This window comes from Enterococcus casseliflavus (genome assembly GCF_029215545.1).
Taxonomy (GTDB): domain Bacteria; phylum Bacillota; class Bacilli; order Lactobacillales; family Enterococcaceae; genus Enterococcus_D; species Enterococcus_D casseliflavus.
This window is the reverse complement of record NZ_CP119393.1, coordinates 152844-268186: the sequence shown is the minus strand read 5'-3', so window position 1 is coordinate 268186 and position 115343 is coordinate 152844. Positions and strand designations below refer to the sequence as shown.

108 protein-coding genes, 1 pseudogene and 1 riboswitch (2 of these 110 cut by a window edge) are annotated in these 115343 nt (G+C 42.2%); of the genes and pseudogenes, 36 read left to right on the top strand and 73 right to left on the bottom strand.

Going from position 1 to position 115343, the window contains the following annotated elements:
* The 5 genes from P0G38_RS01245 to P0G38_RS01225 all read right to left on the bottom strand — a co-directional run.
* A protein-coding gene (locus tag P0G38_RS01245; protein WP_010748985.1) for a TspO/MBR family protein crosses the window boundary here: on the bottom strand, positions 1–210 show its start. It extends 258 nt beyond the left edge of the window; the window shows 210 of its 468 coding nt (coding positions 1–210); it begins with the start codon at positions 208–210; the stop codon falls past the left edge of the window.
* Between the two features lie 231 nt (positions 211–441).
* Entirely contained in the window at positions 442–1527 is a 1086-nt protein-coding gene (locus tag P0G38_RS01240; RefSeq protein ID WP_195961487.1) for a hypothetical protein, read from the bottom strand.
* Between the two features lie 284 nt (positions 1528–1811).
* Positions 1812–2669, bottom strand: a complete 858-nt coding sequence (locus tag P0G38_RS01235) for a glycosyltransferase family 8 protein (RefSeq protein ID WP_275853766.1) — start codon at positions 2667–2669, stop codon at positions 1812–1814.
* A gap of 226 nt (positions 2670–2895) precedes the next feature.
* Positions 2896–3417: an NADPH-dependent FMN reductase gene (locus P0G38_RS01230; protein WP_275853764.1), complete on the bottom strand. Its 522-nt coding sequence runs from the start codon at positions 3415–3417 to the stop codon at positions 2896–2898.
* Between the two features lie 36 nt (positions 3418–3453).
* On the bottom strand, positions 3454–4059 hold the full coding sequence (locus P0G38_RS01225; protein ID WP_275853762.1) for an NADPH-dependent FMN reductase: 606 nt from the start codon (positions 4057–4059) through the stop codon (positions 3454–3456).
* A 201-nt stretch (positions 4060–4260) separates the two neighbouring features.
* Here P0G38_RS01225 and P0G38_RS01220 point away from each other — a divergent pair, with 201 nt between their 5' ends.
* Both P0G38_RS01220 and P0G38_RS01215 read left to right on the top strand, forming a co-directional pair.
* Positions 4261–5097 carry a MarR family transcriptional regulator gene (locus P0G38_RS01220; protein WP_275853760.1) on the top strand — a complete coding sequence of 279 codons (837 nt, stop codon included), beginning with the start codon at positions 4261–4263 and terminating at the stop codon, positions 5095–5097.
* Between the two features lie 59 nt (positions 5098–5156).
* Positions 5157–6908 (top strand): ABC transporter ATP-binding protein, encoded by a 1752-nt coding sequence (locus tag P0G38_RS01215; RefSeq protein WP_275853758.1) that lies wholly within the window; start codon positions 5157–5159, stop codon positions 6906–6908.
* A gap of 41 nt (positions 6909–6949) precedes the next feature.
* Here P0G38_RS01215 and P0G38_RS01210 read toward each other — a convergent pair whose 3' ends face one another.
* Positions 6950–7315 carry a hypothetical protein gene (locus P0G38_RS01210; RefSeq protein WP_275853756.1) on the bottom strand — a complete coding sequence of 122 codons (366 nt, stop codon included), beginning with the start codon at positions 7313–7315 and terminating at the stop codon, positions 6950–6952.
* Between the two features lie 163 nt (positions 7316–7478).
* Between P0G38_RS01210 and P0G38_RS01205 the strand changes: the two genes are divergently transcribed.
* Together P0G38_RS01205 and P0G38_RS01200 are read left to right on the top strand one after the other, a co-directional pair.
* Positions 7479–7811, top strand: coding sequence for a helix-turn-helix domain-containing protein (locus tag P0G38_RS01205; RefSeq protein WP_005230670.1), 333 nt, complete (start codon positions 7479–7481; stop codon positions 7809–7811).
* 5 nt (positions 7812–7816) lie between these two features.
* Entirely contained in the window at positions 7817–8293 is a 477-nt protein-coding gene (locus P0G38_RS01200; RefSeq protein WP_074536478.1) for an ImmA/IrrE family metallo-endopeptidase, read from the top strand.
* A 69-nt stretch (positions 8294–8362) separates the two neighbouring features.
* Here P0G38_RS01200 and P0G38_RS01195 read toward each other — a convergent pair whose 3' ends face one another.
* The 5 genes from P0G38_RS01195 to P0G38_RS01175 form a co-directional block, all read right to left on the bottom strand.
* A complete protein-coding gene (locus tag P0G38_RS01195) occupies positions 8363–9175 on the bottom strand; it encodes a metallophosphoesterase family protein (protein WP_275853752.1) in 813 nt (270 codons plus the stop codon).
* Between the two features lie 4 nt (positions 9176–9179).
* Positions 9180–9962 carry a phosphonate ABC transporter, permease protein PhnE gene (gene phnE, locus P0G38_RS01190; RefSeq protein WP_196044153.1) on the bottom strand — a complete coding sequence of 261 codons (783 nt, stop codon included), beginning with the start codon at positions 9960–9962 and terminating at the stop codon, positions 9180–9182.
* Entirely contained in the window at positions 9959–10738 is a 780-nt protein-coding gene (phnE, locus tag P0G38_RS01185) for a phosphonate ABC transporter, permease protein PhnE (protein ID WP_275853749.1), read from the bottom strand. The genes phnE (P0G38_RS01190) and phnE (P0G38_RS01185) overlap by 4 nt, the downstream gene beginning before the upstream one ends.
* Positions 10710–11501 carry a phosphonate ABC transporter ATP-binding protein gene (phnC, locus tag P0G38_RS01180; protein ID WP_010748970.1) on the bottom strand — a complete coding sequence of 264 codons (792 nt, stop codon included), beginning with the start codon at positions 11499–11501 and terminating at the stop codon, positions 10710–10712. The genes phnE (P0G38_RS01185) and phnC overlap by 29 nt, the downstream gene beginning before the upstream one ends.
* 160 nt (positions 11502–11661) lie before the next feature.
* Complete coding sequence (locus tag P0G38_RS01175) at positions 11662–12594, bottom strand: phosphate/phosphite/phosphonate ABC transporter substrate-binding protein (RefSeq protein ID WP_005230658.1); 933 nt, start codon at positions 12592–12594, stop codon at positions 11662–11664.
* Positions 12595–12790: 196 nt separating this feature from the next.
* Between P0G38_RS01175 and P0G38_RS01170 the strand changes: the two genes are divergently transcribed.
* Positions 12791–13462, top strand: coding sequence for a cyclic nucleotide-binding domain-containing protein (locus P0G38_RS01170; protein ID WP_275853745.1), 672 nt, complete (start codon positions 12791–12793; stop codon positions 13460–13462).
* A gap of 186 nt (positions 13463–13648) precedes the next feature.
* Here P0G38_RS01170 and P0G38_RS01165 read toward each other — a convergent pair whose 3' ends face one another.
* The 7 genes from P0G38_RS01165 to P0G38_RS01135 all read right to left on the bottom strand — a co-directional run bounded on the left by P0G38_RS01165 (position 13649) and on the right by P0G38_RS01135 (position 21559).
* A complete protein-coding gene (locus tag P0G38_RS01165) occupies positions 13649–15520 on the bottom strand; it encodes a beta-glucoside-specific PTS transporter subunit IIABC (RefSeq protein ID WP_167823287.1) in 1872 nt (623 codons plus the stop codon).
* A 137-nt stretch (positions 15521–15657) separates the two neighbouring features.
* Entirely contained in the window at positions 15658–16500 is an 843-nt protein-coding gene (gene licT / locus P0G38_RS01160; protein ID WP_016608476.1) for a BglG family transcription antiterminator LicT, read from the bottom strand.
* Positions 16501–16778: 278 nt separating this feature from the next.
* Entirely contained in the window at positions 16779–17684 is a 906-nt protein-coding gene (gene rarD / locus P0G38_RS01155) for an EamA family transporter RarD (protein ID WP_213357419.1), read from the bottom strand.
* A 156-nt stretch (positions 17685–17840) separates the two neighbouring features.
* Entirely contained in the window at positions 17841–19277 is a 1437-nt protein-coding gene (locus P0G38_RS01150) for an MDR family MFS transporter (RefSeq protein ID WP_275853740.1), read from the bottom strand.
* Positions 19274–19714, bottom strand: a complete 441-nt coding sequence (locus P0G38_RS01145) for a MarR family winged helix-turn-helix transcriptional regulator (RefSeq protein WP_005230651.1) — start codon at positions 19712–19714, stop codon at positions 19274–19276. Before P0G38_RS01145 ends, P0G38_RS01150 begins: the two co-directional genes overlap by 4 nt.
* Before the next feature lie 150 nt (positions 19715–19864).
* Positions 19865–20851: a tRNA dihydrouridine synthase gene (locus tag P0G38_RS01140; protein WP_005230648.1), complete on the bottom strand. Its 987-nt coding sequence runs from the start codon at positions 20849–20851 to the stop codon at positions 19865–19867.
* 147 nt (positions 20852–20998) lie between these two features.
* Positions 20999–21559 carry an LOG family protein gene (locus tag P0G38_RS01135; protein ID WP_176257011.1) on the bottom strand — a complete coding sequence of 187 codons (561 nt, stop codon included), beginning with the start codon at positions 21557–21559 and terminating at the stop codon, positions 20999–21001.
* Between the two features lie 86 nt (positions 21560–21645).
* Between P0G38_RS01135 and P0G38_RS01130 the strand changes: the two genes are divergently transcribed.
* Positions 21646–21987 carry a MazG nucleotide pyrophosphohydrolase domain-containing protein gene (locus P0G38_RS01130; protein WP_015510530.1) on the top strand — a complete coding sequence of 114 codons (342 nt, stop codon included), beginning with the start codon at positions 21646–21648 and terminating at the stop codon, positions 21985–21987.
* Positions 21988–22136: 149 nt separating this feature from the next.
* Here the strand turns inward: P0G38_RS01130 and P0G38_RS01125 are convergent, their stop codons facing one another.
* From P0G38_RS01125 to P0G38_RS01085, 9 genes are all read right to left on the bottom strand, one after another.
* Positions 22137–23150 carry an ABC transporter substrate-binding protein gene (locus P0G38_RS01125; RefSeq protein ID WP_128487688.1) on the bottom strand — a complete coding sequence of 338 codons (1014 nt, stop codon included), beginning with the start codon at positions 23148–23150 and terminating at the stop codon, positions 22137–22139.
* A complete protein-coding gene (locus P0G38_RS01120) occupies positions 23143–23925 on the bottom strand; it encodes an ABC transporter ATP-binding protein (protein WP_010748955.1) in 783 nt (260 codons plus the stop codon). The genes P0G38_RS01125 and P0G38_RS01120 overlap by 8 nt, the downstream gene beginning before the upstream one ends.
* Positions 23926–23929: 4 nt before the next feature.
* Positions 23930–25003, bottom strand: coding sequence for a FecCD family ABC transporter permease (locus tag P0G38_RS01115; RefSeq protein ID WP_005233272.1), 1074 nt, complete (start codon positions 25001–25003; stop codon positions 23930–23932).
* 473 nt (positions 25004–25476) lie between these two features.
* Positions 25477–25950 carry a 6,7-dimethyl-8-ribityllumazine synthase gene (gene ribH / locus P0G38_RS01110; RefSeq protein WP_005230622.1) on the bottom strand — a complete coding sequence of 158 codons (474 nt, stop codon included), beginning with the start codon at positions 25948–25950 and terminating at the stop codon, positions 25477–25479.
* Positions 25951–25971: 21 nt separating this feature from the next.
* The gene (ribB, locus tag P0G38_RS01105; protein WP_201690568.1) at positions 25972–27183 is read right to left on the bottom strand and encodes a 3,4-dihydroxy-2-butanone-4-phosphate synthase; all 1212 of its coding nucleotides are present in this window, start codon (positions 27181–27183) and stop codon (positions 25972–25974) included.
* Complete coding sequence (locus P0G38_RS01100) at positions 27161–27748, bottom strand: riboflavin synthase (RefSeq protein ID WP_201690570.1); 588 nt, start codon at positions 27746–27748, stop codon at positions 27161–27163. The genes ribB and P0G38_RS01100 overlap by 23 nt, the downstream gene beginning before the upstream one ends.
* Positions 27733–28809, bottom strand: coding sequence for a bifunctional diaminohydroxyphosphoribosylaminopyrimidine deaminase/5-amino-6-(5-phosphoribosylamino)uracil reductase RibD (gene ribD, locus P0G38_RS01095; protein WP_201690572.1), 1077 nt, complete (start codon positions 28807–28809; stop codon positions 27733–27735). Before ribD ends, P0G38_RS01100 begins: the two co-directional genes overlap by 16 nt.
* A gap of 112 nt (positions 28810–28921) precedes the next feature.
* Positions 28922–29060: riboswitch (FMN riboswitch) on the bottom strand.
* A 194-nt stretch (positions 29061–29254) separates the two neighbouring features.
* Positions 29255–31903: an HAD-IC family P-type ATPase gene (locus P0G38_RS01090; protein ID WP_275853725.1), complete on the bottom strand. Its 2649-nt coding sequence runs from the start codon at positions 31901–31903 to the stop codon at positions 29255–29257.
* 339 nt (positions 31904–32242) lie between these two features.
* Positions 32243–32878, bottom strand: coding sequence for an NAD(P)H-binding protein (locus P0G38_RS01085; RefSeq protein ID WP_005230609.1), 636 nt, complete (start codon positions 32876–32878; stop codon positions 32243–32245).
* A gap of 599 nt (positions 32879–33477) precedes the next feature.
* Between P0G38_RS01085 and P0G38_RS01080 the strand changes: the two genes are divergently transcribed.
* The 4 genes from P0G38_RS01080 to P0G38_RS01065 all read left to right on the top strand — a co-directional run bounded on the left by P0G38_RS01080 (position 33478) and on the right by P0G38_RS01065 (position 38671).
* Positions 33478–34479: a bile acid:sodium symporter family protein gene (locus tag P0G38_RS01080; protein WP_275853722.1), complete on the top strand. Its 1002-nt coding sequence runs from the start codon at positions 33478–33480 to the stop codon at positions 34477–34479.
* A complete protein-coding gene (locus P0G38_RS01075; protein ID WP_275853720.1) occupies positions 34415–35515 on the top strand; it encodes an iron-containing alcohol dehydrogenase family protein in 1101 nt (366 codons plus the stop codon). The genes P0G38_RS01080 and P0G38_RS01075 overlap by 65 nt, the downstream gene beginning before the upstream one ends.
* 171 nt (positions 35516–35686) lie before the next feature.
* Complete coding sequence (locus P0G38_RS01070; protein WP_275853718.1) at positions 35687–37570, top strand: glycosyltransferase family 2 protein; 1884 nt, start codon at positions 35687–35689, stop codon at positions 37568–37570.
* Positions 37571–37921: 351 nt separating this feature from the next.
* The gene (locus tag P0G38_RS01065; RefSeq protein ID WP_275853716.1) at positions 37922–38671 is read left to right on the top strand and encodes a SagB/ThcOx family dehydrogenase; all 750 of its coding nucleotides are present in this window, start codon (positions 37922–37924) and stop codon (positions 38669–38671) included.
* Between the two features lie 142 nt (positions 38672–38813).
* Here the strand turns inward: P0G38_RS01065 and P0G38_RS01060 are convergent, their stop codons facing one another.
* Positions 38814–39251: a MerR family transcriptional regulator gene (locus tag P0G38_RS01060; RefSeq protein WP_005230594.1), complete on the bottom strand. Its 438-nt coding sequence runs from the start codon at positions 39249–39251 to the stop codon at positions 38814–38816.
* A gap of 164 nt (positions 39252–39415) precedes the next feature.
* Between P0G38_RS01060 and P0G38_RS01055 the strand changes: the two genes are divergently transcribed.
* Both P0G38_RS01055 and P0G38_RS01050 read left to right on the top strand, forming a co-directional pair.
* The gene (locus P0G38_RS01055; protein WP_008380252.1) at positions 39416–40156 is read left to right on the top strand and encodes an SDR family oxidoreductase; all 741 of its coding nucleotides are present in this window, start codon (positions 39416–39418) and stop codon (positions 40154–40156) included.
* Between the two features lie 367 nt (positions 40157–40523).
* A complete protein-coding gene (locus P0G38_RS01050; RefSeq protein WP_005230591.1) occupies positions 40524–40730 on the top strand; it encodes a hypothetical protein in 207 nt (68 codons plus the stop codon).
* A 69-nt stretch (positions 40731–40799) separates the two neighbouring features.
* Here the strand turns inward: P0G38_RS01050 and P0G38_RS01045 are convergent, their stop codons facing one another.
* The 5 genes from P0G38_RS01045 to P0G38_RS01025 form a co-directional block, all read right to left on the bottom strand.
* Positions 40800–42116 (bottom strand): MATE family efflux transporter, encoded by a 1317-nt coding sequence (locus tag P0G38_RS01045; protein ID WP_275853712.1) that lies wholly within the window; start codon positions 42114–42116, stop codon positions 40800–40802.
* Between the two features lie 331 nt (positions 42117–42447).
* Complete coding sequence (locus P0G38_RS01040; protein ID WP_005230585.1) at positions 42448–42708, bottom strand: metal-sensitive transcriptional regulator; 261 nt, start codon at positions 42706–42708, stop codon at positions 42448–42450.
* Positions 42705–43004: a rhodanese-like domain-containing protein gene (locus P0G38_RS01035; RefSeq protein WP_275853707.1), complete on the bottom strand. Its 300-nt coding sequence runs from the start codon at positions 43002–43004 to the stop codon at positions 42705–42707. The genes P0G38_RS01040 and P0G38_RS01035 overlap by 4 nt, the downstream gene beginning before the upstream one ends.
* Positions 42997–44655, bottom strand: a complete 1659-nt coding sequence (locus tag P0G38_RS01030) for an FAD-dependent oxidoreductase (protein WP_275853705.1) — start codon at positions 44653–44655, stop codon at positions 42997–42999. The genes P0G38_RS01035 and P0G38_RS01030 overlap by 8 nt, the downstream gene beginning before the upstream one ends.
* Before the next feature lie 2 nt (positions 44656–44657).
* Positions 44658–44972: a rhodanese-like domain-containing protein gene (locus tag P0G38_RS01025; RefSeq protein ID WP_008380263.1), complete on the bottom strand. Its 315-nt coding sequence runs from the start codon at positions 44970–44972 to the stop codon at positions 44658–44660.
* A 424-nt stretch (positions 44973–45396) separates the two neighbouring features.
* Here P0G38_RS01025 and P0G38_RS01020 point away from each other — a divergent pair, with 424 nt between their 5' ends.
* Positions 45397–45870 (top strand): DUF3955 domain-containing protein, encoded by a 474-nt coding sequence (locus P0G38_RS01020; RefSeq protein ID WP_008380264.1) that lies wholly within the window; start codon positions 45397–45399, stop codon positions 45868–45870.
* Positions 45871–45931: 61 nt separating this feature from the next.
* On the opposite strand, the gene cls is transcribed toward P0G38_RS01020, so the two are convergent.
* Positions 45932–47461 carry a cardiolipin synthase gene (gene cls / locus P0G38_RS01015; protein WP_008380266.1) on the bottom strand — a complete coding sequence of 510 codons (1530 nt, stop codon included), beginning with the start codon at positions 47459–47461 and terminating at the stop codon, positions 45932–45934.
* A gap of 350 nt (positions 47462–47811) precedes the next feature.
* Here cls and P0G38_RS01010 point away from each other — a divergent pair, with 350 nt between their 5' ends.
* Together P0G38_RS01010 and P0G38_RS01005 are read left to right on the top strand one after the other, a co-directional pair.
* The gene (locus P0G38_RS01010) at positions 47812–49233 is read left to right on the top strand and encodes a cryptochrome/photolyase family protein (RefSeq protein WP_275853700.1); all 1422 of its coding nucleotides are present in this window, start codon (positions 47812–47814) and stop codon (positions 49231–49233) included.
* A 408-nt stretch (positions 49234–49641) separates the two neighbouring features.
* Positions 49642–50040 carry a YxeA family protein gene (locus tag P0G38_RS01005; RefSeq protein ID WP_338070813.1) on the top strand — a complete coding sequence of 133 codons (399 nt, stop codon included), beginning with the start codon at positions 49642–49644 and terminating at the stop codon, positions 50038–50040.
* Between the two features lie 296 nt (positions 50041–50336).
* Here P0G38_RS01005 and P0G38_RS01000 read toward each other — a convergent pair whose 3' ends face one another.
* The 4 genes from P0G38_RS01000 to P0G38_RS00985 form a co-directional block, all read right to left on the bottom strand.
* Positions 50337–51785, bottom strand: a complete 1449-nt coding sequence (locus P0G38_RS01000) for an AcpB/EbpR/MafR family transcriptional regulator (RefSeq protein WP_275853697.1) — start codon at positions 51783–51785, stop codon at positions 50337–50339.
* Positions 51786–52321: 536 nt separating this feature from the next.
* Positions 52322–53716, bottom strand: a complete 1395-nt coding sequence (gene gad / locus P0G38_RS00995; protein WP_275853695.1) for a glutamate decarboxylase — start codon at positions 53714–53716, stop codon at positions 52322–52324.
* A 29-nt stretch (positions 53717–53745) separates the two neighbouring features.
* Positions 53746–55155 (bottom strand): amino acid permease, encoded by a 1410-nt coding sequence (locus P0G38_RS00990; RefSeq protein ID WP_010748933.1) that lies wholly within the window; start codon positions 55153–55155, stop codon positions 53746–53748.
* Between the two features lie 26 nt (positions 55156–55181).
* Complete coding sequence (locus P0G38_RS00985) at positions 55182–55823, bottom strand: hypothetical protein (RefSeq protein ID WP_015510550.1); 642 nt, start codon at positions 55821–55823, stop codon at positions 55182–55184.
* 137 nt (positions 55824–55960) lie between these two features.
* Here P0G38_RS00985 and P0G38_RS00980 point away from each other — a divergent pair, with 137 nt between their 5' ends.
* A complete protein-coding gene (locus P0G38_RS00980; protein ID WP_275853692.1) occupies positions 55961–56404 on the top strand; it encodes a hypothetical protein in 444 nt (147 codons plus the stop codon).
* Between the two features lie 611 nt (positions 56405–57015).
* On the opposite strand, the gene P0G38_RS00975 is transcribed toward P0G38_RS00980, so the two are convergent.
* Positions 57016–57468 carry a GNAT family N-acetyltransferase gene (locus tag P0G38_RS00975; protein ID WP_275853690.1) on the bottom strand — a complete coding sequence of 151 codons (453 nt, stop codon included), beginning with the start codon at positions 57466–57468 and terminating at the stop codon, positions 57016–57018.
* Between the two features lie 390 nt (positions 57469–57858).
* Between P0G38_RS00975 and P0G38_RS00970 the strand changes: the two genes are divergently transcribed.
* Entirely contained in the window at positions 57859–58278 is a 420-nt protein-coding gene (locus tag P0G38_RS00970) for a MerR family transcriptional regulator (protein WP_016608514.1), read from the top strand.
* Between the two features lie 75 nt (positions 58279–58353).
* On the top strand, positions 58354–59220 hold the full coding sequence (locus P0G38_RS00965; protein ID WP_275853687.1) for an aldo/keto reductase: 867 nt from the start codon (positions 58354–58356) through the stop codon (positions 59218–59220).
* 253 nt (positions 59221–59473) lie between these two features.
* On the opposite strand, the gene P0G38_RS00960 is transcribed toward P0G38_RS00965, so the two are convergent.
* The 6 genes from P0G38_RS00960 to P0G38_RS00935 form a co-directional block, all read right to left on the bottom strand.
* The gene (locus P0G38_RS00960) at positions 59474–60418 is read right to left on the bottom strand and encodes an NADP-dependent oxidoreductase (RefSeq protein WP_275853685.1); all 945 of its coding nucleotides are present in this window, start codon (positions 60416–60418) and stop codon (positions 59474–59476) included.
* 144 nt (positions 60419–60562) lie between these two features.
* Positions 60563–60913 (bottom strand): winged helix-turn-helix transcriptional regulator, encoded by a 351-nt coding sequence (locus P0G38_RS00955; RefSeq protein ID WP_015510556.1) that lies wholly within the window; start codon positions 60911–60913, stop codon positions 60563–60565.
* A gap of 354 nt (positions 60914–61267) precedes the next feature.
* Entirely contained in the window at positions 61268–61525 is a 258-nt protein-coding gene (locus P0G38_RS00950) for a hypothetical protein (RefSeq protein WP_167823314.1), read from the bottom strand.
* A 31-nt stretch (positions 61526–61556) separates the two neighbouring features.
* Positions 61557–61928, bottom strand: coding sequence for a hypothetical protein (locus P0G38_RS00945; RefSeq protein ID WP_005230536.1), 372 nt, complete (start codon positions 61926–61928; stop codon positions 61557–61559).
* Positions 61929–62044: 116 nt separating this feature from the next.
* Positions 62045–62329 carry a hypothetical protein gene (locus P0G38_RS00940; protein WP_275853680.1) on the bottom strand — a complete coding sequence of 95 codons (285 nt, stop codon included), beginning with the start codon at positions 62327–62329 and terminating at the stop codon, positions 62045–62047.
* 135 nt (positions 62330–62464) lie between these two features.
* Positions 62465–62713, bottom strand: coding sequence for a hypothetical protein (locus P0G38_RS00935; RefSeq protein ID WP_015510558.1), 249 nt, complete (start codon positions 62711–62713; stop codon positions 62465–62467).
* Positions 62714–62888: 175 nt separating this feature from the next.
* Here P0G38_RS00935 and P0G38_RS00930 point away from each other — a divergent pair, with 175 nt between their 5' ends.
* Both P0G38_RS00930 and P0G38_RS00925 read left to right on the top strand, forming a co-directional pair.
* Positions 62889–63473 (top strand): TetR/AcrR family transcriptional regulator, encoded by a 585-nt coding sequence (locus P0G38_RS00930; protein WP_074536451.1) that lies wholly within the window; start codon positions 62889–62891, stop codon positions 63471–63473.
* A gap of 56 nt (positions 63474–63529) precedes the next feature.
* Positions 63530–65344, top strand: a complete 1815-nt coding sequence (locus P0G38_RS00925) for an alpha/beta fold hydrolase (RefSeq protein WP_074536450.1) — start codon at positions 63530–63532, stop codon at positions 65342–65344.
* 790 nt (positions 65345–66134) lie between these two features.
* Here P0G38_RS00925 and P0G38_RS00920 read toward each other — a convergent pair.
* The gene (locus P0G38_RS00920) at positions 66135–67190 is read right to left on the bottom strand and encodes a bacterial Ig-like domain-containing protein (RefSeq protein ID WP_275853675.1); all 1056 of its coding nucleotides are present in this window, start codon (positions 67188–67190) and stop codon (positions 66135–66137) included.
* A complete protein-coding gene (locus P0G38_RS00915) occupies positions 67121–69178 on the bottom strand; it encodes a bacterial Ig-like domain-containing protein (protein ID WP_275853672.1) in 2058 nt (685 codons plus the stop codon). The genes P0G38_RS00920 and P0G38_RS00915 overlap by 70 nt, the downstream gene beginning before the upstream one ends.
* Positions 69179–69411: 233 nt before the next feature.
* Here P0G38_RS00915 and P0G38_RS00910 point away from each other — a divergent pair, with 233 nt between their 5' ends.
* A complete protein-coding gene (locus P0G38_RS00910) occupies positions 69412–70161 on the top strand; it encodes a helix-turn-helix domain-containing protein (protein WP_217634956.1) in 750 nt (249 codons plus the stop codon).
* A 1083-nt stretch (positions 70162–71244) separates the two neighbouring features.
* Here P0G38_RS00910 and P0G38_RS00905 read toward each other — a convergent pair.
* The 12 genes and pseudogenes from P0G38_RS00905 to P0G38_RS00850 form a co-directional block, all read right to left on the bottom strand.
* Positions 71245–74469: a bacterial Ig-like domain-containing protein gene (locus P0G38_RS00905; RefSeq protein ID WP_275853667.1), complete on the bottom strand. Its 3225-nt coding sequence runs from the start codon at positions 74467–74469 to the stop codon at positions 71245–71247.
* 1008 nt (positions 74470–75477) lie between these two features.
* Positions 75478–75771: a hypothetical protein gene (locus tag P0G38_RS00900; protein WP_074536226.1), complete on the bottom strand. Its 294-nt coding sequence runs from the start codon at positions 75769–75771 to the stop codon at positions 75478–75480.
* Between the two features lie 171 nt (positions 75772–75942).
* Entirely contained in the window at positions 75943–76149 is a 207-nt protein-coding gene (locus P0G38_RS00895) for a hypothetical protein (RefSeq protein ID WP_005230526.1), read from the bottom strand.
* A gap of 131 nt (positions 76150–76280) precedes the next feature.
* Positions 76281–76742: a helix-turn-helix domain-containing protein gene (locus tag P0G38_RS00890; RefSeq protein WP_010748922.1), complete on the bottom strand. Its 462-nt coding sequence runs from the start codon at positions 76740–76742 to the stop codon at positions 76281–76283.
* A gap of 388 nt (positions 76743–77130) precedes the next feature.
* Positions 77131–77841: a B3/B4 domain-containing protein gene (locus tag P0G38_RS00885; protein ID WP_010748921.1), complete on the bottom strand. Its 711-nt coding sequence runs from the start codon at positions 77839–77841 to the stop codon at positions 77131–77133.
* A 186-nt stretch (positions 77842–78027) separates the two neighbouring features.
* Positions 78028–78480, bottom strand: a complete 453-nt coding sequence (locus P0G38_RS00880) for a MarR family winged helix-turn-helix transcriptional regulator (RefSeq protein WP_010748920.1) — start codon at positions 78478–78480, stop codon at positions 78028–78030.
* Positions 78481–78745: 265 nt separating this feature from the next.
* Positions 78746–78877 (bottom strand): annotated as a pseudogene (locus P0G38_RS00875) (mobilization/cell filamentation-like protein); the annotation flags it as partial.
* Between the two features lie 181 nt (positions 78878–79058).
* Positions 79059–79742 (bottom strand): ABC transporter ATP-binding protein, encoded by a 684-nt coding sequence (locus P0G38_RS00870; RefSeq protein WP_010748918.1) that lies wholly within the window; start codon positions 79740–79742, stop codon positions 79059–79061.
* Positions 79735–80997 carry an ABC transporter permease family protein gene (locus P0G38_RS00865; RefSeq protein WP_074536228.1) on the bottom strand — a complete coding sequence of 421 codons (1263 nt, stop codon included), beginning with the start codon at positions 80995–80997 and terminating at the stop codon, positions 79735–79737. The genes P0G38_RS00870 and P0G38_RS00865 overlap by 8 nt, the downstream gene beginning before the upstream one ends.
* Complete coding sequence (locus tag P0G38_RS00860; protein ID WP_010748916.1) at positions 80987–81955, bottom strand: ABC transporter permease; 969 nt, start codon at positions 81953–81955, stop codon at positions 80987–80989. Before P0G38_RS00860 ends, P0G38_RS00865 begins: the two co-directional genes overlap by 11 nt.
* Positions 81956–82084: 129 nt before the next feature.
* Complete coding sequence (locus P0G38_RS00855; protein ID WP_074536230.1) at positions 82085–82513, bottom strand: hypothetical protein; 429 nt, start codon at positions 82511–82513, stop codon at positions 82085–82087.
* Between the two features lie 550 nt (positions 82514–83063).
* Complete coding sequence (locus P0G38_RS00850; RefSeq protein WP_074536231.1) at positions 83064–83960, bottom strand: LysR family transcriptional regulator; 897 nt, start codon at positions 83958–83960, stop codon at positions 83064–83066.
* A gap of 116 nt (positions 83961–84076) precedes the next feature.
* On the opposite strand from P0G38_RS00850, the gene P0G38_RS00845 reads away from it, so the two are divergent.
* Positions 84077–85738: a malolactic enzyme gene (locus tag P0G38_RS00845; RefSeq protein ID WP_276526192.1), complete on the top strand. Its 1662-nt coding sequence runs from the start codon at positions 84077–84079 to the stop codon at positions 85736–85738.
* Positions 85739–85751: 13 nt separating this feature from the next.
* Positions 85752–87032: a 2-hydroxycarboxylate transporter family protein gene (locus tag P0G38_RS00840; RefSeq protein WP_005230514.1), complete on the top strand. Its 1281-nt coding sequence runs from the start codon at positions 85752–85754 to the stop codon at positions 87030–87032.
* Between the two features lie 179 nt (positions 87033–87211).
* Here P0G38_RS00840 and P0G38_RS00835 read toward each other — a convergent pair whose 3' ends face one another.
* Both P0G38_RS00835 and P0G38_RS00830 read right to left on the bottom strand, forming a co-directional pair.
* Positions 87212–88594, bottom strand: coding sequence for a lytic polysaccharide monooxygenase (locus tag P0G38_RS00835; protein ID WP_074536235.1), 1383 nt, complete (start codon positions 88592–88594; stop codon positions 87212–87214).
* 277 nt (positions 88595–88871) lie between these two features.
* Positions 88872–90395, bottom strand: a complete 1524-nt coding sequence (locus P0G38_RS00830) for a flavocytochrome c (protein ID WP_005233089.1) — start codon at positions 90393–90395, stop codon at positions 88872–88874.
* Between the two features lie 478 nt (positions 90396–90873).
* On the opposite strand from P0G38_RS00830, the gene P0G38_RS00825 reads away from it, so the two are divergent.
* Positions 90874–91293, top strand: coding sequence for a phosphate-starvation-inducible PsiE family protein (locus P0G38_RS00825; protein ID WP_008381850.1), 420 nt, complete (start codon positions 90874–90876; stop codon positions 91291–91293).
* 15 nt (positions 91294–91308) lie between these two features.
* Here P0G38_RS00825 and P0G38_RS00820 read toward each other — a convergent pair whose 3' ends face one another.
* Positions 91309–93114, bottom strand: coding sequence for an ATP-binding protein (locus tag P0G38_RS00820; RefSeq protein WP_074536239.1), 1806 nt, complete (start codon positions 93112–93114; stop codon positions 91309–91311).
* Between the two features lie 53 nt (positions 93115–93167).
* Here P0G38_RS00820 and P0G38_RS00815 point away from each other — a divergent pair, with 53 nt between their 5' ends.
* Positions 93168–93884, top strand: coding sequence for a response regulator transcription factor (locus tag P0G38_RS00815; RefSeq protein ID WP_005230498.1), 717 nt, complete (start codon positions 93168–93170; stop codon positions 93882–93884).
* On the opposite strand, the gene citG is transcribed toward P0G38_RS00815, so the two are convergent.
* From citG to P0G38_RS00800, 3 genes are all read right to left on the bottom strand, one after another.
* Positions 93861–94724 carry a triphosphoribosyl-dephospho-CoA synthase CitG gene (citG, locus tag P0G38_RS00810; RefSeq protein ID WP_254777456.1) on the bottom strand — a complete coding sequence of 288 codons (864 nt, stop codon included), beginning with the start codon at positions 94722–94724 and terminating at the stop codon, positions 93861–93863. The genes P0G38_RS00815 and citG overlap by 24 nt on opposite strands.
* Complete coding sequence (locus P0G38_RS00805; protein WP_005230494.1) at positions 94717–95412, bottom strand: GntR family transcriptional regulator; 696 nt, start codon at positions 95410–95412, stop codon at positions 94717–94719. Before P0G38_RS00805 ends, citG begins: the two co-directional genes overlap by 8 nt.
* A gap of 116 nt (positions 95413–95528) precedes the next feature.
* Positions 95529–96875, bottom strand: a complete 1347-nt coding sequence (locus P0G38_RS00800; protein ID WP_034872423.1) for a CitMHS family transporter — start codon at positions 96873–96875, stop codon at positions 95529–95531.
* A gap of 431 nt (positions 96876–97306) precedes the next feature.
* Between P0G38_RS00800 and P0G38_RS00795 the strand changes: the two genes are divergently transcribed.
* From P0G38_RS00795 to P0G38_RS00750, 10 genes are read left to right on the top strand one after another with little or no spacing between them, the layout of a single operon-like run.
* A complete protein-coding gene (locus P0G38_RS00795; RefSeq protein WP_275853654.1) occupies positions 97307–97654 on the top strand; it encodes a hypothetical protein in 348 nt (115 codons plus the stop codon).
* A gap of 9 nt (positions 97655–97663) precedes the next feature.
* Entirely contained in the window at positions 97664–98077 is a 414-nt protein-coding gene (locus tag P0G38_RS00790; protein WP_275853652.1) for an acetyl-CoA carboxylase biotin carboxyl carrier protein subunit, read from the top strand.
* Positions 98078–98100: 23 nt separating this feature from the next.
* Positions 98101–99216 (top strand): sodium ion-translocating decarboxylase subunit beta, encoded by a 1116-nt coding sequence (locus P0G38_RS00785; RefSeq protein ID WP_005230469.1) that lies wholly within the window; start codon positions 98101–98103, stop codon positions 99214–99216.
* A gap of 24 nt (positions 99217–99240) precedes the next feature.
* Entirely contained in the window at positions 99241–99366 is a 126-nt protein-coding gene (locus P0G38_RS00780) for an OadG-related small transporter subunit (RefSeq protein ID WP_008381833.1), read from the top strand.
* 12 nt (positions 99367–99378) lie between these two features.
* Positions 99379–100374 (top strand): [citrate (pro-3S)-lyase] ligase, encoded by a 996-nt coding sequence (gene citC, locus P0G38_RS00775; RefSeq protein WP_275853649.1) that lies wholly within the window; start codon positions 99379–99381, stop codon positions 100372–100374.
* A 12-nt stretch (positions 100375–100386) separates the two neighbouring features.
* Positions 100387–100695, top strand: coding sequence for a citrate lyase acyl carrier protein (gene citD / locus P0G38_RS00770; RefSeq protein WP_005230465.1), 309 nt, complete (start codon positions 100387–100389; stop codon positions 100693–100695).
* The gene (citE, locus tag P0G38_RS00765) at positions 100683–101570 is read left to right on the top strand and encodes a citrate (pro-3S)-lyase subunit beta (protein ID WP_005230463.1); all 888 of its coding nucleotides are present in this window, start codon (positions 100683–100685) and stop codon (positions 101568–101570) included. The genes citD and citE overlap by 13 nt, the downstream gene beginning before the upstream one ends.
* Positions 101571–101572: 2 nt before the next feature.
* Positions 101573–103105: a citrate lyase subunit alpha gene (citF, locus tag P0G38_RS00760; protein ID WP_275853646.1), complete on the top strand. Its 1533-nt coding sequence runs from the start codon at positions 101573–101575 to the stop codon at positions 103103–103105.
* Positions 103098–103640: a citrate lyase holo-[acyl-carrier protein] synthase gene (gene citX, locus P0G38_RS00755; protein ID WP_275853644.1), complete on the top strand. Its 543-nt coding sequence runs from the start codon at positions 103098–103100 to the stop codon at positions 103638–103640. Before citF ends, citX begins: the two co-directional genes overlap by 8 nt.
* Positions 103637–105028, top strand: a complete 1392-nt coding sequence (locus tag P0G38_RS00750; protein ID WP_275853642.1) for an oxaloacetate decarboxylase subunit alpha — start codon at positions 103637–103639, stop codon at positions 105026–105028. The genes citX and P0G38_RS00750 overlap by 4 nt, the downstream gene beginning before the upstream one ends.
* A gap of 78 nt (positions 105029–105106) precedes the next feature.
* Here P0G38_RS00750 and P0G38_RS00745 read toward each other — a convergent pair whose 3' ends face one another.
* Positions 105107–105259, bottom strand: coding sequence for a hypothetical protein (locus tag P0G38_RS00745; RefSeq protein WP_260459609.1), 153 nt, complete (start codon positions 105257–105259; stop codon positions 105107–105109).
* 43 nt (positions 105260–105302) lie between these two features.
* Here P0G38_RS00745 and P0G38_RS00740 point away from each other — a divergent pair, with 43 nt between their 5' ends.
* Complete coding sequence (locus tag P0G38_RS00740; RefSeq protein ID WP_086291487.1) at positions 105303–105842, top strand: DUF1697 domain-containing protein; 540 nt, start codon at positions 105303–105305, stop codon at positions 105840–105842.
* Positions 105843–106283: 441 nt separating this feature from the next.
* On the opposite strand, the gene P0G38_RS00735 is transcribed toward P0G38_RS00740, so the two are convergent.
* The 7 genes from P0G38_RS00735 to P0G38_RS00705 all read right to left on the bottom strand — a co-directional run.
* A complete protein-coding gene (locus P0G38_RS00735; RefSeq protein ID WP_275855201.1) occupies positions 106284–107153 on the bottom strand; it encodes an ROK family protein in 870 nt (289 codons plus the stop codon).
* Between the two features lie 51 nt (positions 107154–107204).
* Positions 107205–108197: a LacI family DNA-binding transcriptional regulator gene (locus tag P0G38_RS00730; protein WP_002323463.1), complete on the bottom strand. Its 993-nt coding sequence runs from the start codon at positions 108195–108197 to the stop codon at positions 107205–107207.
* Between the two features lie 175 nt (positions 108198–108372).
* A complete protein-coding gene (locus P0G38_RS00725; protein ID WP_002323464.1) occupies positions 108373–109857 on the bottom strand; it encodes a glycoside hydrolase family 32 protein in 1485 nt (494 codons plus the stop codon).
* Positions 109858–111465: an ABC transporter substrate-binding protein gene (locus P0G38_RS00720; RefSeq protein ID WP_061053451.1), complete on the bottom strand. Its 1608-nt coding sequence runs from the start codon at positions 111463–111465 to the stop codon at positions 109858–109860.
* Positions 111466–111513: 48 nt separating this feature from the next.
* Positions 111514–112398, bottom strand: coding sequence for a carbohydrate ABC transporter permease (locus P0G38_RS00715; RefSeq protein WP_005230433.1), 885 nt, complete (start codon positions 112396–112398; stop codon positions 111514–111516).
* A gap of 15 nt (positions 112399–112413) precedes the next feature.
* Positions 112414–113406: an ABC transporter permease gene (locus tag P0G38_RS00710; RefSeq protein WP_005233042.1), complete on the bottom strand. Its 993-nt coding sequence runs from the start codon at positions 113404–113406 to the stop codon at positions 112414–112416.
* Positions 113407–114271: 865 nt separating this feature from the next.
* Positions 114272–115343: the 3' portion of an MFS transporter gene (locus P0G38_RS00705; protein WP_086338809.1), read on the bottom strand. Its footprint extends 116 nt past the window's final position; the window shows 1072 of its 1188 coding nt (coding positions 117–1188); its start codon lies beyond the right edge, outside the window; it ends in the stop codon at positions 114272–114274.

Here is a 115343-nt window from a genome sequence, read left to right as displayed (position 1 = left end):
ATTGACTTTGGCTACGATCAACAGATACAACGCTGTTCCCATAAAGGCATACAAAATCGTCCAAACGATCCCAATGATCCCACCAGGAGGGGCTAAAAAGGGTTTTTCCATTTGCGCATACGTTCCAGCGATGTCTCCTGCAAACAAACTCGAGATGATTCCTGTTGCTTCGATGCCGATCACACAGACCAGCCAAATCAAAAATTTCATGTTCTCCACTCCTTCTTTTTTTCATGACTCTCTCATTTAATCGTACCATCGAATCGAAAAAAAGCAGAATAGAACGCTTAAAAAAAGAAACGCCCGTGTGGACGTTTCTTTCTTGTTCCTTGCAATTTATGCTGCTTGCTCCCCTTCTTGGGCTTCTTGCTTGACTAGTCCTGCATCATAAGAACGAGCGAATGGGAAGTAGATCAAAAAGGCCGCTTTACGTTCGACTTCCTAATCTTCAACTTCCGTATAGCCGTAGCCCTCATATAATTGAATGACTGACTCTAACGAATAAGTAGAATCTTTCGTGTCTTTGATGGTTACCAAATCTGCGACATTCACTCGGTTCTCTTCATCAAGATATAAATCTGAAAAACCAATAATTGCAGTGTATTCTTTTTTAAGTTTCCCTTCTGTTCCTCCAGAGTACTCTTTTATACTGAAAATCTTGATTAAATTACCATTGTTCGTAGTAGAACGATAACCAAATAAATTTTGACTGTCGTTATCTTCTCTAGTGAATTGGCGATAAAGCAATTTTTCTTCCTTGATCTCATAACGAGTTCCAACTTCTTTATCAACCCACCAATCCTTATACGTGCGAGTAGTTTCTTCATCGATCATTCGCTTTATATCTTCTAAATTAGCAATATCTCCCGCCTTTTCAGCGACTTCGGCAAGTCCTTTTACTTCAAACCTTGGATCAAAACTGTCCTCTAACAGGTATCCATGTTGAACCAGCCGATCTTGCAATTCAGCGGATACTTCGATTTTTGCAGTATCGCCATTTTTAAATTCTCCATCTCCAACTAATTGGAAAGGTAGTCCACCTAGTTCATCAGGGAGCGTGTTGTCGATTTGCGCTTCTCCGCGGCCGCTTACCCCATTAAAGTTGACTACGAGGTGTTTTTCAACCTCCTCACTTGTCAGCCATTTCGGTTCATCAAGTCCTTCCACCGTCACTTCTTTTTCTCCGCCTGTCAGGTTTTTCACTTTAGTCAAATCAACAGAGACCAAGAGTTTGACAGTGTCGCCGTTTGACAGATCCAAGGAATTATCAAAAGATATTTCAAGTATATCTTCAAATTCCTCATTATCATAAACGTGCATATCGTCCTCAAATTCAATTTCTAGGTCATTTTCATATAAATAGGTATGTAACCGATCATAGTTGATTGAATAAGAAGCAAATCCTCGTGTATCTAATCCTTGAAATTCAACATCAATAAAATCTATCATATCAACATTGCTCTGAGCGCACCCTGCTAGCCCTAAAAAGCTAACCATTACAACCAATACCAAAACCAACCTTTTCATTTCTTCCTCCTTATTGTTCATAATAATAAATAAAAAACGTTTATAAATACTTTTTATGACCATTTTTCAAAAATTATACCACATGTATCTATGAACAGTTAAGAAAAAAACATCTTTTCGCCTTTTCTAGTTTCTGCTTTCCTCAGACAAATGAAAACGAGGTGATCGAATAAGACGATTTTCGAAAGTCAGACTAATTATGAACTCTTCGCTGCAAACTATCGATGCTGAAAAAAAGAGACGCAAAAAAGTGATGAAACAAGTACGCTCATCACTTTTTACATCTATAATCTTTGGTGTTTTTCACTTTGACTTGATCTGCCCTCTTCAAACTTCCGTCGTTCATTTTCCACATACTTGTATAGCGCCCCGTAGCGGCTGCGGTAGCCTTTTTTCCATGGCTTCTCTTTGCCGCAAAAATGTAACAAAACGGTATGCTCGATGACCCAATCCAAACTCCATTCCCCTAAACTGATCGTTTCATAGGTACGGTTTTTTCGTACGTCATAGTTGTAGAGCTGATCAGGGATCGCCAGCACCCGATCGCCGTACAACCCATTCAAAATGTCTTGATCTGGCAAAAAGAGGTTCAAATGATTTTTCTCAATGAACGCTGCGATCTCTGCTTCTTTGACCTCTTGCCGCAGCTGGTGCACATTCATCAGCAAAACGCCTGAATTATAGTAGCCTTCCGACTCATAATTGCGCAAACGGACTTTATTGATGACTGTTGTTACTTCTGTCAGCTTAGAATGGCTGGCGGCGGCATACAGAAAATCCCCTAACGTCAGCTCATATAAGGGACGTAAATCATTGATGCACAAAATATCCGCATCCAGATACAGGATTTTTTCCACCTGCTGCGGCAAGTAATTTTGCGCCAATAATCGATAGTAGATCGACTCAGGGTAGCGGTCACTGACTGGCGCCGTTTTAAAAATCGAGCCAGAACCGATGATGACGGGATGATAGGTCATCGCCAATTTTTGACAAAAGGCCTTGAGCTCTGCACCTTGTTTCAATTCTTTTTCTTGTAAGACATAGACATCGAAGGATGCTGCTGTCGTATGACGTTTGATTGAATATAACGTTGTTTTTAATTGTTCACTGAATCGATCATCAATCGCAAAAAGTAGATTCATGCTCTTGTTCACTCCTCTGTTACTGGTTGCGTGCAGGTTTTTGGAAAAAAATCGATTGCTGTTGCACGCAGCTTCTGTTCTTCTAGTATACCCGATTTTTGGTCTTTCTTTCAGTGAAACACCCTTGCCAATCGAACCCTTGCCTTGCAGACGCCAAAAAAGCTGTTCCATCCATGGGATGAAACAGCAAAGGATCGCTTATAAATGATTGTGTCTTGAAAACAGATCAGCGGATCGTTGCAAAAGCTTTTGACCACAACAACAATTCATCTAGCATGTCATTGACACCTGCAGCCATGTGCGCACCTGGTTTGAAGGTACTGAAATTTTCAAAATCAGTGAAGAGATTGAAGGCTGGGTTAGTCCGCACGGTGGCAACTTTTTGTTCAGCTAAAACGTTACGCAATTGTTCAGCGGCACGAATCCCACCGCCAGAACCATAACTGACGATCCCAGCTGCTTTATCAAACCATTCTTCTCGAGCAGAGTCTACGGCATTTTTCAAGGAAGCCGCAAAACCGTGGTTGTATTCTTGCACGATGAAGATATAGCCATCTAATTCAGCGATTTTTTTGTTCCATGCCATGTTTGGCTCAGCCGTTCCCATAAACGGTAAATCAAATGCCTTTACATCAACGATCTCAAACTGATGCTCTGACCGTTGATTAGCAATTTCTTGAATATATGCTCCGACTTGCGGACTTACGCGTCCTTCTCTTGTACTGCCTAAAATAATACCAAATTTCATGATAGGTTCCTCCTAAGGTTATCTTATTTTGTTTTCTTAACGATTGGCAAATGTGTCTGCCCAGTCCAATAATTCCGTCAACATATCGTTCATTCCTGCAGTCATATGCTCGCCAGGAGTAAAGGTGGCAAAGTTTTCAAAATCAGTGAACAAGTTGAAGGCTGGATTGGTGCGCACCGTGGCTACTTTTTGTTCCGCCAAAATCAAGCGGACTTGCTCAGCGGCCCGAATCCCCCCTGCTGAACCATAGCTGACGATTGCTGCTGCTTTGTTGAACCATTCCTCGCGGGCGCTGTCTAACGCATTTTTCAAGGAAGCCGATACCCCATGATTGTATTCTTGTACGATGAAGAGGTAGCCGTCTAATTCAGCGATTTTTTCGTTCCACGCTTGGTTCGCTTCGCCTGTACCCATAAAGGGCAAGTCGTAGTCTTTGATATCAATGATTTCAAACGAGCGGTCGCTATGTGCGCGTGCTGTTTGTAACACGTAATTGGCTACTTGCGGACTCACGCGGCCTTCTCTCGTACTGCCAACGATGATTCCGATTTTTTGCGCTTTTTTCTTTTCCGGGGTGCGATAGACCTCTTTCATTACTTCTTTTTCAATTATTTGTTCTTTTTTCCCAAATCCAAAGACCATTCTTTTGTACTCCTTTTGTTGTGTTTTCTTTAACGATGGACTCAGCATACCAAACTTACTTTTAGTAAGTCAATCATTCTGCTTACTTTTTGTTAGAAAAAAATCTCAACTGCTTCTTATTGACATTCGTTCGGTACCGAACTATAATCAACTCAACGATATCGTTAGGTACCGAACGATAAACCAAAAGGAGTGTGCACCATGAGTACAATGACCGACCACTTAATGAAACAGCTTCGTTTTATCAGCGAAGCCAGCAATGCCTTTATGAGTCAAAACAACCAGCGCCTTTCGGGACAGCAACGTGTCCTGGCCGTTTTAAATTTAGAAGACGGCTTGGTGCAAAGTTATCTTGCAGAAGTCTTAGACCTGCGGCCAAGCTCTCTAGCGGAACTATTGAAGAAAATGGAAAATAGTGGCGATATTCATCGCAAAGAAGATGCTGCTGACAAACGGATCAAACGAATCTATCTGACAGAAACTGGCCGAAAAAAAGCAGAAAAATTACTGGCACAAAAAGAAGCCACCAGCAGTCAGTCGTTTTTTGCTGGGCTCTCAGAGGAGGAACAAACCGAGTTTGCCCGTCTGCTTGAAAACATCGCCGCTGGGTGGGAGACGGACTTCCAACAGCAGGCACAACGCTTTATTGACCCAATGGATCGTTTGCAAGCCATGCAAGAGATTCGGGAAGAAATGATGAAGCAATGGGGCGGAAATTGGCAGGAAATGACGAATGACGAGCGCCGAAAAATGAGGCAACAAATGAAAGATACTTGGCAAGAAATGGGCGTTGATGAGCGACGCAAAATGAAAAAACAGATCAAGGAAGCCATGCGACAAATGCCGTTTCCTGGACATCGCGGCATGGTTGGCAATCGACCATTTGGACCATTTGATAATAGCGAGGCGAATGATCCACGGTACACATGGGTAAAAGGCAATTTTTTTGATGCCTACGGGTTTGGACAAGGCCGCAAAGCAAGACCGACTTCCACTTCTAAAGACGAAGCAGCCGAGGAGGATTGGCAGGATTTCTAATAACACCTAATTAAAAAGAAAAAGCGGTGAGCCATCTTGCTTGCTGCGGAGGAAAACGAATGGAAACAACGACACCAACAGTGAACAAAAACAAATTTAAAATGAAAGACTTTATCCACCTGATCGTCAGTGTTAATCCTAAGAAAGGCTTGTTTCTTTTAGGGATGCTCTTTAGCCTGATCACAAGTGCCGCCAGTTTGGTCGTGCCGCAGCTGACGAAAACGCTAGTCGATGCCAGCGGCACCCCCACGTTCAGCACCTCCATGCTAGTCGTTTTGATCCTAGCCTTTGTGCTGCAATTAGGCGTAGGGACTTTAGGCGGCTTTCTCTTGCGCTATGTGGGAGAAAGTGCTGTGAAAACGTTGCGGGAACGTCTTTGGAAACATCTGCTGCATTTGCCAGTCAGCTATTTTGATGACCACAAGTCGGGGGAAAGCAGTTCACGACTCGTCAATGATACTTCAGTGATCAAAGAACTAGTCACCTCGCAATTTCCCAGCTTTGTCACTGGCTTGATCCAATTGGTCGGTTCGATGATCATCTTGTTTTTGATGGATTGGAAGATGGCTGCGATCATGTTCAGTGCGGTGCCTTTGATCACCTTGATCATGTGGCCGATCGGCAAGATCATGTCGAAACTAGGACGCCAGTTACAAGCAGCGACCGCCGATTTCAATGCGGATGCCAGCGAAAAACTCTCGGAGATCCGTTTAATCAAAGCCAGCAACGGAGAAGCCAGTGAACAAGAAAACGGTCGGCGCAACATTGGGGTAATTTTTACCCTCGGGGTCAAGGATGCGAAAGTCAGTGCGATTTTGCAGCCAATTATGACGACGGCCATGCTGGGCTTACTCGTAGGAATCCTCGGTTATGGCGCGATCCGTGTGCAAGCCGGCACCTTGACGAGTGGCGCATTGATCGCTTTTCTACTGTATCTCTTTAATATTATTGCGCCTGTGACGACGTTTGCGATGTTCTTTTCACAAGTCCAAAAAGCGATGGGTGCTACGGAACGGATCCAAGAAATTTTGGATACGCCGCTAGAACCAATTCAAGCAGCACCCAAAGCCGCCATCGATGGAGCAGTCTTACGGGCAGAACAGATCGATTTCAGTTACGATCCCAAACGGCCGATTTTGCAAAACATTTCTTTTGAAGCCAAACCCAACACCGTGATTGCTTTTGCAGGACCAAGCGGCGGCGGAAAATCCACGATTTTTGCTTTACTGGAACGCTTTTATGAGCCCACCAGCGGGCGCTTGCTGATTGGTGAACAGCCGATAGCTGACATTGATCTGCAAAACTGGCGGGCACAAATCGGCTATGTTTCCCAAGACAGTGCGGTCTTTGCTGGTACGATTCGGGAAAACTTGCAATACGGATTGGGCCGAACGCTGTCAGAGGAGGAATTGTGGCAAGGACTGGCATTGGCTTATGCCGATCAGTTCGTCCAAGAGTTCCCCGAAAAACTAGAAACACAAATCGGCGAACGCGGCGTCAAACTATCTGGCGGGCAAAAACAACGGATCGCCATCGCTCGAGCATTCTTGCGAGACCCCAAGCTGCTGATGCTAGATGAAGCGACCGCCAGCCTAGATTCTCAGTCAGAAGAAAAAGTCCAGCGGGCGTTGGATCATTTGATGGAAGGACGTACGACATTAGTGATCGCTCATCGCTTATCGACCATCGTGGATGCTGACCAAATCTACTTCATAGAAAAAGGCACCATTACTGGTCAAGGTACCCATGCAGAATTGATCAACAACCACCCGCTTTATGCTGCCTATGTCAATGAACAAATGATCAACTAATCGAAAAAACTGCTTATTGACGGATAAGCAGTTTTTTTCTATTAGCCAACGGCTGAATGTTGCTTCTCTTCACGCGTTCCAGGCACTTGATTTACTCGCTGTAATTCTTTCAGCACCTGATTTTCTGCCCGCAAAAAATCCCGTTCGCTTTGGGCAGTAGCAAGCTTTCCTTGATAAACTAAGACTTCTTCTTGGTAAGTTTTAGCGGTCTTTTGGACTTCATCTTCTAACTGATCGATTTTATGGGTCAATTCTTGATTGATCTGTTCATATTTTAGGTAAAGCTTCTGGGCATTTTCGATATTCGTTTGTTCCAAATTCGCTTTGCTGGATACTCGGGTAGCCAAATAAGTAAGTACACCAGTAATGAGTGACGGCAAGACAACTGTTACGATCGATGTATCCATGATCCTCCCCCATTCTTTTTGATACAATTCATATCATCTGTTTCCAGTATAAAAGATACGATTCGTATCGTCAACTGATGTGATATTTTTTATATCAAATAATACAAAAATAGATACAAATTATATCTAACGTGCTATACTACAAAAAAGGAGGCGATCACTCATGCTTGGCGAACGGCTAAGAACACTCAGACTACGAACCAATCAAACCCAACAGCAGATCGCAGATCAGCTGGGAATCACTCGCGCAGCGTATTCTCATTTCGAAAATGATCGTAACGAACCCGATGGCGAGACCATCGTCAAACTCGCGGAGATTTTTCAAGTATCCACCGATTTTTTATTAGGCAGACAAGTCCCGGCAGGCTTCACGCCGCCCTCTGCAAAAGTTCAAACCGTTGCGGCCCATATTGATGATGACGTCACCGATGAGCAGATGGAAGACATCCTCAGCTATATTGAATTTATAAAACAGCGGCACGCCCAAAAGGAATGATGGAAATGGATAAAGTAGAAGAACTGATGGCCGCCTACCCAGACTTGCACTTTATTTTCGATAAAAATATGCCTGATGGTCAGCAAGGATTGTACATCGATCACCATATTTACTTGAACCCTGACCAATCACAAGAAGACCTCTTGAGCACCATCGGTGAAGAAATCGGTCATTATCTGACCAGTGCTGGCGACATTACCGCCCAAGACACCAACGAAAAACGCAAACAAGAACGCAAAGCCCGCGACATTGGTTCTGCGATCGTGGTCACGCCCTATGATATCATCGCTTGTTTTGAAGAAGGCTGCAAAACATTGGCGGCATGCGCTGATTATTTAGGGGTTCCCCCACAAACCTTCAAAGACGCGGTCACGTATTATGCTCGCCGCTTTGACGGTATCAAAACCGAAGAGAACTATACCTTGTTTTTCCATATCGACGGCACGATTGAAGTTGTCAAAACCTTTGGCAATCAAAGTTAAGCCTTTTTCACACAAAAACAGACGTTCCTTTCCTGCTGCTAAGTGCAGCGTTGACGGAACGTCTGTTTTTTATCCTTGCATGTTGACCCGCATCAATACACGGTTCGGTCGATAGTTTTCTGAGGATTGATGAACCAGCGCACCTTCCTCGAAACGATACAAATTGTATCCATAGCGTTCTTCAAAACGGACCATTCCATCACCTTCATCTTCCCCGACAAACGACATACTTGCCACAGTATAGTAAGGAATCCCTGCGATCGTTCCCGTAAACGCATGATGGGTATGTCCACTGAGAATACAAGAGATTTGATACTGCTGCAATAATGCCACCAAACGATTGGCACCGGCCCATGCCGGCGTGCTTGCTTGGTCGGGCAACAAATGATGGTGCGTCACAAAAACGATCTTTTTCTCTTTGAGCTGCGCCAGCGTGGCTTGCAGCCATTCAAACTGTCGCTCATCTACGATACCGTCGGCATAGCCATAGCAGGAATTATCGAAAGTCACGATCGCCAATGTCTCCGTTTCATAGACTTGATTAAAAGGCGTATCACTGGCGGTTTCTACTGACTTGCCTTGCCAGCCTTGGCGAAAATGCCGTTTGATATCATGATTACCTAGCGTTACTACGATGGGCACTGAGCCAAAGGCTTTTTCTAAATATCGCTTCAAAGAGGCATAATCGGCAGGCGCGCCATCTTCGGTCAAATCGCCACTGATCACCACCAAATCGATCGCTACTCGCGCCTTGGCATCTTGGATACACTCTTCAAGAGGAATCAAGGGATTTTGCATAGCTGCCAGCATTCCTTGATACCCTTCTTCACAAGGCAGGTAACTTTCTCGAAAATGGATATCTGATATATGCAATACATTCATAGGTTTATCTCAATTTCTTTCTGATGATTCCAGTCAACTGGTCTAATAAGAAGACGGTCACAACGACGCCCAACAAAATAATACTTACCTTGCTCCAGGTTCTGGTTTGAATAGCAAAAATCAATGGTGCACCGATCCCGCCGGCACCGACTAACCCTAACGTTGCCGCACTGCGGACCGCAATTTCAAAATGATTCAATGCAAAGGAACTATAGATGGGTGCTAAATAAGGAACCCGCACGAAAAACATCGTCTGCCAAAAGTTGGCACCGACTGCTTGCATCTCTTCCGTCAAGCGCTCATCCATGGCTTCCATTTCTTCGGTAAACAACTTGCCCAGCATACCGATCTGGTGGACACCGATCGCCATAACCCCAGCGAAAGGTCCCGGACCTACCACACGGACAAAAATAATCGCATAAACTAGCTCTGGAAATGCCCGCAAGATATTGCAGATCATTTTGCCGACCTTCGCGACCCACGGCGCAGAAGCCCATAGGTTGGCGGCACTCAGCAAGGTCACTGGAATCGCGCAGACTGTTGCGATCATCGTTCCTAGACAAGCGATCCCGATCGTCAGTAACAACAAGCTCCACAGATCTTCCCCACTGCCGTCATAAAAGAAGGACCAGTCTGGCTGACTCAGCCCTTGCAAGACATCTCTTCCCATCGCTAAGGAAAAGGTGCTTAATCCAGAATAATCCAGCGTCGCAGCGGATAAAACTAGTAAAACAGCAAAGAGTCCCCATAACAGCCAAGTCGTTTTCTTCACTTCTCTGATCATCATAGGAAAGACCTCCTTACCCGCTCACTGAGAAAATCAACGATCGCTACCGTCAGCAAAATCGTCAAGATAATGATCGAGACCCGCTCATAATTCAACAATGCCAATGAGGCGTTCAAGATGACCCCGATCCCGCCAGCACCCACATACCCTAACACCGTCGAAGCTCGAACATTGACTTCAAAGGCATAAAAAGTATAGCTGGCAAACTGGCTGATGACTTGGGGAATGATCGCCCAAACGGTCACTTGAAATTTATTCGCTCCTACCGCCGCTGCTGCTTCGATCGGCGCAAAATCAATGGTTTCGATCGCTTGGAACATCAACTGTGAAACCATACCAAAGGTAAAGACCGCGATGGTCAAAACACCAGTGGCTTCACCGATCCCAAAAATCGCTACGAACAATGCCGCCAACAATAGATTGGGGATCGTCCGCACCAGCCCTAAGAGAAAACGCATTGGCACCGAGACCCAACGGCTTTCTGTCACGACTGTTGTCGCCAACAGACTCACCGGTATCGCTGCGACTACTCCTAAAACGGTGCCTAAAAAGGACATCTGTAATGTCTTGATCAAGGGCATCACCAGTTGCGGTAGATAGCTAAAGTCTGGGTGCAAAAAGCGAGCCATGAAAGCCGTCATCTGGCTGCGATTCGACCACACTTGGGCAAAATCAGCCCCTGTGATCCAGGCACTGCTTTGAAAAAAGAGCAGCAATAAAAGAACCAGCAGCAGGTGTTTGTACCAATTAAAATGAACTGTTTCTTTCAGTTTCATCGATTTCTCCTGCCTTTTCTTCAAAAATTGCTTTGCCATAGATTTGTTCTAAACGCTGATCTGTCAAAGCGGCTGCGTTGCCGTCAAAAACGATCGCACCTGCTTTTAAGGCAATGATCCTTGTCGCATACTGACGAGCCAAGGGAATCGAATGCAGATTGATGACAATCGTTTTGCCCATTTCTTGATTGATCTTCTTCAGATCCTCCATCACTTTCTCTGTCGTGATGGGATCTAGTGATGCCACGGGTTCATCTGCTAAAATCACCGGCGCTTGTTGGACCAAGGCACGGGCGATGGATACCCGCTGCTGTTGCCCACCACTCAACTGGTCGCTTCTCGTTTGCAGTTTGTCTGACAAGCCGACCGTCGCTAGCGCTTCTTTCGTTCTTTCGTAGTCTTCTTTCGTAAACAACCCTAAAATACTTTTCCAGGTCCCGTAATACCCCAAACGCCCAGACAAAACATTTTTTTGAACGGTACTGCGTTTGACCAAATTGAAGCTTTGGGAGATCAATCCGATTTGTCGACGAATCAAGCGCAATTCTTTTTTATTGGCTTTCGTGACTGATTTGCCGTCTATCCGGATATCTCCTTCAGTGATTGGCACTAAGCGATTGATTGAGCGTAAAAAGGTACTCTTACCAGCACCGCTCAAGCCAATGATGGCCACAAATTCACCTTGCTCAATCGTTACATCTATGTTCTGTAATCCTTTGACCCCATTCGGGTAGACTTTGGATACATTCTCAAAAGTTATCATCTGTTTTCTCCATTATGTAGGGACCGCGGCAAAGTTTCCCCAATCGGTCACGGTCTATTTCACTAAAAAATGCACTGGTACTGCGTATTCCACCTATTCCCCTAGTAAATCGCTGCACATCTCCGTGTCCCGTTATCCTTCTACCGCAATCCCTGATTTTTTACTCTGCTGCTCGTTGTGTATAATCGCGAATGGTATCGTAAGCAGAATCTGCTGCTTCTTCATACCCTTGGTGTCCCCACAAGCTCATTGCTTCGGCACCCTCTTCATCATCTGCCATGTTCAAGAACACTTCTTTGATCTGCTCTTTTAGTTCAGCATCCATTGATGGTTGGACGGCAATGGCGTCATTTGGAATATCCCCTTCGGTCAAGTAAAGGACTTTTAGGTCTTTGAATAAGTCGTTGTCTGGGAAGCTTGACGCAAAGACATTTCGTGCCCCTTGGAACACAAAGGCGGCATCCATCTGACCATTCAAGACTGCAGTGATCTCACTTGGAATATCATTCACCGTCGTTAATGTAGCATCCGTCGTTGGATCAACTCCTGCATCTTTCAACTCGGCAACTGGGTAAATATAGCCGCTGGCAGAGTTTGGACTCAATGTGGCGATTTTTTTCCCTTTTAAGTCCGTCAATTCTGTCATGTCGCTATCCGCACGGACCAAGATTTCCCCTTTGAAGGTATTGGTTTTTTCCCCTTCTAATGGCAAACCCGTCTCTGGATCATAAGCACCTAATTGAGAAGTCAAAATCGCTTCAGCTGCATCCATGTCTTTGGCTTGAACATAAGCGGCTGGCGGCATGATCCCTAAATCAACTTGTCCAGAAGCCATCGCTTCTACGATCGTCGAATAATCCGTTGCTAACGTTACTTCTACTTCACGGTCTAATTTTTTTGATAAATACTCAGCAAACGGTTTTGCTTTGGCTTGCATCGAGCCGTCATTATTGGTCGGTACGAATTGTACCACCAGCTTTTCTTTTTCGGCTGCGGCACTGCTGTCGCTGCTGCTGCTCCCATTCCCACAGCCGGTCAATGCGGCAACTAACGCAATTCCTAACATTCCTTTAACAATTCGTTTCAATGGCATTTTTTCTCCTCCTAATGGTTTGAAGCTTTCTTACATTCAAATCATACCAAGTATCCCGTCAAAATGAAGTGACACATGTCCTATTTTACCTTATTTTTACATACAATTTACATTAGTTTTTATTTATCGTTCGTGTTGAGTCAAAAGGGGAACTAAGCTATACTTAAAGAAAACCATTCAGGAGTGGCTGATTTCCATGAAAAAAATCGATGATACCGCACGCCTCAGTAATTACATTGACACATACGATCTGCAATCTTATATGGACAATGATTTGTTAGCGATGGCCACTTTGCATTCCTTTGAAAAAGAAGAGCACCTGATTCGAACGGGTACGCCTTCTGAATACTTGTATTTTCTCGTAGAAGGAACCGTGATGGTCTATTCCTTCTCTTCGGATACCCAAACGATTTGTATTGATTACGCCAAGCCAGCTGCACCTTTAGGAGAAGCTTCCTCTTTGTGGGAACTCCTGCCGAAAAGCAGTGTCAAAGCCGCTTCTGCTTGCGTCTGTGTCTGCATCCCTTTGAATCGCTACCGCAACACATTGCAACAAGACGTCCGCTTTTTGCAAACCATCTGTCAGTTGCTCAGTTCCCGCTTGAATTCGGGGATCAACTTAGCGAATTCATTGACGGAACCTGTAGAGACACGGTTGGCCAAATTTATTCTTGCGCATCAAGAAAATCAACACTTTTCCTTTCAGTTGACCACCTGTGCCGCAATCTTGAACGTCAGCTATCGCCACCTGCTGCGAACCTTTACCAGCTTTCGAGAAGACAAGCTGATCGAAAAACAAAAACAGGGCTATACGATTCTCGATTTCCCCGCTTTAGAGTCGCTTGCCGAAAATTTAAGCCATGTGTAAGGAGCAGTCCCCAAGAATGTTCGGTTTTTCCCTGAGTAGGCATCCTGATGTTGGTCTTGCTCTTAACTCGCGCTGTGACAAGCGTTTGCCACCGATTAAGGCAAGCGAGAAGGGAAACTGCGCCTTATTTTCTTACAAAAAACCCGATCCTTGCTGATATTCAGTCGAGGATCGGGTTTCTTTTGCTTATTTTACGATGGCTAAGAAGTCTTCTCCTTGCAAGACATCGGTTTGGTTCATATCCATCACATCTAAATATTGCGGGGTGTTCGTCACAACGATCGGTGTGATCGTGGATAAGCCAGCTGCTTTGATCGTATCTAGATCAAACTTCACTAACAAATCGCCGCGTTTGACTTGATCGTCTTGTTTAACAAAGACCTCAAAGCCTTTGCCGTCTAGTTCCACAGTATCCATACCAATATGCATCAGAACTTCGGCTCCATCCGTGGTGGTCAAACCAACGGCATGGCCAGTAGGAAAGAGCGTCGTGATGGTGCCATCTGCTGGCGCATATAAAGCCCCGACGGTCGGTTCGATAGCGATACCTTTTCCTAATGCACCAGAAGAAAAGACTTGGTCTTTGACTTCTGCTAAGGGAACCACTTTGCCTTCTAACGGACTGCTGAGGATCACTCGTTCTTTAGACGAACTCTCTGTGGGTGCTGCTGGCTCTTTTGCTGGTGCTGCACTGGCATCAGTTGCTGGCTGATCTTCAAAACGTAAGAAGAAGGTCAAGACAAACGCGGCGCCAAAAGCGATAGCCGTGCCGATCGAAGCTGCGATCAGACCACTTAAATCTTTCGTATCTTGTGGGATAAAGGACGGCAGACTTAGTAAGCTGACTAACCCAAAGGTATAGTTTTCGACTTGGCTGAAGCCAATGAAGGCACCACCGAGGGCACCACTGATACACGCGGCGATAAATGGTTTTTTCAATGGCAAAGTCACCCCATACACCGTCGGTTCTGTGATCCCAAAAATTGAGGTGATCGTTGAAGAAAGGGCCAAGCCTTTCAATTTCACATTTTTTGTCATAAAGAACACTGCTAGCGCTGCACCCCCTTGAGAAAGGACAGCTGGCAACAGCATCGGTACCATCGTATCGACACCAGTTTGGCTGAGGTTCAACATCATGATCGGTACAAAGCCCCAGTGCATGCCAAACATCACAAAGACTTGCCATAAACCACCCATGACAGCCCCAGCGATCAGTGGGCTGAAGTGGTAAATGCTGTCATAGGCACTACCTAACAAGTTTCCTAAAATCGTTCCTAATGGACCGACGACAATAAAAGTCAATGGCGCCATGATCAAGAAGACCGCTAAAGGCACACAGATGATCTGTAAGAAGCTAGGAATGACTTTTTTAAAGAAACGCTCCACATAGCTTTGTAAAAAGACCGCTAAAATAATCGGAATGACGGAAGACGTATAAGCACTCGCACCAATAATGACCGGAAGGCCTAAGAAACTCAACGTTTGCCCAGCCAAAGCGGTAATGTCTGGATGAACCAACGCCATCGCTAAGGAAACCGCTAGAAATTCATTGGTACGAAACTTCTTCGCTGCAGTAAAAGCCAACATCACTGGTAAATAGGTAAACAGCCCATCGGCAATCGCATACAATACGGTGTAAACCCCAGAATCAGCCGCTAACCAATTCAAGGTGACTGCCAGCGTCAAGAATCCTTTTAAGACCCCAGCACCTGCCATTGCACCTAAAAACGGCGTAAAGATCGACGAAATAATATCCACCAGTTGATTCAACAAATTGCCTTTATCGCCTTTGCTGTCTGCTTCACCATCGAAGTTCGCTACTCCATTCAATTCACGGTAAACGTCGCTGACATGACTGCCGATCACCACTTGGTATTGTCCGCCGCTTTGAACGACTTGGATCACGTCGTCGTCTTGATTCAAGCGTGCCGTATCCGCTTTGTTCTCATCTTTTAATTTGAAACGCAAGCGGGTCGCACAATGCACCACGCTGTTGACATTTTCTTTGCCGCCCACCGCATCAAGGACGCGAACGGCAATTTCTTTATTTGAACTCATTTTTTCAACACTCCTTTTTTAATAAAAAAACCCAGATTGAAAAAACGACCGTCTAACGAGTTTTTTCCTCGCTGACTGTTGTCTTTTCAATCTGGGTATTGCCTGCCTGACAGTAACAATCCGTTAATGATTGAATGTTAATTGGTTTGATCATTGACGACACGTTCGATGTGGATCGTTAAGTAGATCATTTCTGATTCACCGATCGATTTGTCGTAGGTTTTGATCAAGTACTCGTTGATCCGTTGGACCGTTTGAAACGCTTTAGGGTACTTCGATTGCACAAGGGCAAATAAAAATTCATCTTTTTCCCCCGAAAGTTCATCGCTTAAATAACGCTGCGCAAAATACTGCAAATGCGTGGTGATCCGTTGATAATTCAAGGAATCTGGGTTAAAGACTCGTCCATAAAAGCGACTGATGATCGCCAGTACGTCACGTACGATTTCTACCGCTTGCATCGTGGTTTCCATCGTGCCATTGGCTTGTTCGCTATTGACGATATGAAAGGCGATAAAGCCGATCTCCGATTCTGGCAATGTAATCCCGAAGACTTTTTCAAAATAAGCAACGGCATCTGCTGCAACCGCATACTCTTTCGGATAAAATTTGCGGGTCTCAAACAACAATGGATTCGGCAGCTCAATGCCTTCACGTGCCCGAACCAGCGCATAATGGATATGGTCGGTCAGGGTCAAATAAATATTTGGCGACAGCTCGATCCCCAAGGATGCTTCTGCATCATCCACCACTTGCTTGACGGCTTCGACTTCTTCCACAGGAATGTCTGAAAACAATTGCTGAAACTGATTTGCAGTAAAGGTATCCTTTAACACAAATTCTTTTTCGACAAAGGCTTCATCCACTGGATCGCCGACTTTTTTCTTAAACGCAATGCCGCGACCCATATAGATCACTTCCTGACCGGCATCATTGGTCGAGATGACGACATTATTATTTAAAATTTTTCCAATAATCATCGCTTTCCCTCACTCCAAAATAAAAAAACCTAGAATCTCCCCGTTAGCGCGCTGCGGTCAATTCTGGTTTTGCCTGCCGAACAGTAACAATCCTTGTAACTGAAAGAATAATAACACACCCCTGTGGCAGATGCAACCCTTTTCAAACAAAATTTCTACAACGGGTTTTTCCTTTGTTATACCATTGAAGCGTTCTCCTTGCAACATCCTTCACTACCTAAAATGATTTGTTTTTTAATAAAAAAAGGAACGGCCCAGCTGCAGCCATTCCTGATGTATCAAAGTTGCTTTCTTTGCTGTCCCATGCGCCGCTCTTTCATCGCCGTCCCTAGCGTACCATAGGTGAAGACCGCGATCCCCAGCCAAATAAACGCAAAGGCGGAAAATTGGGCCAGTGAATAGGTTTCGTGAAACAAAAAGATGGCTAACAAAAGCATGATCGTCGGGTTGACGTATTGAATAAACCCAAGCGTAATGTAAGAAACATTTTTCGCTGCTTCCGCAAACAGCAGCAGCGGAATAGCCGTCACGATCCCAGCACCCACCAATAAGAGATTGGTTTGCAAGGGATAGTTCATAAAGCCGACGGTTGAAAATCCTAAAATATACACGAGGGCAAAGGGGAAAATCACCATCGTTTCGATTGTTAACCCAGTAACCGAACTAATGGGGATTCTTTTTTTGATCAAGCCATACGTACTAAAGGAAAAGGCCATGATCAGTGAGGCATAAGGAATCGTTCCTGTTTGGATCGATAATAAGATCACCCCGATACTTGCCAGCAGACACGCCAGCATGCCAGTACGACTAAGACGTTCCTTCAAAAAAACGGTCGCTAACAAGACATTGACAAGCGGATTGATATAATAGCCTAAGCTGGCTTGCATCACGTGGCCCGCACTCACCGCGAAGATAAAGGTGAACCAGTTGATGGAGATCAGCACAGAAGCTAAAACGATCAGTCCAGCAAATGCTTTGTTCTTCCACAGCAGACGCGCTTCTTGTAAAAATTGCGTTTTCTTCCCAGAAAGCACGATAAACAACACCATAAAAACAAAGGACCACACGATTCGGTAGCACATCGTTGCTAATGGCGAAACCCCAACGATTATTTTCCAATATAGTGTGACCAAGCCCCACAAGACATAGGCAGACAATCCAAAATAAACGCCTTTATTCTTCATTTTCTCCCTGATTTTTTCCCATTAAAGCAAGCCTTTAATGAAAAAAAATACTCCTCCTAAACCATAAGTTATCTTATTATATCGAATTTTTTGGTTTTTCATAGAGTTTCATGAAATAAATCAAGAAAAGCACCCTTCAAAGAAAGGTGCCCCTCTTTATTCCAGTGGTTCTTCTGCCCCTTCTAGCCAAACGGCTTCTGGTTTCTGATCACGAATCAAGAATAGCCCCGTTGCAAACAGCAGTCCAGAAGCGATCGTCATCAATAAGAAAGAAACATTCATGCCATGAAGCAATGCACTCGTCCCTGTTAAGGTCGTGCTTTTTTGCGCCACACTATTCATGATCCCGACAAATAATGCTGTCCCGATGGCGCCTGCCACAGTCCGCAAAGAAGTCAATAACGCTGTTCCATGCGCCGTCAGTTGCGGCGGAATATTTTTATTTCCCCACGTCACGAAGGGCATCAACAAACAGCCTGTGGCGGCACAGCGCAGCATGTTCAAAACCACTGCTACCCAAATACCCGTGTGCATATGGATAAAATACATGCCGATGTTGCTCAAGACCAGTGAGCCGCCGCCAAAAAGCGTCAACAGACGGATGCCGACTTTGTCATAGATTCGCCCAGCCACGGGACTTAAGAAAGCCGAGACCAGAGAGCCTGGCAAAACGACTAATCCCGAGATCGTCGCTGATTTGCCTAAAATCGACTGCACGTATAGCGGCATCAGCATCGCCGAACCCATCAAGACCAAGTAAAGCATGATACTGCCAAAGACACTGATGGCATACTCTTTTGTTTTTAAGACCCGCAGATCCAAAAATGGAGTTTCCGCTCTTAACTGACGGAAGACAAAGAAGATCCCTGCTACCAAACCAAGCCCTAAGGTTCCTAAAACGGGTAAGCTGAGAAAGCCATAGCTGCCGATATTGCCAAAGCCTAAAGTAATCCCACCAAAGGCGAAGGCACTCAAAACAAAAGAGGTCTGATCAAATTTGCTGTTGCTTACTGGCAACACATCATCAAAAACCTTTATGGCCCAAATCAGTGAAATCAAAACAATCACGGCAACGATATAAAAAATCGCATGCCAGTTCAAGCGGTCCACGATCACCCCAGCAAGAGTCGGTGCGATCACGGGTGCCGCGGTGATCGATAGTCCATACCAGCCCATCACGACACCAATACGATTGATCGGATAGATCGATAAGAGGATCACTTGCGCCATTGCGGTCAATATTCCATTGCCTACGGCCTGCAAAATACGAGCAAGCATCATGACTAGAAAATTGGGCGCTGCAGCACAAAGCAGCAAGCCCACCAAAGCAATTCCTAAGGCAGCGAGATACAGCTTTTTGGTTGGCACACGATTCATAAGATATGCCGTCAAGGGCATAACGATCGCCATCGCCAAGGAATAACCGCTAGTCAGCCATTGTCCCGTAGTGACGGAAATCTGCAGGTCAGTGACGATGGCGGGTAAAGCCGTCGTCAAGGCGGTCGCCAACATGGATACGGCAATACATGTAATCATTAGATTAATAAAAATCAGCGTCCGCTGACGTTCCGTTCGTTGGACTGTTTCACTCAATCAACGTCCGCCTCCTTCTCAAGATAAAACTGTTCGATTTTTGCTAAGGCTTGACCAAAGGCTTGTTTTTCTTCTGCCGTCAAATAGGTCAGCATTTCTTGGTGCGCCTTACTGCGTTTTTCTTTCATTCGCTGTGCCTCTTCCTTGCCTGCTTCCGTCAGCGAAATCAGATGGCTGCGTTTATCTTTCGGATCGACTTCTTTTTGGATCAGCCCTTTTTCAGCCAGTTTTTTTAGTAGTTCGCCAGTGGATGTCGAGCGAATCGCTAAATACGCGGCGAGATCTTTTTGGGTCAACGTCCCTTTTTCGTCCAATACCAGTAGGCAATTGAACTGTCCCCGACCTGGCATAAAACGCCCATATTTTTGTTCCGCATACCGCCGATTTAATTTATACACTTCAAACAATCGTTCCACGATTTCTTGTTCGGAAACCATCGACCTTCAGCTCCTTTCGCCTCTTCACTATTTAGATAGGTACCTAGTTAAAAGTCCGCTCTCCATTTTACATAGGTACCTATCTATTGTCAAGAAAGGATTGACAATGAGAGCGGGTACAGCAACCAAAAACAAAAAAAGCATTGAAACTTACGCTTCAATACTTTCCTCGTGGTTCTTTTTCTCAGCAAACTCTGCCAGCAGTTGCCGAACTTCATCCGTTGATTTGGTATTCATCAATTTTGCCCGCAAATCACTGGCTCCAGGGAAGCCTTTGACATAGATTTTAAAGAAACGATGCAATCCTGCGATCGAGCGTGGCACCATTTTGGCGTAATGATCCTGCAAGTCTAATTGCAGCTGTAGCAAGCCTAATAGCTCTTCTGAGGTATGCTCTTTCGGTTCTTTTTCAAAGGCATAGGGATTCTTGAAAATACCCCGACCGATCATGATTCCGTCTACGCCATATTTTTCTGCTAGCTCTAAACCTTTGGTACGATCAGGGATATCGCCGTTGATCGTCAGCTTCGTTTGTGGGGCGATTCGGTCCCGCAAGGCCACCACTTCAGGAATCAATTCCCAATGGGCATCGACCTTGCTCATTTCTTTGCGGGTTCGCAAATGGATCGAAAGGTTAGCGATATCTTGTTGCAGGACATGGGTCAACCAGGCTTCCATTTCCCCTAGTTCGGTATAGCCCAAACGCGTCTTGACGCTGACCGGCAAGCCGCCAGCTTTGGCTGCTTGGATCAGCTCAGCAGCAACTTCTGGTCGCAAGATCAAGCCGCTGCCTTTGCCTCGTCCGGCAACGTTTGGCACTGGACAGCCCATATTTAAGTCAATCCCTTTAAATCCCATCTCGGCTAATCCGATACTCATTTCACGGAAATACTCTGGCTTGTCACCCCAAATGTGCGCCACCATCGGTTGCTCATCTTCGGTGAAGACTAAACGTCCCCGCACACTGTCGCGTCCTTCTGGATGACAGTAACTATCGGAGTTGGTAAATTCCGTAAAGAAAACATCTGGTGCGCCGGCAGCTTGAACGACATGCCGAAAAACGACATCGGTGACATCTTCCATTGGTGCTAGAATAAAAAAAGGCTTCGGCAATTCAGCCCAAAAATTTGTTGTCATGATTTACGCTCCATTTCTTTGTCCAAGGATCTTCTTTTATGACCCCCACTTGCAAAACAAACCCCATTATACTAAGAATGCGTCAAAGAAGCAAAAGAGCAAGACGACACCCGCCGGTGCTTCGCCTTGCTCTTTTGCAACAGACGCTTAATACTGCCGAATAACTGGCGGTTCGTAGGCTTGAATAAAAGCTTCCAGCTCCTGGGTTGTTTGCGCAAAGCCGATTTTTTCGCGATCGGCCTGCGTCAAGAACTCATTTTCCACCATATTGTCATACAAGGCTCTCGTTGCGTGGTAAAAGTTGTTCACATCATAAAAAGCACAAGGATTCGGGTTTTGACCGATTCTTGACCACGAGATCATCTCCGTGATTTCTTCCAGCGTACCCGGACCACCTGGCAGTGCGACAAACGCCTGCGACAATTCGAACATTTTTCGTTTTCTTTCTGACATCGTCTCGACGACATGGAGTTCGGTCAATCCAGGATGTGCTAGTTCCCGATCTTTTAAAAATGTTGGGATCACCCCGATCACCTGACCGCCATTTTCTAAGACAGCATCTGCCAATACGCCCATCAAGCCTGCTTTTCCGCCACCATAAACCAGCGTATTTTTTCGTGAAGCGATCCACTGCCCCAATTCTTGGGCGGCTGTTGCAAAACTAGGTTCATTACCGACACTGGCACCACAATAGACTGCAATTTTCATAAAACTCTCCATCATCCTTCTCAATCATTTTGAAATAGTATATCATGATTCTGATAAAGGTTCTGGGAAAGGATGGAAAAAAATTTATGAACATTGAGGAGTATCAACGATTTATCAGTGACTTCTACAAAGCCCGCAACTGGTATCAGTACGATCCGTTTATTCGGGCGAATTTTTTAGCAGAGGAAGTCGGGGAAGTGAGCCGTGCCATTCGGACATTGGAGATCGGTCGCGACCGTCCCGATGAACAAGAAGGCTTGCCAGAAGAAAAACTGGCAAATCTGACGGAAGAATTGGGCGATGTACTGGATAACTTATTTATTCTCGCCGATAAATACGATATTTCTCTAGAAACGATCATGCAAAAACACAAAGAGAAGCTATTGTCTCGCTATCAAATGGACCACGTGACAGAAAAAAACAGCTAACGGGCTACTTGTTGCGGAACGGGCAGCGGCAAAGGTTGCTTTTCTTAAATACAAAAAACCAACGTTTCTGTGGTCGATCGGCCAGTGAAACGTTGGTTTTCTTCTATTATATAAAAAGTTGGTTCTCCTTTTTATGCAATAGGAGGTGTTTATTGTGCCATTTGCTCTACCAGTTCTTCCAATCCAGTCAAGGCTTGGTAGCCGTAGCCAAAGAGATAATTGTAGTCCATGCTGTAGACTTGTTTGTTTTTGATGGCTTTCATGCTGGAGAGTTTGTCATTTTTGTACAAGCCTTCAATGATTTCTTGACCAGAAACACTGCCTTCGATTGTTGACCAGTCGCCAACGATCAAGACATCGGGATCCGTTTCGATCAAGGTTTCGACACTGACTTCTCCTGAATAGTCTTGAAACACATTGTTCAGTTTGATCATGTCAAAGTTGCTGTTGAAAAAAGACTCATCTTGAGCGGCATAGACACTGACCACACTTGGATCAGACATAAAGAGATGGGCAAAGGTTTGCTCCTCTTTGTCTGCTACTTTTTCTTCCAAGGCACTCTGGCGATCCTTTAATTCTTTTTCAAAAGCAGCGGCTGCCTCAGGGACATTGAAGAGCTTACCAAGGTTTTCAATGTCTTGATAAACAGAATCAAACGTCGCCCCAGTGACAGAGGTTTCTTGGACGTAAGTCGGAATGCCCATCTCGTTCAAGGAATCAACGGTGCCGACGCCCCAATCTTGGTTATCAAAAAGTCCTCCGCGGCCAAAAATCAAATCTGGATCCACACTTAGCGCCGTTTCTTTACTGATATAGTCGCTGCCCAGGTCGTTTAGTTCTGCATAATCAGCAGCAACTTCCTCATCAGCGGCACCAAAGGTTGCACCGACACCCGCAATCTGATCCTTGAGGCCGAGATGCAGCAGCAATTCCGCTGCTGGTCGTGTGTTGGCTACGACTTTTTTCGGTGCCTCATTAAAGGTTTGATCCTTGGCAGTCCATTGCGTACCGCCTTCTGCTTTGGTGTAGTTGCTGATGGTTAAGGGATACATACTTTCTGCCTGTGAGGAAGAAGCCGAAGTTCCTTCATCCTTTGTATTGCCGCAAGCGCTTAATGTAAAGACTGCCAATCCTACCCCAATCATTTTTCCCCATTTATTCATCTGTTTGCTCCTTTTCAAAATAATAATGAAACCCTAATCCGCCTGTGATCGGATGATGGTAAATACTGCATTTCACGCCATAGATTTCTTCGATCAGTTCTTCTGTCAGCAACGTTTCTGGTTCGCCATACCCTACGACCCGACCATCTTTTAAGGCATAGATGATGTCGCAATAGTTGGCTGCTTGTTCCAAATTGTGCAGCGCCGCCAACAAGCCAATCTTCAGATGCTTGACAGTCTCTAAGATTTCCAGTTGATATCGGATATCCAAATGATTGGTCGGCTCATCGAGAATCATAAATTTCGGTTCTTGGGTGATGGCACGAGCAAGGACGACCCGCTGTTTTTCGCCTCCTGATAATGAGAGGTAGCTGCGTTTTCTGTAGGCACTTAGCCCTGTTTTGGCTAAGGCTTCGGTGACCAGCTCATGATCGGCTTTGGTGTCTTGTTCCAACAAACCCTTGTGGGGCGTGCGGCCTAAAAGCACCATCTGTTCTACTGTTAAATCAAAGCTCAACTCATTGAACTGACTGACGACGCTGACTTGCTGGGCGACTTTTTTTTCGGAACTTTTCAAAATATTCATCTCACCCAAATAAATGTCGCCGCTGTCAGGTTTCAACGTTTTGTAGATAGCTTTTAACAATGTAGATTTGCCGCTGCCGTTGGAACCAATCAAGCCGACAAATTGCCCCTGTGCGGTTTGGACGGAGATGTCTTTTAGTATCTGCTGATCTCCGATCGTCAGATTGAGCTTTTCAACTGCTAATTTCATTCCGTCACCCCCCAAAGTTGTATTGCCGTTTGACAATGATATAGATAAAGATCGGTGCGCCAATCAGCGCTGTAATGATACCGATCGGCAGTTCGACTCCTTGCAGGGTCGAGCGGGCGATCACATCCGCCCAAATCAAAAACAACGCGCCTGTCAAAGCGGTCAAAGGCATCAACAGGCGATGATCCGACCCGCTGACTCCACGTACGATATGAGGAATGATCAAGCCGACAAAGCCGATCATACCAGAATTCGCAACGATGATACTGGTTAATAGCGCTGCTAGCAGCATGTAAAAACGACGATAGAAGGTCAGCTTGACCCCTAAGGTGGAGGCAACTTCATCTCCCAGCAAAAGCGTATTCAAAACACGGTATTGCGTCAGGAAGAACAGCGTGATCAAAGAAACCAGAACCACGATAAAGCCCAATTTGTTCCAAGAAGCCGAGGCTAAGCTGCCCATCGACCAAAACGCCACAGTCTTCATCCCTTCTGCATTGCTAGCCAGATAGATGATCAAGTTTGAAACAGAGCTGCATAGGGCACTGACGATCGTCCCCGACAGCACGAGTTTTGTGGAAGTCATTTTCCCACCGATACTAGCAAGCAGCAGCACCAAAATAGTCGCAATCCCCGCTCCTGCAAAGGCACCAAACGATAAGCCCAGCTGCAAGACTAGCGCCGAGCCGCCAAAACCGACTAAGATGGCGAAGGTCGCCCCTAAGGATGCGCCAGAAGAGATTCCTAAGATATAGGGATCTGCCAGCGGATTTTGGACCACTGCCTGCATCACTGCCCCGCTGATCGCTAACCCCATGCCCACAAAAATAGAGAGCAAGACCCGCGGTGCCCGAACAAACCAGACGATATTGATGTTTGCGTCTGAAATGCCTGAAAGATCACCAACCAATCCATGGCTGATTTTATAGAAGAGAATTTGGTAAACTTCGCCAAGGGTGATATTGGCTTGGCCGTTTGCCAAAGCAACTCCTGCAGATAAGAGAATGGCAACAACTAAAACACAGCAAATGATTGTCGAAACCATCCAACGATTTGATTTAATCAACCCTACCGACATGTGATTCTCCTTTATTCAGCACGAACCTCTCCTGATTTCACAGCAAAAACAACCTTGACTGTTGCCTCGCCGCCATCATAAAAGAAGCATCTGTGCGTTTTTTCGCTTATAACAGTTCTTCTCATGAAAAGCGCCAAAGCCATGTGCTGCTTTGACATCTATTTGCAAATGAGAATCACTCTCAATGAATAGAGTCATTATAAGGAACCTTTTGTGAAATGTAAATAATTTTCTGAAAATTTCCTTAAATAAGAGTTATTCTAATGTTCGTGATTGATCGGGCGTTTTCCTCTCCATTGATCGATCGAAAATACGGTACCCGTGAAGAAGCGAATCCTTTGGCATAATAATCAAGTGTTTTTTTTATGATGAAAAAAAGACAGACTTCATTTTGTACGAAGTCTGTCTCCAGTCTGATGCCTATGCTCAGGCAGGCTTGTTCTTACTAGCTTTTCTTTGTTCGAACGTGAAACCTATGCGTTGCCAAGGATTTGCTGATTCAACGAAATCATCTCCAAAAGACCTTGAGCGGCTTCGCTGCCTTTGTTGCCAGCTTTGGTTCCCGCCCGTTCAATAGCTTGTTCGATCGTTTCAGTCGTCAACACACCAAACATGATCGGAATGTCGGCATTCAGACCAATTTGGGCTACGCCTTTCGCCACTTCATTTGAGATCAATTCATAGTGGGTCGTTGCTCCGCGAATCAAGGCACCTAATGTCACGATCCCATCGTATTGCTTGTGGTCAACGATTTTTTTGGTAATATACGGAATCTCATAAGCACCTGGAACCCAATACACATCGATGTTTTCTGCTTTGACTCCATGACGCAACAAATTGTCTTTGGCGCCTTCCACTAACTTGGAAGTGATAAACTCGTTGAATCGTGAGACCACGATCCCTACTTTGACTGCCTCTCCCTGAAACGTTCCTTCAAATACTGTCATCGCTCATTCTCCTTTGGTTGATTAAATAGATAGGTAATGGTGAAACTTTTCTTTCTTCGTTTTCAAATAGCTGCTGTTTTCTTTATGCGCAGGCATCTCCAGCGGTACCCGTTCTGCTACCTTAATCCCTAAGCTTTCTAATTCCTTCACTTTGTCAGGGTTGTTGGTCATCAATTGAATCTCCTGCACTTCTAAGGAACGTAAAACATCAGCGGCAAACGTGTAATGACGGGCATCTGCTGCAAACCCTAATGCAATATTTGCTTCATAAGTATCCATGCCTTGTTCCTGCAGCTGATAGGCACGAAGCTTGTTCCGCAAGCCAATACCGCGGCCTTCTTGGCGTAGATACAAAATCGCACCGCGGCCTTTTGCTTCGATCTGCCGCATCGCCTCTTGCAGCTGTTCGCCGCAATCACAGCGATGAGAGCCGAAGACGTCGCCTGTTAAACACTCTGAATGGATCCGTAGTAACAGCGGCTCGGTAGTATGTTGAATCTCGCCTTTGGCTAGTAAAAGGTGTTCATTGCCGAACTCATCTTCAAATAAGGTCAATTGGAACGCCCCAAAAGCCGTTGGCAGATCCACCGTGATAGGCGTGGTTCCTCGTAGATATTCCGCCAACTCATCAATGGTCAAAAACGGCAGCTGCCATTTTTCTGCTAATTTTTTCAATTCTGGGACCCGAGCCATCGTGCCATCTTCATTTAAAATCTCACAAATGTAGGCTGCTTCCACGCTGCCAGCAAGCTTTGCTAAATCCACAGCCGCTTCTGTATGTCCTCTGCGTTCCAACACGCCGCCAGGTTGAGCGGTCAATGGGAAGATATGGCCAGGGCGATAAAAATCCGCAGCCTGTGACGCAGGATCGGCCAACTTTTCAATCGTCACTGCCCGGTCTTTCGCAGAAATTCCCGTACTCGTCGTCACGTGATCGACACTGATGGTAAATGCGGTGCCAAAGGCATCCGTATTATTGGCGGTCATCTCAGGCAATGCCAGCTTTTCAGCGATCGCTTGTGAGATGGGTGCACAGATTAAGCCGCGGCCATAAGTCGCCATAAAATTGACAGATTCTAGCGTTGCGTATTCAGCGATCCCAATCAAATCTCCTTCTGATTCCCGATTTTCATCATCGGCGACAATCACTAAGCCGCCTTTTTTTAACCATTCCACTGCTTGTTCTACTTTATGCATCGTCTGCCTTCTTTCATTTTCGTTGGTATTTGACATATTTCCCGATCATATCCGTCTCGATATTGACCCACTCCCCTTTTTTCAACTGCCCCAGCGTCGTCTGGTCTTTGGAATGGGGGATCAAGCTAACGGAAAATGCCTGTGCCGTCGTCTGGATAACCGTCAAACTGACGCCATTGATCGCAATCGACCCTTGCGGAATGATTTCCCCTTGCACACTGACAGGATAAGCAAACGTCAAGATCAAGGCATTTTCCAACTGCTTTTTCTGGATCAAACGGGTCGTTACATCAATGTGGCCTGCGACAAAGTGGCCTTCAAAACGCTGCGTCGCTGCCATCGCTCGCTCCAAATTGACTTCGGCACCCACCGAGAGTTGTTTAAAGGTGGTTCGTTGAAAGGTTTCTGGCATGATATCCACCGTAAACGTCGTCGCTTGTTTGGCGATCGCCGTCAAACACGTCCCGTTGATCGCCATACTGTCTCCGATCTGATAATCCGCCAGTAATCCTTCGGACGCACTGCAAGTTAGCTGGATCGTGCGGCTTTGCTTGCGGATCTCTTTGATGCGGCCTTTTTCCTGAATCAATCCTGTGAACATTCCTCTGGTCTCCTTCCTCGGATGCAAACATCTTCCCCAACTGCAGTCACCGTCACCTCTGTTAGCTGCTGCAGCTGTTTCGGGGTACGCTCACTGGTAAAACTTGCCAGACTATTGCCCCCAAGAAACTTTGGCGCCACATAGGTAATGCTTTCTTGCCACAGTCCGCTGGCTAAAAAGGCATCATGGATCGCAGCGCCTCCTTCTACGTAAAGCGATTGGACCTGTCGTTCGGCAAGCTCCTTCAGCAATGAAACAATTGTCAACTCTTCCAGCTGGATCACTGACACATGAGCTGGCAAATCACTGACAGTTGTCTGCTGCGTAAAAATCCACACAGGTGCCGAATCATCGGCAAACAGTGACAAATGGGGTTGCGACAGCGTTCGCCCCCGACGGTCTAACACGATGCGAATCGGCGGAAAGCTGGTTTCAACCGTGGTCAATAACGTGGGATCATCCGTCAACACCGTCTGACTGCCCACTAAGATTCCTTGATAGTCTCCACGTTCTTGATGGACGTTTTGCCAAACCGCTGAACCAGTGATCGCACTGCGGGTTAACGCATCATGAGCGATCCGGCCATCTAAAGTGATCGCTTGCTTCAACGCCACGTAAGGTCGCTGATGCTGATGGTAAAAATTATAGTGTGGATTCAAACGGCGCACCGCTGTTTCTTCGATGCCCACCAACACGTCGATGCCCTGTTCTTCTAAAAAGCGCTTGCCTTGTCCAGCCACGATCGGGTTAGGGTCTAACTGGCCGATGACTACCTTTTTGATGCCGCTGTCGATGATCAGCTGGGTGCAAGGCGGCTGTTTTCCTTGATGGTTGCAAGGTTCTAACGTCACGTATAAAGTCGAATTGATTAGGTCTTCGGAGGAATGGCATTGTTCGATGGCGTTTCGTTCCGCATGGGGCTGCCCATAGACTAAGTGAGCCCCTTTAGCAATGACCCGTTGCTCTTTGACGATCACAGCGCCCACTAGCGGATTGGTAAAGGTTTGGTAACGCCCTTTTTTGGCTTCTGCGATCGCCAAACGCATGTATTCGTTATGCATCTTCCTTCCTCCTTTCAATAAAAAAATGCCTCGTGAGAATCTCACGAGGCATAGACAAACAAGACCGGCAAAAAATCAATTTTAGACGCACTGCGCCCCTTGAAATTTTGTGGTTTTTCTTCTCCCATCCAGACTTTCACTGTCGGTGCCAGATTCACACTGGCTCCACCGCATAGCTATGCGGGTCACGGACTTCAAGCATTGCGCTTGTCACCGTCGGTCGGGAATTACACCCTGCCCCGAAGAATACTATTCAATTCATGTGCATTTTAGCCCGACCATTTTTGTTTGTCAATAGGCCTGATTACAAGCCAATAGGAATTCCTCTTGGCTTTTTCTTTTGGCAACCCCAAAGCAGCGACAGCAGAAATCCCTTGTCGTTCCGCCATTTTCCTAAGTTGCAGCAAGGCGATTTTGCCTGTAAAAAAACACGAGAAAACCTAGGTTAAATATTTTTTCTCGAACGAAGCCATTTATCAAACTCCGTCACGAGTAAGACGACCATGCCAGAAGCTGCTGAGATGACCCAGCCGATCAAGGACATGTCCTCCGTATGAAAGGCGCTTTGCATAAATGGAACATAGGTCAATAACAGTTGCAGAACTAGCATCACACCAATAATCACGAACGCTTTTGGATTGGTGAAGGAAGCTTTAGAAAACGCCGGTGCACTGGTACGGATGTTGAATAAATAGAAAATCTTACTTAAGACCACGATATTGACCATCATGGTACTAGCAACGGCTTCGCTGACACCTTGCAGCAAGAGCCAGTCATGGGCGATCAAACTGATGACTGCCATCAAGATCGATACATACGCCATCTGCCAAATATCATGGCGATTCAACAATTTATTACCTGTCTTTCGCGGTTTTCGGCTCATGATCCCAGACTCTGCTGGTTCAAAGATAAACGCAAACTGGATCGTAATAGCAGAAACCATGTTGATCCACAGCAGTTGTGTCGCCTGCAGCGGCAATTCTTTTTGCATCATGATCGTAAAGGCAATGATCAGCCCTTCGGCAAAAGATGTCGGCAACAGAAACAGAATGCTCTTTTTGATGTTGTCATAGATCCTGCGTCCTTCGCGAATCGCTAAGGACATGGTACCGAAATTGTCATCGGTCAAGATCATATCAGCAGAATCTTTGGCTACATCCGTGCCGCTGATCCCCATCGCTACACCGATATCCGCCCGCTTCAACGCTGGGGCATCGTTGACACCGTCCCCTGTCATCGCCGTGACTTTGCCTTTGGCTTGCAGCGCTTTGATAATGTCCAATTTATTTTTCGGCGTGGTTCGTGCAAAGACTTGATTCGTCAAGGCAGCATCTTGAAATTCGGCTTCACTCATCTGATCCAACTCGGCACCAGTCACGACGTGAATCTCATCCGCTAAGCCAAGCTTTTCCCCAATCGCTTTGGCGGTCAGAGGGTGATCCCCAGTGATCATTTTCACTTGAACACCGGCTTGGTTCATTTCCTTCAGGGAGGCAATCACTTCTTCTCGCGGCGGATCGATGATCCCGGCGATCCCTAGTAATTGCAGCCCTTGCTCAAAAATCGTTTCATCAATGTGATCAATCGAAACTTTCTGATAGCCCACCGCTACCACTCGTTTGCCTTCTGCCGACAAGCGGCGGACATGGCCTGTCCAATAGGCTTCATCAAAAGGCGCCGCTTGTTTTTGCACCATTTCAAACAATTTATCTGGGGAGCCTTTAACAAATAGCAAGCGTTCCCCCGCAGGGTTTGCCACTAGTTTCGCCATATAGCGGTTGTCCGAATCAAAGGGCAGCATATCCAGTTCTTGGTAAGCGGGTGCTTGCGGATAGGCAAATTGCTTATGATACAGCGTCAAAAAGGAGCCGTCTGTTGGTTCCCCATTGATCGTCCAGTGATTTCCTTCTGGGACTAATACCGTATCGTTGGCTTCGTAGCCAGCTTCCAAAAACAACTGCAAGATGTCTTGTGTGTGGACGTCCTCCTGCTTTGGACGAATTTCTCCCACCGGCGCATAGCCGTCACCCGTCACTTCGTATTCCTGCTCAGCCAATACGATGTCTTTGACCGTCATTTCATTTTTTGTCAGGGTACCGGTTTTATCCGTCGCGATCACATCCACTGAGCCTAGCGTTTCAACCGCCGGTAGCGTTTTGATGATGGTGTGCTTGTTTTTTGCCATATCACTGACACCCATCGCCAAAACCACCGAGGTCGTTGCTGGCAATCCTTCTGGGATCGATCCGACGATCATGGTGACGACGGCTAAGGACAAGACAGAGATCGCGTAGGTTTGCTGGAACAAACTGACGACAAACAGCAAGACCGCCACGCCCATGATCACATAGGTGATGCCTTTCCCCAGTCCATCGATCTCTTTCATCAATGGCGTTTTTCGTTCTTCCGTTTGATTGACTTCAGCTGAGATTTTCCCAATTTCAGTCTTGACGCCAGTAGCGATCACGATCCCTTTCCCGCTTCCTGACGTCACGGAAGTCGAAGCAAACGCCAAATTCCGTTGTTCCGCTAATGGAGTTGCTTCATCCATTAAGGCATCTGTTATTTTTTCCACCGAATCGGCTTCACCAGTCAAGGCGGATTCTTGGATACGCAAGTTGTCCGCTTCGATGATCCGCAGATCTGCGGGCACATTGTCACCAGCTTCTAGGAATACGACATCCCCTGGAACGACTTCGGCAGCTGGAATATCTTGCCGAATCCCATTCCGATAGACCGTGGCTTCTGCTGATAGCATCTCTTTGATTCGTTCTAACGCATCGGAAGCATTGGCTTCTTGGTAATAACCGATCAACGCATTGACCAGTACGACGATGCCAATGATCACGGCATCAGAGAAATGCCCCATCAGCAGCGTTAAGATGGCGGAGAAAATCAAAATGTAGATGATCGTGTTATGGAATTGCCGCAGCAGCAAACGCCACTTGGCGGTTTTTTTGACCGCTAATTGATTCAATCCGTAGGTCTCTAACCGTTCGGTTACTTGCGCCTCATCTAATCCTTGTTCGATTGAGGGCACCTGATACTGTTCGATTGTTTCTGATACTGATAATTGAAACTCTTTTTTATTCATTTATTCTTCTTCCTTTTCTTTTTCATTGATGGATAACACAAATAAGCCCCTTATTTAGAAACTGCTCCTAAATAACGCGCTGTTGTTGGTCTCCTATTCAATTAAAAAGTAAGGTAAGTCAAAATAGTGTTTCTGCTCACCGTCACTCGAGTCGCTTGACATTCGTTTACCACCCCCTCTAAAGTTAGCAATAAGCGTAACAAACTATTTTTCCAAAGTCAAGAGTCACCGCTTTCAAAAATGAAAAGTGACTGGCTTCTTCACAAAAAAAGCCGCACGACAACGATTCATTGCCGTACAGCTCCTTCAGTACATTCTCTTCAAGCCCGAAGGCACGCCTTAAAGCTGATCCAGTGCCTCGCTGATGGGTGTTTCCCCAGCTTGGACTTTGATGACTTTTTGATAAGTTGCTGGGCGTTCCAGCATTTCACCTAACAAGACGGCGACATCCTCGATGGGGATCGCACCAGAGGTCGTTTCACTGATCTCGATCAAACTAGATCCTGGTGTTTCTTTCAACGCACCCGGCTGCAAAATCGTATAGTCTAGTGCGGTGTTGTCGATCAGCCAGCGATCAGAGAAAAATTTGGCGATCGTGTAATCCATCAATGACGCCATGCCTTCCCTTTGCCACTGTTCAGGTTCTAAGGCATAGGCTGAGCTAAGGTGGATGTAGCGCTTGATTCCTTTTGCTTCAGCGGCTTGCATCACTTTGACCGCACCATACAGATCAGATTGCAGCAAATCTTTGCCTCGGGAACCCGCCACGAAGTATACCGCTTCCGCATCTGCGAATTTCGCCGCCATCTCTTCCGGTTCCGTGTGTAAATCAAAGAACACGGGCTTGATCGTCTCCGTTTCCGTGATTTTCTCACTGCTGCGCGCACCAGCATAAACGATGTGTCCTTGTTTTTCTAGAAAGGTGATCAATTTTTGGCCTACTCGTCCAGTAGCACCAACGACAAAAATTTTCATTTTCTTTGCTCCTCTCGTTTCTTTTTCCAACACTTGCTAGTATCATCGTAGGACAAAAACCAAGATCCAACAACTATTCTGTTTCTAAAGGAAGGGGAAAAAAGCACAACACAAACCAATTCTTGCTGTTTTTCCCCATAGAAACCCATGTTTTTTAAAAAACACCCAAAAAAATGAAAAAAATTTTCTCAAACGATTGACAAAGCGTTGACTCTTTTGTAGACTAGGTAGAAATAATTTAAATATTTAGAAAATTCCAAATAAAGAAAAGGACGGTGGCGTATATGACCCGCACCAATGTTAGCAAACGAATTATTTTATTATTATAGCCGGGACTGTTTGATTTTATACATTCAAAGAGTCCCTATTCACATTGCATCCAAAAAGAAGATCAGCTTCTTGAGATGGAGTGTTTTTTTATACCCATTTTCAAGGAAGCGGCCTTTTACAAGCTGACACATTGATGTCAGATAGATCCCAAGCGCTCATTGAACAACTGCTGCCGATTCCCCGCGGTTATGCACTGCACTTATTCTAAAGACCCCTTCTGTTTGAACACTTGATTGGTCAAGCAGAAAAAGGAAGGATGATTTTTTCTTATGAAAACCGTCAACACGATCGCTGCTTTTGTAAACAAGTATTTGATCTATATCATGATTTTATTGATGATCGTCTCTTATTTCTTCCCGCAACCCTTCTTATGGATTCCGCCTCGTACAACGATTCTTTTGAGCATCATCATGTTTTGTATGGGGATGACTTTAAACGTTGCTGCGTTTAAAATGGTCGTCTTACAGCCTAAAGCATTCATCTTAGGGGTGCTTTTCCAGTTCACCATCAGTCCTTTGGTGGCTTACGGCTTAGCGCAGCTGTTTGGTGTTTCTTCCGGTTTGATCATCGGGTTTGTCCTACTAGGTTGCGTTTCTGGTGGAACCGCCAGCAATGTCATGACCTTTATCGGCAAAGGCGATGTCGCCCTCACCGTTTCCATGACCACGGTATCGACCTTGTTAGCGACCGTCGTTACCCCCTTTTTGGTTTACGTCTTGGCTGGTCAGTACACCGAGATCTCCTTCTGGGAAATGCTCTTGTCTGTCTTGCAGATGGTGCTTTTGCCGATCATTTTAGGGGTGATCTTCCACAAACTCATTGCCAAGCACATCGAGCGATTTCTGCAATCATTTGTATTGATTTCTTCCGTTAGTATCTTATTGATCGTTGCCGGAACTGTCGCTCGCAACGGTGCCGTGATCGTCCAATCTGGCTTGATCGTAATTTTCTTAGTCTTGCTCCATAACTTGATCGGCTACGGCGCAGGCTATGGTCTGAGCCGTGTGATGGGCGTCAGTGCCACCCAAGCCAAATCCATCATGTTTCAATTAGGAATGAAAAATACCGGCCTAGCGATCTCGTTAGCCAATGCCCACTTTGCCGCCATTGCGGCAGCCGTTACCCCTGCCGCAGTCGGCATGGTGATCCATCAAATTACCGGACCAATTTTAGCCAATCTCGTGGCCAAGAAAGAAGGAAAACAGTATGAGTCAAAGTATCTTTTTGCCAAACTACACAATCGGGGCGGACGCCTACGAAAAAGTAAATGACATCGTAAAACCATACGGCACCAATGCCGTGATCATCGGCGGAAAAACCGCCCTCGAAAAAGCTGAAGACAAGATCAAAGCCGGTTTAACGTCAGCAGTCCAAGTGACGGATACCTTGTGGTACGGCGGCAACTCGACCTATGAAAACGTCGATCAGCTGTTCGCTACTCCAAGTGTCCAAGCCGCCGATGTTCTATTCGCCGTTGGTGGCGGCCGCGTTTGCGATACCGTCAAAGTGGTTGGAGAAAAAGCAGGCAAACCAGTCTTCACCTTCCCGACGATCGGCTCCAACTGCTCACCCGTCACCGCAGTCTGTGTCATTTATAAAGAAAACGGCGAGATGCAAGGGTTGTTTTTCCCTTCACAACCGCCGACCCATGCCTTTATCGACAGTGAAATCATCGCCCAAGCTCCCGACAAGTATCTGTGGGCAGGAATCGGCGATGCCCTCTCCAAAGAGATCGAATCGACGTTTTCAGCGCGAGGCGATCAATTAGATTACACCGATGGGTTAGGCATCCAAATTGGCAAAATGTGCACGGAACGCTTATTGCAATACGGCACACAAGCCTTGAAGGACAGTGCTGCCAATCAGCCGTCTTATGCCATTGAGCAAGTCGTCTTGGATATCATCGTGACCACCGGCTTAGTTTCCGTCTTAGTCATCAATGACTACAACTCCGCCCTTGCCCATTCCTTTTACTACGGAACGACCGTTTTGGAAAAAATGGAAGACTATTTACATGGCGCTTCCGTTAGTTACGGCGTTTTGGCCTTGTTGCAGCTCGATCAGCAAGATGCCCTCTTCCAGCGCATCTACGCCTTTATGAAGGAAAACAAACTGCCGGTTTGCCTAGCGGATATGGGCCTTAACGACACCAGCGACCTTGAGGCAATCTTAGACAAAGCAATGACCACTAACGACATCGTTCACGTGCCTTATGAGATCACGCGAGAAATGTTTAAACAGGCAATCCTAGACGTGGAAGCCTATCATGCCAAACAAAACCAAGCGGCATTGGCAGCTGCCAATTAAATGAAACCCTTCAGCAATTCGTTGCTGGAGGGTTTTTGTATGGCCTTTTTTTCGCTTCTTCGTACTTGTCCTCCTTCTTCTTTCTCACATGTTAAAAAAAATGCAATCGTTTACTTTGATTTATTTTTAAAAACTTATTACTATTTTAGTATAACAAAGGAGGAGATTAGTTTGGAATTGGTTTATTTATCTGGGTTGTTTTTGGTCATTTTCTTGTTGTATTTCCTGGCAAAGAAAAATAATCGCATCAAGCAGTTGTTTTCGAAGATCACGATTGCTTTTCTGTTTATTTACTTGGTTTGGCGTTTATTTTTCACGATCCCGATTGATAGTTCTGCTTCACTAGTATTTGGGATTATTCTCTATATTGCGGAAGTCATTGGTTTATTTGTCTATGGCTTTTTTGTTTACCTTTTTTCCAATAAGCTCTCAAAAGAATACCGCTACGAGGGGGATGAAGCAGAAGAATTCTTGCCAAGTGTCGCCGCTTTTATTTGTACTTACAATGAAGACATCAAGCTGGTGATCGCCACGGCACTGGCTGTCAAAGCCTTGAAATACCCCAACAAAAAAATCTATATCTGCGATGATGGCCATCGAGAGGAACTAAAAGAAATGGCCGAGCGAATGAACCTCGGCTATTTGACCCGCGAAGGAAATGCTAATGCTAAAGCTGGGAATATCAACTATGCCTTGTCCCAAACCAGCAGTGACTTGATTTTGCTTCTGGATGCTGACTTTATCGTCAAAAAGAACATTATTTTTGAAGCTGTCGACTATTTCCGCAATCCTAAAGTTGCATTGGTGCAATATCCACAAACATTTTATAACAAAGATCCTTTTCAATTACTGCGCAAATCCATGTACAACGAACAGGAATTATTCATGCGCTTTCTAGAACCCGCACTTTCTCGTGAGAATGCTTTGATCCATATCGGTACCAATGCCATCATTCGTCGCAGTGCCCTTGAAGAGATCGGCGGCGTTCCTACCAGCAGTATCACCGAAGATATGGCGACCGGGATGCTTTTACAAGACGCCGGCTATGAAACGATTTTTATCAATAAAGCCTATGCCTTGGGGATCACTCCTTACACTGCCAAAGAGCTGACCTCACAACGGACTCGGTGGGCGCAAGGAACGAAACAAATTTTTGACCACTTCAAACCGCGCCGCTTAAAAGGATTGTCGTTCATGCAAAAACTTTGTTATTACAACTCCTATTTGTATTGGTTTACCTCTTTCCAAAAAATCATCTTTTTATTGGCACCAACCTTATTTATGGTTTTTGATATCTTTATCGTCAGAAGCAACAATCACCAATTGTTGCTGTTCTTTTTACCGCCTTTCATTATGATTTCCCTGTCGTTTCGGCTGTATGTCCCTAAGATCAGGAACCTGACCAGTTCCCACATCTATGATTGCTTTGTCGCTCCTATCCACACTGGGGCATTGATCAAAGAATTTATGAAATCACAGAAAAAATTCAACGTGACCAAAAAAGAGATCGTCGGCAGCAACGCCTTTGATTGGCGAACCGTCTTGCCCCACATCATCCTCTTTACTTGGATTTCCTTTGCCTGTCTGGTGGCGGGGTATCGTTTGTACCGAGGAGAAGGCTATGAATTCGGCTATATCGTGACCTTGATTTGGTCGCTCTATAACCTTTATGGCTTGTTTTATGCCATTTTGATCGGGAAAAACCGCTTTATCGAAAGTGATAGTGAAGCCTTGAGTATCGCCATCAATCGTCAGCTTTCTTATGATGCGAAGACGTTCGAAATGTATCAAATGAGTTTCAATGGCTTCCGTATCCGTACTCATCCCGAGCAAACCTTCGTACCAGGTGAAAGTTACGTCTTTTACGATGATAAGCGTCGCTTCACTATCAATTCGATTTGCCTAGAGGATCATGGCTCCTATGTGACTTTTGCCTTCAACAATCTAACACCGCAATCTGCTGAAGAGCTTGCCAGCTACTATAGTGACCAGCTCAATGCTGCCAAACAGTTGGAATTTGATATGGAGGAAGAAGTCGCAGAAATGAATAGTTAGCCCCGCCCCCTTTGTCGCAAGAGACAAAGGGGCTTTATTGATTCCAGACGGCTCCTCAAAGGGCTGTTCTCCATCTTCTGATGATTCTCTTCCTTTAGATAACACTCTGGCATTTGCTGCATCCTTCTCCAATGATCATTGATGGAAAGAGCCAGAACAGAATCTTGATGATGTCTCGATGGCAAATACTTTTTAAGCCTTTAGAAAATATTAAAAAGTCTGCTTTTCCTATGACCTGATTGAGCTGATACGCTTGTCACTGCTCACCCGTTTGTGAATAAAAGCGCATGAAAAAGCAATCCTTGTTATACTTATAAATAACACGAAGTCCTTAGAAAAGGAGGAACCCTCATGACCCGTTACAAACGATTTCGCTTTGTTCATTTAGGCGCTCTTTTGGTGTTGGGCATACTCCTCACTGGCTGCAGTGCGGATACGGCACCAATTGAAGAACAACCGACTACGAACACCGCCACTTCTTCTGAACCAGCAGTTTCCTATGAAACCTTTCCATTGCCACAACCAATCTTAGACGGGGAAACCAGTGTGTCGGAAGCTCTCTTCGAGCGGCGCTCGCAACGGGATTTTCTAGACACTGAGCTAACACAAGAACAGCTGGCACAGCTTTTATGGGCCGCTGCCGGTGTCACTACAGAAGATGGTCGCCGGACAGCGCCTTCGGCTGGTGCCTTGTATCCCTTAGACCTCTATGTCGTGGTCACACAGGTAACGGGGCTTGAGCCAGGGCTTTATCTGTATCAACCAGAGCAGCATACCTTAACAAAAATCCTTGCCGGCGATTTTCGGACCGCACTGGCGGAAGGTTCGTTGGACCAGCCAGCGATCCAACGGGCACCTGCTACATTGCTTTATACAGTGGTTTATGAACGACTGATCGAGCGCTATGGAGACCGAGGAATCGAACGCTATGCCTATATCGAAGTCGGTCATTCCGCCCAAAATGTCCTTTTGCAAGCCCAAGCGTTAGGCTTAGGCGCTGTGCCGATCGGCGCCTTCACGGATCATGAACTCACAGAGCTGCTGCAGCTGCCAACAGAAAATGAACCCCGCTATTTGATTCCTGTAGGCGTTATTGAGTAACACTGCCGACGAACGAAACCCAATTTTCATGGGACTGCCGAACTGCCGTTAGAAAACGGCAACTGGCAAGGTTGATTTTCCCAGAAAAACCAGTAGAATCGAAAAACCACCTGCAAAAACAGCAGGTGGTTTTTCGATGGACTTACAGTTTGTATGCTCGGACTTCTTCTGGTATTTCTTCTAGCGGCAACTCTTTTACCACCGCTTCGGTGCCTGCTGCCATCGCTGTATCGTAGTACCAGCATTTGTATTTGATCGTATTCATGGTTTCTTGCAAGGCTGCCATTTGCTTTGTGACTTCTTCCAGACGTTCATGAAACAGCTGCTGCCGTTTCTGCAAAGACGCATCGCCTTCCTCGCCCCAATCCAAGAAATTCTTGATGTCTTTGATGGGCATGCCGGTATTCTTCAAACAGTCGATCACTTTGATCGTCGCTACTTCTTTTTCTGAAAACACCCGAATGCCGCCATTACTGCGGGCCAGCTTCGGAAACATCCCTTCTCGATCGTAATAACGCAGAGTCGAGATGGGGATGTTAGTCGTTTGTGATACTTCGCCAATCGAGTAACTCACTTGCATCGCTCCTAAAAAAATTTTGTTTATCGCTTGACCTAAACCTAACTTCAGGTTCTACAATTAAAATACACCGCAAGCACTGTACTGTCAATCACCTATCGTCTCATAGGTTCGCCATTGGCAGCAGCAGGATTCGATGAAAAAATCATTCACTGGAGGAAATACAAATGACAGAAATCAAAGAAAAAGTTATCGTAATTATGGGAGCATCTTCAGGAATTGGGGAAGCAACCGCCGTTAAACTAGCCGAACAAGGGGCAAAAGTAGTGATCGCTGCCCGCCGTGAAGAGCGCATCAAAGCACTGGCTGAAAAATTAGGAGAAAATGTCTTGTATCAAACAGCTGATGTCACCAATCGCGAACAAGTCCAGCAAGTCATTGATTTAGCCATGACCTCCTTTGGTCGGATTGATGTCCTTTTTAATAATGCTGGCATCATGCCTCAAGGAAACTTGGCAGAGTTGAACTATGACAGCTGGCAAAAAATGCTGGATATCAATATCATGGGGGTATTAAACGGGATCGGCGCTGTGCTGCCCATCATGCAAAAACAGCAAGACGGTTTGATCATCGCCACTGACTCAGTTGCCGGACATGTCATTTACCCAGGTTCTGCCGTGTACAACGGGACAAAGTTTGCAGTTCGTGCAATCATGGAAGGCTTGCGCCAAGAAGAACGTGAACATGGCATTCGCTCTACCATCGTCTCTCCAGGAATGGTCTCCACGGAATTGTTTGAAACCGTCGGCAATGCTCAACTAGAAGCAGCCTTGAAAGAAACCTCTCGCGTAGAAGGCAACAGCCTAACGCCAGAAGATGTAGCAAATGCAGTGGTTTATGCCATTCAACAGCCCAAACATGTGGCGATCAGCGAAGTCTTGCTGCGCCCAGCAAAACAAACCGTCTAAGCTATTTCTACTAATCTAAGAAACCTGCGACCGCTTCAAGCTGGTCGCAGGTTTTTTTGTCGTCAAATCCCACCGTTTTCTTGGAAAAATTACTTGATTTTCTTGTAACACCCAATTGTCCGAGGGATGTAAACCAATGGTTGCTTTATGTAAACGACTAGGTTCTGTTACTTCGGGGGAAATTTTTTTATACTTAGTACAAAGCTTCCGTATAAAAACGACCAATCAGAAACAAACCGGACGTTCTCCTCATGAACGATGAATAGCCAAGCAAGCGCGCAGCCCTACCTTCACCGTTGACTTGCAAGTACTGCCTTAGCTGTCCTCTTCTTAGTACTTGCTTTTTATAAAAGAATGGAGTGTGTATATGAATGTAAAACAGCTACTCATTATTGCCGAGCAACGAAGAAACATTACGAATCAAAAATTGACCTATGCCGAAAATTTCTTGGCTGCCGGCTACTCTGCTGCCGAATTGCTGGCAGACGAAACCTTTCTTGAATTAGAGCGAAGGGAAACCCAACTGATTGCAGAACGCAACGCCATTTTTTACGAAGAAGTCAGCCACAATTAATCCCCCTGTCCAATTGTAGGCGACGAAAAAGCGAAGGATCAGCAGCACCTTCGCTTTTTTCTATCCCCCTCAAAGGCGTCCTTTGCCTTGAGGATCACGCTGCTTGATCGTCCAATAAAACAGCCCTGCAAAGAAACTGCCGAGAATCAGGAAATTCAAACCGTATAGACAGTAGAGGAAGAAAAAGTTCAGCTGCCCACTGCTCCAAAAGCCTGTGATTCCCATTAAAACCAGACTGTTGACGCATCCTGTCAACAGACAAACCATGCGACTGCACTCCAAACTTTGTAATAAGTATTTTGTGATTTCATATAACGGACTGACGAGCATTATCCCCAGCATGATTGGCAAAATAGCTGGCAACAGGTCTAAAACAGCGATATCTGTAGTAAACAACTGAAAAAAAGCAGGACGAAAGAGCCAGATCAGACTGGCAATTCCGACATAAGCCACGAAAGAAGAAACGAAGGCACTTTTCCCCACTGCTAAAATCTTCTGACGATTGTTCTGACCATTCGCCTCACTCGCAAAGACGGTCACTGCGTTGCCATACATCAAAGCAGGCAAACGTGCGATCATCAATCCTTGGCTGCCGATCGCATAGGCGGCCAGCGTACTGACACCCAATCGTGAGATGAAAGCTTCAAAAGCAATAATAAAGATTAAACCCTCAAAGCATTCCTGAATCATTAAGGGAACCGATTTTTTCAATAAAAAGGCACGTTTCCGTGGTCTTTGTTTCAGCCCCCTTGCTAGACTCTCTCTTAAAAGAACCCCATAAATCCCCAGCAAGCACAAAGTCGCAAGCATATTTGCGATGCCACTGCCTAAGACCCCCATTGCGGGAAAACCGAGATTGCCGTTGATCAATAGATAGCTAAGCAACACCTGTACCAACGCACTAATAATGGAAACACCGAGGATGTAGTTCGTTTTCTTTTCAATTTTTAAAAGGCTAGTAAAAACAAACGTGACTAACGTAAGTAAAATATAGGGAGACATAATTGCAAGATACAATGTTGCGGTCCTTAGCAGCTCCCCACTAAATCCGTAGACAACCTGCAAAATGTCGCGTCCAAAAAGCAGGAAAATCAGGAAAAAGCTCACGCCGATCGCGACTACTAGAAAAAGAACCGAGGACAGATAATCATTTAACTGCGTCTCTTCTCTTTGTCCGACTGCCTTTGCGCCATAAATATTAAAAGCCAGCCCAATCGCACCTAAGATACCCGCAAAAGCATAGAGAAACCCGTCGATCAGTGCAATCGCCGCCAATGCTTCCGTGGATCTTCTTGAAATAATCGCTAATGAAACTTGCGCAATAATGATTTGAAACAAATTGGAAGCAATCAAGGGTAATGTAAAAGACTGTATTTTTTTGTTCAAGAAACTCTCCTCTCTCCTTCGCCATAACTGCGCCACACCCACTCGCTTATTGTGATTTTAATCACAAGAAAAGCGATCGTTGGTCGCTATAAATACGCAACGACCCCTCGGGCGTTTTGCCGTTTCTCCCTCCATTTAACCATACAGCCTTCTCGGTGTATATTCCTTCGTAATTAAAAAACAAAACATACCGACAATCTCCGCTTATTTCCTCTATTGGCGTCGACAAGCAATCGCTGATGAAGAGTAAAAAGGTTCAGAAGAACATGCTGCTCTTCTGAACCTTTTCCATGGGATGATAAAAAACGCGACAAACCTTTCAAAAATCCCGCTACTTCTTCACGATCAGCTGGACGGCTTGATCGATTTTCTGCTTTTGGGTTTCCGTGTCGCTGTCTGGATTTTCCAAACAATTTTTCAAATTTTCAGCGACAATGATCCCCATAATACGGTTAACACTGGAACTGACGGCGGACAATTGCGTGATGACATCGACGCATTCTTTCTCGTCTTCGATCATTTTTTGAATCCCCCGCAACTGGCCTTCGGTTCGTTTTAACCGATTCAAAATATCTTTGTTGCATGCGGTCATCGTTTGATTTCTCCTCTCCATGCTGACATGCCGCCGAGGACATTGGTCACTTGAAACCCCTGCTGGCTCAAAAACTCAGATGCCATTTGCGAACGAGCCCCTGAATGACAGATGACATAGTAGTTTTTATCCTTCTCTAAGTTGCTGATTTGTTCCGTAAGCTCGCTCAACGGTAGGTTTTGTGCTGTTTTGATGTGTCCTTGTGCAAACTCATCAACTTCTCTGACATCAAGGATCTCAAGCGCCTCACGTTTTTCTTTTTGGGTAAATTCCTCCATAGATATGGCTTTAATCATGAATAATCATCTCCGGCTTAATAGTATTATACAACGAAAAGGCACCATCGAGGTTTTGACAATTGATGCCCGCTTGTTTTAAGATGCGTTCGGCAATGTAGCTTCTCAATCCGCTATGACACGTAACGACATACGAAACGCTTGGATCCAATTCAGACAACCGATCTCTCAATTCATCCAACGGAATGTGGAGCGCCTGTTGAAAACGCCCATTATTGGCTAATTCCATCTCTGAACGAACATCCAACAACTGCTTACCGTTTTCTAAGGCATCCGTCAATTCGTGCCACTGAATATTCTCACTGATTCCTTCCGCCAGATTGATCGCTGCATAGCCAAGCATATTCACTGGATCTTTAGCTGAGCCAAAAGGCGGTGCATAGGTGAATTCCAGTTCAGGCAAGTCAAAGATCGTTAAACCGCCTTTGATCGCTGTTGCCAAAATATCGATCCGTTTATCGACTCCTTTGGCACCGATGCCTTGCGCACCGTAGATTTTTCCAGTATCCGCATCAAAAATCAGTTTCAAATAAATATCCGTCGCATCAGGATAATACCCTGCATGGTCTTTGCCTGACAGATGAACCACCTGGGGATTTAGCCCTGCCAGTTTGGCGCTGCGCTCACTCAACCCTGTGGAAGCTGCGGCAAGATCGAATACGCGCACGATCGCAGTCCCGATACTGCCTTTGTTTTTGCGAGCCAGTCCACCCAACACATCAGCAACTTGCCGACCTTGGCGATTGGCTGGTGACGCCAAGGAGATCAGCGTGTCTTCGTTAGTGATTTGTTGTTTCACAACGATGGCATCTCCCACCGCGTAAATATCTTTCTTGCTGGTTTGGTATTGCTCATCTACCAGGATACCCCCCCGGTGTCCTAATTGGATACCGGCACGTTTTGCCAAATCCGTTTCTGGTTGGACACCCACCGAAAGAATCGTGATATCTGAAGCCAGAACCGTTCCATCCTCTAGAACGATTTCTTGCCCTGCTTTTTCAAAAGCGGTCGCTGACTGCGAGGTCAAAACATTGACCCCTTGCTTGATCAATTCATTTTTGACATACGCCGCCATTTCTTCATCCAAAGGTGGCAATACGTGGGGTGCTTTTTCCACGATCGTTACTTGTAGGCCTTTTTTATGTAAATTTTCAGCGACTTCTAAACCAATAAACCCAGCGCCAATGATCGTCGCTTTTTGAGGCTTTTTGTCTTCAAGATGTGCCATGATTTGGTCTAAATCAGGAACATTGCGCAAAGAAAAGGCGTTGGTTGCTTCTTCTAGCCCTTTGATCGCTGGTACTAGCGGTTTTGCCCCCGGTGATAAAATCAACGCATCATAAGATTCCGTGAAGACCTGTTCGCCATGTTTGACCGTCACCGTTTTCTCCTGCGGATCGATCGCCAGCACTTCATGAAGAGGCCGCACATCTAGGTTAAACCGTTTTTTTAATGCCTCAGGTGTTTGGACCAATAAGGCGTCTCGCTCTTCGATCTCACCAGAAATGGCATACGGCAGTCCACAATTCGCAAAAGAGACAAAAGGACCTTTTTCAAAAATAATGATCTCCGCTACTTCTTTAAGCCGACGTAAGCGCGTTGCTGCAGACATTCCTCCTGCTACCCCACCGACAATAACTATTTTTTCCATCGTTACTTTCCTCCTTTGGTTGTTCCCCGCCATTGATTCATGCCACCGCGAACATTGACAACATCAAACCCCTTTTTATTTAGGATTTTGGCTGCTTGTTTGCTTCGCATCCCTGATTGGCAAATGACTGCCAGTTTCTTGTCACCTTTTTGAGTGAAGCCCGCAATCTTGTTTAACGGTACATTTTTGGCGTAGGCAATGTGCCCGCTACGGTACTCCGCCGGCGTGCGAACATCCAGAACCGTCCATTCTTTGGCTCCTTCTTTTTGTAAATCTGCTGTTGACATACTTGGTATGCGTTTAAATAATGAAAACATTTCTTGCTCCTTTCTTATACCCCTCGGGGTATATTAAACAAGATGTTTCTCTTTTTGTCAACTAAGTGATTTTCTTTAAGAAAAGAAACTTGCTGTTGCGTTGCTCCCCACTCGATAAACTGTCATGTATCGGACATGTACCAATCAAGCAAGAGAAAAAACGAGCCACATATTTCCTTCCCCTTAGCCTCAGTGCTATAATAAACAAAATGATATGCAGTAAAAATAACATGCTTCAAGGTCACTTTGTCACAGACGTTTTTCACGACCTCAGAATGAAAACGATGCTCCTCTCAAAAAAACAGCAGATAAAAAACGACGCAAGCACCACTTTCCCTTGATTTATCAAGAAGCAAGCCCTGCTTTCTTGGAAACAACGCGGGTTTCGACTATGCTTAAGTCACATCAGCGAAAGGAAAAAAAGATGGAATTTGGCGAAAAAATCAAAGAAGTACGCACAAGAAATAACTTGACCCAAGAACAATTTGCCACTCAACTACACGTGACGAGACAAGCCGTTTCGAACTGGGAAAACAATCGCAATCTACCAGATTTAGAAATGTTGATTGCCATCGCCACGATTTTTCAACTCTCGCTTGATGAATTGATTTTAGGAGGAACTCAAGTGAACAAGATCACTGAAAAACTAATCAAAGACGGCAGCGAGACCCGACGCGCCAAACTCAATTTGATCACGACCTTGATCGGAACATTTTTACTACTATTCGGCTTTGCCTGCTTCTTCATCAAAGCAAGCTCCGTGGAATACATCGATCAATCCGGCATTTTACATGAAAATTTCTATCTAGTCCCCGTAGGATTTTTGTTCCTATTGGCTAGTTTCGTAGTATTTGCGGGAACCGGGATCAATTATTTTCGAGCTGCTAGAAGAAAATGACGCGAAAAAACTCGATTCCAGATGATGGAATCGAGTTTTTTTCTCTGTTCACTATCTTCCTTCAAAGAATCGGAACAAACAAGCCACTGATTTTTTCTTTTGTTTTCGTCAAAAGGCTTCTGGCTTGCCATTCTTCTTTTTCTACTAATTTTGCATGAGCTAAGTCTTCCATAAATTGCTGATTTAACTCTGTGATTATTTTCGACGGCCCATAGATGAACATAGATAACTCATGGTTAAGGTAAAAACTACGAATATCAAAATTTGTTGACCCGATCGTTGCAGCAAACTCATCGACGATCATATATTTACAGTGAATAAAAGCAGTCTCATCATAGGTGTAGACTTCGACGCCGGCAGATAATAATTCATCAATAAACGAATTCGTGCCATGAAAAGAAATTCCTCGATCCCCTTTTCCCGGCACAATCAATTGTACGTTGATCCCACACCGTGCTGCTCTTCTAAGCGCACCTAAACTTTCTTCATCAGGAATAAAGTAAGGCATTGCGATCTTAATCGAATCCGTTGCCTTTCCAATGAGGTCATTAAAGGAATCCTTAATGATTCGCTCGCTATCATAGGGTCCGCCGTAGATTACCTGAACGATTTCCGAACCGCTTTGAACGTCGGTCTTCAACGGAAAATACGTAGCTGTCTGTGTCAAAAAATGAGTGACCGTTTCTTCCGTTTCATCAAGAAAGAGCCAATCATAAATAAAGCATTCTTGTACTTCTAGAACAGCAGGTCCTTCTATCCGGATGTTTGTGTCTCGCCAATAAGAAAACTTACTGCCTCGCCCACTATATTCATTTCCAATATTCATGCCTCCTGTATGTGCAACCTCACCATCAATAACGACCATTTTACGGTGATTGCGCCAGTTCGCTTTATTACTTAGCCAAGGCGAGTTCAACAAATCATACGTGCGCACCTCTACCCCATTCTTTCGCATCAATAATAATAATTGATTAGGAAAGGCGATCGACCCCACGCTATCATACATAAACCGAACTTCCACCCCTTGTTTGGCCTTTTCGACCAGAACATTTGTCAGCTCCTCCCCTGTTTCATCCCCTTTAACGATATAAAAAAACACATGCACATGATGCTTGGCTTTCTTGATATCTTCCAGCAAAGAAGCGAACGCCTCAGCGCCTTCGTTTAATACAGTCAGATGATTATTAGTTGTGGGATACTTGCCCGAAAGATGAAAAATCTCAGTGGAGAGATCATGTTTTCCATGAATGATCTCTGAATGTTCTTGCAGAATAGCCGAAACCGTTCGCTGTACTTCCCGTTCATTTTGTATCTGCTGTTTGGGCAATTTCCTTAACCGAGGTTCACGACCAATTAAATAATACAACATGACTCCTACAATCGGTAAAAACAATAAAGCTAAGATCCAAGCAATCTTCGAAGTTCCATCCCTTTGATCAAAAACCACTAAGTAGCCACAAAGAAGAATCGCCAAAATTTCAATGGCCTGCCAAGCATAAATCATCTGATTTAAAAAGAGAATTAATCCAACCGTCACAAGTATCAGTAAAATCGTTAAAATTTTATATTGCTGTAATTTGTTTTTGATCATCCTTCACCCCATCCAAATATGCGCTTATTAATAAACGCTAAAGCAAAAAGCCTCACTATATACTATGATTATATACGTTCTCGTTACGCAAATGTAACTCATTTCATCCCCTACTACTCATTTTTTACCTATTATTTATTAAGAAGAGACGATTTGCAGAAACGAAACGGTAAATGACAAGCGCCTATTCAAATCGGCGCGCCAACTAAAGAAAACCCTATAAGTCCCTCGACTTGTTGCAACAGCAATTTTCTTTACGCAATCGCCAAATTTGAATAAATCCCATCTTTCCATTACTATAAACGAAATCCGATCGTTTTTTGCACGGTTATACTATCAGGGAGGTTTGTATGGCAATTCATGTGATGTGGTTTAGAAAGGATCTACGCTTAGAGGACAACACGGCACTGACTGAGGCGCTTGCGTCTCTTCAAGAAAACGACCATTTGTTGTGTGTATTTCATCTCAATGACAAGCAGTTTCTCCCCAAGGCGCCGAGCCATGATTACTTTTTTAGCGCAGTTGCTCACTTTATCGAGGCTGCCAAAAAGCAAAATCTGACGATCCACCTATTGACAGGGACTTTGACAGAAGCCTTTGATCAATTGTTCGCTTGCTATCCAGAATGGAGCCAGCTTTACTTCAACTTTGATAACCGTGGATTTGGTCGTAAACGTGATCTCTACATAAAAGAATTGGTCGAGAAAAAAGGCGTCACTGTCCATTCTTTTGAAGATCATCATCTGCATCAACCAACAGAAGTCACCAAAGAGGATGGGACGTACTACAAAAAATTTACCCCCTACTATAAGAAATGGATTCAATTGCCCAAACCGGTGTATCAAAAGCAGGCCCTCGATTTTGAAAAAGCCGTTCATTTTGATGATGCCCCTCACTTCAAAGCAGGGACAGCGCTGCTTGCTAAGCTGCTAGAAAATAGAAAGACCGATTTTTCAACGATCGTTGGGGAAGACTATGCGCATAAACAATTGCAGGCATTTGTGCAAAAGCGTTTGGCCGCCTATGAAAAAGACCGTGATATCCCTTCGATCAAAGGAACCAGCCGCCTGTCCCCTTTCTTGTCTTTTGGACAAATCTCCATTCGGAAGGTTTGGGCCGCTTGCCAAGGAATGCCATCCAGCACTGGCAAAGCGACCTTTTTAAAAGAACTGGCTTGGCGAGATTTTTATCATATGATCTACTTCAGCCATCCTGAACAAAAAAACTATGAACTCATTGAGAAATATCGAAACATGGATTGGCGAAAGAATGAAGAGGAGCTAACCAAATGGCAAGCAGGGCAAACCGGCTATCCGATCATTGATGCCGCGATGCGGCAGCTGAATCAAACCGGTTGGATGCATAACCGTCTACGGATGATCGTCGCTTCCTTTCTAACCAAAGATTTACTGATCGATTGGCGACAAGGAGAAGCCTATTTTGCTCGACAATTGATCGACTACGACACTGCCAGCAATATCGGTGGCTGGCAGTGGGCAGCTTCGACTGGCACCGATGCGGTTCCTTACTTTCGAATTTTCAACCCCATCACTCAGGGGAAAAAATTCGACCAAGAGGGGACGTTTATCAAACAATTTGTTCCCGAACTCGCCCAGTTGCCGCTAAAATTCATCCACGAACCTTACCTGATGACTGACGAAGAACAAGCCGACCTAAAGGTAGTTTTAGGCACCGACTATCCGTTGCCTATAGTCGACCATAACGAAGCCAGGAAAAGAGCCCTCGATTTGTATAGTAAAATCGAACCATAAAAAGCTGCCATGGACTGCTCTCAAGCATTTTCTGTAAAAAAACCAGCAAAGACGGTCCTCTTACGGAGCGCCTTTGCTGGTTTTTTATGAAACTGGTGCGCCCTTTTTCACCTTTCTATAGTGAAAAAAAGCGACACGTCTTATCAAACAGTCTACTACTGGGCATACAAAAAAGAAACATGTCACTTACTGCGTTTTTTAATTAAGGTCTTGCCGTCTGTTTTTCCCCTTATTTCTAGCGCTCTAAGCAAAAACACCCTGATGATTTATAGATAGGATCCTTTATTAGCGGCGTTCCCGGCTTTTTCTAGACTGGCTAGTAACGTTTCTCCTTGCAAAACTGTTCGTCTGATGAAAGGTCATCTATAGAACCATTCTGTTATAATAGCTCCATATTTGAGGATAAGGATGGTTTATATGAAAAAAATAATCGGATTCGTCTTAGTCGTACTTTTAGGGTTTGCCGGATACAAAGGCTATGAATATTATCAATCCACTTACTCAGGACAAACAGCTTACGCGTATGTCCCATCTGAGATTCCCCCTAAGGTAGAACATGAAAGTAAAAGCGGCATCGGCGACCAGTCGCCTTGGTATTCTTACGATTACACGTTAAACTTTGTAAAAGAAGATGGCAGTACCCAAACCCTTGAGGTTTCATTATCAGAAGATAACGCAAAACCCTTAACACCAAATTCTTATGTAAAAGCGGTGATCAGTGAAAAGCGTACAATAAAAGGCCCGAATGGCGTTGAAAAAGACGAAATTCCCAAAAAGGTTCTAGAGAAATTAGAAAATCAGAACTAATGATTGCAGACTCACATCTCTATGTGGGTCTTTTTTTACATCCTTCCAAAATCAGCATTTTGAATCCCTTCTATTATTTTCACGCTTGATGTCTTCTGCTCTGTTGCGATACGTTATACAAGGATATTGGGCACATTTATCTAGCAGAAAGCTGCTTGACTGATCCCTATTCTTATTCTGTCATCAATGATAAGAGCAATTCAAGCTCCTTTTCCTTCTCATCCTTCGCAGATAATTGAAAAAGCAGCGAATCACCTATCCGTTGACTCACTGCTTTTTAACTAACAAGTAATGGCTCACACCACAAAAGAATGGTACTTAGAATAAGCAATTTGATCGACAATCGCAGAAACCTGATTGACATCTAAATCGGCACCGATGGCAGTCACTTGATAAAATTGACCATAATTGTTGCCAAGTTGAGGGACACGGGCGTTTGAAATCAGCAAATCGTATTCTTCCTCATTGTTGTAAGGAGAAATAGTCACATTTTGTTTCCCTTTTAGTTCATTTTTTAACAAGTAAATGGAAGCATCTGCCAAAAGACTGGAGCCCATATTTAGGACCCCGATCCGTACTCGATATTCCTCTTTCGGTGATAACAGATAGATTAAAAAGACCAGACGTTTCTTGAGGTAGTTGAGTTTCGTGGGCGTAAACAAGTTGGTTGGTGCAATAATGTGTTGTAGGATGTCTGTAATCACTTGATCTCGCAAGGAATTGTGAAACAGCTTGTGGTAATAATTCAAGGTGACTCTGTCAATGGAGTAATTTACCCCATGAAAGTAATAGACTTGTGCGATCAAGGAGAAGACACTGGCTTTAATATCGATCGTCGTATGCGAGGCTTCAAGACAATAAATGGACTGGATCGCTGCCATGACTTCATCGGTAATCTCAAAAACAGGATTTTTATTGGTATACAACCCTAAGCGAAGCTCCTCGTAAGGAATTCCTCCTACCGTAACGAGAAAAAGACAGATAAAGAAGGGGACGATCTTGGTTTCGTCTACTGAACAGATGCTTTTTTTCGACACATAGGCCTGTCGAATAAAGCGACAAATCGGCATTTCTTGGCAGCGATTGATTTTGATTTGTTCCTCCGGACTTAAGCTTCCCAAGGTTGTGTGAGGCGTGACTTTTTTCATGATCACAAATAGCCAGATCTTCAACTGCTTTTGTTGCGCAATCGAGAGGGTTATTTTTTTCGCTAGCTCCGCCACCAGGTCATCGATCAAAACAGAATCGATCGCTGTTTCCCCCATTTTTAAAAAATTATAGTAAAAATAAATGCGTTGCGTCATCGTTCCCGCTAGCTTTTTGTTCTTTATCTTTAATTCAAAATGCTGCAGCAGCTGATTGCACTCTGCGATCACACGATTCAGTGTCCCGACGCTTATTTTTAATTCATCGGCTAATACGAAAGCATCATAGCCTGCATGTTGAAACAAATAATGGATAATTTGATATTTTACAGATTTTTTCAATAACGTGTCGGTCAAATCATCCAATGAGACGCTGTCGTTTACTTGCAGATCAAGGGTATAACGGTTGATTGCAAAAGAGACCTTCTCATTTTTTAGTTGTTGCTGAAGATTTTCTGATAGTTTCGTCAAGGTTGGCATCGTAATCTCTAATTCCCGACACGCATCACTTTTTTTGATATGACCCGTCGATAAATACAAGAATTTGAGCAAGATATACTCCAATTTCAAGTCTTTATCCAGTAAGTCTTCTTTATACATGACTGTTTTTCCTCCTGTGTAAATCCTTATTCTTTTCGAATAGTTACAACCAATTTACAGAAAAAGATAGCAGTACATTCCTATGAAACAAACAAATGCAGTAAAAACATGCCCTTTCTACACATACTTTTCCTTCACTTACTCCCCAAACAAACCAAAACGAACGAACAAAAATGCGCCACGCCAGACGAACTTTCCTCAGAATTTTCTCGCGACAATGTTCTCGGATTTTCTTTTTGTTTATGTAAAACATGCTTCTCTAAAAAAATATATTTAGACCATAATAATTAATACTATCACAAGCTAGAAATGTCAATAAATGAAATTATCAAGCGCCATTTTTTTACTTTCTCTTAAAAAATGACCCTATCAAGTACTTACCCGTTCTTATAAGCAAAAAAATCAAAGGCAGTCGATGCAACCGCCTTTGATTTTTCTATAAACCATTGTTCATTCAGAATTGCAAAAAACGTTTCATAAAGGGACTTTTTATTCATTGAAAAAAGCAATGAACGGGTTTCTAGCGATACCGTTTCTTAATGTGAAAAGCCATAGGTTTGGTCGGATGAAACATGACGGCTTGGTCGCTTGTTCAAGCGCTCAATTCCTTCTTTCATGTCTTGCACCAGATCCATTGCCATTTGCATACTTAAATCTGCCCGGCAGACAAAGCGTTGGATATTGATATGTGATAGATTATCAGGTAATGGATAGGTAGGGACTTGCCAGCCTTTCATGGCAAATTCATCCGTCAAATCATACAGATTCCAAGAAATGTCGGCATCTTCTTTTAATTTGTAGCAGACGATCGGCAACCGTGACCCATCATTATAAATATCGAAGTAGCCCATGTTTTCAATCTCTTTTGCCAAATATTGGGCAACATCACTGGTCTTTTTGTGGATCAAGCGGTAGCCTTCAAACCCATTGCGGATAAAGGTGTAATATTGTCCGATGATTTGGCTGGCACTTCTTGAAAAGTTGATGGCCATCGTTGGCATTTCACCGCCAAGATAACTTACTTTGAAGACCAATTCTTCTGGAAGGAAATCTTTTTCTTTCCAAAGCACCCAACCGATACCAGGATAGACTAACCCATATTTATGTCCAGACGTACTGATGGAACGAACGTTTTTCAAACGGAAATCCCATTCAAGTTCTGGTTCCATAAATGGCGTGTACAATCCACCACTAGCCGCATCCACGTGGATGTAGACTTTGTAGTCGGTTTGTTTGTTGTATTCCTCTAATTTCTTATCTAGTGCTTTGATATCATCGTATCGTCCAGTGTAAGTGATCCCTAAGATACCGACGACCCCGATCGTATATTCATCTAAATAGTCCGTGACCTTTTCGACATTGATGCTGCCATGTTCTTCATCGATAGGGATCGTCCGCATTTCAATGTCCCAGTAGACACAGAACTTTTCCCAAACGACTTGATAGGCAGAAGAAATCACTAAGTTTGGTTTTTGTTTATTGATATCTAAGCCAAGTTTTTTTGCCCGATTGCGCCAAGCAAATTTCAAGGCCAATCCACCTAGCATACACGCTTCACTTGAGCCTACTGTTGACGTACCGATAAAATCAGACGCTTCTGGTGCATGCCATAAATCAGCGATCATGTTAACACAGCGGTTTTCAATTTCTGCTGTCCGTGGGTACTCGGTTTTATCAATGGCGTTTTTATCAAGGGTTTCACTCATGATTTTGACTGCTTCTGGTTCCATGTAGGTTTGACAAAACGTCGCCAAATTTTGTCTTGAGACCCCTTCATCGATCAATTGATCTTTGACTAGTTCATAGGCATCCCGCGGTACCAAAGACTCTTTTGGTAATTTGTACATAGGGATCGCCCGATCCATTGCCTCATTCCCATAGATAGGTTCCAAATATTGGGCTTCTTTTCGATTTTTTTTACTAAATAACATGCAGCTCTCCTCCTCATAGGTTGTGCTTTTTATTTTTTATCGCTTGCTTTTTCACCTACGTATTTATAGATGACAAACGGTATCACGACAATTATCAGCCAGCTGATGATCAAGATGGCCAAATAGGTTCCGCCTTTTCCCGATCCAATATCGCTCGGTGGAAAGAAGGAAATAAAGAAAGAAAAAATAGAAACAAGCAAACCAACCATCGCAACACCAATTTTCACATTTTTCCCACCAGGAATATGATACGTTCTTGTTAAGTCGTCTTTTTCTTTGACTAACTTAATATACGAAAGAAACAAGAGAACATAAGCAACCAGATAGATGCAGACCGTCAACGCCATCGCAACGAAGAAGGATAGATTGGCGCCCCCGCCGCCTAATGTCAAGACAACCGCCCAAATAGAAACAATGATGCCTTGCACCAAAACGATATTGATTGGGACATTGTGTTGATTGACTTTGGCCATTTGTTTTGGCAGCAAGCCATTTTCAGCTGCTTCAAGCATCGCCGTCGATGGGCCGACTACCCAAGCAGCAATTTCTGCAATGACACCTAAACAGATGACCACGGCAATCAAACGTACCAGCCATTCCCCGCCGCCAAAATGATGGATCAAATAAGAATAGGCTTGAATCACACCAGTATCAAGAGACAATTGATTTTGGGGAATCGTGGCAGCCACCGTTGCCCCACCTAACGTATCCAAAAGAATCGTCGCTACGACTAAAATCAAAATGGCTTTCGGATAATTCTTTCCAGGATTGTCCATGTCTTTTACGTGACTGGCAGAAGATTCAACCCCTGCATAGGCCAAAATAAAGGACACAAAAACGACCAGCGTATTGATTTTCGTAAAATCAGGAATCCAAGCGCCTGAGCCAAAGGAAACTTTGATGGGATTTCCTTGAGCAATGTAGACAATTCCTAGGATAAAAAGTATGATCCCAGTTGCGACGATCCCCACAAAGAACCCTACTTTGGCAATCTTCGCGGTATTTTTTGTTCCGCCAAATTGTGAGATCGTAATCAACCAAAAGATCACTAAAGTGGCAATCAGCTTCAGCCAAACATTGGTATTAAGAGCCGGCCAATTTAGGGCATAGGAAAGCGCCCCGACAATAAAGTAAATCATCGTAATAAAGCCTACCGTGATTTGGAACCATTGGAAGAAAATGGCAGCAAAGCCCCATTTTCTCCCTAATGTTTTCGAGACCCAGGTATAGAGTCCCCCTTTTTCCCATCCTTTTACAGTAGCCATCTCCGCAGAGCAAAGGGCTACAGGGATAAACCAGAGGAAACCGCCGACGAGTAGATAAAAAACTAGATTCATCTTCGATGTCGCAAAGGTTGGATACTCATATACCGTCATCACCATTGAAGCAGTTATCGCAAAAAAACTCAACAATGATAGTTTTTTCTTGCTAGTATCCATTTTTTTCAACCTCCTATCGTTAGATACTATTTTTCAGCAGCGGAAGAAAGATCAATATGGTACGTATGTGTCAGATCACCATCTGCTTTAAATTCAATTTCGATTGCTTTGATCGCTGGCAAACTTTGTTCTTGCGCTACTTTAAAGTGAATAAAGCCATCTTTGTGTTTGTCATGGGTCAAAATTTCATCATCTAAATAGTCCACAAATACTTCCGCTTCAATTTTCTTGCCATCATTCAACACCAAATATGCTTTGTCAGGTTTGATTTTTTTGTCTTTCGAATCTTCATTAAACAATTGGTATTTCAGTGAAAGCAATGTTTTGTATTCTTTGTCTTTGTGTTTGAACGCTTCTACATTCACAATTTTTACATGGTTCACTAAAAAGCGAATGTGATCCCAACCAGCATTTTCATAATTCGTTTCATACCAAACAACATCTTTGACTTTCGGATCGATTCCCTTGGTTACGATTTCTTCAAAATACCCATCATCACTCAATTTTTCACTTCCCACGATCACCTCATCTGAAGAATCACTGATCAACGTTTCGGTTCCTGACCCAGAGACCACTTCCCCTGACTCTTCCACTGTTGAGCACGCACCTAGAGTGAACAAAACGCCTACACCTAAAACGAAACCTGCAACTAATGATGTTTTTTTCATTGTAAATCCTGTCCTTTCTTTTATTATTTTTATTCCATCTCAGGTATACCATTTATCTAAAAAAAGCGAATATCTAATTTTTTATTTTAAAAACAAAAAAACGCGAAAAATACTTCGCGTTTCGGTGCTATCATGAAGTGCAGATAAGAACAATTACCATTGAAAAGAAAGGACTGAGTTTTTTGAGAGCGCTTGTGGTCGTCATAACCGCCTTTTTGTTGGGTATCCGCCCACTTTCAGCTGCCTTTTTTCTGGAAAGTACGGACGGACATACTTCTAGCGCAACGATTTCTCGGATAAAAGTTGCCAAAAATGAGTGGGTGCCTTCTGGGTCACCAAGGTTTGTTGGAACGCTGATGCTTCCTGATGCAAAAGACAACGTGCTGACAGCTGACGGGCATTTTCTGAGAAAGCCTTCCAAGCTTGCGACGAATAGACGAGGAGCAATAGCAGCTTGTAGGGTTCAAAAAACACCAAAAACCGCACGGGGCAGCCAACTTACTCAGCGTTGCAGCTCTTCAGCTCCTACGAATTTGCGGTTAGAAAAAGCGTGTCAGGCACGGGCAATCAACCGTCCTTAGTTCTCATCCGAGTATCTGGTGTCGTACACGACGCCTTCATCCACAGGGTTTCCGCAGTGATGGCACATAGGTAAGTCAAAAACAAATGATCCTCAAACGTTTATCCTCACGTGTATCCTAGACAAATCTACTTCCCCATCCTGAACACAAAAAATAGCCACTACCTACTTTCCACTTACTTGTGCCATCCTCTGCTTGATAAAACGATCAACATTTTTTGATTGAAAACAAAAAATTGCCTATTCTGTTTTGATCATTTTTTAGTGATCAATCATTGCTTAGCAAGCTAAGCCCCCCAAACCAAAAGCAGCCTCCGAAACTATTTTTCGGGGGCTGCTTGGGGTGAGCTTTTTATTCAAATCGGAAAGTTTCTTGGAGGCATTGCAAATGAAGCTGACTTGATTGGGTAGCAGCCTTTCACATTACCAGCGTAATCTAAATGATGACGACCTATAAAATGATGAATGATAGACAGTCGTATATAACGACTGCTGAAAATAAAAAGCTTGTGACGCTTATCTTGTTTCTAAAATCGTCTTCAATCAACCTAATTTTAGATCTTCTAGGCATACAGCCAAGCAATCCTCAAAAATAAAGAAATAAAAAAACAGCTACTTTTTATCAACTTTCTTCATATAAAGAATCGGATAAGGATTTCCTTGTTCGTCTAACTCGCTTCTTTTGTATACCTCAAATCCCATATGCTCATAAAATCCTTTCGCCTGAGGATTCTGTTCATTTACTCCCAATTCATTTACAAAATAGTTTTCCATCCCGTATGCCAAGAGTTTCTTTCCTAGGCCCTTGCCTCTTTGTTCATTTGCTATAAACAGCATTTCAAGATTTCGATCCGAGATCCCCATGAAGCCAGCTGGCTCTCCTTGCTCACTTTCTACGACAATCAAATGCGGCACATGATGCAATGCCTCTGGAATGTATTGCTTAATGGCTTGGATTTCAGACTCTGACAAAAAGGTGTGCGTCGCCTTAACAGAACTCTCCCAAACTTCAATTAATTGTTGCTCTAACTTTTGATTCATACTACTTACTTCTTTTATATTCATGGATAGTCACACTCTCATTAGCTTATTTTCGTTTTTCATAACAAGAATCGCTGTTTCCTTGATCCAAGTTAAGAATTTTCATCATCATCATAACATGAGATGGATTTATTTAAAATCTATGGATAAAAAATGCCTCGCTCATATAGATAACGAAATAATCAATTCTAAGAGAGTATGACTTGCTTTGAAACACACTAAAAAAGGAGCTTTCAATACTGATGATTGCTCAAATCATTCTGTTGAAATAAAAATGCTTGTAGCTTTTTCTTCCCGAATAGTCGCCATAACGAACAAAATATATTCTTTTAAATAAATAATTTTAAACCACTTGCCCTAGAGTCCACTTTAGGGTTTATGATTACTTATAAAAAAAGATAAGGAGAACCAACGATGAATATAAAAAAAGCAGCGGAAATGTTTGATTTGAGCGTAGACACATTGCGCTATTATGAACGAGTCGGTGTGATTCCACCTGTCCAACGCAATGAGAGTGGCTATCGGGTGTACACAACGAATGATCTAAACTGGATCTATCTAGCAAAACATTTACGAAATGCAGGATTGTCCATCGAATCGTTAATTGAATTTGCTCAATTGGCACAAGTACGTGAAAGTCAAAATGTCGAAAAAGCCCAAAAACAGATTTTAGCCGATCAACTCGAAGAATTAGAGAAAAAGTTAGCAGAAATGCAGGAAGTACGAGACCTGCTTATTTATAAGATAGAAACGTATGATGAGCATATCGCAAAATTCAAAGCAGGAAATATGACTCCTGATAAAGTGGAAAAATTATGGGAACGAAAGAAATAACATCTTTTATTTGCTATGGACTTAACTCCAAGGTTTAGGATAGAACATGTAATGAAAATTAGAGGAGGAAACACTATGCAAACAATCACACTCAATAATGGTGTCACCATGCCGCAACTAGGATTTGGCGTTTATCAAATTCCTTTGGAAGAAACAGCTGAGGCTGTTTACCAAGCAATCAAAGCTGGGTATCGCCTGATCGACACTGCTTCTATTTATGGAAATGAAAAAGAAACAGGCGAGGGAATCAAGCGCGCCATCACTGAAGGTCTAGTCACTCGAGAAGAACTTTTTGTTACCTCTAAATTATTTATTCTCCAAGCTTCCGAAGATAAAGCTAAAGAAACGATTGAACATTCGCTTGAAACAATGGGATTAAATTATCTTGATCTTTACCTTATTCACCAACCATATGGAGATATTTATGGTGCTTGGCGCTCAATGGTTGCTGCTCAAAAAACAGGGAAATTACGTGCAATTGGCGTTTCAAATTTCAAATCAGCTAAGATGATCGAGTTTGTCGGCTTGAATGAGGTGAAACCTCAAATCAATCAAATCGAAGTGAACCCTTGGAATCAACGAGTGGAAGATCAGGAATGGCATGAAAAATATGACGTCCAAGTTGAAGCTTGGGCACCTTTTGCAGAAGGACGCCATGATCTATTTACCAATCCGACATTAGCAGAAATTGGCAAGCAATATGGCAAAACGGTTGGCCAAGTTGTTCTTCGCTGGTTGATGCAAAGAGGGATCGTCGCTTTAGCAAAAACAGTTCGTCCAGAACGGATGGCTGAAAACATTGCTATTTTTGACTTTGAGCTTTCCCAGGAAGACATTGAAAAAATAGCCTCTTTAGATAAAAAAGAGTCCGCATTCTTTGACCACGATGCCCCCCAACAAGTGGAATGGTTTATGAACCGGATGTTAGATACTGAAAACTAATAGGAAAAACAATATAAGTCCGCTCCCCTTGCAAAAGGAGGCGGACTTGTATTGGTTCTTACTGAGTTGTATCTTGTCTCTTTTCATGGTAATTCTTACAAAATTTTTGGAAATTCTGCCTTGATCAAGTAAATGAAGAATCCATCGATTAAACAAATTGCTCTGGAGCACTGTGCTTGTAGCTAAACAACGGACAGCGTTCTGTTACGCTCGCTCTTAAAATCTCTATTGTACGATTTCTATTTACTACTCCCTATTTATCAAAGACAATGATCTTTTTGCCAGTATTTCCGCCTGCTTGGAAATCAAGGTGAGCTTGCTTGATTGCTTCTAATTCAAAGGGATATGTCTTGTCTACAAGGACATCAAGTTTTCCTTGCGCATAAAGATCAATGAATTTTTCCAGCTCTTCAACAGTCATGAACCCCATAGAATACATACCAGTAATTCCTCTACGCTCCGTTTCTTCTTGGTTGATTGGCGCATTAACAGAAGTGACGCGTCCACCTTTTTTGATTACTTGATAACTGTTCTCCAATGTTTTAGGACCAGTCAAGTTGACCACTAAATCGACATCAGAAACCAATTTTGTGAAATCTTCTGTTTGATAATCGATCGTTTCATCTGCCCCTAACTCCTTCATATAGTCAGCTTGCTTAGCGCTGCCTGTTGCTATGACATACGCCCCGGCATGTTTTGCCAGCTGAACAGCTTTAGACCCGACACCGCCAGCACCGCCATGAATCAGTACTTTTTGTCCAGCTTTTGCTTGACCATCACGAATGGTTGCACCGTAGGCTGTGGCCACGCCAAGGAAAAATCCACCTAACGGCACCAAGTCCAGCTCCTTCGGTACAGCAGCAACAACTGCTGACTCGTCTAACAAAATGTATTCAGAATATGTACTCATAAACGCCATCCCAACCACATGATCACCTACTGAAAAGCGGGTCACATCATCTCCGACAGCTGTTACGATACCAGAAAAGTCTTGTCCCAAAGAGTGTGGAAGCACAGGTTTCAATTCTTTTGGCATCGTTGGAAATGGTCCATTCGCACGAATAACAATATCAGGATCATTCACGCCGATCGCTGCGGTTTTGATCACCATTTGTTTAGCAGCTGGCTCAGGGTTAGCAGCTTCAACCATTTGCATAACATCTACAGAGCCATATTGATTCAGTATCATTTTTTTCATAAAAAACCTTCTTTCTTAAGATGATTTCATTATGACCTGTTACCTCAATAATAAAAAGTACCATATTTTTTGATAGGTACTATCGTTTTCAATAGATTTGTGTAATCATACGGATTTCAGGCACAAAAAAAATCCTTGAACGCTTCAAGGATTGACTACTTTTTCGTTTTCTGACTCATAGGTAGAAGCAAATGTTTCTAATGCATCCAAAACTGGCATGAATTTATGCCCCATTTCGGTCAGTGAGTATTCAACTTTTGGCGGCACTTGCGGATAGACTTCACGATGAATGAGGCCATAGCTTTCAAGCATGCGCAATTCCTTTGTCAAATTTGCTTGGGTCACCATGGGCATTTTACGACTAAGCGCACCGAAACGAAGCGTTTTGTGCCGTAAAAAGGATAAGATGACCATGGACCACTTGCCGCGTACGACCTTCTGGACGCTAGCCACTGGGCATTCTACAAATAATTCAGTTTCTTCTGTTTGCTGCATCATTACTTCCTCCTATTCGCTCACTTTTGCTGCGGTCTTTCATATCAGCAATACTACCGAAATGATGACGACATACGAAAACATGAAGTATAGACATCAGTATATAACGACTGCAAAAAATAGCAAGCCCGTAACGCTTATCTGAACTCTCAAATCAGCTTCAATCAACCTAATTTTAGAGCTTCTAAGCGTACAGCCAAGCTATCCTCAATTCCTTTATGCTTATAGGCAGCCACTGCACAGTAATTTTTAGATCAAGATGGCTGCTGCCAGCACAACGAAAGAAGAGACGACATGCGCAATAATCGGTTCTCCACTATTATCTCTGCATCAAAGGCTACCCCTTTATTTCAATTAAATGATAGAAAGAGTGATCAAGGCAATCCCAAAAGTGATGCCATCTAGAACAAACCATTCTTTTTTACCTTGAGACGCCTTGGTAGCAATCAAACAACTTACTCCATAAAGAATCAATAGAAATCCTATGTTTATGGGAAAAGATAACCAAGCTGTCAGGGCATTAACAAATAAGAGAAGCATCAATGGTAAAATATAAAATAATGCATACCACTTTTTTAAATAGTGCGGCAGCTTCTGGTAATTTGAATACATCTATTTATCCTCACAATTCATTTCATATTGGTCATTTATTTCTGATATGAGCAGTAAGTACTTTCGTTATAAAATGAGACAAAACAAAGCTTAGGATGATAATCCCAAAAGTAATAGCAAAAGATAAAATCGTATTCTCCAGTAAATTAGCAAATAAGGGCAGCTTAATATACAAATAACACCCAATTGCCGCAATAATACTACCTGCTAAATAGAAACAAAGCATTTCAGCGACTGTTTTTGAAGAATGAATGTTTCGATCAACTGATGAAAAGTCGCCATTTTGAAAAGGTATTGGTGATCCAGTTTGTGAAGGATCAGATTTTGTATTCATTACGTTAAAGGAATTACTAGATAGATTGCTAATTGAATGTTGTTTTCGATTCTTTTCGTGATTGTTCATAGCTATTCAGACCTGCTTCCCTAAAAAAATTCATTATTTTCAATTCCTTCAAAATAATCTCAATACCATGATTTCATGCATTGTGCTATTGCATCTATTCAAAAAACTCTATATTTTCAAAACCAAGTCGAATCAACAGCACGTTGTAGGGTCATCGGTCCATGTTTTGCTTCATATATAAAATCTTTTGACTGTAATCCAGTATGCTCCTTAAAAATTTTCTCAAACATAGAAGAATCGTTAATGGGATCGTCATTGTGTGTCAAAGTCAATATATAATGTTTCTCTTTTGGATTACTCCAGACCCCCATATTTCTTAAAGAAGCTAAATCAAGCGGTGGAGTATTAGAAGATAAATTAATCGTATACTGGCGTCTATGCAAAACATCATTTATTTTCATAAAGCACTTCCTTAATTAGTTAGTATTTCCTCAAACATTACAGATCCAAACAAACAATAGTTACCTTTTCATTTAAATACAAACATACATCATATTATATTGCGTTCCTCTTAAGCATTTTTTTCAAGATAAGCTTCAGTTCTTCCTATCTCTAAAATAACAAAAAACCAAATAACCACTCGAGCATACTAACAAAGGAAGCCCGACATAGAGCATACCAGTTCCTAATGGATAATTAATAGCAAGATCAAGTTGGATATTCTTAAGTTCTTCTTTGCTGATTGTGTCAAAATCTTGAATAGGGATCAAAATCGTCTGTAAAAAAAGGCCAACGATCGTCATAAAAAGGCTGATCCCAAAACAGCCAATTGCAAATTTTTTCATAAGGGTCCTCTTTTCAACATACACTTTCTTACTGTATGTTCTTATTATACATATCAACCATTAAAAAAGAACCTTAAATTATTTTTTAACATTTATTTTACAACAATAAAAAGAAAATGAATCAATCGGTAAACAAAAAATTGACAAGACTCAATTAGTACTATATAGTTCTATTATGACAAATTATAAACGTTCAAATAAAAACCGAGTGATCGAAACAGCCGCCAGCCTTTTTCTCAAAGTCGGCTACACGTATACCAGTATGGATGAGGTCGTGCAGCAAAGCGGTGTGTCAAAATCAAATGTCTATTACCACTTCTCAAGTAAGGAGGAATTATTACTAGCAGTGATTGATTTTTGGATCACTATATACCGAGAAAAACTAGCAGACATTTTGAAACAGACCAATCTAACTTTGGAAGAAAAAATACTGACCTTTCTAGAAAGTTTGGCTGAAGAAATTGAAGAGCGGGACTATCAAGGCAGCTGTCCCTTCATTACTTTCATTATGCAAGCGCCGAAAAATGATCGGCAGGTCCAAGAAAAAATCAATCATTTTTTTGATTATTTAACGCGTATCTGCGAAGGATTGATTCAAGAAGGAATAAATACTAAAGCATTTCGTGAAGACATCAACGTCAAAGAAACGGCGGAGATTTTTGTGAACAACCTTGAAGGGGCACTTTTTTTAGCAGAAGTAAAAAAAGAGAGTCAGTATCTCACTACTACAGCCAAAAATTTATTTAAATTACTCGTTTAAGAGTAATTTTTTTATATAAAAATTAGGACTAAATAGTTCTAAAAAAGGAGAAAATAATGAATATTTTAATTATCGGGGCAACTGGGTTTATTGGCAAAGAAGTCGTCAAACAACTCGCAAGGGAAGATGTTTTTTTAACATTACTTGTCAGAAATCCAGCGAAAGCAAGACCATTACAAGCACTAGCCCTTGAAAAAATAGCATTGGTAACAGGCGATTTAACAAAAGAGAACTTAGGCCTAAATGCGATCGACCACGAACGAGCAATGCACTGCAACATGATTCTTCACTGCGGCGGTCCGATGGATATCACTTTATCAGAAGCAGCCGCGAAGAACTCCTTTTTAGAAGGCAGCAAAAACCTCATGACCCTTGCAACAGAAATCAACAAGAGAAACAAATTGAAAAAGATCATCCACGTAGCTGGGTACATGAGCCCATTCACGGATGATGCTTCTGTCTGGGAAACGACGGATGTGTTCAAAGAGGTGCATCCAGCGTTACTTGGAACCCCGCCCTATGAGCAGATGAAGTTTTTATCTGATATTTATATTCGACAAGAAGCGAAAAAGCACCATATTCCTTTAGCAGTAATCAATCCGCCAACCGTCATCGGTGATGAGCAAACAGGCAGCACCGAACAACTCGAAGGCTTTGGCTTATTTATAAAAATAATCCGAAGTGGAGCCTTACCTGTTATCCCCGGAGGAAGTGACTATCGACTACCGTTGATCAATAAAAATGTACTCGCTCAATTTATTGTCAAAACCATATTCAATGAGACAAAAGACGAAATGACGTATCCCCTTGTTGCCGATAAACACGCCGACAAAGAGATCGTTCAACTGATGGGGCTGATTTCTGAAAGTCTTAATCGAAACAAACCTCGGCTGACTGTTCCTTTTGGTTTACTCAAGTTCGTTATGGCAGCTGGCGGAAGCAAATTAACGGGTATTCCTGAAAGTAGTTTAAACTTTTTAACCAATAGAACGTTTGACAATCGGCTGACAAAACGCGATTTTGAATCGGAACTGATAAAAAAAATAGCAGCATCAAACATCCCATTAGCAGTAGCTGACATTGATTTTCGCTTGACCTATGGGGAAGAAAGCCTAACACCCTACACACGCATAGCTGTCAACGAAGCGACGGTCTATCAATTGGAGGGCTCTGCTACTCCTCTCGTGCTTTTGCATGGCTTATTTAGCGATGGCACCGATCTCTTTCAACTGGGACTAGCATTGAATAAACAAACAGGTAGAAAAATTATCATTGCAGACTTACCAGGATTCGGAAGATCTCCGTTTATTAAAAAGCAACAGCTGGTGACACCATATCTTGAGTTGATACGCTCACTAAAGAATATCCTGCCTGACGGCTCTGTCTTTATCGGCCATTCTTTTGGTGCCGCCTTGTTATTAACAGCCGCTGAACAGCGCTTCTTTTCAGAGAACGATCAACTGATTCTTTTACAACCACCTATTCATAAAACCGATTCGGTCCCTGCAACATGGCTCAGTAAACTAGCTTTAAGACATGCCTCTGAACGACAATTACTCGCCTATTTCACAAAAAAAGGACTGCTGATAGACGAAGCAGCCTCTTCTAGTGAATATTTAAAAAGAGTGAAGAAGAGTGCTCGTTCTTCACGGATAGTCAACACAACACTTCAACTAAATTGGTTGTTAAAAGAAATGTCCCTTCACCAAAGAATAGATCCTTCGATTCCAATCGTATGGGGAACCGAGGATAAAAGCTATTTACCGCCAAGAGAAACGACTAAAATAGTCGATCTGCCATTGGGTCATCATTTTCCAATCAGCCATCCGCAAGAAACAGCTGATGTGCTGGTAGAGTTGATCAAAGGTTGATTTTAGGGAGATATAATTTTCTCAAGAACGCTAATCTACTTACGAAAATTCCTACTTAGTATAATTAGTAATTGAAAGGTGACCCTCTCTTTGATGAGAATGGTGTCAGTACCTTCTTACCATCCTTCATGTAAGAAGATATGATTCTCTGTGAAATAAATTTCCATTAAAAATCTATCCATAGCTCTCCTGGCGGCACGGGTATCCAGATTCCAATTGTTAGCTTTCCAGAAGAAACGATTCTATCAGGAGCCTACTATACTATTTTTGATGAAAATAGAATCGGAGTCAAAATTGATATTTTGCTAAAAAGACTCTTGGTTATCGTTATAAGAAAATCAGACAAACAAAAAGTTATGATAAGAAAACTATCTAGGAATAAGTAAATAAAATGGTAACATGATATCTCTCCACAATAGCTAAGTAATAAAAAAGAAGCTAATTATAAGAAACGATTCTTTGATTAGCTTCTTTCTATGTTAGAGAGAATAATAAAACGAATAAATTATACAAGAAATGTAACAAAATCCAGGGTATTATAGTCCCTTACACTATATCGGATGATTTGCAAAAATTGCATAAAGAAATTCGTAAAAGTCATTTCTGAACAGTAAATTTAATAGATTCATCATCTATTTTCTGTTGTTCGGGAGTTGATTTTATGTAATCTACATGGCCTCTGTGAAGGTTTCTCTCTCTAACCTAGTAAGAAAGAGAAACTTGGCTGAAGTCTTTTTCAAATAAAATAAAGTACCCAGAAATAAATCCTGCATACTTTATTTTTTAGCCATTATGCTTTATTCGCTTTTCTTTTTTTCCAAAAGACAATTACACCTGTCAGAAGCACAATTATGACACCTGCTACTAATTCAGCTACTGAATTATTTTCATTTGTTTTAGGAAGTGTTACCTGTTTCTTACTATCAGAAGTTGTTTTTTTCTGATTCTCTTTCTTTTGTTCTGGTGTCGTATGCGTTGAATCATCTGCAGGTTTTTCTTGGCTAGGTTTTTCTTTTACTGTGACTGTAGCCGTTACCGTAATTCCATCATAACTATACGATACTTCATAGCTACCTGCTTTGCTCGTATCAACTTGACTGGCGTTTACTGTCAAGTCTTCGTACACGACTTTCTTTCCTGCTTTGTCTAATGCATTGTCAAAATTTTCTTTTGCCGTCCATTTATCTCCCACATAAATCGTAGAATCATGGACATTGATGGCTGTCATTTTCTCTTTAACCGTAATGATCGCTGTACTCGTTACACCATCATACGTATACGTGACGTCAAAGCTCCCTGCTTTGCTCGTGTCGGCTTTACTGGGATCAACTGTCAAATCTTGGAAATCTATTAAATTACCATTTTTATCTAACGCACTATCGAAGTTATCTTCTGCTTGCCAGTTATCCCCCACGTAGATCGTTGAGTCATGAACATTAACGGCAGTCATTTTTTCTTTAACTGTGACAATTGCTGTACTCGTTATACCATCATACGTATATGTGACTTCAAAAGTACCTGCTTTATTTGTTTCTGCTTTACTAGCATCGACCGTCAGTTCTTGGAAATCTATCGAATTACCATCTTTATCCAACGCACTGTTGAAGTTATCCTCTGCTTCCCATTTATCTCCCACATAAATCGTGGAATCGTGGACATTGACGGTGGTCATTTTTTCTTTGACTGTAACAATCGCTGTACTCGTTACACCATCGTACGTATACGCGACTTCAAAGGTACCTGCTTTACTCGTATCTGCCTTACTGTCATCCACCATCAGGGCTGAAAAGTCAACATCGTTGCCATCTTTATCCAAAGCACCGTCGAAGTTATTCTCTGCTCCCAATTATCTCCCACATAAATCGTAGAATCATGGACATTGACGGCTGTCATTTTTTCTTTGACCGTAATGACCGCTGTACTCGTTACACCATCGTACGTATAGGTGACGTCAAAGCTGCCTGCTTTACTCGTATCGGCTTCACTATCATTGACTGCAAGATCTTGGAAATCTACTGAATTACCATCTTTATCTAATGCACTGTCAAAGTTATCCTCTGCTTGCCAGTTATCCCCCACGTAGATCGTTGAGTCATGGACATTGACGGATGTCATTTTTTCTTTGACCGTAATGATCGCTGTACTGGTTATACCGTCGTACGTATAGGCAACTTCGAAGCTACCTACCTTACTCGTGTCGGCTTTACTAGCATCGACAGTTAAAGCTGAAAAATCAACATCGTTGCCATCTTTATCCAACGCACTATCGAAGTTATCCTCTGCTTGCCAGTTATCCCCCACGTAGATCGTGGAATCATGAACATTGACTGTCGTTTGTTTTTCTTTGACTGTCACGGTTGCTATACTGGTTACACCATCATACGTGTACTTGACTTCAAAGGTCCCTGCTTTACTCGTATCGGCGTTACTCTCATCAACCACAAGGTCTTGGAAATATATCGAATTGCCCTCTTTGTCTAATGCACTATCAAAGTTGTCCTCAGCTTGCCAGCTATCTCCTGCATAGATCGTGGAATCATGAACATTGACTGTCGTTTTATTATCTTTTACTGTCACTTTAGAGATACCGCTGACAGAATTAGTAGTATTGGCACTATTATAATAGTACCGATATTCTACTTCATAAACGCCTGGGTAACTTAAGTCTACTTGATCACCAAGGATCTTAATATCATTAGTCAGAGAATATAGTTCATCTCCCAAATCGTCTGAGGCAGAAATAAAACCATCTTGTGGGTTCCAGCTTTCCCCTGTATATAAGGTAATGTTCCTTACATTTAATTTAGGAACTTTCGCCCACATATAGTCGCCAGCCATCGTATCACCATCATAGGTTTTAGTTAGTTTTTCTCTATCATACCTAGCTTTAGTTTCAACATTTATCCAAACACCACCGTAAACTCCGTCATTCGGTGGCGCATTTAAATAATAGCCGCCAAGTACTGTTTTTTTACCTAAAGTTATATAATTCAAGTTAGGAGGAAATGCGCTAGTGTCATACTTCCACGTATCAATATTAGACATATCCCAACTTGAAATATCTAAAGTCGTAAGTGCACTTGAACCAAAAAACATAGAATCCATTGAAACTAAACTAGCCGTATTAAGACCGGATACGTCTATTTGTTTAAGTGCAGGCAGATGTTGAAAAGTACCTATCATAGTTGTTGTGGCATTCGTATTCAAGAAATTTAAATTATCAATTTGAGTTACATTTGTAAGGTACGCAAAAAAATAGTCAAGGTGAGTGCCTGCAATCACCTCTCCCTCCAACACAACTTTTTTAATTGACTGTCTGTAGTCAAACCACGATGGCTTATCACCTCCCGCTGGAAATTCAGGAAGCTTCCCTGAGTAAATATGTAAAATCCCATTTTCATCAATTACCCAAGCACTCGTTCCATTTGTTCCCGTAGCTATGTCGCCAACAGCGGAACTATTTGCTTGCTTCTCCTTGTCATTGCCCCCCTCCTTACTACTTAATTTTTGGTCGCTCGAAACTGTCTTACTTTCCGTTGGTTCAGTATGTTCAACGCTCTCCTTAGTTGCAACGGTTTCACTGACAAAATCAGCCCCATCGGTCTGCGATCCACTTTTTAAAGTATTATTGTTAATAACGGTCTCTTTACTCATTGTATTGCTTTCACAAGTTTTTTCTCCACTATCATCGATGCTTGTTTCATTTGGAGTAAGATCTTCTTCATTTTGTGTTAGCCGATTTTCAATAACATCAGCTACGACTTGGCTGGAATTTATCACAGAAGGGATTGTCAATATAAACATACTAAAAAGTATTACTAATCTTTTTTTCATTTTTAGCGCTGCCTTTCTTTCTTACATTTATCACATATTCAATTTATTAATGAAAATTATTTTCGCACAACATTTATTTGTAATTAATAAATTTATTAGCAATAAAAAAACGTTAGATTATTTTGCGTTTTTTAAATCATGGTGGTATGATAGCACACAGAAAAAGCGCTCGCTATCTACAATTCTGGTATACCAATGTACGGAAATTGTGTTGGAGAAAAGGGGAGGATTATGTGATACCTGATTACTTAAGAAGGGAAATATCTGTTTTATTTTTTATCATAAACAAAGAACAAACAACCACAAAAGAAATTGCCGAAAGCCTGCAGATCACTCCTCGAAAAGTACGTGATACCTTAACCATCATCAACAAGCATTTTGAGGAATTTCATAGCATCAGCAGTTTTATTCTCATAAAAAACTCTGGGATGATAAAAATCAACTCTGAATTTAAAGAACATTCAGTCTCTTCGGCATACTCGCTGAAACTGCAACTATTAAAAAATAATGCAACCTTCAATTATACAGTGTTATTGCTCACTAGAAGCTCACTGAATAAAGATCATATATTAAATGAGCTCTTTATCTCCCCTAGTTACCTAAACATACTAACCCAAAAATTAAATGAGTTTTTCTCAAGTTTTGATTTCCGCATTACAGTTAGGGAAGGCTACTATACTTTAGTTGGAGATGAAATGAATATTCGCTTGTTCTCTTATCTATACTTGCAAGATTCTTTTCATGATTTAGAGTGGCCATTTCAAGATATCTCCCTTCACAGTATTCGCGCATCAGTTCCCGAAGAAATCCTGGAAGAATCTTACAAACGTTCTTTTACAAAAAATAGATCACTTTATATTTTATATGCTATTTTGCAAACAAGAATCCATAGTAATCATCGTTTGGTTCAACCAGAATCCTTATTGACTCGAACTTTGTTTACAATTATTTTTGAAAGTTTTGATGCAGCAGTAATCTTTTAAAAAAACAGCTTCGGATCCCTTGATGATAGTACGAAAAATAACGAGATTCTCTATTTTAATTTTCTTTCCCATCTTTTCATTTCAGACATTATCCCTATAGAAGAAAAGATAAAACTAGGAAAAACTTTTTTCGAATCAGATCATTCTTATTGCACTTTCTCTCGCGACGTTTTGGCAGCTAGTTCTGTTCTAATAAACGACAAACTCTCTGATCAGAACAGGCATCTTGTTCTCTACTATTTAACCTTATTCAACGCTTTTTATTTTTTGATAGGAGATACGATTGACTGCTTCGCCCAACTATTTATTCCACCTTTATTTTTTCGATCAAATGTTCAAAATGACTATATGAATGTCATAAAAAAAACTGTTTCTATCTACACCAAAGATGAAAATCACACCAAATATTTATCAAGTCTGCTCTATACGCTCCACACCGCTAATATAAAGACAGAAGTTACAATCTACTTACAACTAGTAAAAGACTATTCCGCCAGTTTTTATATTGAAAATAGTCTTATGAACTTCTTTAATAAAGAACACATCAATATTACCGATAATTACGAGATAGCCGATATCGTCGTTACTGATACATTAGTGCGATCCGATCCTAAGAAAAAAGTGTTTTATTTGAACTCGATAGAAAATGACGGACGATGGGCTGAGTTACTTTTTCTGATTCAACGTGTTTATTTGGAAAAACAGCACATCCAAAAGGAAAAATTCAGTTTGTAAAGGTTATAGATGTGCATTTTTCTCGGGTACAAATACTCAACATCCAATCTATTCATTCATTGTTAGGAAGAAATTCCTTTTTCAATAAAGCATATGAATTATCTATTGAAGTGATACATCTATAATAGAACGGCTTAGTTCATGCTCATACACTGCTCGTTTTCTTGGTACGATTTTTTCAATATTCTCTTTAAAATTGATACTAATTTCTGAGAGTCTTATGCCAATCATTTTCGATAAATAATAATTTGCGACTATTAGGTTACATTTGTACCTTTAGTTCTGATAAAAATTTATCATACACAAATAAAGTACTTGGGATCCATTCCCAAGTACTTTATTTAATCATTACGATTTATTCGCTTTTCTTTTTTTCCAAAAGAAAATTACACCTACCAATAACACAATTATGAACCCTGTTGCTAATTCAACCATTGATTTACTTTCGTTTGTTTTCGGAAGTGCTTCATGTTTCTTACTATCAGAGTTTATCTTTTTCTGATTCTCTTTCTCTTGTTCTTGTGATGTATGCTCTGAATCATCTGCAGGTTCTTCTGGGCTAGGTTTTTCTTTTACTGTGATGGTGGCCGTTACTGTAATTCCATCATAACTATACGTTACTTTGTAACTACCTGCTTTGCTCGGATCAACTTGACTAGTATCTACTGTCAGGGCTGAAAATGCGACGTCGTTGCCTGCTTTATCTAACGCACCATCGAAATTATCTTCTGCTTCCCAGTTATCTCCCACATAGATCGTAGAATCATGGACATTGACGGCTGTCATTTTTTCTTTGACCGTAATAATCGCTGTACTGGTTATACCATTATACGTGTAGGTAACTTCGAAAGTTCCTGCTTTACTCATATCTGCTTGACTCGCATCAACCGTTAGGGCTGAAAACGCCACGTCATTCCCATCTTTGTCTAACGCACTGTCGAAGTTATCCTCTGCTTCCCAATTATCTCCCACATAAATCGTAGAATCATGAACGTTGACTGCGGTCATTTTTTCTTTGACCGTAATAATCGCTGTACTGGTTATACCATCATACGTGTAGGTAACTTCGAAAGTTCCTACTTTACTTGTATCTGCTTGACTCGCATCAACCGTAAGATCTGAAAGTGCAACGTCGTTGCCATCTTTATCTAACGCACTATCAAAATTATCTTTTGCTTCCCAGTTATCTCCCACATAGATCGTGGAATCGTGGACATTGACGGCGGTCATTTTTTCTTTGACTGTAACAATCGCTGTACTCGTTACACCATCATACGTATACGTGACTTCAAAGCTGCCTGCTTTACTTGTATCTGCTTGACTCGCATCAACCGTAAGATCTGAAAGTGCAACGTTGTTGCCATCTTTATCTAACGCACTATCAAAATTATCTTTTGCTTCCCAGTTATCTCCCACATAGATCGTGGAATCGTGGACATTGACGGCGGTCATTTTTTCTTTGACTGTAACAATCGCTGTACTCGTTACACCATCATACGTATACGTGACTTCAAAACTCCCTGCTTTGCTCGTGTCGGCTTTACTAGCATCGACCGTCAGATCTGAAAGTGCAACGTCGTTGCCGTCTTTATCTAACGCATTGTCGAAGTTATCTTCTGCTTCCCAATTGTCTCCCACATAAATCGTAGAATTGTGGACATTGACGGCGGTCATTTTTTCTTTGACCGTAATAATCGCTGTACTGGTTATACCATCATACGTGTAGGTAACTTCGAAAGTTCCTGCTTTACTCATATCTGCTTGACTCGCATCAACCGTAAGATCTGAAAGTGCAACGTCGTTGCCATCTTTATCTAACGCACTGTCGAAGTTATCTTCTGCTTCCCAGGTTTCGCCCACATAAATCGTGGAGTCATGTACATTGACTGCGGTTTGATTCGCTTTGACAATAATCGTAGCCGTACTAGTCACGCCGTCATAGCGATAATTCACTTGATATGTCCCCGGAGTGTTGGTATTTACGCTGCCTTCTACCGTTATATCTTGAAAGTCTAACGAATTACCATCTTTATCCAAGGCACTATCGAAATTATCTTCTGCTTGCCAGCTATCTCCCACGTAGATCGTAGAATCATGGACGTTCACCGCAGTTTGTTTTTCTTTGACTGTAACAACCGCTGTATTCGTCACACCGTCATACGTATAAGTGACTTTAAAGCTACCTGCTTTACTTGTATCTGCTTGACTAGCATCGACCGTTAGGGCTGAAAAATCAACATCGTGGCCATCTTTGTCTAATGCACTCTCAAAATTATCCTCTGCTTGCCATGGATCACCCACATAGATTATTGAATCAGAGACATTTATAGCGGTCAGCCGAGGCTTGACAACTATTGTTGCATCCTTGGTTAGATTATTGAGAGTATAACTAACCGTATAAGTACCCGCTGTCTGTGTGTCTACTGTACCAGAAACAATCCCGCCATTTGCCAAAAATTCCTCATAGGTTAGCTGTTTTCCTTCTTTTGATGAAGCTTCGATAAAGTTATCTACTGGTGACCATGTTTCCTGTGTATAAATAGTACTATCTTTAATCAAAATATCGGTATAATCAATTTGTGCTTTCTGATAAACATAGGTAACGGTAAACTCACCACGTTTAAATTTTCCAATAGCATCGACAGGTAACTTACTTGTATCTAGCTCATATCCAGGAATTTCTGGAATATAGTCACTAGTTGAAACGTCATAGGGCTGATTTGTACTATCATCAATTCGACGTGAAGGGTAGATTTCATTACCTGATTCATCTACATACTTAATGGTTAAGTGACTGTTTGTAAAACGGATATTGTACGTACCTGTAAATAGGTCATTCCCGTTAGCATCCTTATAAGGAATAACTACAGTAAAACCGAGAAAATTAAAACCCTCAAGCCCCCATCCCTGGAGGAAACTATCCCATGATATATGCAATGGATTTACACCTATTACTGGATTATTATGTGATGATCCTAGGACAAGAAATTTTTCATTTGATTTATACTCGTAAAAATTACCATAATCGCCACCCAATGTAAGACGAAAATATAGCTCATCCTGCTTATACTCTTCAGGGATTGGTAAATCTACATCCAATGAAATATATTTTAAAGGATCATATTCGACTGTTAAATCATAAGTGAACGTCTCTGAAGCTTCCGTTGGAGTCATAAGCATCTTCGAGTCTTTTTTATGTATTTGATTCTGGTCAGCATTATCTGTCATACTTTCGCTCGTATCGGATTCAGATGACTGGCTATCGGATAGTTCTTTACTATTATTCGCTTGCTCCTCATTACTAGCAGCATTATCTTCTTGACTGCTTGACGTTTCATTCTCCAAAAGGTTTTCCTTTGTTTCACTTTCAGAAAGTACATCTTTGTTATCAGGCGTCTGTTCCTGATTTTCACTTTTTTCAAAGCTATTCAAAGATTCCGATAAAAGATTGCCAGCTTCTTGTTCTTGAGCGGGTGCTATTCCAAGCGTATCTGTCAATGCTTGTACTGGATTCATTACAATTGACCCAAACAATAATCCAACTAAAAAAAGGTGCATATGTTTATTTTTCATTTTTTTCTCCTCGTTTCGATTTAACAAACGGCATCTTAGCATTAAATTACGCATTTTAATTTATTAAAAAAACCACCTAACTATGGTTATTACATAAAATTATTTGCTAAATGCTATGGTTTATAATGTGTATCTTAAAAGTGCGTAACCTACAATTCAAAGGGCCTTACTATCGATTATTTCTTCATCTTAAACCTCTCATCCATATAATTATTTAATCAAAAACAATAATCGTACTTTTTCTATTATCCTTTTTTTGTGTGTATAGGAATTTCTATTTTTTTCATGGGATTAAAATATTAGAACGGCAGACTTTGGATGCTTCTCACTAGAGAACTGACATTTTGGTATAACAGTGCACGAGAATGGTGTTTTAGAACCATGTATATTGTTTACTTTTTTCATAGGTTCTTGACTGACTGTGTGGTTATCCGACACTATATTGATATCGATTTACTCACACCTAAGGAACGGAGTGAAAAACTGGTATATATTCTTTGATAAAGAAAATATCTATAAACTCCATTAAATTCTCGTTTTTAAAAATGACGGATACAATCGATTTATAACTTCCAATATTATCTTAATTGTGGTGACAGCTCGGAGAATAGCGGTTGTTGGTAAAGAATAGAGAATGTTGTACATTTCTATAAAAAGCGTTTCAAAATAAAAAAAGCACGGTGCGGATTGCCGTGATCTAATTTATTTCTTTACGCTAAAGGAAGATACGTAAATGGGTTGTTACAACATTCGTAAGAATACGCAACGTGACCAACCGCTGTTCAGTTTTTGATTCGTGATTGTTTTTTGTCTCGCTAAAAAAACCTCTCAAATGGATGAGAGGTTTTCGATCTATTGAATACAAATCAATTTACCGATTTATAAATGGCACTTCGTAAAGAATACATAATGCTCTATTCAACTTTTTTCTACATCAACTAAAGTAAATAAAGATCTACAAACACTAACAGTTACTTCTTTTTCATATTCTCTATAGGCACACCCCCTCTAGACAATATTTAAATAAATAACCAGAAAAATGACAAAACAAGTGACGGTCAGTTCGATTATATTTTCTGTACGTCGCGTACGGTTCTTTAAAAAAATACCCGGAGCAGTCGAAGAAAATTGTGAGCGATATTTTTTGGGGATAAAAAATCCTCCTAATATTCCTACTAGGACCAAGTAGAAGGGCCAGTTCGGTGAGATCCCACGATTGAGAAAAGCCATGGCTAATGCAATCACGTAAATCACTACCTGAATAATCGTAATACTGTAAACCTTTTTTAAATCTTTTGACATCGTTGTGCCCCTCCATTTGAAGAAAAATTGATTGTAATAGAAGTGCTATGGCGTAACCGAATTTTGTAATACTGACTGACCAGAAGACGTATCCTTTTCAACCGCATAAACTGTCAATGAAGCGAATCTGCCTCGCATTTGAAAGGCTGTTGTTGGCTGATTCCCTATCCGCTATCTCTCGGTTAACTCATCCCTGAATTTCAGGAATAGCTCTTTCGCTTGTCCTGTACTCATGTTTGTCAGGTCTTTGATTTTCTTGACCATACCAATATCATTTTCGTTTTTTGAAAGCATTTGTCGTGCCATTTCTTCTTTGATTTCTGCTTCTTCTTCCTTCGTTAAATTTCTGACTTCTTTCTTTTTACCAAATAATCCCATCCTGCTCTCTCCTTCTTGTAAAATTTACACGCTTTTTACACTAGTCGTACTGAACCTAAAATGCCGTTTTTCTGTCCATGACTTGATTCCTATACCCTAATCTACCATTTCCGTCGAAATCGAGGAAATGGTTAGTTCTCCTTTTTATTTTTTGGGAAGATATAAAAATAAAACGCGGAGCCAATGATGATCGCTGGCGGCACAGAGATGCTCAATAATTTTAAAGCGGTGGTTAAAAATACTCCTAACTTTTCTTGAATAGAAAGATTCATAATCGTGCTGAAGTCTTGATTGAATGAAGTTACGATCATCGTGACAAAAAAGATCAAGCAAAAACTAATCACCCCATACTTGATGCTTACTTTTAGATCCTCATTGTCTTTCTTAGTTTCTTCCAAAAGTAATGTTTCTAATGAAATATCCAATTCTTCGGCTATTTTGATCATATTTTTTTTGCTAGGGTACGTAGCACCTAACTCCCATTTTGAGATCGTCTTGTCACTTACTTCTAATAATTCTGCTAGCCTACTTTGCGTTAGCTTGTTTTTTTCTCTATATTCTTTCAGCTTCATTGCTAATATCGTTTCTTTCATATCAACCACTCCTCATTCATTTCTACCTTTCATTTTGACATAAAACCTACCATTTAACAGGAATTCTTGAAAAAGAGAGTAGAATAGAGTGGCTTTTTAGCTATTTCTGGCGATTTGCCTGAAACATACTACCGAATCCTTCCTTACAACAATAGTTGCTGTGCATTATAGGAAACCTATTCTGATTACCTTCTAAATATTGTCCAATGAGACACAGTTAAATCAGAAATTAGAAACATGTGCAAATGACTAAAAGAGGGACAAAAACTTCTCAGTTTTGTCCCTCTCTCGTTTTTCAAGAAAATTTGATAATAGTAGATTTTCTCTCTATTAGAATTTTTCAAGCATTCAGTAAATCAATCTTATCCTATAGACAACAAGCTCATCCCTACAAAATGATTTCAGGACTTTCTTTACTTAGCACATAATCATCACCTGTTACGTTAAAATACTCTTGAATCAACAGACTTAATTCTTTGATTGCTTCATTCGCCCGAGCCCGTTGCGTTTCATTGATCGACTCAATGAATAAAACAGCATGGGTGGTCTCTTCTGTTAGCATCGTACGTTGGGCTTCCCGCCAATTCAAGCATCGGCAAATCGCACCTTTCTCATCATAATAAATGACTTCATTTGCCAAGGCTGGGGAGTCAATTTCTGCACCTAAAGGGAAAAAGGATTCGCCGCCTTTTGCAACGCCTAAATGAAGGTCGCCAACGATTGTATCGAGATCTTCTCCACCTAAAGGGACACCATATTTCAAGGAAATACTATTATAGATATCTACTAGGGGATTGATGGGAGAAAATTCTCTGTCTTGATTCACCCGTTTCAACAGTGCTTCGATGGAAGAGCGTACCCCTTTTTTCGTTTTAAATTGCTGAAAAGCACTTCGCCATTCTTGGATCACCTGATTTTCACTGAAGGTATCGGTCGTTAAGTAGCGCTTTGCTTGTTCTTTACTACTTTTTAGCAAGTCAGTAAAAAACGTTTCTTGTGCAGCATCGGCAACATTGTTTATATTTTTTACAACAAGGCAGTTGATTTGTGCTTCTGGAAACAGCGCCCAAAATTCTTGATCGATCATTATTTTCTTCACTTTCTCTACACTCCTACTAAGTTTATTTGAACAACTTCCTGTCCTTTATTTTTCAGGCTCTTTGTTTTTTCAGCAGACATCCTCGTTATATCCTTTTTAACAAAATATCAGCTACCTGTGCTTCCTTTCCTAGGTAACATGAATGTACATTCAATCAGAGCCAATCTCCCTAGCGGCGCTATTCGTTCAATAGTCTCTTTTGATCCCATTCTTGACGTTGACCCAATCAACTTCTACCGAAGATTTTATTTTTGCCAGCATTTCCGCAAGATTTTTTCTTTCTAAAGCAGATAACTGTTGAATCGCTACTTTATTTGAATAGTTATTTTCTCTTATGATTAATTGAACCGCCTGTTTTCCTTTGATGGTTGTGTATAAGTGTTTGATTTTTTTATTTTCTTTGTCTGACTCTTTTAGAATGAACCCATTTTCCTCTAACTTTTTTACTGCCCTGGACAAAGTCGTGCGATCAACTTTGATGAGTTCGGCTAATCGTTCAGGAATAATTCCTTCATTTTCAAATATACGAACTAAGTAAATGTATTGTCCTTTACTGAGTTGAACCTCTTTAAATTCAATATTAGCAATGGATTCCAACATTCTACTGATCGAACCTATCTCACGAAGTATATCCTCCACGAACTATCCCCTCCCTATCTAGCACTATAATAGCTCATTATTGTTGCATATGCAACAATAATGAGCTTGGTTTACTTTTTTACTCACTCTTAGAAAATGGGTGCATGGCATAAGCTTGTTGTTTCTGTTCTCAAAAAAAGCAGGAGAATACCGAGAAAAACTTCTCTGTACTCTCCTTTTACAATCATTCCAAGTAGAAATACTATCCGAATTTCTCCTAATTTCAAAATCAAATTCATAAAGACTGATTGCTTAGTACAACAGGGAATGAACCTACTTCGCTTTCATTTATTTTCCCAGAATCATATAATTCCTTCGCTTTTTGTTTGCTGAGTTTTTCTTCAGCCTTGTCTAACGTAGCTTGATTGGTTAAACCCAAATTGTTATCTAAAATCATGCAAAATCCCCTTAACTTTATGAAATAAATTTATGGAACGATCTCAAGCCTATTATACCGAGAGTTTACCCGCGTATCAAAAACTAAAAAGTTTCTGACCCCTTCCATTATGAATTAAATCAATTTCAAAATTCGCTGGTAATATCTCTTGCTACGGCTGATAGTAGAATTCAAAATTATTTTAGATATTTCTAAAGTCTTGAAAATTCTCTAGTTTTCTATCTTTTAACATGTATAGCTCATCGCAAATATTTGCTACGGAAGCGTCATGTGTCACCATTACAAAGCTCGTATTATTCCATTCAATTCTTTGAAAAATATCTAATACCATTAATTCTGTCTCTGAATCTAGTGAACCAGTTGGTTCATCTGCCAAAATAAGTTTTGGATCAGTAATCAGTGCTCGAGCAATTCCTACTCTTTGTTTTTCACCGCCAGATAAATAGCTAGGGTTCTCAGATAGTAAGTGTGAAATATCTAAGCGCTTTGACATAACATGAACTTTTTTCTCCACATTTTTTTTCTCCACACCTAAATATTTTAGTGGTAAAGCAATATTTTCAAAAACATTCTTACTTTCAATCATCGGATTATCTTGAAATATAAATCCAATATTCCTTAAACGATTGAAGCTTCGCTCATTCGCATTCATACTGCTTAAATTCTTTCCATCAAAAATGATAGCTCCTGTTTCTGCTTTAATCAATCCCGCAATTAGTTTTAACAATGTTGTTTTGCCACTGCCGCTTTTTCCCATGATTGCGACTTTTTGGCCTTCATTTAAAGTTAAGTTAAGATTTTCAAAAAGTTCTTTTTTATTCCGACCATCTTTTATTTGAAGTGCAACGTTTTGAATACTAATCATTTGTAATTCTCCATTTCTTAAGAATTATGGTTACTGAGAGATAAAATAATAAAAATAGTAATAACGCCAGGCATAGTAATGATATCAGAAAGCTACTGGTAACTACCCCTAAGTAATTGGTTATAATCACACTGATAATTACAACACTAGATAAAAGTAATATTTTTTCTCCAAGGAAGTACTGGCGAATTTCTTTTTTTGTAGCACCTAAAAACAAATGTAAATGGTAAACCTTTTTATCACGAAACATTTCTAAGTAAGAAAATACTATCGTTACCGCTATTAATACAACAATTGAAAAATAAGCAACTAGTTTTAGTAACCTATTGTTTTTAGTGATCGTATATAGAATAGAAGATAGATGAAATCCTGATTCTCCTATCAAATCAATTGTACCAACTTGGTAAGGCTGAGAAAGTTCATTCACGAATTTATACATTTGTTCTTGCGATAAAGAATCAGGCACCTGATAGTATCCATTAATTCCGTTTAAAAAATGTTTTTGAAAAAATGAAAAATCTTCTTTATTTAGTTGTTGGGGAGCCTTTTCGATGAAAGGAAGAATAATACGATCATCTAATACATAATCATCATACTCATTAAAAACAATTCTTTCCCCTTTTTCAACAAAACCGATTACTTTAGCTTCGAAATTCTTAAATAAATAAGAAATTTGAATTTTGTCTCCAACAGAAAAGTATTCTGAATAATTGTCTCCTAATATCACCGAAATTTTATTGTCATTGTATTGATAATCCTCTTGTGAGAACAAATTTCCTTGTGATAACCTAAGTTTAAAACGTTGAAGCACCTTATTGTTTATTTGCAGTGATTTATATGGAATTTCATCACTACTCATATTATCAATAACATTAACAATATGTTCATAGTTATCAATAAACTGAGTATCCAAATTGTTTTCCTCTAAATAGTTTATACCTTGGCTTCCAATCACTTGGTATTCTCCTATTGTGCTTCCCAATAATTCGTTATACATAGACGAGAGGTAATTTACACTCTGAAGATTTTTTAAAAAGTTCTCTTCGTCTTCTCCAATTAGATTATCAACTAACTTGAACGTTTTAGTATCTCCAGTGGAGATCCTTTTCTCTTCATTACTATTTTCTTGTGACATAACATTAGAAACTGAAAGTGTTAGAAATGAAAACAACAAAAACAAACTGTAGAAAAATAACAAATGTTTTTTTCGTTTAACAGATTCAAAAATCTCTGACAGATAATTACTAAATTTCATCAAGCTTCCTCCAATTTCTCAAGAAAAGAAGAATAAATAGGGTAGCTGCACTACATATGATAAGAAACTGAGAAGATATATAATTAGTTGTAAATGAATGTATCGAATCATAAATATATTTTTTAAAAGGAAAATATAGAATAGTTAAAACTAGAACACTCTCAACCAACCATACAGCTAATAACTGTTTTATCTCTTCTATAAGAACCGTATTTCTAGATATCCCTATAATTTTTTTTAAATAATTTGTAGATTGAGATAAAGTAAGATAGAAAAATATACAAATTCCTACCCCTAACAAGCAGAGTATTTGAAAAGAATAGCGCAACAAATTATTATTGCCTTCTGTATTTTTCGCATTATATATTTTGGTATCATCGGAATACGTAATGGCGGAAATATCATTGATCAAATGTTTTTTTACTTTTTCCATCGCTGATTCATTTGAGTTAATTTGATAAACACCTTGAGTTTGAGTTCCTTCCAGTGAATCAATGTTAATTAAAGCCGTTTTGTTTAAATTTTTTGAATAGGATCCGTCTAATACGCCAATGACTTCGTAATTTTTTCCTTCAATATTTACATTGTTTTTATTTTTAGAAGCCAATTCTTTTCCGACAATCGCTCTGTTCTTCCCATCATAGAAATCTTCTTTAACAAAGTTTCTCCCCTCAGAAAGTGGAAGATACCAGTCGTAGTTAGTATAGATTGCTTTATAGTAAAAATTACTTTCTAAATTTTTTACAACAAGCATTTTCTTTTGATCACCTAGCAAATTTCCCCATGTTTCGGAAGATAGATTATTATTAACAATAAGACGTACTGACTCTTTAGACGTAAAATTATTGGAAACAAAGTCTAAATTACTTTGATAAAAAAAATAAAAAAAGGAAAAAGCATTTATGAGTGTTGCAATCAGAAAAATTAGATTTGTTACGAAAAAAAGTGTTCTTTTCAAAAAATTCCCTCTTTTCTCTTTCCTAATGTTAGCATAACCTTTGGCGCTTATTGAATTAATCGGCCTAAATAAATATACCCAACTTCAAGAGTTGGGTATCCTAATTCGAACATTAGATTTTTTTAGCAATCAGCTTCCCCAGTAAGTATAAGTTACTAGATCTCGAACCCCTGTTGCTTCAGCATATGAATAAGCTTGCCCGTATTTTCTTCCCGAATCTACACGTACATCTTTAAGTATAGGGGCTTTTAGCTGCACACGAGAATAGTGGTAAACATTACGCCAGTAAGTCTCAGCCCATCCAGTTTTTTGTCGGGTAGTAACATTCTTGTTCCCACTATTATGATAGAAATCTTTTGCTCTTGCTGAAATTAAAGAGTTTGCATTTGTTGGTTTGTTTCCAAACTCCCCTTCTCCTTCTATCCAGCCACCAGAAAACTCAGACGTAGCTTCTGACGCTACAGCGGAATTGGGTTGATACGCAATAATACCTAATGATACAACACCAACTAAAAATAATCCTTTGATACTTTTTTTAGCAACACTAATCATTTCCATTATTTCCTCCTTGCACATTATATTTTATTCATTATTTCATAATAAAACGATATCATATAAAAACATTAAAAGTCAATAACAAAATACAAATAAGTTTATTCAATAAATTTATAAAACACACTATTTATGAAACGATTCGGTTTAAAAATAGCATTATATATAAATTCAGCTAAATTCTATAGTTTCTTTCAGTGCTTAACTTTATGATATGTCTAACAGCTGAAATTATGGTATCTTGAGCAAAAATTGTTTTCAGGGTTTCTATTTTTTTATCTGTCGTATTTGTAGACAAGACGATCATTTTTTCTAAAAAAGAAAAATTCCTTCTGTTTGCAATAGAAGGAATAAAGTAGTATTAGATTTCTTACCAAACTCTGTAACTCCATGTATAATAATAAGTGTCAAACCAAAGTCCTCTTTTGATACTGGTAGTAGTTCTCCCTGATTCTGAAACACCATTAGTGAACCAAATACTTCTCCAAGTTAGGACGGTTACCCCTCCCCAAACGTCCATTTTTTCTCTGCCCTTACATCAAGAAATCCCCATTCCTCACCCTTCCTCCTCCCAAGACAGCTCATCCAAGATCCTAATCAACTTCTGGACTTCTTGATTCAACATCGCACTCTTTAAATAGGCATATTGAATATAAAAGATTTCCTTATCTTCAGGGACCAATGGTATTTTCACTAAGCCTTCCATTTCTTGAAACACGGGAAATTCCGTCATCAAGGTAATGCCGATATTGGAACTGACCAGCTGGCCAATCGTCTGGACGTCTGAAAAATAAAAGGGGACTTCTGGCTTCTTCTTTGATTTCTCACTTAAATTCTGAAAGGCCCGCATATGGGTATAGCCTTTTTCCAATAGGATAAAGGGATATTCGGCAGCTTCTTCGAATGAGATTTCCTTTTTTTCTGCCAATGGGTTTTCTTTTGACACAAAGATAAAAAACTCTTGTTGATGCAGCAACTTCACCTGCAGATTCGGGTGGACGAGGGGATTGACACTGCCCAGCAAGCTAAAATCGATTTTTCCTGATAATAGTTTCGAAAGCAATTCATTGGATCCCCCAGATACTAAGTGGAAATTCGAAATAAAGCGGATGATCTCTTTTTCATCTAAGAGTTTTGAAAAGACTTTGGAACGAATGATTGGCGGCAAACCGATGTGGGTCCGATTGTTTTTAGCATGGTCGATGGCTCGGTCCAAGGTCACAAATTCATCTAAGATATATTGCGCATGAGCCTTCAAAATTTCCCCCTCTGTCGTCAATGAGATGGAGCGATGAGAGGCTTCTCGAGCGATCAAATCACAGCCATAATGCTCTTCCAAGCGTTTGATAGCGTAGCTGACGGTTGGTTGACTGACAGCAAATTTATGCGCCACTTGCGTAAAAGAAAGCATCTCTGCCAAAGCGTTAAAGTATTCTAAATCTCGTATGTTCATCGTCTGATTTCTCCCTTAGCCGATTCAAGCTCGCATCGGTTTTGTTATAAATAATTTTTATTATACCACCGATAGTTGACTATAATTCTGTCCGAGGATTAAAGTAGCTAATGGAAATGAACGAGTACTCAAAATATATCCATTGGAGGAACATAATGAAAGCACATGACATTTTAAATAACCCATTTTTAAACAAAGGAACCGCGTTTACGCAAGAAGAACGAAAAGAACTAGGGTTGATCGGTTTATTGCCCCCTCACGTGCAAACGATCGAAGAACAAGCAGAACAAGCCTATTTGCAATATGTCACCAAAGAATCCGACATTGAAAAACGTCACTTTTTAATGGAGATCTTTAATACCAATCGGACATTGTTCTACTATTTGTTCAACCAACATATCGTTGAATTCAATCCGATCGTCTACGATCCAACGATTGCTGATACCATTGAAAATTACAGCCGCCTATTCGTTGATCCTCAATATGCAGCATACTTAGATATCAATCATCCAGAAAACATCGAAGAAACGTTGAAAAACGCCGCTGGCGATCGGGACATTCGCTTGATCGTAGCCACAGATGCTGAAGGAATTCTTGGGATTGGTGACTGGGGTGTCCAAGGTGTCGATATTTCTGTCGGTAAATTGATGATTTATACAGCAGCTGCTGGGATCGACCCTGCTTCTGTTTTACCAATCGTGATCGATGCTGGGACCAACCGTAAAGAATTGTTAGAGGATCATTTGTATCTAGGCAATCGTCAAGAACGTGTCTACGGTGATGCTTACTACCAATTCATCGATCAATTTGTTCAAACGGCAGAATCATTGTTCCCTAAACTTTACTTGCATTGGGAAGACTTTGGCCGTTCAAATGCTGCAACGATTTTGGACAAATACAAACAATCGATTCCAACTTTCAATGATGATATCCAAGGAACGGGAATCGTTGTACTGGGCGGTATCTTCGGCGCATTAGATATTACAGGTGAAAAATTAACGGATCAAGTCTACTTATGTTATGGCGGTGGTTCCGCTGGTGCTGGGATTGCCAGTCGAGTCCATGCCGAAATGGTCAGCGAAGGTCTTTCAGAAGAAGAAGCCTACAATCATTTCTTTATGGTTGACAAACAAGGGCTTTTGTTCGATGATATGTCCGATTTGACTCCTGCACAAAAACCATTTGCCAAAAAACGGGCTGACTTTGCCAATGTTGGCGATATGACGCAATTGATCAATGTCATTAAAGTCGCAAAACCAACGATTTTGGTCGGTACTTCAACCAATGCCGGTGCCTTTACCAAAGAAGTTGTGGAAGCGATGTGTGAAAACACAGCTCGTCCAGTGATTTTCCCTATCTCTAATCCAACCAAAAAATTAGAAGCAACGGCTGAACAAGTAATCGAATGGTCTGATGGAAAAGCCTTTGTGGCAACCGGTGTCCCTTCAGGAACGATCCAATACAAAGGAGTCGACTACCAAATCGGTCAAGCAAACAACGCCTTGATCTATCCTGGTCTAGGGTTAGGTATGTTGGCTTCAGAAGCCTCTCTCTTGACCGACGAAATGATTGGTGCCGCTGCTCACTCATTAAGTGGTTTGGTTGATTTGAGCCAACCCGGTGCACCTGTTCTCCCACCATTTGAATACGTTGCGGACGTTTCTATCAAAGTGGCTGAAGCAGTTGCCAATAAAGCCAAAGAACAAGGACTAGCCCAAGCGCAAGAAACCGATATGGCAAAAGCTGTCCAAAATCTTAAATGGTATCCAACATACTAGGAAGGTCTGAAAAATGAATAAATTAAAAACGATGACGATTTCGGGAATTAGTCTTCCCTTGTATCTCTTTTTCATGGTTGTCATATTCAGTGCGATTGCCTTAGACAAGTTGCCATTAAATATGGTTGGGATCACCATTTTACTGGTTGCCTTAGGACACCTGCTGTATTTCATTGGGGAAAAACTCCCGATCATGAATTCTTATCTTGGCGGCGGGTCAGTTTTTACCCTGCTTGGTGCCACCCTTTTAGCCTCCTTCCATCTCGTACCCACGAAAGTCATTGACGCGGTCAGTGACTTCATGGGGGGCGGTTTTGGCTTTCTTGATTTCTATATTGCCGCTTTGATTTGCGGCTCGATTTTAGGGATGAACCGTAATTTGTTGGTGAAAGCTTCTACGAAATTCATTCCCGTTGCTTTGATCACTATGGTAGTAGGCTTTTTCTCCGTCGGCCTTGTCGGTATGCTGCTAGGCAATGGCTTTGCTGATTCGGTGATGTATGTATCTCTACCAATGATGTCTGGCGGGATGGGAGCGGGAATCACCCCACTTTCACAAATTTATGCCGATGGCTTGGCAAACGGCAATCAAGCTGCCATCTTTTCTCAATTAGCGCCAGCAGTTACTTTCGGGAATATTCTTGCCATTATTGGTGCTTTATTTATCGCCAAAGCTTTTGCTAAAACCAAATACAATGGCCATGGCACCTTGATTAATGCCACGAAAGAAGAATTAGAAAAACCAAAAATTACGCTTGATGCCCAACAAATCGGGGTCGGGATGCTCTTTTCCTTCTCACTGTTGGTCGTTGGTGCGATTTTAAGTGACTTTTTCCCTAAAATTCACGAGTATGCCTTTATGATCGTGATTGTCTTTATTCTGAAAGCCTTGAACATTGTCCCTAAGAAACTTGAAGATTCTGTGGTGATGTTCAACAATGTTGTGATGACGAATTTGACCCATGCGGTCTTGGCGGGGATTGGTTTGGCATTGATTGATCTGTCAACATTGGCATCTGCCTTTACTTGGCAATTTGTCGTGCTTTGCCTAACCAGTGTCGTATCTATGGGGGCTGCCAGCTGGTTCTTCGGGATGGTATTGGGGATGTACCCCGTTGAAACCGCAATTGGCGCCGGTATGATCAACAACTCCATGGGGGGAACAGGCAATATCGCTGTATTGTCTGCCTCTGATAGAATGGAAATGATTGCTTTTGCCCAAATGGCCAACCGTTTATGTGGTGCGATCGTGCTGATTTTAGGTGGGATCTTGATCCGTTTCTTCTATTCTTGATCTAAAACAAAAAAACAGGTGCTGCTGTGCATGACGCATAGCAGCACTTTTTTGCATTTATCAAACGAATTCGGCCAATTGGTTGCACGAATCAAACAAAGGTCCAATCATTTCCTCATAAAAGAGTCAAAAAGAGCAGTGCCTCCGCACTGCTCTTGCTTTACTGATTCATTCAAGGGTTACAGCTTCTTAAACAAGGTTGGTGCTTGATCAGGAGACCATGTTGTGTCCCCGTAATTTGAGTGGGTGTTGATCACGACATAGTTGCTGCCTTTATGGCTCACGTTTTCACCGCTTGTATACACTTCTGGTGAAGAGAAAGTACCTAGTTTCCACACACGGTATTCTGACTCCCCGCCTCCAGGTGTTTCCGTTTCTTCTTTGGTATTGGTTTTCACGCTCAGCTGGTTACTAAAGGCGGATTGTTCGCCCGTTTTGCTGATTGCTTTGATTTGGTAATTGTAGGTTGTATCCGCTGCTAGATTCGTGTCTTCATAGGTTGTTCCTGTGGCTGTAGCGATTTTGACGCCATTGCGGTAAACATCATATCCAGCGATCCCATTTGTATGAGTGGATGCTTGCCACATTAAGGACACGCTGCTGTCTGTCACACTCATTTGGTGTAGGTTTCCTGGTGTCGAAGGGGTTTCGACTTGATTGTCTGCTGAGGTAGTCACTTTCACTGCAGCACTTTTTTCTGAAACTAACGCCGTAAAGCCGACTGCTTCTACTTGATAGCTATAGGTCGTGTTGGCTTTTAATTGCGTGTCGGTAAAGGTTGGCTCAGTAGTCGTTGCCACTAAGGCACCATCACGATACACGTTGTATTCTTTCGCATCGGTTTGACCGTTCCATGCTAAAGCCACCGTGCTGCTAGTCACTCGTTCTGATCGGACATTTGCCGGTGCTGCTGGTTTTTCAGGAATGACTGTTGAACCAGAAACGTTAACGTCGATCACGTTATAAAAGGCATTTGGCGTATCGGCAACATCCCAGACCGCTAAAATGACATGGTAACCGAGACGATTTTCTGGAATGGTAATGGTATGGCTTGGGCTATTGCTGGCAGCCGATCCATCGTGATTCACAGTAGCGATCAATTCCAAGCTATCTCTTGAAAGTGGCGCGTTTTGATCCCATCCTGGTTTCGTGATATAGTAATGCCATTTTGTGGTCTTGTGAGGCGCTGTATAATGCCAGTTGACCCGCAATGGTCCTTGATTGATGTCTTGTTTGGTCCAACGATTGGTTCCTTGTTCATCAAGAACAAAGTCCCCGATTTGTCCGAGTCCACCATCTGCCGAAGCGATGCGACCATCTACTGGTCCTGCTTCTGGAAAGCCTTTTTTGGTTTCCAATGATTGTGGGTTTGAAATGACATTGCCATATTTTTCAAACGCAGCGCTCCACCCTAACGTATTGCGATCCAAAGACCCTTGATAGCCCCGACTGATCGGTGATTCCACATAACCATGAGCAAATACTTGTTTCCCCGTGAAGAACAAGGTCCCTCCAAGTAAGATTGCCACCCCGACCGACCATTTTACCAATGCGTTTTTCATACTCTGCCTCCTAAAATTTTTTATCATCGAATAAACCAAACTTATCAGTTTATTCCTTGATTCCGATTCAGTGAAAAGCAAACCCTCTATTTAAAAATAGTTTATTTATATATGTATGATAAACGACTAAATCATTATAAGATTATAATGACTAGTTTTCCGTCCTTTCAGTGAGAAATACAAAAAAACTTGAAACGATTCTCCTCCTAATCGCTTAAGAGGATTCGTTCCAAGTTTCTTTCTTTATATACGGTCTTTTTTAGGAAAAAACAGCCGCTTATTTCCCGTTTTCTTTCACATAGTCAGAGGATTGCGCGCCTGCTTGGCGACCAAAGACCATAATGTCGGCTACAGCATTGCCGCCGATTCGATTTTGTCCGTGGATACCGCCGGTCACTTCACCTGCTGCATACAAGCCAGTGATTGGTGTGCCATCTTCTTTCAATACTTGGGTCTTCGTATTGATTTTGACGCCGCCCATTGTGTGGTGGATCCCAGGTGCGATTTGAATCGCATAGAATGGCCCTTCCGTCAGATCATAGTCCATCGCCGTTTCACGACCGAAATCTTTGTCGGCTTTGTCTGCCACTGCTTGGTTCCATGTATCTAAGGTTTTCTTCAAGGTTGCTGGATCGACATCGATTTTTTCAGCTAAGGCTTCGATGGTGTCGGCTTCTACCACTACACCTTGTTCTTTGTAGTAATCGACTTGTTTGGCTCTGCCTGCTAACGCATTGTCAAAAATCAAGTAGGCATAGCTTTCTGGCAGATCTGTGATAGCAGCAGAAACATTGTCGCGGGTTTCTAATTCATTGTAGAAACGTTCTCCTTGTTGGTTCACCAAAATGGCGCCTTCTCCACGAACGGTTTCACTGATCAACATACCTGTATCTTGAACCACTGTTGGATGGACTTGGATTTGATCCATATCAACCGTTGCGCCGCCTAATTCTTCGATCATCTTGATGCCATCGCCTGTACTTCCTTCAGAAGTCGTGCTGACATAGCCTTTCAGATCTGGACGATATTTTTCGATCAGTTCTTTGTTGGAGCCAAAACCACCAGTAGTAACAACCACTGCATCACCAGCGATTTCTTTTTCTTCGCCATTGATTTTCACGTTGACGCCAGTGACTTTGCCGTCTGTTTCATTGATTTTTGTCACATCAGCATTTACAAATAAAGGAATTTCTTGCTCATGAATGTTTCTCAACAGGCCATCCACCAAATACGTACCGACTGCTGAACCGTCGTGAGGACGATGGATCCGTTTTACACTGGCACCGCCGCTGTAACTGATATTGTCTAAAGTGATCCCCATTGAATCCAACCAATCAATCGCTGAAGCAGAGTTGTCTACTAAATAATGCAGCAATTCTTGATCGTTGGTTCCTTTACCACCTTTAAGGGTATCTTCAAAAAATTGTTCATTCGAATCTTCAATGCCTTGGGCTTCTTGGAATTTGGTTTCTGATGCGTTCATTCCGCCAGAAGATTTCAAGGTATTTCCGCCTGCGATCGGCATTTTTTCTAAAATGACTGGATTCATTCCAGCATCTTTAGCCGACAAGGCTGCTGCCATCCCTGCACCGCCAGCACCAACGATGACGATATCATATTGATCTTTTAACTCTGCTGGATCGGTATACTCTTGTTGGGAAGCACCTGAAGTGACTTCACTTTCTGAAGAAGAGCTTGCCGCACTGCTGCTGGCTTTTGTACCGCCATCGGCACCACATGCACTAAGCAACAATAATGAGGCTGCCCCAATCACCCATTTTGACCATCCACTTTTTTTCATTTGTTTCCCTCCGTTTTTCTTGCTCTTTTCTCCTCACTGATCCCCGTCATATATGATAAGAAAAGAAGCATTTTTCTTGCGAACCCTGCTTAACTTGTTACTTTATTAACAATGGTAAACATCTTGCGATCGGACTATTTTTCTATTCGATAGCGATAAAAACATTGTTTAAGCAACGTTTCAACAGAGTTCTATTTTATTTAACCATTGTAACAAAAAAAGAAACTAAGTGTCTCGTAATAATTTGTGTATATTTTAACTATCCATTCTCATCTTTTTCTAATTTTATTGGAAAAAGATACTATATTTTCCTCGCTACTTTCTTCTATTCAAAGCTGCCACAAAGGTCCCGCTCATAGAATGACCGTTAAGTTCGCGGTCAAAAAGATATTGCCGCGATTGTTCTTTCACTGTTCTTTTCTCTTTGTCCTGCGCCTTCTTTTGTATAATAAAAGAAAAAGCAGAAATGGAGTGGCAAATGGAAAAATTGACCCGGATGTTCGAGCGAGTGATCAGTATCTGTATTGATAGCATGTTAGCGATCTTAGTCGTTGTCGTCTTGATTTTTATGGGAAAAGCGATTTTTATGATCAGCACGACGCTCTTTCCTTTAAGTGAAGCGCCCCACCTGTCCTTTTTGATTGAAGAAATTGCCACGTTATTCATTTTGTTAGAAATCATTTTGATGTTGCTGCGGTATATGAAGGACGGACACCATATTCCCGTCCGTTACTTGATTTTGATCAGTATTACTGCGATTTTGCGCGAGCTATTGTTGACGCAAGGCATGGCGAACGATGCCCTATTTTTTGCTCTAGCGATTTTTGTCTTGGTACTGGTCTTGCTAGTCCTGCAAAAAATCAATGCCTTCCAGCATGCCCAAGAAAAAGACCACTGAAACTAGCCCGTCGGATCAGTTGAGTTCAGTGGCTTTTTCGGGATCAGTTAGAGGAATACCAATATAAAAGGTGGTTCCTTTAGGCGTACTTGTAACATCGATCAACCAGTCGTTTTTTTCCACGATCGAAGAGACAGTAAAGAGTCCTAGACCAGTACCGCCAGTGGCACTCTTGGTCGTGAAGAAGCGGGTAAAGATTTTTTCTTGGATCGCTTCTGGTATGCCGGGACCGTTGTCGACGATTTCGATCAAAGCAAACTCCTGTTGTGCGGAGAAAGCTTGCTTACGAAACGGAAAGGTGGCGCTTTCTGTCGAAGTGCGACTCAATCGAATGCTGCAATCGGCATTTGCTTGGTACACATTCATCAACAAATTGTAAATAATGACTTGCAGATCGATCTTCTCGTAGACGGCATATCCTACTTCTTGGATATCATACGTAAGGGAAAAGGCTTTTGGCAACAGTGCGCGCATAGTATCGATGGCTTCTGTCAAGGTAGTAGTGATCGACTGCACAGTTTTATCGGCACTTTCGAGTTTCGAAAAACGTAGCACATTGCTGGATAACTCTTTGCCTTTTTCCGCCGCTTTGCAGACTTCTTGCAAGTCCTCCACTAAGACTTCATCGTGTTGGTTTTCCTCGATCAGCAATTGCAGATGACCAATCATTGGCGTCAAAAAGTTGTTAAGGTCATGGACGATTGAGGTCGTTAGCAAGCCAATGGTTTCCAGTTTTGATTCTTGCAAAATGTTTTTTTCGATTTCGTGCTTTTCTTTTAACAGCCGTTGTCGTTCTTTCAATGCTTGGTTTTCGACATAGGCTTGATTGCGTTTCATGTAGTTTTTGATCAGGACGGTCAATAAAATCATAATGACAAACAACAAACCCAGTAGGCCGATCAAAATCAAGTTGTCTTGTAAGAAGAGACCGCTTTGCTCCAAAAAATCGGCATTGCTAGCGACGATCAGCCGACTGTCGCCGATGGTGATCCATTGATAAGCAGCCAATTTCAGCACTTTTTGCAGTGTTTCTTCGTTCCACCAATAAGAATAATAGACGGAGGTGCCTTCTTCATTGTCGATTTGTTCTTGCTCCAAGCGCTCAAGATCGGTGAAATCCAGCTCTGGAAATTCTTTTTTGCGGCTCTCAACGATGGAAAAACCAATTTGTTCGTCCGATGGGTGCATAACGATCCGCATATCGGCGTTTTTGACCATCGTATAGCCGGAAACATTGCGATCGGTGGTAAATTCATGATGATACATGCGCTGCAGATTCAAAGGCATCACAAGAACCGCTTCTTTGTCGTCAAGGGTTAAGGACTGATACACATTTAAATAGGCCTGCTTGCCATCAAAATAGACTTGCCCATTTTGTACTTGTCGTCCTGCCAATACTTTGTCTAAGGATGGGTCTTTGAATAACAATTCTTGCACCGGCGGGTCTTCTGGTTTATTGACCGCCGTTACGGTATTTTGGGCGATGACCTGCCCCGTTTGGTCGATCAAAAACAATCCGACCATGGCATTGTTCGCGGAATTGATTACTGGTAACGTTAAGGGGCGCTGCAAATCAGCCAAGGCGGCGCCTTCGAGGTGGTCATCGGCATAATTGGTAAGAGCCATGTGGTACGATTCGATACTGCGACTAATCAGCTTGATCGCCGCTTGGTTGACCGTTTCCAACTGCCGCAACCCGACAGTTTCAGCTTGTCTTTGTGCGCTTTTATAACTTGTAAAGGTAAAAATAAGTCCAATCAATGTAATGAATAAGGTAGCGACCACACTTAAATACAGCCAAAACTTTGATGGCGGTTTCATTGTAAACCCCTTTCATATTTACTATAATACTATTGATACAGGAGGCGGATATTTTGCGAGATGAAAAAATTTTAATCGTTGATGATGACCCTGCCATTCGGCGGCTGATTTGGAAATCTTTACAGTCGACGGGTATTTTGATCTATCAGACCGATTCCGTTGAAAAAACGATTGCGATCAACTCTCGTGTCAGCTTTGATCTTTTTTTACTGGATATCAGTTTAGAGCATGAAAATGACGGCTATCATTTGGCACAACTGATTCGGGAAGAAAACCCCACGGTGCCGATCGTTTTTTTAAGCGGAAAAAGTGACGAAAAAGACATGATCAACGGCTATGAGATTGGCGCCGATCATTACATTACGAAGCCTTTTTCACCGGCACTCTTAAAAGCACAAATCGTTTCGATTCTTGATCGCCGCAACGTGCTGCGAGAAAAAGGGATCGCCAAACCGGAAGGCGATCTGTGCAGCGGCATGTTTCGTTTTGACCAAAAACGCTATCAGTTTTTCAAAAATGATCAGCCCATCAAGTTGTCTTCAAAAGAAATCATGCTGATGCGCTTTTTCATGGAAAATCCAGATCAAGTGTTCTCGAAAGAACAGATTTACAGCAATGTCTGGCAAGATGGCCAATTCGATGCCAATACCGTGATGGTTTTTATCAATCATCTGCGAAACAAAATTGAAGATGAGCCGAAGCACGCCCGCTTTTTAAAAACCGTTTGGGGGATCGGCTATACCTTTTTACCAGAAGGAGACGCCTTCTAGCTGCAAGAAATAAAGGGCCAAGGCTAAAAGATCCGCCGAGCCGCCGGGACTCAAATGGCGTGCGATCAATACTTGATCATAGATCGTTAATTCACGAAGCAAGTCTGTATCCGACAGATTGGCTTGGTGAATTTTTTGCATCTCCTGCTGCACGGTCTTCATCGCCTCGTAGCCGCCTCGGTGGACGAGGTTGCTGTCTTCGGTTTCACTCATTAGATAGACTAACCCGCGCAACAAGGAAACGGAGGTTTTTTGCGGTTGCTGCCGTAAGTACTCCAGCAGTTTTTTGACCGTTGGATACCCAGCAGCAGCTTCTCCACGAATCCCCATCGTGCCGTAGGTCAAATAATTTTTTTCTCCGTAAGACAATTGGTCTTTGTGGGTGATTTGCTGCAAGTCTTGCTTGACCAAATGCTGGCAGATATCAGCGGCAAGCTGCAGGATCTGATTGGTATCTTCAGCCGTCAGCTCCGCCTTGCCATTTTGTTGATAATAGACTCCTGTCGCCCCCAACAAAACTGCAAAGGAAAAATTTGCCCCTTTGTGGGTATTGATGCCTTTGGTTGCCTGAAACATCGCTTCTTCTGCTTCTTGACCGATGCCTCGTAACTGGTCAAATAGCTGGATCAGCGAGCCTGTATGGGCAAAGCCCGCTTGGCTATAGCGCTGAAAAAACGGCGCCAAACAAGTGCTACTGTTGATAAAGGTAAACACATTCATGTCCTGATGTGCACCAGATGAGCAAGGATCTACTAAACCAGGCTTGGGTGCTAACGCTACCTCATAAAGCAGCGCATTGACTGCATAGCTGCTGGCGGTAAAAAGACGGGAATCAGTCAATTTTTCTTCGCTCCATTTCAGCAAGAATAAATTGCAGGGAGTGATCCAAATGTTCATGGGTCAACAACGTGATCTGTTCCGTGTCATTGGTTCTCATGCCGCGATAAATCAGCCAATGTTCCGCCAATGCCGCATCCCTTCTTCTAGAAGAGCGAATCGCAATGTCACGAAAATACACGAGGTACGCTTGCAGATCTAGCACGATACTTTTTAACCGCAGCATTTGACTTTTTTCGTAAATAAACGCATTGAAGTCCGAAAAGTTTTTCAAGACCCCATCCACATCATCCTCACGATTCAGCTGTTCGCCATGTTCTAACAAGCAGCGCATCTCCTGGAAATCTTCCTCAGTCATCAAGTCCATCGCTTTGATAGTCGCCAACGTATCCAATGATTTACGGATATCGTAAATCTCATAAGCATCTTTAATACTGATCCCTTTTACGACGATGCCGATTTTTGGCACATGCTCCACCAGTTTTTCAGCCACGAGCTGAGTCATGGCGTAACGAATCGGAGTTCGGCTGATATTTAGCGTATCGGAAAATTCTTTCTCATTGATGCGAGAGCCTGCGGGAATATCTCCTAAAATGATGGTTTTTTTGAATGCTTCATAGATCAAATCTTTTAATGGTTTATTTTTGGTCAGATCCAGATTTTTATTTACTGCATCAATAATTGGATTCATGATTTACTCCTATCATACTAAAAACAAATGAGATTTTTGGGAAAAAATAAGTTTATCGATAAACAAGGAAAACTACCGAGCAAAATGGCAGCCTGCTCGATAGTTTCTGTATGAAATTACTGTGGAATATAAAACGGCATGTGACCTAATAGCACGATCGTAACGACGAAGATCACGAAAATCCCCAGTGCGTATTTCGCAGCTTCTTTTTGCCATTGCCCCATATCTAAGCCCGTCAAGCGCAACAGCAAGTAGATGAAGGCAACCAATGGACTTAGCAAGTGGAACGCTTGGCCCATTAAAGAGGCTAAGGCCATCTGCATATTGGTAAAACCATACGAACGACCTGCTTCTGCTAAGACTGGCAGGACCCCAAAGTAAAATCCGTCATTGGAAATAAAGAAGGTCCCAGGTGCAGAAATCAGGGCAATGACTAAGCCCCAGAAACCAGCCAATTGTTTAGGGATGATTTGCGTGAAGCTATTCGCCAAAGCCGTTGCCATCCCTGAGCCTTGGAACAAGCCCATGAAGACGCCTGCTGCAAAAACTAAAATTACGACTTGCACGGCGTCACCACCGTTGGCACCGATCCGTGACGACTGGTCTTTCAAGATTGGGTAGTTGACCATCAATGCGATACACGTACCTACTAGGAATAACAAGATTGGCGGTAAAGCGATACTAGAAATAAAGGAGCTTGCTACTAACCAGCCAATCAAGACGATCGTTAAGATACCGTTGAAGACAAAGTTTTTCGGACGGCGGATCGCTAATGTATCAGGATCAGTCACAGTTGTCATTTCTAAAATCTCATCATTCGTCAGCTCGGTAACTCCTAAACGTTTCCGTTCTTGGATCCCCATTCTGCGAGCTACGAAGAAAATCACATATAACAGAGACAAAATCATTCCTGGCAACAAATAAGAAAGAATATCCGCATCGACTTCCAGCACGGCCATTGCCCGAGCAGTTGGTCCGCCCCATGGCAACAAGTTCATGATGGTATTTTGCAAAATGATCAAGACACCAAGGTTCATCATTTTCATATTCAACTTCTTATAGATGGGAATAAACGCAGAACAACAGATCAAGGTCGTGGTCGTTCCATCACCGTTCAAAGAGACTGCAGCGGCAACGACTGCCGTTGCCATCAAGACTTTCATCGGATCGCCTTTAGCAAAATAAATCATTTTTTTCGTGATTGGATCAAACAATCCCGCATCCAACATAATGGAAAAGTACAAAATCGCAAACAGCAACATGATCCCTGTGTTGGCTGTGGTGGAGATTCCCTCAAGGACAAAATCACCGATATTGCCTTTTTCTGAAACACCAGCAACCATCGCAACGAGGGTAAATAGTAATGGGATAATTACTAAGGATGTAAAGGGTGACATTTTTTTCTTCATGATGACGAACATGAAGACAATAATCATAGCATAGGATAAAATCGTTAAGAACATTTTCTTCTTCCTTTCATGCATCGAAATGTGTAAGCGTTATCAAAAAACATTTTAAAAAAATTACAGGCCCGTAATTTGTTAGCGACAAGCGTCACTAGTTTGTGAATCTTTTTCTTTTCTTAAAGGAAATAATGTTATTGAATGCTTTACACGTCTAAGAATAAACAATCAAGAAATAGAAAAAAAGACCCGTTTTAAAAAAGAACAGCAAAAAAACAATTTCTCTTTTCAAATCTTATTTTTCGTTTAAAAAGTTCTTAATAGAATATTAACGCAATAAAAACCTTGATAAATCAACGTTTAATAAGGTTTTTCACTCTTTTTTCAAAAAAGGAACACTGAAAAAACAATTTTTAGCCGAAATAAATCTCGCTGATTGAACGGGAATTTCTATAATGAAAGGGAACGAATCATTGAGAAAGGAGAAACCCATGAATCTTATTAAAAGATTGTTCAAAAAAACGCATGATGAACCTGATGCGCCTGTCAGCTCCCCTTTGAAGCCCGAGGAAATGATAACGGATTCACCCGCGTCTGATTGGCAAGAAGTGTCGAGCTATCAGCCAGCGCCTGCAGAAGATTATCCATTAGTCAGTCTGATAGCCGCCGCACTAGGGGCTGAATGTTACCCTGAAAGTCAGTTTGTCATTCGAAGAATTGAGAAACGCAATCCTGAATTTAAGCGAGTCGCCCTGATTGCTGCCAGTATTGCCGCAGGAGAGCTGCCTGATTCTCAGTTCACAATCAAAAAAATAGCCAAAAAAAATGAAAACAAGTGAGGGAAAAACATGTTACGTAAATTTAAAATAGCGATCGATGGGCAAGAATACCTTGTCGAAATGGAAGAAATCGGTGCGCCGCAACCTACCGCTCCTGCCCCAGCAGCGCCAACACCGGCTCCCGCAGCGGTACCTGCTCAACCAGAGGCAGTCAGTACACCAGAACCAGAAGTAGCACCACAGCCAGCGCCAGCTACGCTTCTTGCTGATGGCGAGCCGATTCATTCTCCGATGCCGGGAACGATTTTACGTCTCTTGGTCAATGTAGGTGATACTGTACAAGAAAATCAGTCGTTGATGATTTTAGAAGCCATGAAGATGGAAAATGAGATCGTGGCACCAAAAGCAGGAACCGTGGTTGCCATTGCAGTCAATGCGGGCGACATGGTCAACCCAGGAGAACTGCTGATTACGATCGGCTAATTTATTGAAAAGGAAGTGACGTAGTGGAAACGTTAATTGAAGGTGTAGTCGGGTTAGGATCGGAGCCGGGACGGATCGTTATGATGTTCATCGGTGGTCTATTGATGTATTTGGGAATCAAGAAAGAATATGAACCAACCTTGTTAGTCCCTATGGGATTGGGCACGTTGTTAGTGAACTTCCCGAACTCAGGTGTGTTAAGTGCTGGCGGAGAAGCTGGCCCGTTCCAAGTATTGTTTGATATGGGGATCTCAACTGAATTGTTCCCCTTGCTTTTGTTTATCGGGATTGGCGCGATGATCGACTTTGGTCCCTTGCTGCAAAATCCATTTCTTTTGTTGTTTGGCGCTGCTGCGCAATTCGGGATCTTCTTTACGATCATCGTTGCCGTGTTGCTTGGTTTTGATTTAAACGACGCAGCTTCCATCGGGATCATCGGCGCTGCTGACGGTCCGACTTCGATTTTTGTCGCAAATACGCTGAACTCGAAATATATGGGTGCGATCATGGTAGCAGCTTACTCTTACATGGCGCTAGTACCGATCATTCAACCGGTTGCCATCAAAGCAGTGACGACCAAGCATGAACGAAAAATTCGTATGTCGTATCGTGCCGGTGAAGTTTCGCAAACGGCCAAAATTTTGTTCCCGATCGTGATTTCGATCGTAGCAGGGTTGATTGCGCCTGTTTCATTGCCATTGGTCGGATTTTTGATGTTTGGAAATCTCTTACGGGAATGTGGTGTTTTGGATCGTTTGTCCATCACTGCTCAAAACGAACTAGTGAATATCATTAGTATCCTCCTAGGTTTATCCATTTCTGTGAAAATGCAATATGAAGAATTCTTACAAGTCGATACATTGATGGTTATTGGTTTAGGGCTGGTTGCCTTCATTATGGACTCGGTCGGCGGCGTGTTGTTTGCGAAAGTGCTGAACTTGTTCCGTAAAGAAAAAATCAATCCAATGATCGGTGCCGCTGGTATCTCTGCGTTTCCAATGTCTAGTCGAGTCATCCAAAAAATGGCGACAGATGAAGATCCGCAAAACTTTATTTTGATGCATGCAGCCGGTGCCAACGTTTCAGGACAGATTGCTTCGGTCATCGCCGGTGGCTTACTGCTGGCACTGATTGCTTAGGTCACTAGAAAGGAGAGGAAAACTATGAGTCAAGATTTACTGACTTCATTTGAATTGTTGTTATTCGGTTGGGGCGGCGTCTTTGTCGTGATCCTGATCATCTACTTCGCATCCTTGCTTTTGTCGAAGCTCTTCCCAGTAAAAAAATAAAGAAGGCATTGTATGTATACCTTAAAAAGAATCTGGCTGCAAAAAGATCCGGAAGTCTTTTTGCAATGGCAAAAATTGATTACTCATGCTGGCTTAGCCGTTGGTGAAGAAGTAGCCTATACCGTCGGCATTTTTGACCAGCAAACCTTGATTGCTACTGCTTCTTGCTATGCCAATATCATCAAGTATGTGGTGGTCTGTGAAAAAAGACGCTCCGAACAGCTGTTGACGCAATTGATTTCGCACCTGAGCGATCATATCAAAGACGAAGGCTTCACCAAGTCCTTCGTCTATACAGCACCTAGAAACCGCCTGTTTTTTGAATCCCTCGGGTTTCGTGAAGTACTGGCAGCACAAGACATCTTGTTCATGGAACAAGGCGTTCCTTCTTTTGAAAGCTATGCCCAGCAACTGCAACGGCAGCGAATTGGACAAAACAACGGCGCAATCGTCATGAACGCTAATCCTTTTACCAAAGGCCATTTGTACTTAGTCGAAACGGCTGCGAGTCAAAAAGAACAGGTTTATGTGTTCGTTTTATCAGAAGACCGCTCGCAATTTTCTACCAGCGAACGGCTGCAGATGGTGACGGATGGTGTGGCTCATCTGCCAAATGTAACGGTGCTGCCGACCAACAACTATCTCGTCTCTTCGGCGGTCTTTCCCAGTTATTTCTTGAAAGAGCAAGCACCTGAGGCGATCGCCAAAAAACAAGCCGCCTTTGATGCAACCCTCTTCAAAGAAAAAATTGCCCCGCTGTTGGCGATCACTACGCGTTTTGTAGGCTCAGAGCCTTACTCGCCCGTGACCCAACTCTACAACGAGGCCATGGCTGCCGTTTTTTCACCCGAGCTTGAACTGATCGTGATCGACCGTCTGAAGATCAACCAATCAACCGTTTCGGCTACAAACGTTCGGAAAGCGATTGCAGAAAAAGATTTACTTTCCTTGCAGCAATTTTTACCAGAAACAACGTTCTCATTTTTAATGCAGCATAACTATATTTAGAGGTGATAATAAGTGGAAATCAAAAAAAGTGCGGTTGCTGGCTCTGTTGAATCCAGTGATATCTTGATCGCGATCGAGCCTACCACAACCCAAACCATCGAGCTGACCCTCGATAGCAGTGTAGAAAAACAATTCGGCAAACAAATTCGCGCCGTCATCCTTGAGACGCTGAACCATCTAGGCGTGACACAGGCCAAAATCACTGCCACCGATAAAGGCGCATTGGACTGTACCATCAAAGCCCGAACTCTGACCGCCGTTCATCGGGCCGCCGAACAAGAACAGTATGCTTGGAAGGAGATCGACACATGGAACGTTTAAGAAGAACGATGATGTTTGTACCAGGAGCCAATGCTGCCATGCTACGAGATGCACCATTGTATGGCGCCGATTCCGTTATGTTTGATTTAGAAGATGCGGTCTCCTTGAATGAAAAAGACTCCGCTCGGACACTGGTGCATTTTGCCTTAAAAACCTTTGACTATTCTGCCATCGAAACCGTCGTACGCATCAACGGCCTCGACACGGTGGGTGCCCTTGATATCGAAGCGATGGTCCTAGCGGGGGTCAACGTCATTCGTCTACCGAAAACTGAAACCGCCCAAGACATCATTGACGTTGCCGCTGTGATCACACAAGTAGAAGAAGAAAATGATCTGCCTGTAGGAACCACCAAAATGATGGCTGCCATCGAGTCTGCCGAAGGCGTTTTAAATGCCCGAGACATCGCTACAGCTTCCGATCGTTTGATCGGGATCGCTTTAGGGGCAGAAGATTATGTCACCAATATGAAGACTCGTCGCTACCCAGATGGGCAAGAATTGTTGTTTGCCCGCAGTATGATCTTGCATGCAGCTAGAGCTGCAGGGATCGCCGCCATCGATACCGTCTTTTCTGATATCAATGACACAGATGGCTTTATCGCTGAAACGACTCGCATCAAGCAGCTTGGTTTTGACGGAAAATCAGTGATCAATCCACGGCAGATTCCCCTAGTCAATGGGATCTATGCGCCTTCAAAAGCCGAGATCCAACAGGCCAAAGAAGTGATCTGGGCCATTCGCGAAGCCGAAAGCAAAGGCTCTGGTGTGATCTCCTTGAATGGCAAAATGGTCGATAAACCAATCGTTGAGCGAGCGGAACGCGTGATCGCCCTTGCCAAAGCAGCGAAATTGATTACCGAGGAGGAAGTGTAATTATGGTGTTAAACAAAGCAGGAAAAGACATCCCTGAATGCTATGCCAACCAATACGGGGTCTTTGAAAATGAAACGGCCAATATCCATGCCTACAAAGAAGCGAGTCGCAAGATCGAGCCAGTCCTGCCAGGCAAAAGCAAGGTCTTAGGCAGCATCCGTGAAGCCATTGAAAAAACAGGGCTAACGGACGGCATGACGATCTCCTTCCACCATCATTTTCGCGAAGGGGACTTTATCATGAATCTCGTTTTGGACGAGATCGCAAAAATGGGCATCAAGAATCTTGCGATTGCCCCTAGTTCCATCGCGAATGTCCATGAACCATTGATCGGACATATCAAATCTGGGGTCGTGACCAATATCACCTCTAGCGGTCTGCGGGACAAAGTCGGTGCCGCAATCTCCGAAGGCATTATGGATGCCCCAGTCATTATCCGTTCTCATGGCGGTCGGGCTCGTGCGATTGCCGCCGGCGATATCCACATCGATGTCGCTTTCTTAGGAGCGCCTAGCTCAGATGCGTATGGCAATGCCAATGGTACCGTCGGAAAAGCAACCTGCGGCTCATTGGGCTATGCAATGGTCGATGCAAAATACGCCGACCAAGTCGTGATCATCACCGACACTCTGGTGCCGTTTCCAAATACCCCAATCAGCATTCCCCAAACGGATGTCGATTATGTTGTGGAAGTCGACGCCATCGGTGATCCTGCAGGGATCGCAAAAGGCGCGACCCGCTTTACCAAAAATCCAAAAGAATTGCTGATTGCTGAGTATGCAGCCAAGGTCATCACCAGCTCGCCTTACTACCAACATGGCTTCTCCTTCCAAACTGGAACGGGCGGTGCCGCATTAGCCGTTTCTCGTTTTTTACGCGAAGCAATGATCCAAGATGAGATCAAAGCCAGCTTTGCCCTTGGCGGCATCACCAATGCCATGGTGGAACTGTTAGAAGAAGGATTAGTGGAAAAACTGATCGATGTCCAAGACTTTGATCACCCTTCCGCACAATCGCTAGGAAAAAACGCCAATCATTACGAGATCGATGCCAATATGTATGCCTCACCGTTAAGCAAAGGGGCGTTTATCAATCAATTGGATACCGCCATTCTTTCCGCACTGGAAGTCGACACGGATTTCAACATCAATGTCATCACCGGTTCTGACGGTGTGATCCGCGGTGCTTCTGGCGGACACTCAGATACCAGTATGGCGTGCAAAATGAGCTTAGTGATCGCTCCTCTCGTGCGGGGACGGATCCCAACGATCGTCGATACCGTCAACACGATCGTCACGCCAGGCGCCAGCATTGATGTTGTCGTCACGGAAATCGGGATCGCCATCAATCCTGCTCGCGAAGACTTGATCAGCCATTTTGAAGCATTGGATATTCCCCAATACACCATTGAAGAATTAAAAGAAAAAGCCTACAGCATTGTCGGTCAACCCGAACCAATCAAGTACGGGGAAAAAACCGTCGCTTTGATCGAATACCGCGATGGCACGATCATTGATGTGGTCAAAAATGTCTGATGCCCTATTTTCAGGAACCCCTGTGACGCTAACCGACATGCTGCAGGCGCGAGAAAATAGAAGCTCCCTTCAACGGGAGCTTCTCGCTGCGGATGAAAAAGCGGCATTGCTTGTTGCCACCATGAATATTCCTGGTCCCGTGAAAAATTCTGCCCCATTGACCGCAGTTTTTGAAGAACTCATTACGGAAATCGAAGAGGCCGTTAAGGAACTGATTCCACTGGCAAACCTCTACCGCAGCTTGGAGACCGGACCAGAATATTATCTCGTACTGCCCACAGATCCTTATGAACTAAAACGAATGATGGTTCAGATTGAGACCAATCATCCTTACGGCCGGTTGGTGGATCTTGATGTCTTAACCAAAACCCAAGACCAGCTTTTACCTATCAGCCGCACCGAAATTGGACTGCCTGCAAGAAGCTGCTACGTCTGTGAGCAAGACGCCAAAGTTTGTGGCCGTTCTAGAACTCATAGCATAGCAGACATGCAGCAGCAGATCCGTAAAATCATTCAGGAAAGAGTGAAAGAATGAAAAAAATCCAATTTACCGAAACCGTCTTGCGGGACGGCCAACAAAGTCTGATCGCCACGCGAATGCCTACCAGCGATATGCTGCCGATTCTAAAAACCATGGACCAAGCAGGCTATCATGCCCTGGAAATGTGGGGCGGCGCGACCTTCGATGCTTGCCTGCGTTTTTTAAATGAAGACCCATGGGAAAGATTGCGGGCGATCCGCAAAGAAGTGAAAAAGACCAAACTGCAAATGCTCTTACGGGGACAAAATCTCTTAGGCTACAAAAACTATGCCGATGACGTCGTTGCTGACTTTGTGACCAAATCGGTCGAAAACGGCATCGACATTCTTCGTTTGTTTGATGCTTTAAATGATGTCCGCAATTTGGAAACTGCCATCCGTGCCACAAAAGCAGCGGGTGGACACTGTCAAACGGCGATCTCTTATACTACTAGCCAGATCCATACCGTGGATTACTTCGTTGACCTTGCCAACAGAATGGCAGACCTCGGCGCAGATTCTATCTGTATCAAAGATATGGCAGGCGTTTTGACGCCGCAAACCGGCTACGAGTTGGTCAGCCGAATCAAAGACGCGGTCGATCTGCCGCTGGAAGTCCATACCCATGCCACCAGCGGCATTGCTGAGATGACTTACTTGAAAGTTGCGGAAGCTGGCGCAGACATCATTGATACTGCCATCTCCTCTTTTGCTGGCGGCACCAGTCAGCCAGCGACCGAATCTGTGGCGATCGCCTTAGAAGATTGCGGCTTTGCTACTGGACTTGATTTGCAGAAAGTCGCTGAGATTGCAGAACATTTCAATCCCGTTCGTGATCGTTTCCGTGAAGAAGGGCTGCTGAATCCGAAAGTCAAAGACATCGAACCCAAAACCTTGATCTATCAAGTACCTGGCGGCATGTTGTCGAACCTACTCAGCCAATTGACGGAACAAGGATTGCAAGACAAGTATGAAGAAGTCCTAGCAGAGGTACCAAAAGTCAGAGCGGACTTGGGTTATCCACCGCTAGTGACCCCATTGTCGCAAATGGTCGGCACTCAAGCCTTGATGAATGTAATTTCAGGAGAACGCTACAAACTTGTCCCAAGTGAGATAAAAGATTACGTCAAAGGACTTTATGGACAATCGCCAGCACCCATCAGCGACGAAATCAAAGAAACAATTATCGGAGATGCTGAAGTGATCACTGCCAGACCAGCTGATCTACTGGCACCGCAATTGCCAGCCTTCAAGGAAGAAATCGCTGAGTATGCCAAAAGCGAAGAAGACGTGCTGATGTACGCCCTCTTCCCTCAGCAAGCCCAAGACTTTTTAGGCCGACGAGAAGATCCCTTTTATGATGTCCCCGTACAGACAGTGTCTGTGAGGATTGCGGTGGATTAACAATGAAACCAGAAATAGAGAAAACAACTTAAAGTGCCCCTCACAAATTCGCTTGCTTTAGCAAATTTGTGAGGGGTATTACCATCTATAGGCTGTTTCTTCTTTTTTACTAATCAGCAGTGCAAAAATACGTACGCCACGGCCACTCCACCAATAAGCTTGCATTAATCGCTTCTCGCTCACGTATTTTGGGCAGCTGAGAAGCCAGGATTGTGCTTCTTCTCCATCCATTCTATAATCAGCTAAAAGAAGCGTTTTAAAGGAGGCTCTAGCCATGCAACGATACATCGCTTTATTAAGAGGCATCAATGTCGGTGGAAAGAACAAAATTTCTATGAAAGAATTGAAAGCCGGTTTTGAAGAACTGGGGTTTAGAGATGTGGTCACGTATTTGAATAGCGGCAATGTGATTTTTTCCAGTGAAGGGTATGATCCACAAGCCCTTGCCGAAATGATTAAAGCAATGATCAAACGGTACTTTTCCTTTGATATCGCTATTTATATCATTGGCCAAACAGATCTGCAGGAACGCTTGGCCCATAGACCTGACTGGTCAGGAACGGAAGATAAAACCATCTATGACAACCTGATCTTTTTGATGCCTTCACTGACCTACGAGGTGTTATCTGAAAAACTCGGGGCTCCAAATGCCGACCTTGAACAGGTTTTCCCTTACAAAGACGTCGTTTTCTGGTCCTACATCCGCAAAGACTATCAAAAAACCAATTGGTGGAAAAAAACAGCCAGTACCAGCGTCGGCAAACAGATTACGATTCGGACTATCAACACCGTGCGGAAGATTGCGAAGATGTGAGGAATAGCAAGCCTTCTAATAATTATAAAACCCGTCAGGTAGACTCTTCTGACGGGTTTCTTATAACATTCTAATGTCTCATTAGCTCTCGTTACTACTATTCGTGACGCACTTTAACTGACGTTAAGTTTCTACGCAATCATCCCAACTAGAAGCAATAAACTACCGAGAATAATAGATTTTCACATCGTGTCTTTCTATAATGAATATCTGTGATAAAACAAAAACCAAGCACTAAGAAGTAATTTTGAGGCAGCTAGACAACAATATAACTGAAGACGAGAACGAAAGAAAAAATTCTTATTTGCGACATTCGATTACGCAAAAAATATATATGAACATCTATTATTAGCCATCCTTTTTTCTAGCTCTCATTTTAGTTAACCTTTTTATCTATCCTAACTGCTATAAAAACTCTCTCACACGTTCTTTAACATGCTGCTATTGTTCCAACTTCTTTATTGCTAAAGCTAAGCAGCCGATCAAACCTGCATCGTCAGCAAGCATTGGAGTTAGTAGGTATTCTTCGAGAGTGGGCGTATCCACGTAGGAACCCATTTTTTCTTTAAACGCTTGGCGAATCAACTCGAGTAGTTGCGGCTGTTTCATTACACCCCCGCCTAAAATTATTACTTCCGGTGCATATAGTAACGTTGTATTATACACACACTGAGCAAGATAATCTGCCTCAATCGTCCAATAAGGATGATCAAATGAAATGGTCTGGGCTTTTCTTCCAAAGCGTTTTTCAATCGCGGGGCCTGAGGCTAACCCTTCCAAACAATCATGATGAAAAGGACAGATTCCTTCAAATTGATCTTCATTATGACGTTGTAAGAGCATATGTCCCATTTCAGGATGACTGAAACCTGTGACTATTTTTCCATCGACTACAGCACCACCACCAACACCAGTACCAACGGTGTAATAAAGAACACTATTTTTACCTTTTCCATACCCTGCCATATATTCTCCATAACAAGCAGCATTTACATCGGTAGTCCAATAGATGGGAACCGACAAGGCGTTTTCCAAAGCTCCTACAAAATGATAATTTTGCCAAGCTACCTTCGGAGTGTTGGTGATATATCCGTAAGTTCTTGATTCGATTTGAATATCAATTGGCCCAAATGCTCCTACACCAATTGATGCGATATTTCCTTTGTACTTATCAAAGAAATCAAACACTTGCTTCATCGTTTCTTCTGGTGTTGTGGTAGGAAAACTTTTCCGTTCTATCACTTGTAATTGTTCATTACCAATCCCACAGACAAACTTTGTTCCACCAGCTTCAATTCCACCATATAACATTTTATCTACACCTTTCATTCACTTATCTTCAAAAAAAGAAACGTATTTGCACTAAGCAAAATCGTTTCTCACTAAAGGTTTCGTTGTGCCACCTTCGCCAAATTCAATCGGCAATACGGTACGTTTTTCTACTGTCTCTCCATTAATGACAGCAATTAATTTTGCCACTGCCACTTCCGCCATTTGCTTTGTAGGTTGGGCAATTGTTGAGACGAGATAAGGGTCTCCTTCTGTCATCTTTTGACCATCAAATCCGATAACTTGGACATCCTCTGGTACGTTTTTCCCTATTTTTTCAAGCATACCAATGACAGCTAATGCCATCGGATCGTTGATCGTAAAAATCCCATCGATATCAGGATTCTCTAACAAAAAATTTGTTACACGTTCTGAGAGATGGTCTAAAGGTTCTAACATATCTAACGCTTTATAGGAAATCCCCAGTTGACGGCACTCGATCTCAAAATATTTTCGACGACTCTTCGTTTCATTCGGTGTTTCTTGGTACCCACCGATATATGCTACATTCTGACATCCTCGGCGATAAAGTTCATTTGCAGCCAAACGTCCACCGGCCGCATTGTCAGCGGTCACATAAATCACCTCTTCAGTGAAATAACGGTCAATACTAACAAAAGGCAGATTACTCGAAATGTATTCATCGATATCTGAATAAGTAATTCCAATGATGCCGTCTACTTTATTTTGGCTGACCATCTGGATATATTCTTGTTCTTTTTCACTATTCCCACTGGAGTTACACAAATAAAGCTTGTAGTTTTGTCTTTCTAATGCTGTTTCTACATGGTAGGCAAATTCGCCAAAAAATGGATGCCATACAGTGGGTAGAATCAAAGCAACCGTATTCGTATGCTTCATCTTTAACCCCCGGGCATAAAAATCTGGTTGATAGTTTAACTCTGTCATTGCTGCTTCAACTTTTTCTCTAGTAGAAGCTTTAACAGAGCCGTTATTCAATACCCGGGAAACAGTTCCTACTCCGACACCTGCTAATTTTGCGACATCTTTCATTGTTGCTTTCATAGTTGATCCCTCACATTTCTGCACAAGTTTAGTATAATGAATTTTGTCATAAATTACTAATTTTTTCAAAATACTAATAGCAAAGCCATGGGAAATCTAGCTATCTGTTCTTTTCTAAAAAATTATCCTTCAAAGCCTATTAAATAATTGATTCATCGCCTAAGCAATCAAACATTTATTTCACACTCGCTGTTTCAAAAGCTTGAATACGACTTTCTCCGATCGAATGAAATAAGATATCTCGAGCTTTTTCCAGCTCATAGAAAGTAGCCGTCATAACTTCTAACCCATTAATAAAGACTTCAACTGATGAGGTATCTCTAAAAATCTCAAGAACGAGCTGATTATCAATCAAAGGTATTTCAACTTTTCGGACATTCAGAGGGTCTTCTTCCGCCCCTGTAAGCTCTCTTCCTAGTTTCTGACGATCCAATTCAAAAACCTGTTTAGCAGTGTCATAAGTTAGTTTGAGACAATCCGTCTTAGACCGCAGTAATTCAATTGTAAAAACTTCTGCTTTCTCCAAATCTGCGACTAGATGTAAATATGAAGAATCAGACAGCGCGTTTCGAAATACGACTGATGTGTCAGTCACTGCAATATTTTCACTGCCTTGTTGATAAACTAAATGACTATATACAGTTGAGATGGGTTTTTGTACCAATCGATTTTTTTTCACTCTTAACTCTCGGGGCAAACTCATAGAGCCTGCCCAAAGATGGCCTAACTCATGTGTAGGCAATGTACGATCCCACATCTGCATCCAAGCAATCATCACCCGTCCACCATTAGGATCTGTTGTTGTTTGTGGTGCATAAAAATCCATTCCAAAATCCATTTCATGGAAATTATCAACTATCATCTGACCTGTTTCCCAGTCTACCTCACCAATACAAGCCATGGTAGAACTGATATTATGATATTCCAGTCCGTTCTTCTTAATTTGTATCGGTGACATGATTAAGACATCTCGTCCGTCTAAATGGAATAAGTCAGGACATTCCCACATTATTCCTTGCTCTGAAGTCCCTTCTAGCAACACAGAGTAAAAGTGCCAAGTATACAAATCTGACGATTGAAACATCACTATTCTACCAGTAGACTGTGTAGATTTAGTAGCTACTACCATATAGTAAGCATCGTTGTGAACAATTACTTTAGGATCACGAAATTCTTGTATCAGCCCATTCTCACCTAGCTGTTTTTCTGCTACCACAGGATTACCACTGTATTTGCTAAAATGAATACCATCTTCAGAGACCGCCAAACATTGATGCTGATGGCTAATACCATCAATTTCTTGACAGCCTGTATAAAATAAATATAGTTTTCCGTCTCTTTCAATTGCACTTCCTGAGAAACACCCGCCGCTGTCATAAGGTTGATCTGGGGCTAACGCTACTGGTAGATCTTCCCAATGGACCAAATCACTACTGCGCGCATGCCCCCAATGCATGGGCCCCCATCGACTATCGTAAGGATAGTATTGATAGAAGAGATGGTAATGCCCTTTGTAATATATAAACCCATTGGGGTCATTTATCCACCCGATGGGTGCGGAAAAATGATAGTTTTGTCGATACTGAGGGTTAACTTTTCCTCGCATCATTTCAATAAATCGATTTGCTTTATCCAAAATCGCCGTTTCTTCTACTAACACTTATTGTGCTCCCTTCAAAAAATTATCATAGCCAGTTTGTTTTATTTGAATCCATTCTTCCAAACCTACACGTTCCAATTCAGCAAGGTATTCTTCCCATTCTTCATCGATTTTACCGCCGGTGATCCACTCTGCTCTTTTGCGATAGATGTAATCCCACATATCTGTTTCAATTTTTGCTAATCGATCTGTTTCTTCTTTTTCTAAAAAGACACGTGGATAGATATTGTCTTCTGTAATATATGGCAAATACGTGTCATGCATCAAATCTAAACGCCACTTCGCATCATCTGGCATAGTAGTGACTGTGCCGTAATAAGAATCAAGAACTGCTAATGGTCCTCCAGCTTCGGTCTTTTGTCTTAGTTCCCCCGGTGCTGTCCCCTCTAAAGGCAAATGTTTTAACATACCATCCTTTAATTCAAAAATATTCGCCTGTGCTTCATCACCGTAGGTTCCCCAGTTATTTTGGACAGACTGTAACGGTTCATACATTTTATCTATCCACCTAGCTGTAAGTTCCAAGTTTTTATTCGCACTAGTAATTACGAAACGATCTCTTGAGAAACCCATGCCATTCGTACGAGTAACGTGTTTCGTTCCATCTGGTCCCGCTAAGACTGGCAAGACGTCATAACTATCATCTGCACCCGTGATATTTGCTTTATCCCAAGTAAAGTACACGCCATACTTATGTTCTTTCCCTTTGGCAACATAAGTATTCCAATCTTGTTCGAAAGCCTCTTTATCAATAAGACCTTTATTATTCATTTCATTGAAATATTTGATGGCTTCTTTATACCCTTCTTTGTTAGCAGTAAATTGTACCTGGCCATCGTTATCAACGACTAAGTGGTCATCATTATCACCTAGACCGAATGCCCCCATTAAAAATTTTAAGTCTTCGTTTCCTCCATTGTTAATAAAGCTAAAAGGAATTTCATCTGCTTCACCATTACCATTTGGATCTTGCGTCTTGAAAGCCTCCAACACAGTCATCAACTGATCAGTGGTTTGCGGCATTTCAAGACCCAAATTATCCAACCACTCCTTGTTGATCCAAGCCATCCCATTTACTGTATGAATCGACTCTTTTCCTTCGCCTAATTCTTCAATCCAAGGCATAGAGTAAATGTGACCATCAGGTGCAGTAGACATTTGTCGGTATTCGGGGTTTTCATCAAAAATTTTCTTCAGATTTGGCATATATTCTTCGATCAAGTCTTCAATCGGTACAATAACGCCACTTTCCGCCCAGTTTAATAAATCATAGTCACCTGCAGCGGCGTTGAAGATGGCATCTGGTAAATCCCCACTAGCGATATCCAAATTTCTTTTTTCGGCAAAATCACTACTGTAGTTTGTCCAATCAATATGGAGATTGGTCTCTTCTTCTAATCGTTGGAAAATCAATTTGTCATTAGGATCATTGGGAGCCAAAGGGGCACTTTGAGACATCATTTTTAAAGATACTTTTTCTTTCAATGGAAAAGAGACATTTTCTAGTTCATAATCAGGGCTTGATTTACTCTTTTCTTTTGAGCCTCCACAAGCCCCCAAAATTAGTACGGAAGTAAAAACGATTGGCAGCATCCATTTTGCTTTCATCTTAAAATCTCCTTTATAATTTTTATTCATACAAATTGTGAACAATACTTACCCTTTAACAGAACCAACTAAAACACCTTTATCAAAATATTTTTGGAAGAAAGGATACATTATGATTAATGGCAGACTAGAAATGACGATCGTTGCGTATTTGATCAACTCAGCAATTTGTTTCATTTCTGCCATGGCAGTATTGGCTCCCACCATGTCTTGTGAAGGTTGGTTTTGGATCAAAATATTTCTTAATACGAGTTGCAACGGCTGTAAGTCGGGATCTTTGATGTAAATCATGGCATCAAAATATGAGTTCCATTGCCCAACAAAGGCATATAAAAACAATACGAACATAATTGGTTTAGCTAATGGAAGCATGACTTTGAACAGTATTTGCAAGTCATTGGCGCCATCGATAGTAGCAGCTTCAGAAAGTTCTTTTGGCAAAGCACTAAAATAGGTACGGGCTAAGATAATATTCCACACATTTATAGCACCTGGTACGATAATCGCCCATACACTATCTAACATGCCCAAGTTCTTTACCAATAAATAGGTAGGTATCAAGCCGCCACCCACGAACATTGTAATGACAAAAAAAGTCATAATAATCTTTTTCCCCGCCAAGTTAGGTCGAGACAAAGGATACGCAGTGATCATCGTAATAAATACAGTCAATAAGCTGAAGCTAAAAGAGTAAAACAACGAATTTACAAAACCGCGTAAAATGGAATCATCTGCAAATACCCGTTGATATCCTTGTATTGTCCAATCTTTCGGATTGAAGCTTATACCTTTATTGATCAAAGTAGCTGGGTCCATAAAAGAAGCTACCAGTACATAAATCAGCGGAACAATGGTGATGACGACTAAAAAAGTTACAATCACTCGATTCAACCATAAGATTTGACGGTCGATTTTTGATAAAGCACTATTCATAATTTTCTCCTTTCATTACAAGCCTTGACCATCGTTTAGCCGCTTGGTTATATTGTTGACAATCAGTAATAAAACGACATTAATAATCATATTGAACAGACCAACAGCAGCAGAGTAGGCATAATCACCTGATTGCAAGCCGACTTTGTATACATAAGTGGAAATGATTTCTGATGCAGGGATGTTCATTGAAGTTTGCATCAAGTAGGCTTTTTCATATCCTACATTCATAATACCGCCGGCGGCCAAGATGAAGCTGATCACCATCACAGGCCTCAATGCAGGCAAATCGATATGCCAAATCTTTTGTAAAATATTTGCCCCATCGATATTTGCTGCCTCATATAAATCGGTACTGACTCCCGCCAGTGTTGCGGTGTAAAGAATGGATGACCAGCCGATTCCTTGCCAAATTCCCGATAAAATATAAATCGTTCTGAAATAAGCTGGATTAGACATGAACATAATTGGTTGCCCCGTAACCTTTTCTACTAACCCATTAATAGGTCCATTTGCGGATAGGAACAAAAACAGCATCCCCACGATAATAACTACTGAGATAAAATTCGGCGCATATAGAATCAACTGGATTTTCTGTTTTATTTTTTTATTGATAATTTGATTCAAGCTCAGTGCTAAAATAATTGGTGGAAAAAAACCTAACAATAAACCATAAATGCTAATTTTTAATGTGTTGCTCAGCAAAAGCGTAAAATTTGGTGAACTGATAAATTCCCTAAAGTGATCTAGTCCTACCCAAGGACTTTCCAAAATTCCTAGCATAGGATTATAGTCTTTAAATGCAATCACAGCACCGTACATTGGCACATACTTAAAGATAAACGTCATGATGATACCTGGTAAGAGCAACAAGTACATCCACTTATCACGTCGCAATTGTTTCTTTAATTTTTCCCACTTCGAGATATTTTTTTTATCCCGTTGTACCGCCCTTATCTCACCACCTGGTCCCAATGTCTTTTCCAATTCAATCTCCTCCCAATACATTTTAGAAACGTTTCCATTTTCGTTTAAAAAAATAAAAATTTAACGAAGATGCATTTTGGAAACGTTCCCACTATTTTCGTTTATAGATTACCATAGCCATTTTTTTAAGTCAATATTTTTTTGTAATTATTCTTTCACCCACACTAAGCTTCCGTCAATTCATTTATGATTTACGAAAATTGTTAAAAATTAAAGATCTCGATTATTTCATTAATCCTATTTTTTCTCTACTTTTCTTGCATTCTTCTTTTATGAATTTACTTATCACAACTTGCATCACATAATCTTTTTTCTAAGTATTATTCACTATTTAACCGTTCCAATCGGAAGATTATCTGGTTAATTACTTAAAAATAGCTCGGATTCACATTTATTTTTTGCGTTTTAACTAACTAAAATCGAAAAGATAAGAGTTAGATATGTAAATGTATATAAGGTTAGGAGCTGTTAGATGAGCTTTTTAGGGGAATCTCGGAAAACTAAAGATATTCAAAAAAATTGTGAGTTTACTCCAAATCAATACCAAGCTTTTTTTTTCAAGTAATCAAGTTTTATATAGAGATGCTTGCGCTTTCCTCCTATAGCAGCCCCATACTTAGTCAATCTCAACATTCAGCCACGAAATGCTTTTGCATATGAATGATCTGTTATTAGCTACCGATCAAATCTACAATAATCATTGTATTCTCGATGTAAGAACGTTTAGATCACCACACAAAAAGCTAGTCAGGGACTATTCCTAACTAGCCGTAATTACTTTTTCATCTTCCTGTGTGTACCATTATCTAAGCTAACCGTTAAAGCTAGTTTTATCTTATAGAACTTAGTAAAAAAGAGTTTCTCTTGACTACTATCTCTCTTACTTTTAACTAACTTTAAGCTTCCCTGCAATCAGCCCCACTAGAAGCAATAAACTGCCGGAAAGAACAAACACCCACCGTACATCAAAAACATCTGCTACCTGTCCCATCAACAAGGTGAATAAAGCAAAAACACCGGAATTTAAGATGCCTGAGGCAGCGTAGATGGCAACCAATCGATCGGCTGCTACTTTTTGTTGGATTAATGAGGCTTGTGGAATATTTTTGATCTGGGAAAAGAGCCCGATTAAAACGGATAGTCCTAGAATCAAAAAGCGGTCGCTTGATAGGGCAACGGCAACGGTGATCAGTCCGCCCAAGACAGCGCCCATTACAATCGCTGTTCGTTTGTTTTTATCAAACCGCTCGGAAAATCGCATCACCAGCGCACTTCCTAGCAACGCACCAACAAAATAAGTGGCGTTGATATAGCCCCACCAAGCATCAGGTGCCTGCATCACTTCTCGGACGAATACTAACACAATCGCGGACACCCAGGCTGTATTGGCGATACTTTCCAGCATGTCCATACCAACGATCACCCGAACCAGAGGATCTTTCATAATCCAGCGCCAGCCAATAAACAACTGGTGTCCTAATGGCTGCTTTTCGTTTTTTTCTCGAGTCGTTCTAGGCAAAAACGCTAATACTATCGAGGAACTTAGAAACAGAAAGCTGTCTAATAAAACCAACTGATGAACAGAAAATACTAGCAGCAAGGAGGTTCCGATCGCCCAGCTGCCGATGTTGACTGTTTGAAGCATCGAATTGAATATTCCATTGGCTTTGACGAGGCGATGCTTTTCCACATATTTCGGGATCAAGGCACGACTAATTGGTTCTGAACAGCCGTCCAAAAACGAAATCAATGCGACAAGGCAATATAAAACCAATAGATTCATCGTTTCAGCTTTCAGATAGAGATACGCGGTCATAAAAAAGAGTAAGGCTGTTTTGCACATCTGGCTGACCTTCAGCACTTGTTCTAAGCGAAAATAACTCGTGATGACCGGTGAGAGAAAGCCGGAAATGACACCACCTCCTGTTACTAGCACTGGGACAAGCGCCGCTGCCAAA

What these genes read in the sequence shown, in the direction of transcription:
- P0G38_RS01120 (WP_010748955.1), bottom strand. Translation starts at nt 23,925, where the DNA reads ATGAAATTAGCAGTTGAAAAGCTCAATCTGACGATCGGAGATCAGCAG.
- P0G38_RS00960 (WP_275853685.1), bottom strand. Translation starts at nt 60,418, where the DNA reads ATGAAAAAAATGATACTGAATCAATATGGCTCTGTAGATGTTATGCAA.
- licT (WP_016608476.1), bottom strand. Translation starts at nt 16,500, where the DNA reads ATGATTATTGGAAAAATTTTAAATAATAATGTCGTCATCTCGACCAAT.
- P0G38_RS01115 (WP_005233272.1), bottom strand. Translation starts at nt 25,003, where the DNA reads ATGTCGGTAGGGTTGATTAAATCAAATCGTTGGATGGTTTCGACAATC.
- P0G38_RS00730 (WP_002323463.1), bottom strand. Translation starts at nt 108,197, where the DNA reads ATGAAAGCAACAATGAAAGATGTCGCAAAATTAGCAGGTGTCGGAGTA.
- P0G38_RS00780 (WP_008381833.1), top strand. Translation starts at nt 99,241, where the DNA reads ATGAGTCAAGATTTACTGACTTCATTTGAATTGTTGTTATTCGGTTGG.
- P0G38_RS00865 (WP_074536228.1), bottom strand. Translation starts at nt 80,997, where the DNA reads ATGAAATTTAGTAATTATCTGTCAGAGATTTTTGAATCTGTTAAACGA.
- P0G38_RS00740 (WP_086291487.1), top strand. Translation starts at nt 105,303, where the DNA reads ATGCAACGATACATCGCTTTATTAAGAGGCATCAATGTCGGTGGAAAG.
- phnE (WP_275853749.1), bottom strand. Translation starts at nt 10,738, where the DNA reads ATGAAACTGAAAGAAACAGTTCATTTTAATTGGTACAAACACCTGCTG.
- P0G38_RS00900 (WP_074536226.1), bottom strand. Translation starts at nt 75,771, where the DNA reads ATGTCAAAAGATTTAAAAAAGGTTTACAGTATTACGATTATTCAGGTA.
- P0G38_RS00850 (WP_074536231.1), bottom strand. Translation starts at nt 83,960, where the DNA reads ATGAACATACGAGATTTAGAATACTTTAACGCTTTGGCAGAGATGCTT.
- P0G38_RS00975 (WP_275853690.1), bottom strand. Translation starts at nt 57,468, where the DNA reads ATGAATATAAAAGAAGTAAGTAGTATGAATCAAAAGTTAGAGCAACAA.
- P0G38_RS01100 (WP_201690570.1), bottom strand. Translation starts at nt 27,748, where the DNA reads ATGTTCACAGGATTGATTCAGGAAAAAGGCCGCATCAAAGAGATCCGC.
- P0G38_RS01055 (WP_008380252.1), top strand. Translation starts at nt 39,416, where the DNA reads ATGACAGAAATCAAAGAAAAAGTTATCGTAATTATGGGAGCATCTTCA.
- P0G38_RS01010 (WP_275853700.1), top strand. Translation starts at nt 47,812, where the DNA reads ATGGCAATTCATGTGATGTGGTTTAGAAAGGATCTACGCTTAGAGGAC.
- P0G38_RS00790 (WP_275853652.1), top strand. Translation starts at nt 97,664, where the DNA reads ATGTTACGTAAATTTAAAATAGCGATCGATGGGCAAGAATACCTTGTC.
- P0G38_RS01210 (WP_275853756.1), bottom strand. Translation starts at nt 7,315, where the DNA reads ATGGATACATCGATCGTAACAGTTGTCTTGCCGTCACTCATTACTGGT.
- P0G38_RS00825 (WP_008381850.1), top strand. Translation starts at nt 90,874, where the DNA reads ATGGAAAAATTGACCCGGATGTTCGAGCGAGTGATCAGTATCTGTATT.
- P0G38_RS01195 (WP_275853752.1), bottom strand. Translation starts at nt 9,175, where the DNA reads ATGAATGTATTGCATATATCAGATATCCATTTTCGAGAAAGTTACCTG.
- P0G38_RS01165 (WP_167823287.1), bottom strand. Translation starts at nt 15,520, where the DNA reads ATGAGTTCAAATAAAGAAATTGCCGTTCGCGTCCTTGATGCGGTGGGC.
- P0G38_RS00805 (WP_005230494.1), bottom strand. Translation starts at nt 95,412, where the DNA reads ATGAATCCAATTATTGATGCAGTAAATAAAAATCTGGATCTGACCAAA.
- citX (WP_275853644.1), top strand. Translation starts at nt 103,098, where the DNA reads ATGTCTGATGCCCTATTTTCAGGAACCCCTGTGACGCTAACCGACATG.
- P0G38_RS01030 (WP_275853705.1), bottom strand. Translation starts at nt 44,655, where the DNA reads ATGGAAAAAATAGTTATTGTCGGTGGGGTAGCAGGAGGAATGTCTGCA.
- P0G38_RS01130 (WP_015510530.1), top strand. Translation starts at nt 21,646, where the DNA reads ATGAACATTGAGGAGTATCAACGATTTATCAGTGACTTCTACAAAGCC.
- P0G38_RS00940 (WP_275853680.1), bottom strand. Translation starts at nt 62,329, where the DNA reads ATGAAAATAAATGATGTTTTGCATAGACGCCAGTATACGATTAATTTA.
- P0G38_RS01035 (WP_275853707.1), bottom strand. Translation starts at nt 43,004, where the DNA reads ATGATTAAAGCCATATCTATGGAGGAATTTACCCAAAAAGAAAAACGT.
- citE (WP_005230463.1), top strand. Translation starts at nt 100,683, where the DNA reads ATGGAACGTTTAAGAAGAACGATGATGTTTGTACCAGGAGCCAATGCT.
- P0G38_RS00745 (WP_260459609.1), bottom strand. Translation starts at nt 105,259, where the DNA reads ATGGATGGAGAAGAAGCACAATCCTGGCTTCTCAGCTGCCCAAAATAC.
- rarD (WP_213357419.1), bottom strand. Translation starts at nt 17,684, where the DNA reads ATGAAGAATAAAGGCGTTTATTTTGGATTGTCTGCCTATGTCTTGTGG.
- P0G38_RS00715 (WP_005230433.1), bottom strand. Translation starts at nt 112,398, where the DNA reads ATGAATAGTGCTTTATCAAAAATCGACCGTCAAATCTTATGGTTGAAT.
- P0G38_RS00930 (WP_074536451.1), top strand. Translation starts at nt 62,889, where the DNA reads ATGACAAATTATAAACGTTCAAATAAAAACCGAGTGATCGAAACAGCC.
- P0G38_RS01025 (WP_008380263.1), bottom strand. Translation starts at nt 44,972, where the DNA reads ATGTTTTCATTATTTAAACGCATACCAAGTATGTCAACAGCAGATTTA.
- P0G38_RS00945 (WP_005230536.1), bottom strand. Translation starts at nt 61,928, where the DNA reads ATGAACAATCACGAAAAGAATCGAAAACAACATTCAATTAGCAATCTA.
- P0G38_RS00905 (WP_275853667.1), bottom strand. Translation starts at nt 74,469, where the DNA reads ATGAAAAATAAACATATGCACCTTTTTTTAGTTGGATTATTGTTTGGG.
- P0G38_RS00935 (WP_015510558.1), bottom strand. Translation starts at nt 62,713, where the DNA reads ATGAAAAAATTTGCAATTGGCTGTTTTGGGATCAGCCTTTTTATGACG.
- P0G38_RS00720 (WP_061053451.1), bottom strand. Translation starts at nt 111,465, where the DNA reads ATGAAAGCAAAATGGATGCTGCCAATCGTTTTTACTTCCGTACTAATT.
- P0G38_RS01125 (WP_128487688.1), bottom strand. Translation starts at nt 23,150, where the DNA reads ATGAATAAATGGGGAAAAATGATTGGGGTAGGATTGGCAGTCTTTACA.
- P0G38_RS01140 (WP_005230648.1), bottom strand. Translation starts at nt 20,851, where the DNA reads ATGACAACAAATTTTTGGGCTGAATTGCCGAAGCCTTTTTTTATTCTA.
- P0G38_RS01065 (WP_275853716.1), top strand. Translation starts at nt 37,922, where the DNA reads ATGACCCGTTACAAACGATTTCGCTTTGTTCATTTAGGCGCTCTTTTG.
- P0G38_RS00855 (WP_074536230.1), bottom strand. Translation starts at nt 82,513, where the DNA reads ATGGAAATGATTAGTGTTGCTAAAAAAAGTATCAAAGGATTATTTTTA.
- P0G38_RS01040 (WP_005230585.1), bottom strand. Translation starts at nt 42,708, where the DNA reads ATGACCGCATGCAACAAAGATATTTTGAATCGGTTAAAACGAACCGAA.
- P0G38_RS01090 (WP_275853725.1), bottom strand. Translation starts at nt 31,903, where the DNA reads ATGAATAAAAAAGAGTTTCAATTATCAGTATCAGAAACAATCGAACAG.
- P0G38_RS00950 (WP_167823314.1), bottom strand. Translation starts at nt 61,525, where the DNA reads ATGTATTCAAATTACCAGAAGCTGCCGCACTATTTAAAAAAGTGGTAT.
- P0G38_RS00750 (WP_275853642.1), top strand. Translation starts at nt 103,637, where the DNA reads ATGAAAAAAATCCAATTTACCGAAACCGTCTTGCGGGACGGCCAACAA.
- P0G38_RS01080 (WP_275853722.1), top strand. Translation starts at nt 33,478, where the DNA reads ATGAAAACCGTCAACACGATCGCTGCTTTTGTAAACAAGTATTTGATC.
- P0G38_RS01200 (WP_074536478.1), top strand. Translation starts at nt 7,817, where the DNA reads ATGGATAAAGTAGAAGAACTGATGGCCGCCTACCCAGACTTGCACTTT.
- P0G38_RS01085 (WP_005230609.1), bottom strand. Translation starts at nt 32,878, where the DNA reads ATGAAAATTTTTGTCGTTGGTGCTACTGGACGAGTAGGCCAAAAATTG.
- P0G38_RS01240 (WP_195961487.1), bottom strand. Translation starts at nt 1,527, where the DNA reads ATGAAAAGGTTGGTTTTGGTATTGGTTGTAATGGTTAGCTTTTTAGGG.
- P0G38_RS01215 (WP_275853758.1), top strand. Translation starts at nt 5,157, where the DNA reads ATGGAAACAACGACACCAACAGTGAACAAAAACAAATTTAAAATGAAA.
- phnC (WP_010748970.1), bottom strand. Translation starts at nt 11,501, where the DNA reads ATGATAACTTTTGAGAATGTATCCAAAGTCTACCCGAATGGGGTCAAA.
- P0G38_RS01145 (WP_005230651.1), bottom strand. Translation starts at nt 19,714, where the DNA reads ATGGTTTCCGAACAAGAAATCGTGGAACGATTGTTTGAAGTGTATAAA.
- P0G38_RS01225 (WP_275853762.1), bottom strand. Translation starts at nt 4,059, where the DNA reads ATGGTCTTTGGATTTGGGAAAAAAGAACAAATAATTGAAAAAGAAGTA.
- P0G38_RS01175 (WP_005230658.1), bottom strand. Translation starts at nt 12,594, where the DNA reads ATGCCATTGAAACGAATTGTTAAAGGAATGTTAGGAATTGCGTTAGTT.
- citC (WP_275853649.1), top strand. Translation starts at nt 99,379, where the DNA reads ATGTATACCTTAAAAAGAATCTGGCTGCAAAAAGATCCGGAAGTCTTT.
- P0G38_RS00915 (WP_275853672.1), bottom strand. Translation starts at nt 69,178, where the DNA reads ATGAAAAAAAGATTAGTAATACTTTTTAGTATGTTTATATTGACAATC.
- P0G38_RS01235 (WP_275853766.1), bottom strand. Translation starts at nt 2,669, where the DNA reads ATGAATCTACTTTTTGCGATTGATGATCGATTCAGTGAACAATTAAAA.
- ribB (WP_201690568.1), bottom strand. Translation starts at nt 27,183, where the DNA reads ATGTCAAATACCAACGAAAATGAAAGAAGGCAGACGATGCATAAAGTA.
- P0G38_RS00835 (WP_074536235.1), bottom strand. Translation starts at nt 88,594, where the DNA reads ATGAAAAACGCATTGGTAAAATGGTCGGTCGGGGTGGCAATCTTACTT.
- P0G38_RS00965 (WP_275853687.1), top strand. Translation starts at nt 58,354, where the DNA reads ATGCAAACAATCACACTCAATAATGGTGTCACCATGCCGCAACTAGGA.
- P0G38_RS00990 (WP_010748933.1), bottom strand. Translation starts at nt 55,155, where the DNA reads ATGGATACTAGCAAGAAAAAACTATCATTGTTGAGTTTTTTTGCGATA.
- P0G38_RS00970 (WP_016608514.1), top strand. Translation starts at nt 57,859, where the DNA reads ATGAATATAAAAAAAGCAGCGGAAATGTTTGATTTGAGCGTAGACACA.
- P0G38_RS00955 (WP_015510556.1), bottom strand. Translation starts at nt 60,913, where the DNA reads ATGCAGCAAACAGAAGAAACTGAATTATTTGTAGAATGCCCAGTGGCT.
- P0G38_RS01135 (WP_176257011.1), bottom strand. Translation starts at nt 21,559, where the DNA reads ATGAAAATTGCAGTCTATTGTGGTGCCAGTGTCGGTAATGAACCTAGT.
- P0G38_RS00845 (WP_276526192.1), top strand. Translation starts at nt 84,077, where the DNA reads ATGAACGAGTACTCAAAATATATCCATTGGAGGAACATAATGAAAGCA.
- P0G38_RS00840 (WP_005230514.1), top strand. Translation starts at nt 85,752, where the DNA reads ATGAATAAATTAAAAACGATGACGATTTCGGGAATTAGTCTTCCCTTG.
- P0G38_RS00830 (WP_005233089.1), bottom strand. Translation starts at nt 90,395, where the DNA reads ATGAAAAAAAGTGGATGGTCAAAATGGGTGATTGGGGCAGCCTCATTA.
- P0G38_RS01020 (WP_008380264.1), top strand. Translation starts at nt 45,397, where the DNA reads ATGGAATTTGGCGAAAAAATCAAAGAAGTACGCACAAGAAATAACTTG.
- P0G38_RS01075 (WP_275853720.1), top strand. Translation starts at nt 34,415, where the DNA reads ATGAGTCAAAGTATCTTTTTGCCAAACTACACAATCGGGGCGGACGCC.
- gad (WP_275853695.1), bottom strand. Translation starts at nt 53,716, where the DNA reads ATGTTATTTAGTAAAAAAAATCGAAAAGAAGCCCAATATTTGGAACCT.
- P0G38_RS00985 (WP_015510550.1), bottom strand. Translation starts at nt 55,823, where the DNA reads ATGAAAAAAACATCATTAGTTGCAGGTTTCGTTTTAGGTGTAGGCGTT.
- citF (WP_275853646.1), top strand. Translation starts at nt 101,573, where the DNA reads ATGGTGTTAAACAAAGCAGGAAAAGACATCCCTGAATGCTATGCCAAC.
- P0G38_RS00820 (WP_074536239.1), bottom strand. Translation starts at nt 93,114, where the DNA reads ATGAAACCGCCATCAAAGTTTTGGCTGTATTTAAGTGTGGTCGCTACC.
- phnE (WP_196044153.1), bottom strand. Translation starts at nt 9,962, where the DNA reads ATGATGATCAGAGAAGTGAAGAAAACGACTTGGCTGTTATGGGGACTC.
- P0G38_RS00795 (WP_275853654.1), top strand. Translation starts at nt 97,307, where the DNA reads ATGAATCTTATTAAAAGATTGTTCAAAAAAACGCATGATGAACCTGAT.
- P0G38_RS01060 (WP_005230594.1), bottom strand. Translation starts at nt 39,251, where the DNA reads ATGCAAGTGAGTTACTCGATTGGCGAAGTATCACAAACGACTAACATC.
- ribD (WP_201690572.1), bottom strand. Translation starts at nt 28,809, where the DNA reads ATGCATAACGAATACATGCGTTTGGCGATCGCAGAAGCCAAAAAAGGG.
- P0G38_RS00870 (WP_010748918.1), bottom strand. Translation starts at nt 79,742, where the DNA reads ATGATTAGTATTCAAAACGTTGCACTTCAAATAAAAGATGGTCGGAAT.
- P0G38_RS00890 (WP_010748922.1), bottom strand. Translation starts at nt 76,742, where the DNA reads ATGAAAGAAACGATATTAGCAATGAAGCTGAAAGAATATAGAGAAAAA.
- P0G38_RS01000 (WP_275853697.1), bottom strand. Translation starts at nt 51,785, where the DNA reads ATGTATAAAGAAGACTTACTGGATAAAGACTTGAAATTGGAGTATATC.
- ribH (WP_005230622.1), bottom strand. Translation starts at nt 25,950, where the DNA reads ATGACAGTATTTGAAGGAACGTTTCAGGGAGAGGCAGTCAAAGTAGGG.
- P0G38_RS00925 (WP_074536450.1), top strand. Translation starts at nt 63,530, where the DNA reads ATGAATATTTTAATTATCGGGGCAACTGGGTTTATTGGCAAAGAAGTC.
- P0G38_RS01230 (WP_275853764.1), bottom strand. Translation starts at nt 3,417, where the DNA reads ATGAAATTTGGTATTATTTTAGGCAGTACAAGAGAAGGACGCGTAAGT.
- P0G38_RS01005 (WP_338070813.1), top strand. Translation starts at nt 49,642, where the DNA reads ATGGTTTATATGAAAAAAATAATCGGATTCGTCTTAGTCGTACTTTTA.
- P0G38_RS01205 (WP_005230670.1), top strand. Translation starts at nt 7,479, where the DNA reads ATGCTTGGCGAACGGCTAAGAACACTCAGACTACGAACCAATCAAACC.
- P0G38_RS00710 (WP_005233042.1), bottom strand. Translation starts at nt 113,406, where the DNA reads ATGTATTGGGAGGAGATTGAATTGGAAAAGACATTGGGACCAGGTGGT.
- P0G38_RS00895 (WP_005230526.1), bottom strand. Translation starts at nt 76,149, where the DNA reads ATGGGATTATTTGGTAAAAAGAAAGAAGTCAGAAATTTAACGAAGGAA.
- P0G38_RS00735 (WP_275855201.1), bottom strand. Translation starts at nt 107,153, where the DNA reads ATGTTATATGGTGGAATTGAAGCTGGTGGAACAAAGTTTGTCTGTGGG.
- P0G38_RS01220 (WP_275853760.1), top strand. Translation starts at nt 4,261, where the DNA reads ATGAGTACAATGACCGACCACTTAATGAAACAGCTTCGTTTTATCAGC.
- P0G38_RS01170 (WP_275853745.1), top strand. Translation starts at nt 12,791, where the DNA reads ATGAAAAAAATCGATGATACCGCACGCCTCAGTAATTACATTGACACA.
- P0G38_RS01050 (WP_005230591.1), top strand. Translation starts at nt 40,524, where the DNA reads ATGAATGTAAAACAGCTACTCATTATTGCCGAGCAACGAAGAAACATT.
- P0G38_RS00800 (WP_034872423.1), bottom strand. Translation starts at nt 96,875, where the DNA reads ATGTTCTTAACGATTTTATCCTATGCTATGATTATTGTCTTCATGTTC.
- cls (WP_008380266.1), bottom strand. Translation starts at nt 47,461, where the DNA reads ATGATCAAAAACAAATTACAGCAATATAAAATTTTAACGATTTTACTG.